Raw genomic sequence first — 115,343 nt, forward strand, 5'->3', positions numbered from 1 at the left:
GCAAGCAGAGGCCTTTAGAGAGCGCTTTATGGCTGAGCCAGAAGTCGAGTATTATCAAAGCGTCAATTTGGTTCGAGTCCCTTATCCTACGTGGTACGCTTACAGCGGCGTCTATACTCAAAGTACTTATAAATTCCCTTATCTGCATATTCTAAATCGGCTATTCATTATCCAGTATCACGATTTTTTGGGTGAATTAAAAACTTTACTGTTCTCCCCTTCTGATATCGATGCGGATCGTGAAACGCCCTTTTTCAAGCGCTTAACTAATAAAATGCCCAGCTGGTCGCCACTTGAGAGCGTGGTTGCGCCTATCTTTCGTGATGTCAACGAAGCTTTAGCTGAGATAGGACTCACGCCTGAAGATGTCGATTATATTAGCTATGACCATTTGCACACCCAAGATGTCCGTCAGTGGCTGGGCTCTACAACTGCCTCCTCCAACCAGCCTGCCTACTTTCCCAATGCCAAGCTATTAGTCCACGAAAAAGAGTGGCAAAGCGTACAAGGGCTACTGCCTATCCAAGCAGATTGGTATTGCCCCAATGGTATTGAAGGCATTGATGCTGATAAGGTTGTTACTTTTAACGGTAGTATTCAACTGGGTAAAGGGTTAGCGCTAGTGCACACTCCCGGACATACTGAAGGCAATCACTCTTTAGTTGCTCGAGTGCCTGACGGCATAAGGGTTACCTCAGAAAATGGCGTAGGCGCCGATGCTTATGCCCCAATGAATTCTAAGATCAATGCCATCCGCCGCTATGCCAAAGATACCGATATTGAAGTTATCTTAAACGGCAATACGCTAGAAGGCAGTAATGAGCAATATATCTCCATGGTCATTGAAAAAACCATTGCCGGCCCCTCAAGTAACCCAGACTTCCCTAACTGCGCTTCCAGTAGTGAAGCCACCCCTTATTGGCTACTTCCCGGTCATAAGGTCAGTCATCTGATTGGCGAGGCGAAGTTTGGCCGTCTGAATAAAAGTAGCTCAAGCAGCGCTTCAAAGAAGGAAGGTGCTTGATGAGTTACTTTACTAATAAAACCGTTTATATCACTGGCGCCGCCTCCGGTATCGGTTTTGAAACCGCTAAGCAGCTGATTCAACAGGGTAGCAACTTGATGTTGTTTGACGTACAACCGCTTGATGAAACGCTATCTACTTTACAAGCGATGAATAAAAAGGGTGTTGCCATCAGCACCTATAAGCTTGATGTGACCGATGCTGATATGACCACTCAACTGATAGCAGACGCCGCCGATAAGCAATCACCTGATATCTTGATGCACTTTGTGGGCATTACGGGCCCTTGGACGTTTGATGAGATGAGTCAAGAGCAATTTGAGCGGGTGATTAATATCAACCTATTTGGTACACGCAACGTGCTTGCCGCCATGCGTCCGTTCTTAGGGAGCGGCGACCAAGTGATGATCACCACCTCGATGTCCTCCTTCACTGGCAGTCATGGTTATAGCTCGTATAGTGCCTCGAAATTTGCCATTTGGGGCATGATGCAATCGCTAAGTTTTGAGTGGAAGCCGTTGGGGATTGATATTACTGTTTTTGCGCCGCCGCCGATAGATACGCCGCTGACTCAATCTGAAGTTGGGGTCATGTCAAAAGCAGGTGTTGGCATGAAAAAGCTGGCAGGCGAGCTGAAAATTGAGAACGCCGTCAAAGCGATGTTAAAAGGCGTAGAAAACCGCGAGTTCTTGGTAATACCAGGGGTGATGGCGAACTTGATCAGATTACAACTACGCTTCTTCCCTGTTAAATGGGTAAACTGGATAGGTAATACCAGTGTCAGACTGTCTATGAGAAAGTAAGCCTATATTGAGTCACTTTAGAAATTTTACCGCCCCGTCCAGTGCTGCGGACATTAATTTTGCTCCATAAAAGTTTGGCTCTAATCTAAAAAATATAAAAAGCGCCATCTAATGCTTAATTAGATGGCGCTTTTTGATTGAGTCTCTTAATAGTTAAGCTTAAATTAATCCAAAGTTTGTACACCGCCGCCATTTACAAACAGCGTCTGACCACTTACCCAGCTCGATATAGGCGAAGCGAAATAAAGCATGGCACCAGCGATATCGTCCGCCTCTCCTAAACGCTGAATCGGCGTATGCGAGAGCATTTTTTCTTCAATTTCAGGGGTCAACACGCTTTCTAGTGAGGCTGTGCGCGTGGCGCCCGGGCCAACCGCATTGATACGTACTTCAGGCCCAAAGTCGTGAGCTAAATTAGCGACCATGTGGTTGACCGCTGCTTTTGAGGCGGCATAACCGCTCATGTCTGGACTTTTATTAACACTGGACATCGAGGTGGTTATGACGATTGAGCCATAGCCCGACTCCTTCATATGCGGTACACATAGCTGACACAGACGCCAAGCGCTAAAAACGTTCAACTCAAAGTCGCGGCGAAAATCATCAACAGTGATTTCAAACGGGTTCTCTTGACCACCGCCGCCGCCACCAGCGTTGTTAATCAAGATATTGATAGCGCCAAACTTCTCCATAGCTTTATCAACCATGGTTTTGAGGTCATCGTCTTTTAAGATATTGCACTCAACCGCTAAGGCTTTAACGCCGAAGCTTTCGATTTCTTTGGCGGCGGCTTGTGCCTCATCTATTTTTAGATCGGCGATAACGATATTGGCTCCTGCTTGCGCTAAACGTAAAGCAGATGCTTTGCCAATACCGTTGGCGCCGCCGGTTACGATAGCAACTTTACCGGATAAATCGAATAGTTCATCAAATGTTTTTTGTTTAAATTCTGGCATCATTGATCCTTATAATAATTATTATAGAATTAACCATTATGCGCCTTTAAACTTAGCTTGCTGTGACAGATTGCCCGTCTTTTGTAATCGAAAAAAAGCCCCACACTCGTATTACGAGTGTGGGGCTTTTACGCTTTTGCAAGCCATATTTGGAGCGGGATAAGAGATTCGAACTCTCGACCCCAACCTTGGCAAGGTTATGCTCTACCACTGAGCTAATCCCGCTTAGATTAAGTCATAGTCATATTATTAATTAATAAGGGCTACGTCTCAATAGGATGGCTATTTTAGCAATTATTAAGCGTCTGTCAATCCCTTTTTTCGACTTTATAAATTAAACTGTTGAAAAGAAATAGTCTCTTTAACTAAAAATAACATTAAACCATTGATTTTAAGCCAATTTTTAACTCATTGTCCTAGAAGGAATTTGCTAAATTTTTTCAGTATAATTAGTAGAATAGTCACTGACACCTTAAAGCAGTAGTCTGCCTTTACAGGATTATTTATTGTTATACCCCGCCTAACCCCTAGCTTAATGATACTGAACTGCCCAACCCCCTATCAGAGCTTGTCGTTTATTCGACCAGTCTATTCCGTAAGTTCAGTTACAATGGCACGCTGTATTGTTACTTTTGATGCACTGGTTTTATGGGATGATCATTATTATAATTACTATTATAAATGTTAACCTAAACTACAGCGATGTTTACAGCAGCCATCCGTAATAAGTAATAACTGAGTAGCGTACTGAGCTCTGACGTAAAAAACATGATCTAATAAAAACGTGAAAGCGTCTTATCGGCTGTCTATCATTAACTTAACGATTAATCTCTTTGTTCCAATTTATTTTTACAGCGAGGATGTATATTATGAAAAAACTGCTTACCACCACAGTTATGGCAGCATCTTTATCGGCCCTCAGCCTTAGTGGCTGTTCTAGTACTACTAATAGCGGCGCTATTGGCGTAGATCGTCAGCAGCTTCTACTGGTATCAAATGAGCAAGTACTGCAACTATCAGCCCAAAGCTATAATAAAAGTATTCAAGAGGCTCGTAAACGTGGCGTGCTTGACACCAATCAAGCTCAGCTCAATCGGTTGAAGAATATTTCTAACCGCCTAATTGCCCAAGTGGGTATTTATCGCCCTGATGCAGCACGCTGGAACTGGGAAGTGCATACTATCAAGTCTAACGAACTTAATGCGTTTGTTATGCCCGGTGGTAAGATTATGTTCTATACCGGTATCATTGATCGCCTAAATCTGACCGATGACGAGATTGCTGCGATTATGGGCCATGAGATGTCGCATGCTCTACGTGAGCACTCACGTGAACGCATCTCACGTGAATATGCTACACAAACCGGTATTGGTGTAGCCGCTAGCATATTTGGACTCTCTCAAGGTCAAGCAGAGCTTGCCAACCTAGCCGGTGATTTTGGTTTAAGTCGTCCGCATAGCCGCACCCAAGAAAGCGAAGCTGACCAGATTGGTCTTGAGTTAATGGCTAGAGCAGGCTATAACCCGCAAGCCGCTATCACTCTGTGGCAAAAAATGCAGCGTGCCAGCCAAGGTGAGCCGCCACAATTCCTCAGTACTCACCCCTCAAGTGGTAGTCGTATTGCTCAATTGCAAAGCTTAATGCCAAAGGTGATGCCGCTATATCAACAATCACGCCGTTAATAACGAGCTTAGCTTTGTAAAAGCTAAGGTTATAAAGACAGAAGGCAGAGCGCAAATGCTATGATGCGCTCTGCCTTTTTTGTATAGCAACGTCTGTTATAATGCTATCAACAAAAACGTGATGCTCTATTAGTTTATAAAGGATTGCTATGAATACTCTTAATTCTACGACAGCCCCTACAGCCGCTGCTATCAACAATGCTCTACAAGCCTTACAGCCACAGCATATTGACTTAGCTAACGAATCCATGAACCATGCTGGGTACTTTGAAGGTAAAGAAAGCCATTTTAAACTCACCATTGTTAGCGACGCATTCGCTAACAAGCGCTTAGTCGCCCGCCATCAACTGGTCTACGAGCAGGTCTCTGACCTATTAACTTCACAAGGCGGCAATGTCCACGCCCTCGCCATTCACGCTTATACTCCAGAGGAATGGCAAGCTCAAGGTATTAGCCCTAGCAGTCCTCAATGCGCCGGACAAAACACTAAATAACTGGTCGTTCAATTATTACTCTTTTAGCCTTTTTTCAGTCTATAAACATCAACCGCAAAAGGAAAGCTAGTTAATGAAACATTTACACCTACTGACAGTAGCCCTGATTATTGTATTATTTATTTATCAGAGCTATTTGGTGTTGAGCGCCAATAGAAGTGCGCCGCGAATCATTAAGATCTCGACCCATATCGTTTACGCCTTGCTTATCCTTTCAGGGGGTTGGATGTTGATGCAGTTGATGGCAGCCCAAGCGCCGGTACAATGGGTTTTTGCAAAGATTATATTATTAATTGCCGCTATTAGTGCCAGTGTCAAAGCTTTCAATCCTGCTGCGACTGAGGCCCAAAGCAAGGCTGGTATTGCTGTAGCTGGCGCAGCTTATATTGGAATAATTATCCTTGCTTATATGAAACCGGGAAACTTATTTTGATAAACGCTTAGCAATGAGTAATACAATATAGACAATAAAACCTCAATGAATACCCTCTACTTTTAGTATCATGAATGTTTTATATTTGCTATTGTAATTAGATTGCAACGTTTAAAATATGACCCCTTAGCCTTTTGGAGCCTTTATGAAAACTCTTACTGCAGCAACATTATTAGCAACCGCTGGCGTTTTTGCTCTCTCAGGCTGCGCCTCTACCGGTAACATAGCGCCGCAATATATTCCGCCTAGTACTTATCAAAGCTATGATTGCCAAGCACTTAGCCAAGAGTACGCTCGAGTCAATCGTTACGTTGAAGCTACTCGTAATCAGCAATCTACTTTAGCCGCGTCAGGTGTAGGGGTTGGGGTTTCAGCAGGACGCTGGGGAATCTCACCCAATATTAGCTTTGGGGTGGGCAAAAGCAGTAATACTAAAGCTCGTGATGCAAAGTTATCACGGCTTTATGGTGAGCGTGACGCCATTATTCAGTCAGCCCGTGTTAAGCGCTGCAATTTTGCTAATGGGATCAAGATTTATGGTGAATAAATAACAGATTTTATAGCTAAAAAAAAGCCAATAGGTTATCAACCTATTGGCTTTTTTACTTGGCGTTCACCTTACTAGGGCTATCTACTACGATTGTAGACTGTTAACCCACTGGACGATTTGATTAGTTGGCAGTGCGCCTGACTGGCGAGCAACTTCTTTGCCCCCTCGAAAAGCCACCATCGTTGGTAGACTACGAATATTATAGGGCGCAGCAGCTTGCTCGTACTTGTCAGTCTGGATTTTAGCAAATACCACTTCTGGCAGCTGCCCTGCCGCTTCTTTAAACTGCGGCGCCATCATCAGACAAGGCTGACACCAGCTTGCCCAAAAATCTACAATAGTTAAAACATCGTTTTTTCGAATGACTTTATTAATCACTTGCGCATTTAATTCATGAGGACTAGCGGTCAATAAAGGCTGCTGACATTTACCGCAACTGGGGTTTGCACTTAAACGGGCAGCGGGCAAACGATTGGTCGCTTGACAGTTAGTACACACAATATGAAAGTTTGCTTCACTCATAATCCTTTTCCTGTTTTTGGTCGTATTTTTCTTTATTAGGCTTATAGTTTTTTATAGTCGTATTATTTTAATGGTTATAAATAGATATTTATCAAGATAAAGTATTGTTAATCTAATACCCTGTAAAGACCGTTGTTTTCTTATCATTAGCCTTAAAACTAATAGTCTCAAAGGCAATAGCCTTAATACTGATGACTATCAATATTAAGGCTATTTTGTTTACATCAGGACTATCTATGCCACCTTCATCTATAGCTTAACGCTCTACACTATCCTAGCGTTTGCAAGTATTCATACCCAGCATTTTATATAGAGGGCAGACACGGAACAAGCCGGTTATTAACGGAATCAAGCCAATAACACCCCACCAGCTTTGATAGTAAATGCCTAGCCCTATAATGATAATACCAGCGATGATACGTAACATTCTATCGGTACTTCCAACATTAATATTCATAGCTTATTCCTTAAGAGTGATAATGTAATAACTTAATTATTTTATTCCCAAACTAGCTTAAAAATCCGAAATAATCTTTGCTACCGTATAAACGCTTTATCAAAGTGCATTAATAGGTACTTTTAAATAGCGTGTACCATTGTCTTCAGGCTCTGGTAATTTACCAGCATCAATATTTACTTGCACTGAAGGAATGATCAACCGCGGCATCTCCAGGGTGGCATCGCGGCGCTCACGCATTTGGACAAACTCTGCTTCATTGATACCATCTTTTACATGGATATTACCCATTTTCTGTGCGGCTACCGTCGTCGTTGGGCAGTGCTGACGCCCTTTACTCGGATAGTCATGACATAAATACATAACCGTATCTTCATCCAGTGCTAACAACCTTTGGATAGAGTGATACAAAGTTTTGGCGTCGCCACCCGGAAAGTCGCAACGCGCCGTCCCTACATCGGGAGCAAATATGGTATCACCCGTGAAAACTGCGGACTTCTCGCTGTCAGTAGCCACGTAAGCCATATCAGCGGGCGTATGACCAGGAACGTGCATAGTAGTAATAGTAATTGAGCCAAGGTTTAAAGTAGTGCCTTCATCAGTTAATAGATCGAACTGACTGGCATCGGTACGAAAACTGGTGTCAAAATTAAAAATCTGCTTAAATATTTTTTGTACTTCGGTAATGTATTTACCTATGACCAGCTGTCCGCCTAAAACGTCTTTGATATGGATAGCCGCTGATAAATGATCGGCATGCGCATGGGTTTCGATAATATAAACCAGCTCCCAACCCTGACGACGGACGAACTCAATGACTTCGTCAGCGCTCTCGGTACTGGTAGTGCCAGACTTTGGATCAAAATTTAATACGGGATCAATAATTGCACACAGTTGCTGATCAGCATCTGCCAATACATGCGTATAAGTCTCTGTATCCTCATGTAAAAAAGAATGTACCTGCATGTTTACCTCATTATCATTTATAATTTTAATGTTTTTATAGTGTTTAATATGACTTTTCTATTGATTACAATATAGCAAAGATACTATACTTTATCAATTTATATAATGTAAATGGAGATAATCTGCTATAATAGCTTATATCATTGATAATTAACCATAATTACAATGACTACAGGTAGTTATAACCATTATCATAGTACTATAGTTTTTCGGTTTGAGGCTTTTGAGATCCTAAAGTTAGAAGCTTACCATCCATGCCCTTATCTCATATTGGCACTACAGATTAGAGCATTAGATGTTAAAATAAACCGTTTAACCCCTTGGTAGTCATCCGTTGACGATAATCATAGGGTGTTTATTAGTAGTGATAATTATCACCGTTTTATAGTCATTTTATATAAGGAGCTTACTCTGACAACTTCTACCCCAGTTATGACTTCATCGGTAAAGCCCGTAACAATAAACAATAAGGCAAATAGTATGGACTCAAATGTGGCAGATTTTGCACCGATAGATTTAGCAAAACAGATGCAAGAGGCATCATTAGAGGCCAGTCAGTTGCTAAAATCACTATCGCATCCTGATCGCCTCTTACTGCTATGTCAGCTAACTCAAGGTGAATACTGCGTTGGCGAGCTTGAGCGCTTGGTTGGTGTTGGACAGCCAAGCCTTTCGCAGCAGCTTGGTATCTTGCGCAAAGACCAACTGGTCGCCACCCGCCGTGAGGGCAAACAGATCTATTATAGTATCGCCAGTGAAGATGCTTTGGCGGTATTACAGCTCTTGTATCAACGCTTTTGTGCTCAAACTGGTTCCTAGCATTTTGGCAAAATCGTATTGATGTGGCGTTTTTTAGCGCCACTTTTTTGTCGAATTTTCTTATCTTGATGATATTGTATGAATATGCCTTCTATCGCAGCTCGTTTGATACCAGCTTGGCTACGGCAATACCAGCTAGCTGACTTACCCACTGACGTCATCGCTGGATTAGTGGTGGGCGTATTGGTTATTCCGCAAAGTTTAGGCTATGCGGTGCTGGCAGGACTACCTCCTGTTTATGGTCTCTATGCGGCCATTGTTCCAGTAATTATTTATGCCTGGCTGGGCTCTAGTAATGTTCAAGCGGTCGGGCCGGTTGCTATTACCGCCATTATGACCGCCAGTAGTTTACACGCCTATGCAGATAGTGGTGCTGAGCAATATGTACTCATGGCAAGTTTGCTGGCATTGATGGTGGGCGCTCTGCTCTGGATAGCTGGCCGGCTGAAGCTGGGCTGGATTATGCAATTTATCAGCCGCGGAGTCTCCGCAGGTTTCATTAGCGGTGCAGCAGTACTGATATTTATTAGCCAGCTCAAATATCTGACAGCGATACCTATAACTGGAAATAGTCTAATTGGTTATCTGTCCAGTATGCTGATGTATGTGGGTCAGCTGCACCCATTGACAGTGGTTATTGGCGCTATTGCCTTTATGCTTTTAGTTAGTAATCGTTATGGTAGTCATTGGTTATGGCGTTCTTGGCTATCGCCCACTTATGCTAAATGGGCTGAGCGTCTTTTTCCGCTTGTGCTACTAATTATTGCTATCTTGTTGAGTATGAGCTTGCATTGGTCAACTCGGGGCGTAGAGACTATTGGTAACATACCGCAAGGCCTGCCAACCTTTACGCTGCCCTATTTACCGACCTTCACTGAGGCGCTCAATCTATTGCCAACGGCAGGGTTGATGGCGCTTATTGTATTTGTATCTAGTAGCTCAGTAGCGAGCACTTATGCTCGTCAACGGGGTGAAAAATTTGATGCCAATCGTGAGCTAACGGGTTTAGGCCTCGCTAATATTGCTGGTGGCTTTTTCCAAAGCTTTGCGGTTGCAGGAGGGTTTTCGCGCACCGCTATTAATGCCGATTCAGGTGCCAAATCCCCACTGGCAAGCTTAGTAACGGTAATAGTTATGATTGCTGCTCTAATAGCTTTTGGCAGCGCACTGGCCCCGCTCCCCTATGCAATTTTGGGTGCTACTATTATGGCCTCTATTATTGGGCTGATTGATGTAGCCACCCTTAAAGAAGCGTGGCAGCGTGACCCTTTAGATGCCGCTAGTTTTATAGCGGCTTTTAGTGGTGTATTGGTATTTGGCCTTAATACAGGATTAGTCATCGGCCTTATGGTGTCATTTGCTAGTCTGATCTTGCAATCTAGTAATCCTCATGTTGCTATCGTAGGACAACTGGCGAACACGGGACATTTTCGTAATATTAATCGCCATGATGTGGTCACTTTTAGTAATTTACTCATGCTACGTATTGATGAAAGTTTATTCTTTGGAAATAGCGAATCGGTACACCGGCGTATATTAAAGGCGACTGAAGAATATCCAGAGGCAAACGAAATTATTTTAATTATGGCAGCCGTTAATCATATTGACTTGACTGCCCAAGAGATGCTTAGGACCCTGAATCAAGAACTAATACGCCAAGATAAGTACTTACATTTTAGTTTTATTAAGGGTCCTGTAATGGATATTATTGGAGACACTCCATTAATTACAGAGCTTTCAGGTCGGATTTATCTAAGTACCATAGAAGCGGTTGATGAGCTAAAAGGCTAAATATCTTTAACGATTTTGCAGCTATTAGCAGTCTAAACTCGTCAAGTATACAATTACTATTATTGTCTGCTGCCAAATACCGTTATCATGTGCTGTTAAGGTATAAAACATGTCGATATCTGACTATACTAAATAAATACTAGCTTTGAATGATCCGTATTATTTGAGATCTTGATGCACATTAACCCCTTATAATAATCGCCGTTGATACTATTTATGACTGACAATCTAACGATTTATAAACAAATTTATCCGACACAGTGCGCTAAGATTGCTGAGCTTGGTTATCGCTCGGTACTCAATATTCGCCCCGATAACGAAATAGTCAAGCAGCCCAAAAGCTATGACTTCACTGCTGCTACTACACAAGCAAACTTAATTTATCACTACTTGCCTTTTGATGACGAGCGTTTAAGCTTAGAGACTATCGAGCAGTTCGCAGTTTATTATCATGCTATGCCAAAACCAATTTTAATGTTTTGCGGAACCGGTGCGCGTGCTAAATTGCTTTATCAAAGTGCATTAATGCGTGATTTGTTATAACTTCTATTTTTATAAACTAACTAGCCCTCAATAATAATCTTCCAACAAATAGTAAAAAGGAGCTCTCATGAGCCATAAAATTAGCATTACAGGACAAATTACCCCGGATCAAATCCCTATGATCGCCGAAAATGGCTTTAAAACCATTATTAATAATCGCCCTGATGGTGAAGAACCCAATCAACCCGCTAACGCCGATATTGCAGCTGCTGCCAAAAAAGCCGGTCTTGCTTATAAAGAAGTATTGTTCGCAGGTAACGAGCTCAATCAGAACCACGTTGAAGAATTTGCTGATTATTTCAATCAAGCTGAGCAGCCTATTTTGATATTTTGTCGTACCGGCAATCGCTCAACCGGTATTTATGAAGCCGCTAAACAGATGGATTTGCTAGATGATTAGTCGTCTAGTGATTAGCCTATATGGGTAACAAATAAGCTTTAAAACTATAACGCCCGTCCAAAATTGGATGGGCGTTATAGTTTTAAAGCGCCCTAAAAGCATTTCGATGCCTTATTCAGCGACTGTGGAAAATTCAAAAATGAAGATTATTGAGCCGTTAAATGACTGCTCAGTTTATGTTGTATGCAGCGATAGCTTATTATAAAGTTTACTATTACAAGTCATTAAGATTAGATACGAAGATTAAATGCTGATCCTAAATAGTAAGACTAAATACTAAGATTAAAATAGGCACCAAGGAATGGGCCGTTGATAGAATCATTAAAATATGATTTTTAACTTTACAAGGATTGTTTTATGAGTGATATTGCTTTCGCTTTACTGCCCCTAGCACTTGCCTACATTATGTTTACTTTGGGAGCGGGACTAAAACCCAGCGATTTTAAGGTTATCGCTAAATATCCCAAAGCGTTTTTTGTGGGCTTGGTGAACCAGGTTATCTTCGTACCTTTGGTGGCTTTATTGGTAGTACTAGCAATGTCTCCTCCACCAGCTATCGCCTTTGGTATTATGCTGATTAGCTTTTGTCCAGGCGGTGTCACCAGCAACATGCTGACCTTTTATGCCAAGGGCAATGTAGCACTTTCAGTAGCGCTTACCGGCGTCGTCAGTCTATTATCAGTCATTACTTTACCGATCTTGATCACTTTAGCCTTTAATCACTTTATGCAAGATCAAGCAGGCTCCATTAGCGCTGTAAAAATCGGCTTGGTGATGTTTTTATTAACCGCTTTGCCTGTCAGCCTTGGTATGCTAGCTCGCTATAAATTTGCAAACTTTATGCAGCGGAGAAGTAGTGTTCTTAATGGCTTGGCTAGTGTTTTTTTCGTGTTGATTGTCCTCGCTGCCATCGCCTCTAATTGGGAGTTATTAAAGTCACAAGTGGCATTAATTGGACTGGAGTTGGTACTGATTATTGTGATTTTATTTGCTATTAGCATGATAACTTCTAGAGCCATGAAGCTTAACTGGTTCGATACTAAGACCGTATCAATAGAGACCAGTATTCAAAACAGCACTACGGCTATTACTTTAGCACCTATTATTATGGGGACTACGGCTGGCTTGCCTGCCATCGCTTTACCTGCGGCTCTATACGGCGTACTGATGTATATTATTGCGCTTCCCGTCATTGCGGTAATTAGAAATAAGAATTGATGATCGTAGATAAAAAACAGTAGATATAAAAAGCCACCTCAAAAGAGGTGGCTTTTTAAATTAAAACTAACTTTAAACTTACTGCATCACTAAGTACTCAAAAGCACTTAAAGCGGCTTTTGAACCTTCGCCCATAGCAATATTAATCTGCTTAAAGGGTACAGTCGTTACGTCGCCTGCAGCAAAGATACCTTTGCGATCCGTATTGCAGCGCTCGTCAATCTCAATCTCGCCAAAGCGGTTAACGTCAACAAAGCCTTTAACAAAATCAGTATTGGGCACTAAACCAATCTGTACAAACACCCCATCTAATTTACGCTCATGAGTTGTGCCAGTTGCACGGTCTTCAAAGACAATAGAGCTCACTTTACCGTCAGTTGCTTTAATCTCTTGAGTCGCAGCATTAGTAATAAACTCGATGTTGTCTTTTTCTTTGGCTTTATTGATCAAGACTTGGTCAGCTTTTAGCTCATCAGCGAATTCAATTACCGTAATGTGCTTAACGATACCCGCTAAATCAAGCGCCGCTTCTATACCTGAGTTACCACCACCGACGACGGATACTTCTTTATCTTTAAAGAAGGGTCCATCACAGTGTGCGCAATAAGCCACACCTTTACCGACGTTTTCTTCCTCACCCGGTACGCCAAGTTTACGCCACTGCGCCCCTGTCGCCAAGATAATGCTACGCGTTTCAAAGATCTCGCCAGTACTTAGGTGGATATTATAATTCTCCTCCTCAGTCTCACTAATCTCTTTTACGGTGACATACTGTTTTAAGGTGATATCGTATTCATTTAAGTGCTTTTCAAAGTTGGCTGACAACTCAGTACCTGTAGTTAAAGGCACTGAAATCAAGTTCTCAATATCTTGCGTATCTTTAACCTGACCACCAATACGGTCAGCAACCATCGTTACTTTTAAACCTTTACGTGCGGTATAGATCGCCGCAGCAACGCCGGCAGGACCAGCACCGATAATGGTGACATCTTGCTGCTCTAACTGCTCAGCATCTTCATCAGCTTCTGCTAACAAGTCAGGGAACTGCTCTTGCAACTTCTCAATTAATTTTGCTGTATCAATCAAACCATTAGCAAACGGTTCGCCGTTTAAAAATACTGCTGGCACGCCTTGGATGTTATTGGCTTCTACTTGTTCTTGGAACAGCGCTCCATCAATCATTTCATGACTGATGTCATCATTAAGTATCGCAAATTGGTTCAGCGCCTGCACCACTTCTGGACAGCTTTGGCAAGATAATGACACGTAAGTTTGAAACTGTAGCGGTTTATTAAAACGCTTGATAAGTCTTTGGATATCATCGCCAAGCTTTAAGGTATGACCACCAGCTTGCAAAATCGCTAATATAAGCGAAGTAAACTCGTGACCACCAGGGATACCACTAAACACTACTCCCGTATCAACCAACTCACCATCGATATGGCTACGTACTGCAAAGCTGATTGGGCTTGGCAAGCTACTATCAATATAGTCAGCATTATCGACATCGAAATTGATTTTATCAGTCGTACTGGCAATTTTGGTCAAAAAGTCAATCAGCTCAGCACGCTTTTCATGTTCGCCACTACCTAATAGAAAAGTAATTGGACGAGTCATATTTTCACTGTAGCTTTTAATCGCATCTAATAAACTTTGATCTATCATGATTGTTCCTCATTTTTATTTAATATGTAACGACAGCACCTAAGCTGTTTATATAAATTAGAAAGACTAGTAATAGTTATGGCTTTAAAAAAACCATTTAAACTAACTCTATGTCCTTGAATACGTCTATTATCGTGGGTTTCAGACTTTTGAGCAAGCTCAGAAACCCAAATAACAAGTTTAAAAAAACCAATCGTATATTAATTTTCGTATTATTTTACAAACCCAGTCAGTGACTATCAACGATGGCGGAATAGTTATTATTTAGCTACAATCAATGATGGTTATAAAAATAATTACTAGCTTTCAGCTTAAATTCGATATTTGAGTTAAAACATTTCGACGTTATATTTTATGGCCATGACTCTTACAATCATAAATGTTTTCAACCAAAATGCGTCACTATCGGTAATACTCATTCTGATTCGGCGCTCAATAATAAGGATGGACATATGAGAAAGACTGATACTTTACAGGACAATAGAGATATCATTGCTGAACTTAAGCAAAAGGATAGCCATTTTGCCGTTATTTTCGATGAGCATACCCAGCTCGATCAGCAAATCAATCAGCTTGAAAAAGACAGTATAAAACAAGCAAGCTGTGAAGAAGAGATTGAAAAAATGAAACGACGAAAGCTGCATTTAAAAGATGAGATTTATAGAATAATTGATAAAAATAAAGTTTAATTTCGCTTTTGATACCAGCAGCACGTTTGAATCTATATATCCGCTTTACTTTTAACTGACTGTATAAACAGCCAAAAATAATGAGATGTTTTAATTAGAGAAATAAAAAGCCCTCATCAACTAATGCTGATGAGGGCTCTTTTATAGTTTCTGCTTATAAGGTTTATTATTTTAAACTTATTATTTCAAATAATTATAAAGCAGAACCTAAAACTAAGAGGCTAAAAACCTTACTTAGATTTTACCTACTAGATCAAGACTTGGTTTTAGAGTATCGCCACCTTGTTCCCAAGCTGCTGGACAAACTTCACCGTCGTTTTCACGAACATATTGTGCGGCTTTAACTTTACGTACCATGTCTTTAGCACTACGGCCAATACCGCCAGCATGAATCTCAGCGACTTGGATCAGACCGTCTGGATCGATCAAGAATGTACCACGCTCAGCGACACCTTCGTCTTCGACCATAACGTTGAATCCACGAGTGATTTTACCCGTTGGGTCACCGATCATTGGATAAGTTACTTTACCAATAGCGTCTGAAGAATCGTGCCATGCTTTGTGAGTGAAATGCTTATCAGTTGATACTGCATAGACTTCTACACCCAAGCCTTTTAGCTCTTCGTAATGGTTTGCCATGTCTTCAAGCTCTGTTGGGCAAACGAAAGTAAAGTCAGCTGGGTAGAATAAAAAGATTGCCCAATTACCTTTTACGTCATCAGAAGTAATAGTTTTGAACTCACCATTTACGAATGCGTCAGCTGAAAACTCTGGGATTTCTTGATTAATAATAGATGCCATGATTAGCTCCTTTATTGTGGATTGATTGATTATTATTGTTCAGTCCCGCATCTAAAATGCGATGCCTGTACTGGATTACATGAACCATAATACGTGATTTCTATGGTTAATCCAGTTAAAAGATTTTAATGTGATGTTTTGTTTTATTAAACTTGCTAAAATAGCTTATATGCTGCAAGTCAATATTTATAGTCCGTCTTACATCACAGCTAGTACTCTACCTTGTTATACTACTGGGGGTGTTTATATTATTGTAACTTGCCTATTTGCTTTATTTTAATAAGTAAATACTCAGGCTTTATTATTAACAAAGTCTAAATATATTCTATTAAAAACCCATTAAAGAAGGACTTCTATGATTACTCTTCGTCAACTCGAATTTGCCCTAGCCGTCGATAAACACCGCCACTTTAAGCGCGCAGCTGAAGACTGTAATATTTCTCAATCCGCACTGAGTTTAGGGATAGCGGAGCTTGAAAAGCAGTTGGATACGCAGATTTTTGAGCGCAATAATAAGCAGGTATTAATTACCCCTATTGGGCAAGATATCTTGACTCGTGCCCAGCGAATATTCTCTGAAGTCAATGATTTGACTACTCGTGCTCATAGCCACCAAACCCCGCTTGCTTATCCAATGACTGTGGGTATTATTCCGACTATCGCACCTTATCTACTACCTAAAGTGTTGCCAGCATTAAAACAGCACTACCCTGAATTTCGGATGACCATTATTGAGCAGCAGACCGAACGCTTACTTGAACAAGTGCGTTACGGTCATATCGATACGGCTATTATTGCCCTGCCTTATGCGGTAGATGGATTACATACTTTTGAGTTTTGGGCGGAGAACTTCTATGCGGTCTTTCCACAAGATGACGTGCATGCCAAATTAAATTCGATTGATTCTGATGAATTAACCACTGCCAACTTAATGCTACTTGGCGAAGGACACTGCCTTACTGATCAAACCTTATCTGTCTGTCATTTTGACCGCGAGGAGATGAAATCAAGCTTTTCTGAGGCCAGTTTAAATACCCTTATTCAGATGGCACTGGCCAATATGGGCACCACCTTGGTACCTGAGATGGCGCTCGATCAGCTGCATTTAGAGAACCAAAATGCCGTCGCCGTCCCTCTAGCAGAAGAAGGGCCGCATCGGCATATCGCTTTTGTCACCCGGTTAAATTACGCCCGGGTTGATGACGTCAATTTGCTAGGCGATGTGTTTAAAAAAGCCTTTGAAGAAGATGCCAAGCAAAAATAATTTGCAGATATAATTGATTCACTCTAAAACTGATATCGTGCTACTGGTATAAATTTTTCGAAGCCTCTGGAGTTTTGAGGTCATACAGCAAGCGAGAAAAACTTGTACCAGTAGAGCATCTAAATCCATAATCATTTTATTTTTAATTGACGATAATGGTTGATAACTAACCATTGAGGATAGAATATGACAGGTCGATCTGAGAGCTCCGCTAACCTTGGCAAACGCTTCGAGCAGCACCTATTTACTATGGGTAGCAACGTCTCGCCAGCAGTAGCACAAGCACTTTGGCAAAATATCGCTACTCATTATAACGAGCCGGTGCGAGCCTATCATAACTTAGCGCATTTGCAGCAGTTGTTTATTCAATTTGAGCAGGTTAAGAATCATCTAAAACAGCCACATATCATTGCTTTGGCGTTTTTTTACCATGACGTGATATACAATCCCCTACGTACAGACAATGAGTTAAAAAGTGCTGAGTATGCGATCAAAAAACTCAGCCCCCATTTAACCGCTGAGCAGTGTCAGCGTATTTATCAGTTAATCATGATGACCGCTGACCACCAACTTGATGATGCTAGAGATAGCGACGGCGCGTTTTTGCTTGATATGGATTTAAGTATTTTGGGTACAGACTGGCTCGAGTATAAAAAATATGCGCAGGCAATCCGCCAAGAGTACGCGCATGTGCCACTTGCCGATTATCAAGCGGGACGGGCTAAGGTTTTAACCGGACTACGAGATCGCCCAAGATTATATCTGACCGACTATTACTATCAGCGCTTAGAGAAACAAGCACGAGAGAATACTAAGCACGAAGTTAACCTTTTACACGCAGCTTAATGAACAGCTCACTACCTTGCCGCGCTGGATGCGAATTATAACTGGTCTCCATAATCTCAATATCAAAATGGCTCTTAAAACGCTGTAAATACTCATCCAAGCTGCCACCAAAAGGAATGTCGTCGCCAGCAAACTCTCTGTCAAATAACAAACCAATTAATTTACCTTGAGGCTTTAATAGTGCGGCCATTTGCTGTACGTATTCATTGCGGCGGTCAGGATTTATCGCACAAAAGAAGGTCTGCTCAAGGATCCAATCAAATTGATAGTCATCAGGCGATAAAGCAAAAAAGTCCGCACAAATTAGATGCTTAGTGGGGAAATCTGGATAACGTTTAGCAAAATCCTCAATCGGTGCCGGTGCAAAATCAACCAAAATGACATTGCTAAAACCTTGCTCATGGAGATAACCTACTTCATAAGCATTGCCCGCTCCTGGCACCAAAATACGCTGGCTTTTGGCAGATTCAGGCAGCTGGTCAATATACGCCTTGAGCGGCGGCGATACCTGACCCATATCCCATTGTATGCTGTCTGACTCATAACGCTGTTGCCAATACTGGGCCTCATTGACGTTATCCATATAACTATCCTTGTCTTGATAAAAGGGTTTATCTTAGCAAATTATTGCTTCATAACGAGATTATTGATAAATAGGCTGGCGTTTTAAGCTAGCATTTTGACTTTGCAAAATTTCAAAGCCGGGTTAAAAACCCAGCCTACGCTAACTAAGAACTCACACTCCTCAATCAATCAACCTGCCTGCCAGCTTATCATGCCATTGCCGATAATCCGGCATCGCTGTCGCCACAGTTTGCCAAAAGTCGCGGCTGTGATTGGCATAATGTAAGTGGCATAACTCATGAACGATGACGTACTCGGTACACTCGATAGGGTAAGCGGGCAGATAGACCGACAACCAAACACGTCGTGCTCGCGTATTGCAAGTGCCCCAGCGTGTGTGCATTTTTTTGATACGGATCTCATTAGCATACGCACCGACGATGGGTTGCCATTTAGCAAATAACTCAAGCATCACTATCGATAACTGCTCACGATAATAAGCAATCTTTTCATCGGGTTTTAACGTAAAATCTTGCGCTTGACCCCACAGCAAAACAGGCTGATTAGCATTTTGGCAGGGATTAGCAAATGTTTGTTTATATTGCTCTTGTTTATACTGATATTGTGCCAATACTTGCGGATGATGAGTTATAGCCCAATCAATGCGCTTGTCGATACTTTGCGCCAATTGGTTATCACTTATAAATAATGGCACTGAGACTTTTAATTGATAAGGCTTTAGGCGAAAATTAATATTTTTCACCCGCTTTTTAGTTATTTGTAGTTCAATACCTGCCGCTGCTAATCTCTGAATGGCATGCTCTAATAAAGGCATTATAGGCTTAGCTTGCCAATCTATTTTACGCATTTTTATTTACCGCTCATCAACTAAGCACCTGCAAATGATTATCAAAAGACATTTTATGCGATTGGCTGTCTTTTGATATCCTCTTATTTTGTCTATCACCCGTAACTTTTAATGTCGTTAATTGGCCTTGCCCATCACTTACGATAAAGCCTACACTTTGCTGATAAGTGTTTTTAGAGACGTCATCATACTTGGGATTGTTTGTTAATACTGCCGCTCCTGCACAATCCGGCAGGCGCACGTCATCAATAAGCTCATAGGTATCTAAGTCGTAAATGGCCGCGCAGCCACCAATCGGCGTAGTGACACAGAGTAGGTTCTGCCCACTATCAACGGCAACGCTTGCAATATACTGATGAAAACGTTGCCATTGATTATTTGGCATTTTAAGCTCGGTAAACTCTGCGTCACCACGCTGATGAGTAAGTACCAAAGGCACGTTGATATGGCGCTCGCCTTGGAACTGAATACCTATCATCACCATGCCATTATCATTTATAGCGAGGTGACGTACACTCATTTGATTGTGCTCAGGAGTGACTTGTTCTAACAAAGCGCCATCATGCCGATTGAGATAAACCAATGAGGGGCGCATGCTGTCTAAATTCAGCTCTTCGCGCGAGGCTTGTTCGGTCTTGATACCGCCATTAGCGATCACTAGCGTTTCACCATCAGGATGCATAATCAGCTCATGTGGGCCGATACCATGAGAGTCAAATTCTGCAACTTTTTTGTAGTGATTATGGGCATCATAAATGCCGATTTTGCCTGCTAAAGTCACGGTGTCATTCTCAGTGACATACAGTTTTGAGCCATCTAAACTATAGCAAGCGTGACCATAAAAATGACGGTTATCCGCCGCCTGAATGGCGAATTGTACTTGCCCGCTAGCGGTATCGAGTACCCAAAACCGCTCGCTAGGACGGCGGCCCATCACCACCACATGACGATTTGGCATTTTATCATCGATATTATCTTTATTATTAACCATAGGCTGTACGACGATATCATGGACACGCTCAGGCATAGTGGTTTGCCAGACAAGTTGTCTGTGGGCATCAATACCAACTACCCCAAAGCCATTTTCATCGCCAGCACTTTGACTATTTAACAAGCTGGGCTGCGGCATGGACGCCACCCCGCTAACCCAGTTTACCGGGCTTATCAGCGGCGATGATGCAAGCTTGCTAGTTTGCAACGAGGTTTGCAACGATCTAAGCTTGGCTTCAAATCCTACAAAATAATCTAGCAAACGAGCTTGAGGGTAGCGCTGTTTTCGGTACATATGATGAATACCCACTAAAGCCGCTGTTCCTAGCGCTGTCCCCAATACCGTTCCCACGGTTCTTTTTAGAATAGGTAGCCTTGATAACGCTAAGGATGCTGGTATTATCTTGGAGGTAGTGTAAATGTCCATCATGAACCCCTTGAATGATTTTTCTACAGCTGGCTATTGCGCAAGCTTTTAATCACCATCGGTACTATTAAAGCCGACTCGGATGCCAAGCGCCGGAATCAATTGACGTTTAATCAAACGCGTCACCTGAGTCAACTGCTCAAAAAGCGCTTGCTGATCTGCCTTATCGGCATCTGCTAAGTCTTCTGGCAGCTGCGCAAGCAAAGTCGTGGTTTCAGCCAGCGCCGTCGACAGATTATTGCCCACCGTACTCTCGTCATTACTGTTTAGGATAGCGGTCAACACAGGATCAGTAAGCGCCTTGTTAAGGGTAGCTACTTTTGCTTCAATGATCGCTCGACTTTGCCCTGCGGTAGCTGCTGGTAGATGACCCTTGGCTTTACCACTCAACCCTAATGGCTGCTCTATAGCGCTTGATTTCATAGTCTCTACTAACGACAATAACGAGTTAAACCACTGGTTTAGCCCCTCATCGCTATCGGCCACTTTATCGATCGCTAACAGCTCGGTTGCATTGCTTTTCCAGTAGCTTTCGATGTCTTTTAGGCGAGTATTTAGCGCGCCACTAGCACTAATCACGTAAGCACACTGCCCTGCATCCAAGCTATCATTGGCATAAAGCGCTTCTTCTAATCCGGGTACGCCTTGTACAATCGCACTCTCATCCGCCAACTGTTCAGGTGTCAAGGCTGGATTGGCTTTGATTAAATCAGCCACACCGCCATGTACCAAGCCGCGCTCATCAGGATAATAATTGATATAAAGGTTACTCATGCTCTCGGTTGCAGGACCAAAATTAATCATCTCAGCGCTTGCCCAAGCCCCTGCCAATGTAAGCCACTGGTCACGTAGCTCTTGCAGTGCCTCACCGCTTACCGGCGCTTGCTGGCAGTGCTTTTGTGCTAATTCTTGGAGGATGGCGCTTTGCTTAGCGGCATCTACGTAAGCAGGAATGATCATATCATCAGCGACATGGCTCAGATAAGTTTCTGCAGTATCGGCACTGATATTTACTGGCGTGATCGCTGGGTTATCTATGTTGCCAGTGTTATCAGCCGTAGTGGTTGCCGTCGCTGTATTACTTTGCTCGACGGTTTGAGCATCGGCGTCCACAGGCTGATTATCGTCAGCTGGTTTTACGCAGCTGATTAATAGTCCTGCACTTAATGCCGATAGCACCATGGTTAAGGCGTGGGTTTTTTTCATAACTTTCTCGGTTTTGTAGATTATTAGATAAGCAGGGCTAGATACAGATTATGCGTTTCATATTGAATCTGTATAATGGCTTATTACAATGGTTTTTTTATAGTGACTGTAAAAAAGCAATCAGCTCATCACGGCCTTGCTGATCAAGAGTGAGCACTTTTTGTTGCTGCTTTGACGCTTCCCCATCATGCCAAAGCACCGCTTCCATCAAAGTACGGGCACGACCATCATGCAAAAACGTCGCTTGGGAGTCGACCGTTTGCGCCAGCCCAATGCCCCATAGCGGCGGTGTACGCCATTCATACGAATTGGCTAAGAACTCAACTTGTGCGTCTCTCAAAGGTAGCTTGCCAGCGATAGTACGATCCGCCAGATCGTCACCCATATCATGCAATAATAAATCAGTATAAGGATAAATCACTTGTCCATGCTGCTCAAGGTGATCATCGTCGGTTTTTGGCAACTGATATCTCGGGTTATGACAGCTTTGACAACCGATATCATAAAAGCGTTTTTTGCCAGCCAGCACTAGCTCACTATCTGCATTACGGCGATGCGGTACGGCTAAATTGCGGGTATAGAATTCTACAAATTTAGCTACTTCATCATTAACTTCAACCGGCGGCCTGCCATCTCCCTGCTCGTCCGCGCCAGTAGGTGCATTCAAGCAAGCGGTTTGTGCTGGTGTGCATGACTCATGAGGTCGGATATTGGAAGTTAGACCCATATCTTCATTAAAGGCGCTTTGATTTTGGGTGATAAGCTTGGTTTGTCCCGCTTTCCAGCCAAAACGTCCCAAGGCCTTTTTGCCGGTCTGGGGATCCATCACCCAGTTAAATCTGCCTCTAATCTCACTGCCTTTATTAGCATTGCGTACTTGAGCTTTAATATCGGCATCAGGGATTTGTTCTAACAGCCCCAGTCCAATCATCGGCGGCGCAACTCTCGGCGATACCATAAGCTCGTCATCGAACGCACCATAGCCAGGATTGGTGAGAGTAAAGGTAGGCCGGCGCAAAGTTTCGACATGACCGTCAGCGAATGTTACCGGCTTATCCGTCCACTGCACACTGATACGAGCTTCAGCCGGAACCCCTTGGATACCGCGGTCTTGCAGTTGCCCACCATAAACAGGATGAGCTATCTTTTCAATCATCGAATCTCGGAGCTGTTGACGCTCTTTATCCGTGGTCGCTGGCATCGCCAGACGAATGAGTAAACTATCGGCATCATCATCAGGAGCCATGGGCGCATGACCCCGGCCGTCTTTGATATGACAAGACTGACAAGCAGCGACATTAAATAAAGCGCCCAGACCATCACGGCTATCGGTACTAGCAGGCGCAACCACCCACGGCTGCTTAAAAAAAGCATTACCAATAAAAAAGTCGCCTTTACGTGAAGCCGGCAAGTTTGAGGAAGGTTTTGAGTAGCTCTCGCTACTAGTGATCATGATTCCGGTATCACCGCCTTGTTTGATCTCTTGTGGATCAAAGGTTGCCAGTTGCTGCATAGGTACACCGGCTAAAGCCTCAACAGTTTGTATGCGTTCAGGTGATAAAGCCTGCGATTGTCCTTTATCATCAGCAGTAGCATTATCAGAAACGCTATCCGTTGGCTGGCAAGCGCTTATACTTATTATACTTAGAGTGCTAAGAGCACTTAGGGCAATGGTGATACTCAAAGCAAGTTTAGAGGGCACAGCATTCATAAAAATGGCCTTAACGCTAACACTCTATTTTCAAAATCAACTGCTCCTGCAGGACTGAGGTATATGATTTCAACATTACAGTATTAGGTGTAATAAAAAACACGCTGTCAGCGAAACTGGCAACGTGTTTATTATACTTGATTGATTTAGTTATGAAAACAATTCTCATTAACTTTTGGCGACTCACTAGCCATCAAAAATACTACTTAAAACTGTGAGCCCGCATCTGCATCTAAGTTGTCAATACCCACTGCTTTTGCGGCATTTTCAATACTAGCTGTTAGCTCTTGCAAGCTGTTAATACCTGCTTCAATCCAGCTCCGGCGTTTATTTTGCTCTTCGGCAGAGATACCATGCTTGCTGGCTTGGCCGACCGTTGCAATCATTTGATCGACCTTGATATCTTCATTCTCTCCTTTTTCAACGATAGTGTTAAAGGCATTTTCTACTTTTTGAAAGTCAGTCGCTAATCGGTCAGCCGCTTCTTTGTGGCCTCTATCAATCAGATAATGCTTTACGCCATAACCCCCTACCGTTCTGCCATCAACGGCTTTATAGCTACCGTTAAAGACGTTCTGAATACCGCGAGCATTATTAGCATAGCTTAGGTGAGTTAAATCACTGAAACACTCATGCTCATCTTCAGTCGAACCAGTTACAAAAGCAACCTGCATACGCTCGGACGCTAGTTCCCCTAAAGCCAAACTACCCATCTGATACATAATCTGACGTAGCGCATTGTCATCTTTACGCGCCATAATATCACTACGTAAGGAGTTTTCACTCTTGGGTTGCCATTCAGCTTCCATAGCAGTTAAGTCATCGACCAATAGCTGAGTAACAGCTTGTAGATACTCACCACGGCGTTCACATATACTAGTATCTTCATTTACCATTTCACCGCTAGTACATTTACCAGCCTCAGTTAGGTAGTCACTAACAGGACGCATGCCAGCGCCTTCTCCAACGCCATTAGTATCTTGACCCCATAATAAGAACTCAATCGCATGGTAGCCTGTGGTTACGTTGGCTTCACTACCACCAATCTCATTCATATCGGCCAGTAATTCAGGTGTGATGGTACTGGTATCTTGTTTGATACTACCTACAGTGATACTTTCACTATTGATAATATTGTCATTACTATCGTATTCGCCCGTATAATTCTCACTTACATAATCTATCAAGGCTTCATCAAGTGGCCAAGCATTGACTTGACCTTCCCAGCCATCAACGCTACCAATAGCGCGGTCATCATTAGCGGTTACGAAACCTTCATCGAAACGAAATATCTCGGTTTGAGAGTAAGGTTGACGCGCAGCTTTATAAGCGGCTTTCGCTGCTTCAAGATTGGTCTCCGTGGGCGTTTCTACATAGGTATTTATAGCACTCTGTAGTACTTTCGCTGTGTCTAATGAGTCTTTATAGGCCGCATGCGCCATATCGGTATAGCTAAGAACCAATCTATCTCTATTAGCTTGTTCAGCCGCTGATAGTTCTGGGCTGTCTGTAGTTGCGCTCGTTTGAATCTCAGTTTGCGTATCAGCAGGTAAGGTGTCATCATTCTGCTTAGTACAGCTCGAAAGTAGCATAACCGCAGCAAGTGCCGCCGCTAATGTAGTTGGTAAAAACTCGAAGCGCATTGCTGTTGGATTGGTGCTCATAAATATCCTTGTTTAATCTGTCTAAAATAGACTTAAACTAGATTTAATAGATTAAGTGACACAAAAGTGTATAAATTATAAAGTTATTGATAACTATTATCAACTAAAAATTAGCCGAAAAAAAGCCAGCATCAAGCTGGCTTCTTTTATATATCAACTATTTAAGTATCAATAACATCATATTTTTATGTTATTTATAAGACGATAACTATTAGTTTAGGTTTTGTGGTGAATTAATAGTTAACTCTACACGGCGGTTCTGTTGACGACCATAATCAGTATCATTACTAGCAACTGGACGCGACTCACCATAAGCAACTACTTGGATGCGGTTCGAAGATACGCCGCGAGCCGTTAAGTAATTTGCTACTGAGTACGCGCGTTGACGTGATAGATTTTGGTTATAAGAGGCAGCACCTCGGCTATCCGTGTGACCTGCAACCGTTACCGTTGTTTGATTATACTGGTTCATGGTAGAAGCCAGCTTATCAAGTGTTGGTCTAAATGATGGGTTTAAAGTAGCATCGTCAAATGCGAAAGTAATATTACCTGGCATAACCAAATCAATATTACCTGTTTGCTGGTTCTGCTCTACTGTTACGCCTGTACCCGCCATTTGCTGCTCAAGCTGCTTGGCTTGACGTTCCATATAATAACCAACACCAGCACCCAAAGCGGCACCAATAGCAGCATCACGGCCAGTTTTATCACCGCCAGTAGCTTTTGAGATGGTAGCACCACCAGCCGCACCAGCTAACGTACCGATAGCTGTTTTATTCAAACGCTGCTGTCCAGTGTTAGGATCAGTAGTACAACCACTAAGGGCTAAACCTGATGCCACTGCGGCGATCATTAATTTGTTACGCATAATATGTTCCTCTTAAGTTAAAAATGTTATCTCTAATGAAATAGCTAGCTATTGTCTATCTTTTTTATGCTTATTAATCTTGTATTTATCAGCTAGACATTTGCCAGCTAATAATTTTATTATATATTTCTGTTTCAAAGTTATTATCGCAAGTCTACTCTATTTATGTGTAATATTTTGTCACACCTATGTATGATAAGTGCGTGATAGTTTATCAGTCAGTACGCTTATGTTTCGAAGCTGCAATTACTTTCCTTATTAAGTTTGTCACTTAATGATATCAGTCAGATACATAAGTAATTATAAATAACCATAAGTTTTTAAAAAGCTTTGTAATTTAGCCAGTCATGTTAACACTCGTGCACTAGGGTTAATTTCTGCTAAAATCAACGGGCTCTTTTTTTCATTTTGATATAATAAATCTTATAAAATTACCAGACTGACACTGATAAATAAGGACTTAACATGCAACTGGCCAATAGTATTCAAAAGCTTCACAAACGTGCCCCAAAACTTGGTAAAGCTGTCTCACTCGCTGCCGCAACAGGCGTCATCATGGGCAACAGCTTAGGCGCAGGCATTCCTATATGGTTATTGGGTGCAACCAAAATTATTACCGGCTCTAAGATTGCAGATCAGGCTGTTATCAAGATTGCCAATCATTGGATCAATAGTAATAATGCGGTAATTAATAATGTCCTACCTCGTAAGGACTGGCGCATCCATTTGCCTGAAGATGTGCATACCAATGGTAAATACCTGCTAGTCAGTAATCATCAGTCTTGGGTTGATACCAGTATCGTGCAGTATATTAGTCAAGATCGGTTACCACTAACCCGCTTCTTTACCAAATTTGAGCTTATCTATATTCCAGTTGTTGGACAAACTTTTTACTTTCTCGATTTTCCTATGATGCGTCGGCATTCAAAAGAACAAATTGCCAAAAACCCTGCTTTAAAGGGTAAAGATATTGAGGAAGCAAAACGGGCCTGTGCTCTATTAAGAGAAAAGCCTTTTACCCTTCTCAACTATCTAGAGGGGACACGCTTTACTCAGAGTAAGCATGACAAACAAAGCTCTCCTTATACGCATTTATTAAAACCCAGAGCTGGTGGACTGGCTTTGGCTATCGAGGCCTTGGGTGCCGATGTCGATGGTATCTTAGACATCACTATTGTGTACCCTGATGGCATTCCTAACTATAGCGATTTATGGAAAGGTAATATCAAACGTTTAGGCGTTGATGTTCGTCATATTGAAATACCACCTGCCCTATTCAGTGCTATCCAAAACGGTAATTATGAAAAAGACGAGATGGTTAAACAGCAGTTTTTTGCTTGGCTCGATGAAATTTGGCAACAAAAAGACCTGCGAATGGATAAAATGTTGGCTGAGTTTGATAGTTCAGTAGAAGACTCCTCTACGTCTAAAACCATAGCTTCTGAAAACACATAAGGTATAACTGTGCCCGCATCTAAGCCAACAACAGACTCAAGACCACTGCCCAACCAGTCAACAAAGTTGTCAAGCCAGCCGCCGCGTCCCCATCATAGGCCTAACCCCAATCGTTTAAAGCTGATCTATGATATCGTGATGATTATTGCTATCAGTATTGATTTATTTTTGATAAGTCTTGATGCGATATTAATGAGCAATTTTAGTAATAATGTGGCAGGCTGGCTGGCTATTAGTGACGGACTCAGTTGGTATCAACAGACTATCCATGATCCTTTACGGACGGCTGGTGGTTTTTTTACTATATTCTTAATTGGAGAGCTCTTACTACGTTGGGCTATTGCTATCAAGGAAAAGGTTTATTATCGCTGGTTCTTCTTTCCTTTTGTGCATTGGTACGAAGTATTAGGCTGCTTCCCACAATTGCGGGCGCTGCGCTTATTTCGTGCGGTAGTTATCGGCAGACGTCTATACCAGCTGGGTTACCAAGTCCTACCGCAGCCTTGGCTTAATCGTATTAAGTTTTATATTGATTTATTGTTAGAAGAGTTGTCTGATCGGGTTATTTTGACTACCATCCAAAATTATCGACAACAGCTTACCAATCCTGAAGCACAGCAGTCATTAATCGAATCAACCATTGGTCGTAACCGCGAACATATTGAGTCGGTTATTTTGTCACTACTTCGTCAAGAAGTGGCGCCGAAATTGCAAGAATTAACGAATAAACCTGTAGGTGAAAATATGCTAGCGATTGAGGTAGGCAACGCCATTCAAGACGGTCTTGCGCATACGCCTGAGCTGCGTCGTTATCTACGCCTTATTCCGATTGCTGGTAGTCTTATCGAGTCTCAATTACAACATATTGGACAAAGCATCGGCGAAAATGTCGTTTACTCCCTAAATCAGCGTTTGCTATCGGCGGAACGTATCGATAATTTACTGGTAGCAATAGCTCAAGGGATTGCCCAGATTGAGGCCAACAACCCCGCCCTTGAAACTCTTATTGCTAATATCGTTTCAGATAGCCTAACTGAGCTTGAAGCTCAAGTAAAAGTACAGCAATGGCGACACCAAGACATGTTGAGATTTTAATCATTAATGCCTACTATAGAAGTCGTTATAAATTGTTGTTTTATAAATAAATAAGTTTATCCTCAATAAGTAGATAAACCCACCATTGAACATTTGAATAATTAACAGCCCATTATATAACGATGCTTTGATCTCAAGACTTCTAAGCAGAACAACGTATCTTTTAAGGATTTATTTTAATGACAACTTCAGGTACCGACCACTCGCAGGCGACACCTGCCATCAATTTTTATGGCAAAATGCTGACGTTTTCACGCTTACAATTGAGTACTAACGATCTGGCTGCTATCGAGGCACATTTAGCAGCTACCCTCAGTAATAAAGACAGCAATATTCCAGTTATTGTCGATAGTGATATTGAACAGGACTTACCCACCCTGGTAGAGCTGCTATGGTCATGGGGCTTACAGCCTATTGGTGTAGTTACAGGCTTACTTGAGAGTCAGGCTCGAACGTTACGCTTGGCCATCTTCCCAGCAGACGGTAAGCGTATTGAACGTATCTTGCCTACCAAAAAACCCACTACTCAGTTGAGCCAAACAGAGACAAAAGAAGTGGATGCTGAGCTTGTTAAAGATTCAAGTCCCGATAGTGGTGAAAATGTTGGAGAAACTGAATCAGCTCATGAAGCAAAGCAGGCTACCACCCAAACCTTAATGCACACCGAACAAATCGCTAGCATGATTTATGATCAAATGCTGCGCTCTGGTCAAAGCATCAATCATGTTGGTGGAGATCTCATTTTGACCAATAGTGTCAATAGCGGTGCTGAAGCCATCACCGACAATAGCTTGCACGTTTATGGCCGCGCTCAGGGACGACTAGTAGCAGGAGCTACAGGGGATAAGGACGCTCGTATATTTTGCCAAGTCTTTAACCCATCATTAGTCTCAGTAGCTGGTACTTACTGTTTACGTGATAATTTGCCCGCTGAGACTATTGATAAGCCGGTACAGGTACAGTTTGTCGAGGGAGAAGGTCTGGTATTTACAGTAATGGATAACACCTAATAGTCTAGTAATAAATCAGTTTAGGATAAATTGCTACTTATTTAGCCATTAGCATAATTTTAATAACATTATGATGCGCATATAAAGTATTAACAGCTTATAACCAATATGAGCTTTATACTTTAGTAAGTATTTTTAACAAAAATGCGCTACTATAAATTTTACATTCAGACACTATCTATACTGTTAAGCTAGAAAGCGTTTAAGGTTAGTTTTGCAGGATAATATTGTCTATAACTAGCTTTGGGTTTATCATAATGACTTCGACTTTTATTTTATATATAGCAGCTTAATCATGATAGTTATTTAGCTCGCTAATGACTTACTATAATTTTTTGTTTATTTATGATAGGCTTATGCTCGAATACAATATAGAAATACAGTATAGATTTTATTATTAATAATCGCTATAAAACTAAGCTATCTATTAGTATAGCTATTCAGTCATAGTATCTAGTGCATTTACTGCTTATCATGTCATTGTTTATGTCCGTTAGACAGTTTTTTATTTAGAGCTTTGACTCTACCAGATATCTCATTAATTCATAGGAGTGTGCCATTGTGGCAAAGATTGTTGTAATCACTTCAGGTAAAGGTGGCGTGGGTAAAACAACCACCAGCGCTTCTTTTGCTGCTGGTTTGGCGTTACGTGGCTACAAAACAGTGGTTATCGATTTCGATGTGGGTTTGCGTAATTTAGATTTAATCATGGGCTGTGAAAACCGTATTGTCTATGACTTCGTTGATGTCATTAATGGTAATGCACGCCTTTCACAAGCTTTGGTAAAAGATAAGCAGCTAGAGAACCTATATATCCTTCCTGCCAGTCAAACTCGAGATAAAGATGCCCTGACTGACGAAGGGGTTGCCGAAGTTATGGCGGAGCTATCTAAGCAATTTGACTATATCATTTGTGACTCGCCTGCTGGTATTGAACGCGGCGCGCAGCTGGCTATGTATCATGCTGATGAAGCTATTATCGTAACCAACCCTGAAATCTCTTCAGTACGTGACTCCGATCGTATCATTGGTATCCTGCAAAGCCGTACCAAAAAGGCTGAAGAAGGTCTCGGCCCAGTACGTGAGCATCTGATTGTGACCCGTTATAACGCTGAGCGTGCCGCAGCTAATGAGATGATGGATATCGACACTATCTCTAACGATATTCTAAAAGTTCCTTTACTTGGCGTTATTCCTGAAAGCAATGCCGTACTTGAGGCTTCTAACCATGGTGAACCAGTAATTCATTATACTGATTCAGTCGCTGGACAATGTTATGACGATATCGTCGCTCGGTTTTTGGGTGAAGAACGTCCATTACGTCATCTCGATGTGAAGAAGAAAAGTCTATTACAGCGCTGGTTTGGGGGTTAATAATGAGTAAGAAAAAAGGGTTTTGGAGTAGCTTATTTGGTACAGATGATCGTAATCAGACGGGCAGCGCTAACATGGCGACTGAACGTCTAAAAGTCATCGTTGCCAGTGAGAACCGACTAAATAGCCGCCTGACTGCTGATCGTATCGAGAAAATGAAGCGCGAAATTTTAGAAGTGGTTAATAAATACGTCAATGGTGTACAGATTGATGATGTTAATATTAATCATCGCTCTGAAGATAGCTTGGATGTGTTAGAGATGAATATTAATTTACCTGAGCATAAAAAGTAATTTAGCTATCCGCCGATCCTAATATCTAAAATAGCCAAAAGCCCTAAGTATATTTGCTTAGGGCTTTTTTATATAGTAGATTTAATTTAAAAGTGGTACAGCGCTACTGGGATGAATTTTGCGCAGCCTCTGTATCAGCAGCACGCCAGGAAAATTTATACCAGTAGCGCATTTGAATTTATAACAATTTTATTTTCAACTGCCTATATGCTACTCGCTATCTGAATTTGCCAAATAATGGGCTATTTTATCTAAATCAGGAATCAAATAAGGCAGCTCATTTATCATTACGGTTTGGAATAAATATGACCTAATAACCTGCTCTTGAGGAGGTGTTTGCCATTCATTGATCGAATCAGCAAGATTATTGGCATTCGAACTTTTATCTACCATCCTTAGGTAACTCTCAGGTAATTCAATATCTTTTACCTCAGAGAGCCGTACTTGCATCTGTTGCAGCTCGCCAGCAGTTTGTAAACCGATGCGATGCGCGGGCGTATTACCCTCAAGTACAATGATTTTATCTGGATTTTCACTAAGCGGTAGTAAATGAAAGACAGCTACCTGCTGTTGTTGCCAAGAATAATGCTGTATGTGCTCCTGCGTCTCTTCTACACTTAATAGTAAATGACTCGGCAAAATCCAGTTCGGCTGATTCATCGCAGGAATAATGGTGACCTCTAACCTACCGTTGTTGGTGGTCAGTAGGCTAACTGCTTCGAATTCGTGTTTTATAATCGGGCTCATAAATATCTCAAAATAGCATTAGCAAATAAAATACAGGCAGTAGGCACAACGCGGACTCTACCCATTCTGACCAATATTTAGCTTGTCAGGTAATAGCAGCTGTATTTTGTTAAGTAGCTCATTTTCTTGGAAAGGCTTACCCATATAATCGTTAACTCCAATATCGAGCGCACGCTGGCGATGTTTTTCACCGGTACGTGAGGTAATCATAATGATTGGAATTTGCTTTAAACGCCCACTATGACGCACTTGAGTAGCGACTTCAAAACCATCCATCCTTGGCATTTCAATATCTAATAGGATCAAATCAGGTATCGTCTCCTGTAGAATTTCGATCGCATCGATACCATCTTTAGCGAGCATCACCGAGATACCTTGACGTTCTAGGAATCTTGAAGTCACCTTTCTAACCGTTACTGAATCATCGACAACCAATATAGTAGAGCGAGCTTCTACTTGACGGTCTTTATTATTAAACACCTGACGCTGAACCTGTTGTCTATTTTTTAATGCTGAGGCATTACGCATCAAGGCTATTAGATCTAAAATAAACATTACAGACCCATCACCCATAATGGTGGCTGCAGAGATACCCGCTAAATGCGAAAGCTGACGCCCCAGCGGTTTAACCACGACTTCAATACGTGATCCAGCGATTTCATCGACTTGTAAAGCTTGCTTTTGGCCACTACGATTTTTGATAATAATCAAAGGCAAACTAGTGTTGCTATTAACCATCAATTCGTCAAAGGGATGACCTGATAATATTTCATTCAAATATCTAACACGGTAGTCTTCATCATCAATGGATAAGGTGGTAGCGTTAGATTGGTAATAATCGTAAAGCTTTTCTGGATTGATACGTATCACTCGCTCAATTTGTACCAATGGAACTGCGTAGTAACGATCTGCTGCTCGTACTACTAACGCATCAGAAATAGCGACTGTCAAAGGGACACGGATAATAAAGCTCGACCCCTTGCCCAGCTTTGAGCTGACACTTACCATGCCGCCTAATTGACGAATTTCACTAATGACCACATCCATACCGACGCCGCGCCCTGAGATTTGGGTCAATTGATTAGTTGTAGTTAAGCCAGCATCAAAGATATGTTGCATAACTTCTATATCCGTCAAGCTGGTATCATTAGGATCAATGGAGCCTTGTGCAATCGCTTTATCACGTACCGCTTCAACATCAATACCGCCGCCATCATCGCTCAGATCAATGACTATCTCACTACCCTCGCGTGATACCTCTAATCTAATATGGCCTTTGCTATCTTTGCCAGCTTGTAGCCGGGTTTTAGCGTCCTCAATTCCGTGGTCCACCGCATTACGCAGCATGTGTTCAAGCGGTGAAGTAATACGCTCAAGAATAGTTCTATCCATCTCATCATTGGCATTAATGATGCTTAACTCTACGGACTTATTAAGCTCACTTGCAACCTGACGGACAATACGCTCAAGTCGAGGCCTTAAACGAGTAAACGGCACCATGCGCGAGTTCATCAAACCGTCTTGCAGCTCTGTCTGAGTACGTGATAATTGCAATAATAAGCTCTCGCTATCACGGGTTTTGTCCAACAAGGTATTATTAATATCAACCAAATCAGAGGCAGACTCAGTCAAAGACTTTGATAATTGATTTAGGGACGAATATTGATCCATCTCTAAAGGATCAAAATCCTCATTGTTGATCAGTTCAGCATCATCAATTTGCGATAAAATTTGCGCTTCTAACTCAATCTCCATTCGACGCAGCTGATCTGATAGACGCTGTACGGTAGCGCCCATCTCTCCAATACTATTGGTCAAACTATTCATACCCATATCAATACGCGCACGGTTAATCGCAGACTCGCCAGATAGATTAATCATATGTTCAATCAAACTACCAGAAATCCGGATCATCTCGTTGCTATTGACACTTTGTTCTTGCTCAGCAAAACTGCCAGTCACAGGAGGCATGCTATCGATACCTTCAACTCTCGACTGCGACTGGTTTTGAGCTTGAATTTGGGCTGTTAGAATGGCGCTACGTTGCTGCTTTAAGGTCTCAGTAGGTACCTGCTGCAAGCTATTTGAATCTCTAATAAACTGTTGTAAAGCGCTAGTAAGCGCTATCGGCTGCTGCGGATTAACCTCTTGCTTGAGAACAAAAATTGCGTCTGCAATCCAGTCATGACAGCTTGTAAGCAGCTTTAAGATTGGTTCAGTTATAGGACTACGCTGGCTGGCAAGCGCTTCATAAATGGTCTCCATCTCGTGAGCTAAGTCAGCGATACTATTAGCAGCAACCATACGCGCACCGCCTTTGATGGTATGCAAATTACGTTGTAATGATTGCAGGGCAACACTATCGTCATGGTCGGTTAAAAATAGTTTTAAGGACTGACTACTATCGGCGATGAGCTCGTCAACCTCCTCAAGATATACTTCTAAGATATCAGGATCAGGACGACCATTTGGCCACGAGTCTTCGATTAACTGCTCAAGGCTAGTATTTGAGGGAACTACCTGTTGCTCATCTTTATCTACAATAGATTGAGCATCGATGCTAGAGTGCTTCTCATCTACAGGTAAATGATAGTTAACCTTGTGCGGGAGCTCACCAGACTGCTCAAACTGACGCCACTGTTCAATAAGCTCATTAGCAAAGAATGACTGTTGATAATTGGAGATATGAGTGATTTGTAGCGACAATACATCTTGAATAGCCTGCATGAATTCTGCCCACTGCTCTGTAGGTTTTATTCGGCCGTCTACTAGTCTCTCATAGATAGTTTCTGCTTCGTGAGTCAGATTACCAATACTACTGATACCCACCATTCGCGCACCACCCTTGATGGTATGTAAGTAGCGCTGTAATTCTTTTAAAGCAGCTGTACTATTGATGTCAGTAAGCCAAGTACTAAAGGCTTGCTGCATGACTCTGTCTAAATCCTGGGCTTCTTCCAAAAAGATTGCTAACAGCTCACTATCTGTATCGATGGTTTCAATTTGAGCTTCGATTAACTGCTGACGTTCATACTCTCCTACCTCATCACTTTTAACACTATGCTGTTGCTGGTCATTATCTTGGATATTGCTATCTTGAACTATATAGTACAAATCATCGAGCACTTGTGACTCAATTTTCAATGACATACTAGCGGCTAAAGCATCAAAGAGCTCAATAAGCTGTTCATGCCCCGCTAATAAAGCGTACTGCACTTCAGTCTCAGTCGCTAATTCAGGGTGGGCAATGACATGCTGATAAGTCGCACTCAAAGCATTAAGAATAGTGGTGAATTTCAAAGACTCATTAGTATGCGTCGTTAATAGCTCTATTTGCTGATAAACTTTATTAATATAAGCTTGGCGCTGAAGACTATCGTCATTATTTAACGCAGGAACTAGCTGCCACTCGGCATCCAGCAACGATTCGATATCTAGCCTTAGTAATTGCTCAACACTCAGTTTACTCTCAGCGGCTGCCACTATATCTTCTGAATCATCTAGCAAAGCCTGTAAAGAAGCTAACTCTTGCTGATCTTGATCCTTTTTGAGCTGTTCAGTTTGGTCTAGAGCTGGCTTTTGATAAGTATTCAGATAGCCTTCTATTAATGCAACCGACTGTGATAACGCTTGTAAATGCTGCTGGTTCATCGGAATATCTTGCTGCTGTAACTGCTCCAAGCTATATTCAATAGTGGCACTAATATCACTAATAGCCGCTAATGCGCTTGAGCCCGAGGCTGCACGTAAGGTATGAAAAGCACGTACAATGGCATCACTAACTTCAATATGATCATCATCTTGATGGATATTCACAAAGTTACATATATCTTGTAATAACCCTTGCGCCTCTTCAATAAATATCTCACAAAATGCTAGCTCCTCTTCGCTTTGAGGGCCGACAGAGACAGGCGTCTCAGCCATGACCTCATTAACGGTACGAATGGTTTTAAGAGTATTATCGACCTCGTCATGATGACCGCTCTTGTGCTCATTACCTTGTTTTTCTATAGTAGATAGCATGCCATCGACTGGTTGCTCATCATCAACTAGGCTGCTTTTTGTTTCTATATTGTCTGCTAAGAATTTATTACGCAATTCAATGTAGTTAACTTGCGCGCCTTGCTGCTTACTATAAGCATTGGCACAGGCAGCCCAGATCGTTACGATAGCGGGATAATCTTTATCACCCTGAGCAAAGATATCGACAAGCTTAGGATAAGTAGACAGCACATCGGCGATCAGCTGCATCATATCCGTCGACATTACAATGCTACGCTCTAATACCCGATTGAGCATATTTTCTATCGCCCATGCCAGCTCAGCACTATAGTTTGCGCCTACCATTCGACCTGAGCCTTTGAGGGTATGAAACCCACGACGAACCTCCTCTAACTCAGTCAAATCTTCTGGGTTTTCACGCCATTTCGCATATAAAGGGATAATATCAGCTAATACTTCCTCAGCTTCCTCAATAAATATAGCTTTGATATCAGGATCAGCATCATCTGCATCGGCGCTCATCGGTTCTAGATCATGTATAAAAGGCAGCAGATCACTGGGGATATCTGATAGCCAGTCTTCTATCGAGTCTGTTTGGAACTTATCTTCTAATGAAGGATCACTTAGCTCAATCTTATCAGCCTCAGTCTTATGATGCTCAGCTTCATTAATTTCAGTCTCGTCATTATTAATAATATCTTCGGGATGATTGTCCGCTGCAATCTCACCATCATCTCCATAACGCGTGACGTTATTAGCTATCGGAGTAGCAGGTACAAATGCTGTAAAAGCAGCATTATTGCCCTCACTCTCTGCTGTCAACGCTGCGGTTAGCTCGTGAGCCTTTGCAATATTTTGTGCCGCTTGCTGTATTAAGTTTTGGTCAAAGACATGCTGCGCCAAGCCTTGTACTAACAGCTCAATAGTAGCAAAGCCCTCCGCTATATTCTCAACAAGCTGGTTATTGATTGCTGTTGATTTGTGAGAGCTTAGTGCGGCAAATAACAACTCTAGCTCAGCAATAATTTGCTGGGCAGCGGGTAAATTCATATCGTTAAAAGCGCTACTAATTTTGCTAAAAGCTTCTGACGAGGGGGATAGACAAGTCTGCTGGCTGCTGACATAGTGACTAAAATTGCTTTTAATATTCGCTAATGCCATAGACAAAGGCGACGAGCTATCAGGCATTGCTGGGTCTGCGTCGTTCTGAGGTTCAAGCTCATTATCATTGTTATTTATATTAGCTGTATCAGCGTGAGTAACCCTACCAATCTGACTGTCGATAGCGGATTCACTATTCATAATAGCGCTATATAATTCTTGTAGCTGACTCTCGATCTGCCATTGTATTGATATAAATGACGCTTCTGAATCCATATTATCTTTTAGATCATGCAAGATTTGGCTAACTTGAGCTTCATAAAGACGCCATCCACGGCGAGCCAGTTCATTTTCTATTTGCTGTAAGGGCGCTATTAAAGCTTGCGGTTTATCTAGATCAAAAATAACGCTTTCAAGATGGGTTAATATTCTCGGCAGAAACTCGAGCGATGCACTCTGCTCTTGGTACCCATGGCTAAGAAGTGCAGAGATATGAGCATCAATATGAGTTAATTTACCCATTTGTAGATAGATATCTATTATTAAATGATTAGTAGAAGTATCTTCACTAGATTGATTGCTCTTTATTTCCAGCGCTTGGTCTAAAGCTGAAAGAAGTTTGGCATATTGGTTAGGAAGTGGTACCTCATTCTGTGCAAGATTGCTTAGCCATAATTCTGCTAGGTACCACAAATGCTGATTATTATATGCGGTATTGACCGCTGATATCTCTGAGACCTTATCATTGATGTTATCCGCTTGCCATAGATAACGGCTTACCTTTGCCAGCTGTAACAAGGCTTGAGGATCATTGGTGTTAGTTGCTAATAATTGCTGGGCTTGCTGGCGCCACACTAATAACAGCTGCTTATATTGCGCTGGCCGCAAAGACTCGGAGCTCAAAGCGCTGGCAGAGATAGCTCTATCAATTAGCTCTATAAACTCATAATATAAATCGTCAGTAGAGCTGCTTTGCTGCTCATTATTATCATCAAGCGTTTGTCCTAAACCCTGCAAAATCTGCGTAAGCTCTGGAAGCGTTCTATCTAGTAGCGCGTTTTGATAACGTCCGGTTCGTACATATTGACTTAGTTGCTCATGTAATAATTGATGGATAAAAACCCCAAAGTTTTGAGCATCACTATCTAATGGTTTATTCTCAGCTAGCGCTGTTAGCAGATTTAACCCAGTAGCTAAACGGCTCAGTTTTGGCATATTGGCTATTGTTAAAGCGCCACTAATTTGGTGATAGTGCTGAGTTATTGCCATAAAGTCAGGTTCAGAATCTTGCCAACTTTCCAAAACTTGAGACAATTGCTGGGTCAATAAGGGCAGCAGCCATTCAAGCGTCACCATTTCGTTAAGCTGGTTTTTCATAAGACTATCCTAACCCGATTATCCACTAGTTTTGCGACTATCTTCGACAACATATGGCTTACCAAAGATCCTATTTAACAAAGGTTTAAAATGGCTTAAAACGCTTCATTAGTATCTCGTAACCCTTCGTCATCATCCGATAGCTTAAAGCCCGTCACTGACTCTTGTAGCGCTGCTGCCATCTCGCTAAGCTCACCTACCGAACGTGCTGTTGCCATCGTACCAGAGGAGGTTTGTGAGGTAATATCTTGAATAATGTCCATGGTGCTTGAGATATGACCCGCTGATTCAGCCTGTTGTTGGGCGGCGTTTGAGATGTTTTGAATCAGATCAGCAAGGGTATTAGAAACCGTCTGCACTTCTTCTAGGGCTTCGCCGGCATCTTTTGCTAAACGGGCACCGCGCACTACTTCTGAGGTAGTGGATTCCATCGATATAACCGCTTCACTGGTATCAGCCTGAATCGTTTTTACTAGGGTTTCAATCTGTTTGGTAGCATTAGCAGAGCGTTCAGCCAAACGCTGTACTTCATCAGCAACTACCGCAAAACCACGACCTGCCTCACCCGCCATCGAGGCCTGAATAGCAGCATTTAATGCCAAGACGTTGGTCTGATCGGCAATGTCGTTAATCAGACTTACAATATCGCCAATCTCTTGTGAGGACTCGCCCAAGCGTTTAATGCGCTTAGAGGTTTCTTGAATTTGATCACGAATAACATTCATACCCTCAATTGAGCGCTGTACGACTTCTGCTCCATTGTAGGCAATACCTACTGAGCGCTGAGCAACTGCGGCGGATTCTGTGGCGTTATTTGATACTTGATCAATCGATATGGCCATGTCGTTAATAGCAGCGGACACGCCAGCAATCTCTTGTGCTTGATGCTCAGAAGCTTCGGCTAGTTCAACGGCGCTCATTTGGGTTTGTTCAGAGGATTGAGATACTCTATCAGCGGTACTGTTAATAACCAATACCAATTGGCGTAGCTGATCGATTGCAAAGTTAACAGAATCAGCAATAGCGCCAGTAAAGTCTTCTGATACGGTAGCATTAACCGTCAAATCCCCTTCTGCTAGATCACCAAGCTCGTCAAGCAGACGTAGAATAGCCATCTGATTACGTTCATTCTCTTCTTGGATTTGACGAGCACGCTCTGATTCAGTCTCTGCTTCTTGGCGGCGACGTAAAGTCTCCTTTTCAATCAAACTACGCTCACTAATACTACGTGACTTGAGCAGCTGTGATAAAGCATATACCACGCCAAGTAAGCTTAATAAAAAGATAATGGCCGGCCAGATAATGCCACTACGCGACAAGATATCGCGATCGACCTCAGATAACTGAGCTTGAGTGTTGGTTGCAAGTTCTCCTAGTGCTCGAGCATTTTCGCGCGATTCAATGGCCGGGCTATTTAAACTGGTTAATTGTTCAGCTACCGGAGCAACAACAGTATTAAAAGTTTGAGCAATATCTTGCAACGCTGGTAGTCTCGTACCATAGTCCTGCTGCTGAGCGTATAAGGTTTCGGCAAAAGCATTGGCTTGCTGTTGAAAGTCATCAGGCGTCCCATCAATACTACGGGTTAGCTTATCTATTTCAGTACTCAAGCGCTCTGCCCGTAGCGTTTGTGTTTGCATATCGCTGATAACAGCGCCTGAAATATTAGCTGTAACCGCTTGCTCTATAGCTTGATTATACTGCGCTTGTAGCTCACTGGTTGCAGCGGCAACACTATCTCTTAAATCCTGTAGTGCGTTGACATCGTTACGATGGCTCAGAACATAATCAATCTTGTCTTTATTAGCCTGCCATTCAGTATCAAGCTGGGCAAACACTTCTTTATTATCTGTCGCCTCTGTTTGTACTGAGGTAAGTGCCGCCTGATAACGCTGTACGTCTGTCTGCAAAGCATCATATGCTTGGCTACTCATGTCAGCATCACGTGAAAAAGTCGCATCATTGACATTTTTTACGATATTTGCCGCGCTAACTTCTAGCTGATTAATATCACTTAAATAGTTACTGACGTTCGATAGTGAATTGATAAGCCAAAATAAACAAGCCACCCCAGCTAGTACAAACAGCCCTAATAAAGCCTTCCACTTGCTATTGGAATCTTTGACCGCTATCGTAGGCTTACTCACAGCTGGCTTACTCACATCAGTAGCTAGGCTTTTTGCAATATCGCTCATCGTATATTCCTTTCAAACAGTCGTCTAAGTTGAACCATAGCTGGCTCTAATTTATAAGTAACCAATGACTGGAGTTAAACCGTCACTAGCAAATTCAATACGAACGTTGGTATAAATTTTTAAGTAGTTAATCCATACTTTTATGAAATAGCAGCATCAATATAGCGCTGATCTTGTGCCAACAAACTGGGCATAAAAATGAACCACTCTTGTTGGTCCTTAAAAAACTTACCGTGGTTGTAGGGAGCAAATGGGGAACGGTTGCCTATAGTCTCAGCACGGTATTGACTGCGGGTGAAATGCTCGATACCAAGAACCTGATCAACAACTAATCCTGAGAATATGGTGCTATGATCGATTACGATTACTTTACGTTGGCTAATCGGTTTATTTTGGCTTGTTATTCGCAAGAACTGTGCTAAGTCAGTTAAAGGTAATAAGCGTCCACGAACGTTCGCAATACCAATCATCCAAGGTTGTACCAATGGCATACTGGTGTACTCTGGCATAATCAGTACCTCAGAGACCTCGCCCATCGGCGCTACTAAGCGCTGCCCGGCAATCTCAAACACTACCCCTCGCCAGTCATAACCTTGACCGCCCTTGCGACCTGTTTTACGCGCTTTGGCTAAATCCGCTAAACGTAAAAGCTCAATAAAACCTCTAGAAGCCACAAGTTACTCCATCACGGTGCGAATAATGCGCATGAGCTCAGCTTCATCAACAGGCTTGGTTAAGTACTCCTTGGCGCCTTGACGTTTGCCCCATACACGGTCAGTTTCTTGGTTTTTGGTGCTAATCATCACTACGGGAATATGAGAGGTGGTTTTACCACGGGTGATTTTCCGAGTCGCTTGAAAACCATTCATCTCCGGCATAACGACATCCATCAAGATGACATCGGGTAGATGCTCGGTAGCCATCTCACAACCTTGCTCACCATTAACGGCTTCTAATATCTGGAAGTTGTTTTTAGCAAGTAGGTCTCTAAATCTCGCCATCTCAGATGGTGAGTCGTCAATGACTAATACAGTTGTCATAATTAATGCCTCTATATTTATATTATTGTTCGATAAGTTTTTGGCGTGAAATGGATAGATTCGCCTTGAGTAGTTTTATCTCGCTAGCCCGATCTAATCTTGCTTCAGTCTTTAAAATACCAACCTGTACTAGTCAAAATTCTCTTTATTATCTATACCGAAACATTCCATACCAAATCTTTGAGGTACTTAGCGATAATGATTAATAGCATCGAACAACTCATCTTTACTAAATGGCTTGGTCAAATACTCATCGGAGCCGACAATACGACCGCGAGCCTTGTCAAACAAACCGTCCTTTGATGACAGCATAATGACCGGTTTATCAGCATAATCCGGGTTATTCTTAATCAATGCGCAAGTTTGATAGCCATCTAAACGCGGCATCATAATGTCTACAAAAATAATATCCGGATTATTATCTACAATCTTCGACAAGGCATCAAAACCATCAATAGCAGTGACTACTTCACAGCCCGCCTTTTGTAGTAAAGTTTCTGCGGTACGCCGAATGGTTTTTGAGTCATCGATAACCATGACTTTTAACCCTTCAAAATTATTTTCCATTATTACTATCCTATGAAAGATGATCAGCTCGTAATATTACTATATTTACAATCTAGTAAGGATTAGATTATATTTGTTACGATAATACTATAATAATTACATACAATAGCAAGATAAGTATAGATAAATATGAATTATTTTTGACCCATCAGCTATTTTTGGTCTAATTTAGGTTTTTAAGTCGATAAAGAGTAGTAAAGTAAATTCTTAAAAGTGAATAAACTATGGTTTAAAAATGGTTTAAAAGTTGAATATTTTGGATGGTGATTATTTTTTAGGTTGTTTTTATTATAAATTTAAAGATTAATATATCCTTTTGTTTTACCTAGAGTATTTTCGCTATATAATAAAAATACATTTAAAATGGTGACTGGCATGACCCATATATTACGCCCCAAAAACCGCTTACGTATGCTCAATAGTTATACTTTCGGTGGTGTCAGTCTATTGTTAAGCACTCTATTATTGACTGCTTGCCAGCCACCCAATAGTGCTGATACTGCATCTATAGAGCGCACTCAGGCCGAATTGCCTATCGTCATTGATGATAATACTGTCACTATGTCATCTGATTATATTTTGAGTATCAAACAATCGCGCTATCAGCCCAGTCTAGGCTTACAAGGTATTATCGAACCTACTAAGCAGGCTCGTTTTATAGCTGCTCAAGCTTTAGGGATAGAAAAAGTACTGGTTACAGAGGGTCAATGGGTGGAAAAAGGGACGCCTTTACTCATTTTATATAAGCAAGATACCAGTAAGGCTGTTTTGGAAGCAGATAAGAATACATCTGAGCCTGAAAACAACCTGTCATCAAACTCATTAAAGGCAACGAAGCAGCTCTCTAATGGAGAAAGTCAGCAAAATAATGCAGGCAGTAAAAATAATAGTCTCGATAAAGAAAAAGCAGATAACTCTACTGTTAATGATGAAGCTGAATCGAAAATGAAAAGCGCTAAGGCTGAGCAAGCATCCTCCTCACCTGTAGGTAATGGTTCTAATAGTGCTCAATTTGATAACGAAGCTAATAAAAACAGAGAGAGTAATCTTAATGAGACAGTCAAAAATGAGCCCGCTAAAGATACCGCATCGCCACTAATCATTCGTGCCAGCTTTTCAGGACGTATTGATAAGCTACCGGCTACTACTGGGCAACAATTAGAGAAAGGTAAGCTTCTATTACGTATTATTGATGATAACCATTTACGCTTTATAGCCAAGGTACCTATTCAAGTAGAATCACAGCTATCAGTAGGGCAAACTGTGAATTTTTCCTCACAAGATCATAACGAAACTTTCACCGGCCAAGTTAGTAAGCTAGTACCTAGTGAAGGTTCTGATCAACTGTTAGTCTATGTACAAGTGATCAAAAATGAGGCCAGTCGCAATACTTTGAAGGTTAATACGCTAGTTAGTGGACGCGTAAACTATGGGCAGATTGAAGTAGGCGCCATTGTACCTGCACGTGGTATTCATGATGTTGATTTGACAGCATTACAAAAACCACCCTATAAACCCCTGGCGCCTTTACTTGGTAATATCTGGATTATTCAACAAGATCAGCGTTTGACCAGACAATCTATCGAAGTTATCGAATATGACCCGTCTACCAAACAGTACCTGATCGCTGGTATCAGTAATGATAGCCTGATTTGTCTGGCAGACCTGCCAGTAGAGTCCGCTGGTAAGAAGGTCATAGTGTCCTAACTTTTAAATTAGAGGCTTGGCATCAGCTTATTAGACATCCATAAACCCCTTCTATAGCGCAGACTATTACGAATAAAAATCTATTAGCAATAACTGTTGGCGCAACCGTTACATTGTGTAGAAATATTAACAAAGCATGTCTTGTAAGGTAATGCCATAGTTAGGCAGAATAGCAATAGAACTATTATCAGTATATAAATTATAAAATTCACCCCCATAATTGACTTGTACCTAAGTTTTATCAGCACTTAAATCGCTATAATCCACATAAAAAACATACCTACTTTGAATATTTAAAATTATAGTAAAAATTAAAGGAAACCTTATGAGTAAGCAGATCTTATTAATTGAAGATGACCCAGATTTAGCTGAATTGATCAGTGACTATCTAACGATGAATTATTATGATGTGCATCATGCTGCCCTTGGTCAAGAAGGCCTTGATATTCTCGATGCCAAAGAGCGCGATATTGATTTGGTCGTACTTGATTTGATGCTACCTGATATGGATGGTATGCAAGTCTGCCAAAAGATTCGTGGCAATAAGAACAATATGACCAACAAAGTGCCTATCATCATGCTTACAGCGAAAGGTGACACTACAGATCGGGTACTTGGACTTGAAATGGGCGCAGATGATTACATTGCCAAGCCTTTTGAGCCTCGTGAGCTATTAGCTCGTATTCGTGCGGTTATCCGCCGTCATGAACAACCTAATCAAGCTGATAGCCAATCAGACAGCTTAACTTTTGGGCGTTTGAGCGTATTCCCTGACAGTCATGAGGTGACCATTGATGATCAGCCCGTACGTCTAACCACTCATCAGTTCCAGCTACTGCATTATTTTGCAACCCATTCAGGTAAAGTTTTGAACCGTGAACAGTTATGGCAAGCGATGCCAAACGATGATAGCTCAGACAATATTGACCGTGCTATCGATGTTCATATCTCACGGTTGCGAGCTTTGATTGAAGACAATCCTCGTCAGCCCAAGCGTATCATTACCGTGCGCGGCGTGGGTTATCAATTTGCTACTGATCAAGTTTAATAGATAGACTATTAATGATTACTTGTCTGATTGAGATTAATTAATGCAGCAATTGGGTTTTCGCTCCGTCTTTGCCAAATTATTTGCCAGCGTTATGCTGGCATTGATTTTATTTGCCGTGGCGATGGTACTCCTAACCCAGTTGGTACACGATAAAGATGCCAGTAATCGCTCAGAGGTGGTAGCTGGACAGATTTTAGGTCAAGTAGATCCTTTTCTTAATGAGCTCAATGTTGCTATCAGCAACGACAATCGTTTGCAGGCACGCTTTATGTTAGCGGTCATCAAAAAAAGCTTTGATATTTTTGATGAGTCATTACAAGCGAAAATGGGCTTATATGATAATAATGGCCATCTGCTCATGCAGACTGACAATAGCGACCTACCTTTAGAGCTTCCAGAAACACCTTCTTTATTAATGCGCGCCTTCCCTTCTTTTTCAGATACACCAGTGCTGCAGCAAGCTCAGGTTTATAGTAGTACAGGTTATACCTTACTTTATGAGTCACGCTTACCTCCAAAAAAGCCGGTACTCTCAGCGGCGCTCAATTTGTTTACCGGCACTCTACTGCTGCTGATTATTATGGCAGGGGTATTGTGGTGGATTGCGCGCTCTATGACTTGGCAAATCAACCAGATGAGTCAGCAGATGAATCAGCTGGGAGATGGCGACTTTAGTGTGCGGGTCAACGCCAGTGGTAATGACGAAATTGCCCTACTTGCCCGCGGGTTTAACCAAGCCGCTCAGAAGATCGAACATCTCATTGACGCTAATAACCTATTGTTAGCGCATGCCTCTCATGAGCTACGCACACCCATTACTCGTATTCGCTTACAAATTGAGATGATGGATATGCTCGCAAGCGTTATGCCAGCCGACACCAAAGCCAAGTTTGATAAACGTGCTCAAGCTATCAATCGTGATTTATCCGGCTTGAATGACTTGGTGGAGAGTATCTTATTGGTCAGCCGCTTAGATGCCGGTCATGCTATGCAGCAAGTCGAAAAGCTAGACTTGTACGAACTGATCAACCAAGAACGGCAACACTATTCTGAAACCACGCTAATCGGCGAGCATATTGTCATTGATGGACAAGCTCCGATGCTGACTCATTTGATTCGCAATTTACTCAATAATGCCCTGCTACACGGAGAGCCACCGGTCACCATTTTGTTATATGGCGTTCAGACTTTAGAAGAAGCAGATAATGTTCCCGACTACTTATTACAATCTATTGTATCTAGCAGCTTTGCGGATATCGATTATAGCTGCTTAGATTATAATGGTTATGACGCCTCTAATAATGATGATAAAGACAGTGCTAATAAGGCTGAAGAGAATACCACTACTTTGCCGAGCCCTACTATTTACTACAATGGTGAAACTTTAAGTAGTAATGATCTTGATCAATATATTAACCAAGTAGAGAGTAACAGCCCGGTAGAAAATGAGGCTAACTCAAATGATAAGAACGCTAATATAGACCCTATAGTAAATGCAAAGCAGAACTTAAACAGTACCTCCCCTGAAAAAGAGCCGATCTCCAAGGCTGATTCTAGCAAGACCTCCTCTTTTAAAGTACCCGTTGTCAGTGATGACTTGTTCATCAATCACTATCACAAATTTACTGCTGAATTGATTGAGAAGATCAAAAAGGTCAGCTGGAAAGTCGTTGCTGATAAGACTGAGCAAGCGCCAACTTTGGCTCAAACTGTTAACGATTATCTTGGGCCCAGCGATGACACCCTCAAAGACAGTCCAAAAAATGACTCTAAGAACCATAAAGAGAGCGAAACTGAAGCGGCTAAAGAAGGGTTATTTAAAAAGCATTTGAGTAAGTCTAAAGCTAGCCTGGTGCCGCCTGCTCCTAAATACGCTGTGATGGCGGTCATCGATGAAGGGGAAGGGATTCCTGAGGAAAAGCGCCAAGAGATATTCAGCCCGTTTGTACGTTTACAGCAAAAGAACAAAGGTTCAGGGTTAGGATTATCATTGGTATCACAAATTGTCACCGCCCATCAAGGCCATATCTTGACCGATACTATTAATGGGCATACTAGATTTTTAGTTATTCTACCCGTACAGCACAATCCTCATCTTAATCAGCGAGACCATAATCGCAACCACCTTCTTAACAGCCGTAATCAAGGCTAACTCATAAGCATTTAATCTATGGCTCTACTGAATAGTTAAATGACTGCTCATGCTCAGCCATTTGCTAATGCTGCATTAGTCAATCGTGGATGGTCATATCCAATGACCTATATAATATGCTATATTACTGCCCCTTACCGATACGGTTATTGTCGGCTACCTAAAGCCATAGAGCACTCAACGCCCTGATTTAACCGTTAAAATATTTACCAAAATTTGAGCATTCCATGAGTGACATGATCGTTCTAAATAATGTGACCAAAAGCTTTATGAGCGACCGCTCGATAAAAAATGCTGATGGCAAAGCGCATTGGTTTACTGCTGTTGAACCCACATCTCTGTCTGTCAAGCAAGGTGAAATCTTTGGCTTAATGGGCTATTCAGGTGCGGGTAAGTCTACTCTATTACGCTTAATTAACTTACTCGAACGTCCAGACTCGGGGCAGGTGATTATCGATGGGGTTGATTTAACCGCCTTATCAGCTAGTAACCTACGTATTGCCCGCCATAATATTGGTATGATTTTTCAGCAATTTAATCTGATGTCAAACCGCACGGTGTTTGATAATGTGGCTTTTAATTTGACTGTCTCAGGCTATCCCAGCCGTGATATTCATAAGCGAGTAATGGAGTGTTTGGAGATTGTTGATTTGACCGATCGAGTGAGCCACTATCCGGCGCAGTTATCAGGCGGTCAAAAGCAGCGCGTTGGTATTGCCCGTGCTATCGCTCCCAATCCTAAAGTACTGCTCGCTGATGAGCCCACTAGCGCGCTAGACCCAGCGACGACTCGCAGCTTATTGACTTGCCTGCGTGATATCAACGAGCAGCTTGGAGTAACTATTGTCATTGTTACTCATGAAATGAGTGTTATACGCAGGTTGTGCCACCGAGCCGCATTACTACACCAAGGCCAGCTACTTGAGGTCGCTGATATTCGTGATGGTCTCATTCAAGCCAGCACTTTGATTGGTCAAGGTTTGGTACAAGAAGACTAAAATATGAGGCAGGAGAAATAAACATGTTAACTGGCGCTGAATTATCCGCCTCTATAGATAAATTGCTGGCGCTGCGTAAAGAGATTTGGCAAGCAACTTTTGACACTTTCATTATGCTGGGTATTTCTACCACTGCAGCGGTCACTATTGGTGGTTTGTTTGGGATTTTCTTATTTTTATCCAGTGATCGACAGTTTTTGCAGAATAAAGGGCTTTATGCGATATTGGGCGGCATTACTAACTTTATGCGCGCCTTCCCTTTTGTCATTTTGATGATTGCCATGAGCCCTTTTACCAAAGCGATTGTTGGCACCGGTATCGGTCCTATTGCTGCTTCGTTGGTGCTGGCTATTGCCGGCTCATTTTATTTTGCACGACTGGTCGAGCAAAACCTGCGTGAAGTGCCGCGCGGTATCATCGAAGCTACTGAGTCTATGGGCGCACGTCCGTTTACTATTATTAAAGTGTTGCTTAACGAAGCACGCTCTGGGCTGGTTCTATCGGTAACTATTCTTTGTATTAGCCTACTCTCTTTTTCAGCTGCTGCAGGTATGATTGGTGGCGGTGGTCTTGGCGATCTGGCCATTCGCTATGGTTATTATCGCTATCAAACTGAGGTAATGGTATTTATCGTTATCATGCTCTCGGTGATGGTAATCGGTATTCAAGCCGGTGGTAATTGGTTAGCGGCGCGATTAGACAAACGCTAAGCGTTAGTCTGTACTTATGAATAAAACTCAGCTTTTGATGTCTATTATTCACCAGTAAAACGCTTGACTTTATAACGGACTACGGTTAATTTTGTTAGCACTTTAGCAATATTTAAAAAAGCAGCATTACTATTTATAATGTTGCTTTTTTAATGGTCAAATAAAATGTATGACCATTTTGACTAATATTTTTAGCTATTCTATTTACCCTGCTTACTTACATTATTTATTTAACTGCTTATTCAACTATGGTTATCCCTATTTAGGAATTTTTATGAAATTAACAGATATCAGTCGTCAATTAGCAACCGCATTAGCCACCGTTGGTGTATCAGGTCTGGTGCTAGTCGGCTGTAATAACTCATCAGCACCAGAGTCTACCAAAGAAGCGCCAGCTACTGAAACTGCTGCCAACAACATCGACCCTGAGCATAGCAAAATCGTTATTGGCACTACCGAAGGTGATTTTGCTGATATGGTACGCAACCAAGTCAAAAGCTCACTTGAAGCCCAAGGTTATGAAGTTGAGCTGATTGCTTTTACTGACTATGTGCGTCCTAATTTAGCGCTAGCTGAAGGTGATTTGGACATTAACATTTTTCAGCATAAGCCTTATCTAGATACTTTTAAAGCTGAAAACAATTTGGATTTGGTCGAAGTTTTCCAAGTCCCCACCGCCCCTCTTGGCATCTATTCAGGTAAAAAGTCTACTCTTGATGCAGCCTATAAAGGCATGAGTGTTTCAGCACCGAATGATCCTAGCAATTTTGCGCGTGCGCTGGTGATGATGGATGATTTGGGCTGGATTACCCTAAAAGACAATGTCGACCCCCTAACGGCGTCAAAAGCTGATATCGCTGATAATAGTAAATACGATATCAATATTATCGAGCTAGAAGCCGCTCAGTTACCACGAGCGCGTGAAGAAGTTGATTTCGCTATTATTACAGGTAATTATGCTACTGATGCAGGTATTACTCTAGACGAAGCTATGTTCCAAGAGCCAAGCTTTGCTTATATCAACTGGTCAGCGGTCAAGTCTGCTGACAAGGATAAAAAATGGGTGCAAGATGTGACCAATGCTTATAATTCAGATGCCTTTAAACAATATGCTCATAGCACCTTCCCAGGTTATAAGTATCCAAAAATTTGGGGCGCTAATACTGATGCTAATGAAGTTACTGCAACTGCTGGCACCGCTACTGCTACTGGTGAAGTTGCTGCAGCTCAATAAGTTACTTTTAGTATAGAAAACCCATAAAAAAACGCCCACTACTTTAAGTAATGGGCGTTTTTTATGCTTTATATTTCAGGTAGCAGTTTTAATAATAATTACATCGTCTCTCGAAACACATCCAGCTCGATCTCATAGCTGGGCTCAGGCTTTTTGAACAGGTACTCGCCGTTACGGATAGAGGCTAGGACATCAGCACGTTGGCGTACGGCTTCAAATGGCGTATCTGCATCTAACACCAAAAAGTTAGCGGCACGTCCGACTTCTAAACCGTACTCATCTTGAATATTCAAGGTTTTGGCACCGTTAAAGGTAATAAAATCAAGACAGACATCAAGCTGGGGTAGTGACATAGTTTGCGCCAAATGAATACCGTTATCTAAGATATTCATCATATTACCGTTACCGGCTGGATACCAAGGATCATTGATAGAGTCTTGACCAAAGGAGATATTGATACCATTTTCCCAAAATTCTTTGACCCGGGTTAGACCGCGGCGCTTAGGATAAGTATCTTGGCGACCTTGCAGATAGGCGTTTTCAGTCGGCAGCGCGATAAAGTTCATGCCCGACTGTTCAAACAGTCCCATCATCCGAAACGCATAAGCGTCATCCGCTGAACCAAATGAGCACGTATGACTGGCTGTAGAGCGTGCGCCAATATCTTCAATCATCACTAAGGCGTTTAGTAACTGTACGTGACGACTCATTGGATCATCGGTTTCGTCACAATGTACGTCGATAAGCTTATCGTACTTAAGAGCTAATTCAACCGTCTTACGTACCGAATCTTGACCAAACTCGTACGCCCATTCAAAATGCGGAATACCACCAACACAGTCCGCGCCCATCTTCAGCGCCTCCTCCATCAGCTCAACAGCGCCTTTATAGGCATACATCCCCTCTTGCGGGAAAGCCACAATCTGAATGGTGACGTTATCTTTGAGCTCTTCGCGTAGCTCCAGCATGGCTTTAAGTCCGGTCAAATCAGGATCACAAACGTCGATATGAGTACGAATATATTGTACCCCTTTCGACACTTCTTCTTGGATCCCTTTGAGCATCCGCTGCTTGGCATCTTCAAAGGTCTGATTCTTTTTGACATCGTGCCAGCGGGCAATACCCTCAAATAGCGTACCTGAAGCGTTCTTGGCATCATCACCGCCGCCGGTATAAACATAGTCTAGATGCAGATGCGAGTCCACATAAGGCGGGACAATTAGCCGCCCTTTTAGGTCAATCTCTTCATCAGCGGCAGGTAGGTTTTTACCTATTTGCTGAATCACACCGTCTTTTACCAAGATCTCATTGGCATCTTCATTACGATAGATATTAGCGTTAGTAAACTTTTTCATTACAAACTCCTATTGTTATTAAGTATTATTATTTTTTATTAAAAACTTATTTATTAAAAAATATTTATTGAAAGCCACTAGATCGCAGGAGCATCTAGGGTTTTCTTCGACATAAAGGTAATTATTATCGCTGGGACAAAACAAAGAATAGACAGATAGACAATACCAAAAACTCCGGTCTCTGGCATGTGTACCAAAATCAATCCTGCCAGCCAAGTAGCAATCATAATTGAGAAGTTAAAGACACTCGATTGTACTGAAGTGGCAATAGCTTTGGCTTCGGTAACCTGGTGGCTGACTGCGGTTTGGAACATCGTAACCAAAGGACCAAACGCCAATCCCCATAATAAGAAGGCGATATGTGCGAAACCATTAGTGCCTCTAAAGAACACGAATAGCAGCATCGCTATTGCGCCCCCGCCTAACATACCGACGATTAAGCCACGCAAATGCGTATCAATAATCCTAGCTGATAATATGACTGAAATAACTGAACCGATACCGAAGATAAGCAGTGCTAAGCTAATCCCGCCAGTAAAGGCTATGGTTTCTACCAAGAGCGTAATATAAGTATAAATACTATAATGGGCGACCACCGCTAAAAAAGTCAGCGCTAAAACAATCCAAACCCCAGGTATTTTAAGCACTGCCAGTGGCGAGTTACTTTGGGTGAGTTTCTCCCCCTTTACAGCGGGCAAGAATTTCATCGCCAGTAGCGCAATGAGCGCACCTAGTCCACCAAGGACTAAAAACGACATACGCCAGCCCACATGAGTACCGATAAAGGTCATTATTGGCAGACCTAAACTCACTCCAAAAGTATTACCTGCCATGATGATAGTAATCGCTTTACCGTGCATATTTTCTGGCACTAGCGCCGTACCGTAAGCGGCAATCATTGGCCACATAATACCGGCACAAATCCCACCCAGAATACGCATCGCTACGATAAGGTAGTAAGAAGACGTTAACCCAACGACGATGTTAGAGACTGCAAAACCCGTCAGCAGGGCCATTAAAAGTATTTTTCTGTTCACCCATAAGGTGGCACTGATTAAGGGAATAGCAAAAATTGCCGAAGCTAAGGCATAAATACCGACCAAAAACCCGACTTGGGTCTGCTCGATACCAAGACCTGCTGTCATTTGCGGCAAGATACCTGAAGGCATAAGCTCGGATAGAATACCAATGAAAGTAACGCTAGCCATAAGACCGAATACGAACCAAGAAATAGGGTTCTGGCCATTAGCATTGCCTTCTGAAAAGTTGGCCTTTGAAAGACTTGACACATCCTCTCCTTATTAATCAATAATTTTAAGAAATATCAAACACTCTCAACCAAAACATACCAAGGTAAACCCAAGCACTCTTCTTATATAAAATATTTATTATGATAGGACTTAAATAAGTAGAGTTATCAATCTGCTCGCCTTACAGCACTATTGATGTGAAACAAAGTCTGCTGTATGCAATGCTATCTATTAATCACATTAGCTATAAGTGGAGGCTATAAACAAAAGCTATTGGTAAACTAAACATCAAAGTAACTACTTATCGAATATCTTATTGGTTAACTAGAATGATTACTAGAAAGGTAACGAAAATGAGGTTACAGCCTGTTTGAGCTTTGTAGAAAAGCGTCACTCAACCTTTTACTTCACATCATTTTTTCTTATAGTGGTTACTTAATACGATGTTCATACGATGACTGAGTTATGATTTTATTGATTAAAAATGAATAATTTTATTCTGATTCTTATTAAAAATGGAATACGAAACCCTAGATCTAAGTGGCTTTCTATCTATTTATGGATTTAAGAAGGTATAAAAATAAAAAACTGCTACTAAAATCAACGGCTTATTAAAACTATAGTAGAAATCCACACTAATAACAAGGATAACAACATGAGTAATACAAGATATAACATTCGTACTGCTGGACAAGCTAAAATTCCAGTACTGGGATTAGGTACATGGCAATCGACAGGGCAAGAGTGTATCAATGTAGTCAATGAAGCTTTGAAGATGGGCTATGAGCACATTGATACTGCTCAAGCTTATGATAATGAAAAAGAGGTGGGTCAAGGGATCAAAAAATCAGGAGTAGCTCGGGATAAATTTTTCTTGACCACTAAGATTTTTCCTGATGATATGAAGTTTGAGCCCGAGAAATTAAAAGCGGCTGCTAAGCGTTCACTTGAGAACCTAGGTACCGATTACGTTGATTTACTGCTACTTCATTGGCCCGATGATCGTGTGCCTTTATCAGAAACTATTCCTGCGTTGTGTGAATTACAAAAGCAAGGACTAACTCGTAATATTGGCGTCTCTAACTTCAATATTGCTAATATTATCGAAGCAAAAAAGTATGCTGACGTGCCGATTGTGGTTAACCAAGTCGAGTTTCACCCTTTTATCAAACAGCATACTTTACAATCATTTTTGAACAATCATCATATTCTCTTAGAAGCCTATTCACCGCTAGCTCGTGGTGATGTCTTCGATAATGAGATTATCAAAGAGATTGCTGAGCAGCATAACATTACTCCAGCACAGGTTTCACTCGCTTGGATTCTATCCGACAATAAGCGTATCGCTATTCCTAAAACCTCTAACCCCGATCACTTACAAGGCAATTTAGATGCCGTTGAGGTGCAATTGAGTGCTGATGAGTTGGAAAAGATAGGTAAGCTTGCTCGCTCTGACGGCCGTAAGATTGAGCATCCTGATTACTCTCCTGAGTGGGATGATTGATAGTCTTTTTTATAAGCTAATAATTGGAAGAAAGTAGGCTCTTATAAGCTAAGAACATCCAAAAAAAAGCCACCGATTAATAACCGGTGGCTTTTTTAATTGACGCTAGCACTAAGTATAAGCTCAAATAAAAACTGATTACTGCTGTAAAGTTTGAGTCTCACGGATAGGCTCAGCAGGATTATACTGCTCAGAGGCGGGTATTGCCCCATTGCGATTGTGCTCTTTCATGGATTTTGCAACTTCTGGCGGCATATAATTCTCATCGTGCTTCGCCAATACCTCTCCTGCGACAAAGGTTTCTCCTTGCATCTTACCCGTCGCGACTACCCCTGAATTCTCCGCAAACAAATCAGGCAAAATACCTTGATAAGTCACAGGAACCGTTGAGGCAAAGTCAGTAATAGCAAACTCAACACTTAAAGGATCGTTGGCTGAGCGTTGCACACTACCAGCCACCACCATTCCACCAGCACGAATACGTTTATCCTGCGGAGCTTCACCTTGAGCAATAGCCGTAGCATCAAAATAATAATCCGTCTGCTGACCAATCGCATAGATAACCAGCACTACTGCAATCGCTGCCCCTGCGAGCGTGAACATAACCCACATTAGCTTTTTGCGTCGGACTGCGTTCATAACACCACCTCATTGATGAGTGACTATTTTGCTAATTAAATCTCTTGTAGGTCCAATAATTCGCAAAATAAATTAATAGCTAGGGTATTCATCTAAAAAGAATATAAACACACCCTTATCATGAGTATATGATAGCATTTTTTAGTGAACTCAATAAGCCCTAGACTTATCGATAGAACTGATGAGTATAGATTAGAATAAGTTAAAAAAATAATTTCTTATAGTTTAAGGTCATGATTTTTATAGTATTTTAGAGGGTAGTAGATTTATTGGCATTAGCACTACGCTGTGCTTGACGCACTTGTTGAATATTAAGCTGTTTGATAAGCGCTTGTCTCTGACGACGACTGTATAGAATAAAGATAAGCATAGCACCGACGGTAATCGCCCAGCATGACCAGACAAAAACCCCATGCTCCCCCATGGCGATAAACTCAGAAATGCTATAAAAATAGGGCTGCACTACTCTCTCCTAACGCTAGGTTTTAACCAATTTAAACTTATCATCTGTAAATAAATTATAAAGTGAAACGATGGCACTATTTTTGCTGACCACGGACGTACTCTTTTACCCACGCCTTTCCTTGGTCACGGTACAAAATAAGCGTATTGGTACGATAAATAGCCAAGGTTGCTACCAACAAATAGCTACCAATAATCATTAATAATAAGGGCATCCACATATCGGCTGACATCTTTGGGGCTTCGGTCAAAGTAAAAGTTGCGCCTTGATGCAAAGTATTCCACCACTCTACCGAGTACTTAATAATCGGCAAGTTGACTGCGCCTACCACTGATAGGATAGCCGCCGCTTTACCACGGTTAGCAGTATGTTCAAACGCCGCAAACAAAGCCATCACGCCTGCATATAAAAACGCTAAAATCAGCATCGAGGTCAAACGCGCATCCCAAACCCAATAAGTACCCCAAGTGGGTTTTGCCCAGATAGAGCCGGTCAGCAGACTAATCACCGTTAATAAAAAACCTATTGGCGCTAGGGCTTGAGCAACCAGATTGGCGGTCTTAATCTTCCATACCAAAAAGATTACCCCCAATACGGCTAAGGCAAAATAAATGGAAATGGCAAGGCTGGCTGCGGGTACATGGATAAAGATAATACGATAGCTGTTACCCTGTAAGTAGTCAGGCGGCGCAAAAGCCAAGCCCCAAACACTACCAATTAGTAGACAAATACCCGCTAAAATAGCTAACCATTTGACCCAAGGCGCAAAGATACGAAAAAACTGCTTGGTACCTACAGTGGTCAAGAAAACTTGCCATATACGCTGCCATAGGCTAGGAGATGAGACTTTATTCATGTTTGGCATGGGATACAAAACCTATTGACCAGCTGTTTGGTTAAAGCAACATTTTATATCGTTAGCTAACCTGCTGGCATTAAATACTAGACAGAATTTATGAGAAAATGCTACTTAGATGACTATTATAGCAAACTTGCCACTTTTCAACATGCCGTTAATGAGCAGGGTTTAAAAGTATGAATGAATAATCAATTCGCCCTAATTAAGCCATGACATTTTTAGCGTCAAAGCGATCACTAACGGCATAACTAAAACAGAGGCGATACTACCCGCTAGTAGCAGGGCCAAGATCGGCAAACCATTCATCCCAGTAGCGAACAAATCCACCGCACCGGTGGCAAATATTAATACGGGCAACTGCATCGGCAATGCAATTAAGGGCACTAACACCGCGCCATTTTTCAATGATAAGGTCAAGCTACTGGCCACTGCCGATAGCATTAGTAGCATAGGACTACCGGCTATAATCGAGACCATGAGTATCCCTGCATCAAACCAACTCAGCTGAAATAAGGGAACTGCTAATAAGCTTAGCAGCGCAACGATACCACTACTAAATATCCAGTGAATAGTCAGCCGAATCAATACCCAAAGCGGTAGCGATGCCTTAGCCACCACTAACTGTGCCAGTGTGCCGTTATCGAGCGCAGGTTTAAATAAACCGTCAACGCCCATAACCAAAGACAACAAGGCGGCAATCCACACGGCGGATACCCCAAGGCGCTGCAATAGTTGAGGTTCGCTACCCACTGCCAGCGGAAATAAGGTAATAATCATCAAAAATAAAACCAAAGGATATAACCATTGCACGGCACCTTGCTGCTTGACCTGCCATTCGCGGCGCCACAGTTGAGTAAAACTAATAGTGCGCGGCTCTGTTACTGCTTGGCCCATACGATTACTCGGCGCTAAGCTGTCTGTCATTACTTATCCTTTTCGTTTTACTTATACCATATAATCTGACAAATCGAGCACTTGATTGGCAACGCCGACGGGCTGGTGACTGGTCATAATTATCGCCCCGCCACTATTTACAAACGCCCGCAGCCTATCCTCCATCCTCGCCACCATATCGACATCCAGCGCTGTAAAAGGCTCATCTAACAACCATAATGGGGTCACCTTTGGTGTTAATAAATACAAACGAGCTAAAGTGATACGCCGCGTCTGACCGGCAGATAAATGGTTTGAGCTTAGCATCTCAAACCCTTGCAAACCTACCCAAGCTAACGCCTCATCTATCTCCGCAGCCGTTGGTGATATGCCATATAAGTTTAGTAAAAACTTCAGATTCTGCGCTACCGTTAGACTAGGATTGATACCAAGCTGGTGCGAGACATAAAGCGGCTGCACTGGTAATCCTGCTATCCCTTGATAAGCAACCTCTCCTGTCAGAATCGGCAATAGGCCTGCCAACTGCATCAGCAGTGTGGTCTTACCGGTACCATTAGCGCCAATCAAGTGACAAATATTGCCCGTAGCTAAATCCAGCATCACTTCTTCACATAATGGGATCTCACCGCGTTGAACAGTGACATTATCTAGCTGCAACATAGGTGTAGCTTGCGATACAGGCATAGAGTTAGGAGCAGATGCAGGCGATGCTATCATCAAAACCTCTTATAATTTATTAAGTGAGCTATCATCGTTTGCCAGCCAGCACCGTCCACCAGAAATTCATAACGCCATACAATATAATCGGTTCAAAATAAAAGAGGTCTAAAAGTGTTGGCCTACTACTGGTATAATTTTAAGTTGAAGCGGCTAATCCTATGCAAACAATATTCAGCACAAATAGGGATTACGTTCATGGCATAATACGCTATGCTCACTACAACCTTACAGTATAACAAATTGTCGATAACTATCGATATCTATGACGTTAAAAACTATGACTCAAAAAACCAGTATCAACGACTCTTCTAATCACAGTACCGCTCACGTGCCCTCTACTCAAGCAGCCGCTCCTATTGCCTCCATAGAGCGCTTGATTGAGGCGCAAGTTGCTTTTATCCAGCAATGGTTGCAGCAGCAAGCTGAACCTTTAGTCATGCAAATGTGGCAATGGCTCGGGGCGCAGCCGATGAGCCGTTATATCAATAGCGAGGATCTGCAGCGCCTTATCAATGATGGGCTGCTTAGCCAGCCGATGAGCGCCGCCATACGTACTGATATTCGTGATATTTTACGTACCGTAATTTATCATCCGGTCAATGATAACGTCCCTTTGTCTGAGCTGATTGATGATACCCAAGTAGAGACTCTGGCAAGCTACGTCGGCAGTCACGAGCAGCAGCGCAATATATTGATTCATACCTTAGTAGGTAATGAGACTTTTGCAGACCTGCTCACTCAGACGCTATACCATGCTATCAACGACTTTATGGAAGGCACTTTAGATAAGGCAGGCGGGGTCGGCAAACTGATGAAAATGGGGCGCAGCTCATTTGAAAAAGCGACCAATCGCAACCTTGATGAAAAACTACAAAGTTACTTACATCGCAATATCAAGGATCTAGCTCGCCGCGCAGAAGCCAACGCTCAAGAGCATTTATCAAACGAAGAAGTGACCCGCTTGCTAACCACAGGTTGGACACGTATAAAAGATCAGCCTGTGAGTCACATTCAAACTTATTTGCGCGAGGATGCCGACCATAGTAGCATTGATCATCTCGAGGCTAGTGCCCAGCAGAGCTTTAACCGTCTGCGCTTATCGCCTTATTTGCGTAGTTTAGTCGCCGCCAGCGTTGAGACTTGGTACACCAATCATCAGTCCGACACTATCGCTACTTTAGCCGCTGGTCTGAATATCGACGAGCAAGCGCTAGCGCAATTGAGCACGGCGTTATTACCAATTGCCTACGATGCTATTGAAAGTGAGGAGCTCAGGGCTCATATTGAAGAGATGTTACAGGCTTTTTATGCTCAGCCTCAATTAAAAGACATCCTAACCTTTAGCCTCTAAAGCTAATTAGCATTAGATCCGTTGAACATCAAAGATCATTTAGCGCTAAAACTATACATCAAAAACTACACATCGCTTTTATCTGTTCGCCTTTATTAATAGTTCTACCTTATTTATGAGTCAAAATAATAAACTTAGCTTATGGCAAAAACTAAAGCAGCTGCTGAGCCCTGCAGCGCCGCAGCCTACTGCCGAGCCGATGCAAAAAGAACAGCAAAAAGAGCAGATCGCAGAATCTGCCGACGAACCTAGCGTAGCAGATACGGATAATAATACTGCAGCTAAAATCTCTCTTACTAAAAAGAATCGTGATAACCCTGAGACTCCTATAGTGGACTCTATCAAGCAGTATTTACATAATAAGCAATGGCACTATACTTATTATCGTCCGACCACCAAAGATAGCCATCAATCCCACCATTTATCAATGCGCATGCGTAACAAAGATGTAGAATGCGGCTATCTATTTCGGGTGCAAGAAGACAATGCTTTGCTTGCTATCTACGGTATTTTGCCCTTTACGATACCTGAAAGTCATCAAAGTGCCGCCATGCTGCTCATGACTCAGATTAACTATGACATGCTGATTGGTAATCTAGAAATGGATGTCAATGATGGAGAGGTACGCTACAAAAACGCCATTGATGTTGAAGCGGTGGGTATTGATGATGTCAAAATTGAACACTTGCTACAAAGCGTGGTAGCAATGACTACCGTCGCCTATGAGCTATTTAGCGACTTGATTAATACGCCAGATCCTAGCGAGAATATGTCTACCTTGCTGGTTGAGCTGCGGGAACAAGCCGACGCGCGTACTTTTTTCTTGCCGACGCAATTAATTCAATAGACTGACGCTAGCTTTATAAATCAGTATTTATTTAGTCAGCATTTAAAAAGATAAATCCTATTTTCTAAAAACATTTATAAAAGAACGTATTAAAATTATGCTAAAAATTGCTTACTCTGAAATCTTTCGTTATTCGGTGCCTGAAAAGCACCGCTTTCCCATGCAGAAATATACGATGATTCCTGAGCGCCTGCTAGCGGAAGGAACCATTACTCCTGATAACTTTTTTGCACCGAAGCGTTTGAGTGAAGCAGAGATTTTGACCACTCACACCTTTGATTATTGGTATAAGCTCAAAACTCAGACCTTACCACGTAAAGAAGCACGCCCCATAGGCTTTGAGATGACGCCTGAGCTGGTTGACCGTGGTCGCCATATTGCTCACGCTACTTATGAATGCGCCTTATACGCTCAGCAATACGGGGTCGCTATGAACGTGGCGGGTGGCACCCATCATGCTTTTGCGGATCACGGCGAAGGGTTTTGCGTCTTTAACGATGTTTGTATTGCCAGTAATCTGCTCTTAAATCGTGGACAAGCGCAAAAGGTTTTAATCATCGACTTAGATGTGCATCAAGGTAATGGTAACGCTAGTATTATGGCGGACGAACCCAGAGTTTTTGTCTTTAGTATGCATGGTGCCAAAAACTATCCGTTTCGAAAAGAGATCTCTGACCTTGATATTGAGCTCGATAATGATACGGGTGACGAGGAGTATCTGCGTATTTTGACGGAAACCTTGCCGCCTCTTATAAGCCAAGTTAATCCTGATATGATTTTTTATCAATCGGCAGTGGATGTCCTAGCTACGGATAAGCTGGGTAAACTAGGCTTGACCAAAGCGGGTTGCAAAGCACGAGATGAGTTCGTCTTAAACCAAGCAAAAGCGGCTCATATCCCCGTAGCTATCGTGATGGGCGGTGGTTATTCAGAAGATATCGAAGATGTGGTTGAGGCGCACTGCAATACTTTTCGGGCAGCGCAACAGATCTATTTTAGCAAAGTGGCTGGTTAGCCTCATAAAGTAACTTACCATCTGACGAGATAATATTTTATATGGCAAAAATACTCATTGGTATTGGCATAATTTTAGTTATTGTAGGGATTATTTGGCTGATATTTCCCAGCGCATTTTCGTGGATAGGTAACCTACCAGGTGATATTAAATACAAGTCAGGCAATACGAGAGTCTACTTCCCAATTGTCACCATGATTGTGATAAGCATCGTCGCCACTATCGTGCTGAATTTGTTTAATCGTTGAATAAATGGTTTAAATGATGAGTTACGCTGACCTCACTCTACCTTACTTTATAATAATTCAGCCTTATAACCGTTCAGCTTTAGAGTAATGCTGCAATCCCCTGCCAACCCACCCGAATACCCAGCACTGTCAAAATTAACAAAATAAGCTGGCGAAACCGTGCTTGCGGTAAATAACGACGCAAGCGAATACCTATCAATAAAGCCGCTACCGACAGGACACTTAACAGGGCAATTAATTGCCACTCGCTAGCACTTAGCGCCATAATCGGTTCGCGCAGGACAATTATTTGCGCTATCTTGCCCAAGAAATAACACATATTACCGACCTTGGCGATAGTGTTTTTATCATCACTAGCAGACAATAAGTACATCATCAAAATGGTCGACATCGCATTGGTCGCCCCGCCGATAATGCCAGCGCTAAGCCCCACGATAATCAGTACCGGCTTGGTATCAGGCAGGCGTATTTGTTTACCCAATAGGCTACTAATCACATAATATGCAATCACGGTCGCTAGCACTAGCAAAATATAAGCACTATCTATCCATAGCAACAGTTTGGCACCCAAAATACTACCCAGCAAGCTGGTAAGCGCCAATAACCAGTAACGTCTGCCGTAATAAATGAAGTTTTGCCAAAGACTACGACCCCCACCCGCCAGCCAAGTCATCGCATTGAGTAGTAAAGATGGAAAAATCACCAGCACAATCGCATGCGGCAAGGGATACATACTGGCAAGCGCAGTAGTAGTGACCAGCGTCACCCCTAGCCCGCTAATACCATGCAGTAAAGAGGCAAAGGCAAAGATCGCCAGTAGCAGCACGGTTTGCGTGCTATCACTATCCGTCATGACAAACCTAATCTAGCAGCGCTCATTGGGCATTTCATAGTCAGCGATCACAATGAATCGTTCAGCTTATCAAAGCGCTGCCAGTACGCCTGTCCAATCAGGCTCGTCAACTGCTTAGCAATTTCATCTTTACTGGCTTTATCTAAAACCACTGAATCATGCTCATAGCCTTTGGCAAAGAATATTTGCATGGCATTATCGTCGCTAGCAAAGCCAATATCTGCACGTGAGACATCATTGCAAGCAATCATATCCAAATCCTTATCAGCAAGCTTACCGCGCGCATAACGCTCAACATCTTGGGTCTCTGCGGCAAAACCTACCACAAACAATTCTGGGTGCGCCAAAGAAATCGTCGCTAAAATATCCGGGTTTTTGACTAAATTAAGCGTCATCGCATCTTGAGTCTTTTTGATCTTTTGCGGCGCAGCTTCCTCGGTACGATAGTCGGCAACGGCAGCGGTTGCGATAAAAACATCAGCCTTTAGGCTTTCCAAGTTCTGGGATTCATTTTCATCTCCACAGTCACAGTCGCCATGTTCATGGTGATGATGCTCATGATAAGTTGTCAATGGTAGAGCACTGTGAGTACCATCGACACACTGCTGTGCGGCTATTAGCAGCTCCTCAGCGGACAACACATCAATGCGAGTAACATTAGGCGGTGTTGGCAAGGCGACCTTGCCGCCAGCAATTAAAATAACCTCAGCTCCGGCTTGCATACAAGCATTTGCCAAGGCAAAGCCCATTTTGCCTGTTGAATGATTGGATAGGTAGCGCACAGGATCTATAGCCTCAACGGTTGGTCCTGCGGTAATCACTACTCTTTTACCGGTTAGTAGTTGCGGTATAGTTTGCTGCGCATAAAACAATTGTACTTTATCGAGCAGTTGTTCAGGCTCAGGCAAACGCCCCGCACCGATATCACCGCACGCTTGATCGCCACTTGCTGGCTCAATAATATGATAACCCATATCGCTGAGTGCCTGTACATTGAGGCTAACAGCAGGATGCGCCCACATTTGCTGGTTCATCGCTGGCGCTAGCATAACTGGCGCAGCCGTAGCCAGACATACCGTAGCTAACAGATCATCTGCCATACCCATTGCTAAACGCGCCAAAGTATTGGCTGAGGCCGGCGCAATCACTACCAAATCCGCCCATTTAGCCAGTTCAATGTGGCCCATGCCGGCTTCAGCTTGCTCGTCAAGCAATGAGGTATGCACCTCATTACCAGTCAAAGCCTGCAAAGTTAGCGGAGTAATAAAAGCTTGAGCACCGGCGGTCATAATGACCCGCACCTCAAAGCCGGCTTTGATTAAAAGTCGGGCAAAAACGGCAGATTTATAGGCGGCGATACCGCCGGTAATAGCGAGCACAACATTTGACATAAGCATGGCATCAAAAATTAAAAGGTAAAAGAAAAGATAAGAATTGCGCTTATAGTAACAATTATGAGATAAGTTGGGTAAGGTTTTGCGTATTTATCACTAACGAATCTGTTTTTATCAACAATAAGGGATAATAATGGCCATCAAAGACTGGCATGAAGACGATAGACCACGCGAAAAACTATTGAAACTGGGAGCAGCACAATTATCTGATGCAGAGATATTAGCCATATTTCTACGAACTGGTACCCAATCACAATCCGCTATTGAGCTGGCTCGCCATTTAATCGATCAATTCGGTAGCTTGGCTGAACTCCTCTCTGCTCCCAAAGAAACCGTCCTCGCCTGCCACGGTATCGGGCCGGCTAAATACGCACAGATGCTAGCATCGCTAGAGATGGGGACTCGTTATCTCGATAGTCAGCTCAAAACTGGGCAAGCACTGGGACGCTCACAAGTGGTCAAAGACTATATCAGCACTCAACTGCGCGGCGAGTCGCGTGAGGTCTTTGCGGTGCTTTGCTTAGATAATGCGCTAAACCTGCTCAACTTTGAGATTCTATTCACTGGCGGCATCTCTTCTTGTTCCGTTTGCATTAAGCACGTCTTACGCCATGCCTTGACCCACGCTGCCAGTCAATTGATCGTTGCTCATAACCATCCTCATACCAATGCGCAGCCTTCAATAGCCGATAATCTATTAACCTATGAGCTCAAAAAAGCTTGTGACCTACTGGATTTATCGCTGGTCGATCATATCATTGTCGGTCGTAATGATACGCTGTCTTATGCTGAAAATAGTCTAGCTCCCTTTTAAATCATTAATTAACACCTAGTCAACCTATTATTTGATACATATTCTCGACATTGCTTAGCATTTTACCTATTGATAGTTGTTAACAATCATTTCATATTAGAGAATGGTTATTTATTCGTAAAATGTAGCTAAAACTTAAAGTTTGCTATTTATTTTGTAGAAGCCGTATTATTTATGAGCGCTAGTAAAAATTACCTTTAATGCTTATAGCTATTATAATTGGTGAGTTTTGGTAGGTTTTACGGTTTTAGCCTGCTATATTTTAATATTTATTTAAGGAGAGAGTCATGGCGATTGGCTTATTTGTTTTGGCAGTAATCATCCAGCTAGTCGTAGTCTTGGCGATCTTTTTACTGTCGCTATCTCGAGTTACCGGTAGCATTGTAGCTATCGTCACTGTAATCGTGACGGCTCTTATAAGTCCATGGTCATTGATTTTAGGCGTGCCGATAGCGCTATTATGTTTAGTACTGTTAATCACGCCCATGCGCCAAGCGCTTATCACCAAGCCCGTCTATAAGGCTTTGGGCGGTGCTATGCCCAGTATGAGTGATACCGAGCGTGAAGCGCTGGATGCGGGTACCAGTTGGTGGGAAAAAGAGCTGTTTATGGGCGCACCAAACTGGGAGACCTTTGCTAATTATCCTTATCCGACTCTGTCAGAAGAAGAACAAAGCTTTATCGATAATGAGGTCGAAGAGCTATGTGCGATGATCGATGAGTGGGAGGTGCATACCGAGTATAAGGATCTATCTCCACAAGCATGGCAATTTATTAAAGACAACGGTTTCTTGGGGCTTATTATCCCTAAAGAATACGGCGGTCTTGATTTTTCTTCTTATGCTCAAAGTCGGGTCATGAGTAAAATTGCCTCACGCTCACCGACAGCAGCAGTGAGCTGCATGGTGCCAAACTCTTTAGGCCCGGGCGAGCTCTTGATGCATTATGGTACCGATGAGCAAAAACAGCGCTGGCTTCCCGGTCTTGCCAACGGTACAGAGATTCCCTGTTTTGGTTTGACCGGTCCTGAGGCCGGCTCGGATGCGGGCGCTATTCCTGATACCGGGGTGGTTTGTTATGGAGAGCATGACGGCGAGCAAGTGCTCGGGCTACGAATGAACTTCTCCAAGCGCTGGATTACTCTTGCCCCTATCGCCACTGTAGTAGGTTTGGCCTTTAAAATGCATGACCCAGAAGCATTACTGGGCGATATCAATAAAACCGATTATGGTATTACCTGTGCTTTGGTACCTGCCGATCATGAAGGCGTTATTATAGGCCCGCGCCATAATCCTAGCGGCTCCCCATTTATGAATGGTACCGTTGATGGGACTGATGTATTTATTCCGCTAGATTATATTATCGGCGGGGTTGAGAATGCTGGTCGTGGTTGGCGGATGCTGATGGAATGTCTAGGCGTTGGCCGCGGTATCTCCTTGCCTGCTCTTTCGACCTCAGCCAGCGAGATGACTTATCTAAGTGTGGGCGCTTTTGCCAAAGTACGTGAACAATTCAAAATCTCAGTGGGTAAGTTTGAAGGTGTACAAGATGTCACTAGCCGCATGGCGAGCCAAACTTACATGTTAGAAGCCTTTCGTCACTTAGTCACTTGCGGTCTGAACCAAGGGGGCACGCCATCCGTTATGACCGCTATGGCAAAATACTATGCTACTGAAACCATGCGTGTGCTGGTCAATGACGGTATGGATGTGGTTGGTGGTCGGGCGATTCAGATGGGCCCGCGTAACTTTTTGGCGATTCCTTATCAGGCCATTCCCGTCTCTATTACCGTCGAAGGGGCGAACATCTTAACGCGCTCACTGATGATATTTGGTCAAGGAGCGATGCGCTGTCATCCTTATCTATTTGATGAGCTGCAACTGCTGCAAAGTGATGATAAAAAGGCGGCGCTCAAAGAGTTCGATACTTTATTCTTCAAACATTTAGGCTATACCTTTAACCGCGGTGCCAAAGCTTTTGTGGCCGGTTATTTTGGTGGTAGCAGTAAAGCACCAAGCTTTGCGGATAGCTTTACCCGCCCTTACTACAAACATATCAACCGCTTGAGCGCCAGCTTTGCGCTGACCGCTGATATGGCACTCGGCTTACTAGCGGGTGATTTGAAACGTAAAGAGATGCTTTCTGGACGTCTAGCCGATATTCATGCCCATCTATTTATTGCCACCGCTATTTTGCAATTCTACGAGCATGGCAGTAAATCAGAGTCTGAGCGCTTGCATGCCAAGGTTGCTCTCCAGCATAGTTTATATACGATTCAAGAAGCCTTTGTGTCCTTCTTTGCCAACTTTCCAAATCGCATAGCCGCCAATGTGGTAGGCTTTGTGACCTTCCCTAGTGGACGTATCTTTACGCCAACTAGCGACGAGCTTAAACGCCAATTGGGTGACACCTTTATGGACGACTTTGAAGCCAATCCATTTCGTGATTATCTTAAATCGATGGTTTATTACAATACTGAAGCTGATGATGTTACCGGCCGTATGGAAAATGCCTATCAAACTTTGCTTGAGATTGAGCCGTTATGGCAGAAGTTCAAAAAAGCGGAGCATAAAGGGAGCTTTGCGGGTTTAACCTTTGAAGATCATGTGGTCAATGCCAGTCAAAACGGTGATATTACTGAGGAAGAAGGTGAGCAATTAATCAACTACAATGCCATACGTTTTGACTCTCTGTTAACCGATGTGTTCGATGAACATTTATTAGAGGTACAAGAGCGTCATAATCCGCATAGCTTAGAAAACGCCGTACAGCAGCTTACCGATTATGCTCAGTTAAAAAGTGAAACCCAAGCTAAATATGGTATTGAAGAGCCAAGCTCTAGCAAAACAGAAGCTGCGAACATCCATGAAGAAACCGGTGACGCCAATCCAAACCATGGCTATGAAGCTGATGGCGATGTGGAGATGGTTGATGAGCAAGATACTGTTCGAGAAATTAAGGAGCAAACTGATTTTAGTAAAGCAAATCCTGATGCCGCAGCACTTGACCACAGAGCTCGTGATGCCGAATCAACTCTCAATGAACGTATGAGCTCTAATCATAGCGCTGCTACAGGGTCTCATGATATAGAACACCCGACTGACACAAATAAAAGCAAATGGCAGGATGGCCTGCGCCGTGAAGAAGACGATAAGGCTTAATTAAGATGTCAACAAACTATACCTAAGCTCGTAGTTAGTCTAATACTTAACAGGGCAACCCATTAGGTTTTGCCCTGTTTTTTTGTCCTGTTTTTTTGTCCTATTATTCTTAGAACATTTGAAACAAATAGAGCATATTCGGGCTTATGACGTTCGTAAACGACTCTTTTATTCAAGTAATGATATTTGATTTGATAAAAAAATCTTGCAGTACCCCTAACTATTCTTTTATATTGTTCGCCGCCGCAAGAAAGATGCGACCATCAACAGCAATCATGAATCGTAACCTGAGTCAAAATGACAAAGATAGGTCAAGATAACTTTAGGTGCATTGATTTGAGCATTGAACTCGTTGTAAAGAGTTACGTACACCAAGGATATAAGTTATGTGGAAAAATATGGGACTGACGGGCAAGATTATTGTTGCCATGGTACTCGGTATCATACTGGGTTTGTTTATAAATTACTTTGGATTAAATAGCGAAGGCAGTTTTGTTAATAACTATATAACCAATGGCTTTTTTGCCATTATCGGTAAGTTATTCGTTAACTCCCTTAAAATGTTGGTCGTGCCGTTGGTATTAATCTCGCTTATTTGCGGGGTGTGCGGTATCGGAGATATTCGTCTACTGGGCCGTATTGGTACCAAAACCTTCCTCATCTATATGATGACCACTGCCCTAGCGATCGCAACCGCAATTGGACTTGGGGTACTATTTGGTATTGGTAAAGGCATGGACATCGAAACGGAAGCGACTTTTGAGGCCGCATCAGCGCCACCGCTTCTTGATGTGTTCTCAAACATTGTTCCCTCCAACCCTATCAGCGCCATGGCAAATGGCGATATGCTCTCTATCATTTTCTTTGCGGTGCTCATTGGTATTAGTATTTTGATGGTTGGTAAGCCTGCTAAAGGCTTAGTACAAAGCTTGGAGCTCATTAATGAAGTCATTCTAAAGATGGTGACTATTATCATGAACCTTGCGCCTTACGGGGTATTTGCGCTATTAACAAATGCTATGGCAGAGTTGGGTTTAGACCTGATTTGGTCGCTGCTCGGTTATGTGGCGGTGCTGATCGGCTCACTTGCATTCCACTTCTTTATTACCATGATGATTGTCCTAAAACTGTTTTCTGGCCTGTCAGTCAAGACCTTTTTGGCAAAGATGCGTGAGGTGCAGATTTTCGCTTTTAGTACTTCAAGCTCAAACGCCACCATCCCCATTACCCTACGCACCGTAACTAAGCGCATGGGGGTGAATAACTCAGTCGCTTCGTTTACTGTGCCGTTTGGGGCGACCATTAATATGGATGGTACGGCGATTATGCAAGGAACGGCGACCATTTTTATTGCCAATATCTATGGCATTAACTTAGGTATCACTGAATATCTCGTCGTCATTTTGATGTCGGTACTGGCATCTATCGGAACCGCAGGTGTGCCCGGTGTAGGGCTTATTATGCTATCGATGGTGTTTGCCCAAGTTGGCTTACCTATCGAAGGTATTGGCCTAATCTTAGGTGTGGATCGTATCCTTGATATGCTACGTACCGCTGTAAACGTTGGTGGTGATGCAGCCGTCACCGCAATCGTGGCAAAATCGGAAGATAAAATGGATCTTGCGATTTATAACGATCCTGATGCCGGTTTGAGAGACGTATTTGATGGGCATATCAGTGAAGACAGCGAGCGCGAATTCTCTCATGTATTTAGCGATGGTTTGATAGGTAGTGAATACGATGATGTCGATCGTCGTAAACTATAACCGCCAGCTCCATATTTGAATGTCTAAAATTATATATAAAACCCCAGTCGTAACCAGGCTGGGGTTTTTAGTTTAGTGCTTTTTTGTTGAGTTAACCCAGTACATACTTAGTCAACATTGCTAGGCACATCAGTACAATCATTGGCCGAATCAGTCTACTGCCACCCTTAATCACCATATGCGAACCAAAATACGCGCCTATCGTTTGACCGACCATCATTGCTAGACCTACTTTCCACAAGACATTTCCGCCCAAGATAAAAAATATCAATGAGCCAATATTGGTAGATAAATTGAGTACCTTGGCCGCACCAGTCGCTTCAATAATTTGCCGACCACGCAAGGCGACATTACCCAGCGCAAAGAACATCCCCGTACCTGGCCCGATATAACCATCATAGAAACCAATTATCGGAGCAACAATCTTTTGCCAAGCACCTTCACTGATGCGAGGTTCTGCCTCTATTTCACCAAGCCTAGGAGCGAATAAGGTATAAATACCGATAGCCGCAATTAAAAAAGGAATAAGCTTCTCGAGTAAATCTGGTGGTGACAGCTGCACAGCGATAGTACCGATAACAGAACCTACAAAAGCAGCGCCAATAGCTACCTTAATAGCTTGAGGCTTAACCACACCTTTTCTTATCATGGTAATCGACGCCGCTAATGCTCCCGAAGCAGCTTGCAATTTGTTAGTACCTAAAGTAAGTACCGGTGGAATATTGGCCAATAACATCGCCGGAATAGTTAATAGACCACCCCCTCCTGCAATAGCATCGATAAAACCAGCCAGCGCCGCCACGGCGGTGAGCATTAATATAATCTCTAAAGAAAGTGATAAGTCCATAAAACCAGCCTTGTATTCGGGCATATTGCTTAGCTAATAAAAACAAATCTCGCCATAATATCACCGCAAGATAAACAGCCAAGCCAAACCGAATTATAGATTTAAGTCGGTCAACTCAGTAGAAATGTCTATTGTTCAATAGTAGCTATCGTGTAAGTAGTTTGTATTGTATGGTAGTAGCTCTAGGGATTGTTAAGCGAACCAATATATCAATCATGACTACGGGACGCTATAATATAAAAAACCAAGGCGTGGTTGATACTACTGTTCATTAAATAAAATGGTTTAATAATAAAAAAAGATATCTTATAAAATAAAAAGATATCTTATTTATCTCTAAGTATGGCTGACGCTGATTAAAAGTAGTATTTGCCGTATTTGGTTGTCTATATTGATAAAATTGTGCGAAACTAATTCGAGGTAATCTGTTGCCAACTGGCTTACAGACACTTCCCTAAGTTTACTATGTATTTAGCAAATGAGGATAGTATGGTGATAAAAAAAATCAAAGCGTTTTTTGATCTTGAAGCATCTGGCGGCATTGTTTTAGCATTGGCTGCCATTGCTGCAATGATTATTGCCAACACTCCTTTCAACACTTGGTATGTAGATTTTATTAATGCTCCGGTGGTTATTCAGATTGGCGACTTTGAAATTGCTAAGGATGCCCAGCACTGGATCAATGATGGCCTGATGGCGGTTTTCTTTTTCCTCGTCGGCCTTGAACTTAAGCGTGAAGTCTTAATCGGTGAGTTATCTAATCTAAAGCAAATTATCTTACCCGCAGGCGCAGCCGTTGGCGGTATGATCGCCCCTGCTATTGTTTATGTTCTTTTTAACTATCAAAACCCTGAATACCTTAGAGGCTGGGCTATTCCTGCCGCTACAGACATTGCTTTTGCTTTAGGTATTTTAAGCTTGCTCGGTAATCGTGTACCCAATGCGCTAAAAATATTTTTGGTCTCGATTGCTATTTTCGATGATATTGGTGCCATTTTAATTATTGCTTTATTTTATACTAGCGATTTATCAATGTTCTCATTAGGTGTAGCCGGTATATGCTTACCTATTTTATACCTCCTTAATCGCCGCAACGTTACTAGTATCACTCCCTACTTACTGGTCGGCATTATTATGTGGATTGCCGTTCTCAAGTCTGGCGTTCATGCGACTTTAGCTGGCGTATTGTTAGCGTTATTCATACCTTTATTTGATCGTACTGATCCTGAGCACTCGCCTTTAGAAGAGCTAGAACATGACCTACAAGATACGGTCTCATACGGTATTTTGCCGCTGTTCGCTTTTGCTAATGCTGGTATTTCGCTTGAAGGGGCAGGTTTCGCTGAATTGTTTCACTCGGTACCACTTGGTATTGCTGCTGGACTATTCATCGGTAAACAAGCAGGCATTATGTTTATGTGTTGGTTGATCTTTAAAGTAGGGCTCTCAACCATGCCCAAAGGCGTGAACTATAAACAAATTTACGGCGCAGCACTATTATGTGGTGTTGGTTTCACCATGAGTTTATTTATTGGCGGCCTAGCCTTCGGTGGCGCGACCCCTCTATTCGACGAGCGTCTAGGTATTATAATGGGCTCTATTGTCTCAGGTATTGCTGGTTACATTATGCTTAAAGTCACTTTAAAAGATGAAGTTAGTAGCTCTTCTGTGGACTTAACACGTCAATAATCAATGGCGAATAAATGAGATTGTACTGGCTATTAAACAGCCCGTAATAAGTTCACATTTAGCTAAATCATCACTTGAGAGGGTGATTGAAGGTGATTGTAGATATCGGGGCTGTAGATAATAAGTATGGATATGATTATGGATAAAAAAGCCAAAAACTTAGACCAAAAACATTATCAACGTCATGGGCGCACAACCACCATCAATGATCACAGTGATTTACAAGTTCTGCGCCGTATTAAACGTCACTTGTTACCCAAAGACTTTACTATATCTGCAGATTTATTAGAGGAGATAGTAGCAGGTTATGATATAGGCGATCCTATCGCTGATGCATTAGCCGCTGACAAAATACGCTTTGCTAAACCCTTACAGTCAGCTATCCTTAAGGGCGATGTTAATGCAGAGCTAGCCAATACTCCCCAGTTTATGGCATTGGTCGAGCAATTTAGCACTTATCCTGATTGGTATAATCCGCAGCTAGCAGAAGTCGGTGCTATCGCCTATCGCCGCTATCCACTCATGCTTATTTGGCTACTACGTAACGTCGCCCTTATGGCCGGTTATAGTATTCCTGCATTATCCTTGCCCCTTATTCAAACTGGAGCATTGATGCATGAGGCGCTGCCGCGATTGATGCGGACTTACGCTTATATCTTGGCGGTGTCTGAACACCCTCAGCTGCAGCCAACCTCTACTAATAATCGAGAACCTATCAGCCAAGTACTGGCTATCGGCTCGGAAGGCTGGCGGCAGTCTATTAAAGTACGCCAAATCCATACCTTAGTACGCCAAAACCTACTCAAAGGTAAAGGTAATGCGGCTACAGGCGTTATCGCTGCCGATGACCAGCATCATAATCCTGATGGCAGCTGGAATACTGACTATTGGGGCCTTCCTATCAATCAAAGTGATATGGTCGCCACTCATCTCCAGTTTTCATTACTCATTATGCGCGGTCTGCGTCTGCTTGGCGCCCGTATCAGCACGGAAGAAGCTGAAGGTATTCTGCATTTATGGAATCTTGCCAGCTATTGGATGGGGGTTGATTTGCAGCGCTTACCCAAGACTGAGACCGACTGCTGGGAATGGCTATACACCTATCTATCTATTCAGCAGCTTGATTTTAAGATGGGGCGACCGCTTGCCAAAGCCCTGCATGATTTGCCGCGTCAGCTAATGGGTGAGGATAATCGCAAAGGTCGGTTTGTGGAGATGGTTAATGCTAGTGTCACACGCACCTTGGTCGGTGATGATATCGGTGATGGTTTAGAATTGCCCAAGTCAAAAATACGCTTTGGGGTACTGTCCTCTGTGCCTATTTTATTTGCGCTTGATACCGCACGCCAACACAATCCTGTTATCGCGGATAAATTAGAAGCGTTTCGTGCTAAGCGTCAAGATAATATGAACTGGTGGCTCAAAAAGAATGACGATTACTATAAGTAATTGTACATAAAATAGCTGTGCGTAGTCATTAAAGCTAGATCGCTAAATGCCTAAAAACCGGCTATCAAACCATCATCATTTTCTATTTATAAGCTTGCCAATAATTAAGGCTTATACCTTGAGTCTTGTAAGCCCAACTCTTTTAGATGGTGATCCTTTTCAAGATATTTTTTTATATGCTCATTTTCTAAGCTATCTTCTTGAATCTGGTAGTACCAATCCAGTTGTCGATCAAATCCTGTCTCTAGTAGACTCGCTATGACGCGTCCGGTTAAGCCCCAAACTATCTCGCCATCGACTTGCCAGCTCGGCGTCAGTATGGTCGCCGTCTGTCTTTGCATAGTATATTCGATAGAATACTCAACCGTTGGCTGAGTAATAAGAGCCTCAAAATCTGCCCAAAAAATACGGGCAATCTCGCCAGGCTCAGGGGACAATGGCAGATCAGGCTCAATCAATGCTACGATAGGACGCACACTCATGCCGCTTTTGGAGGTTTGCATCGGTAACTGACCCAATAGTTGTACCTTATTAGGGGGTAACGCCGTTTCCTCATAAGCTTCTCGTAGGGCGGTAAATACATTGTTATAATCGCCGATATCATACTTACCGCCTGCACAGGATACTTCCCCTGCATGGCTGGTCATGTGTGCGGCGCGGCGAGTCAACAAGAGCTTTGGTTGCTTCTCATTAGTGATGGCCACTAGGATAGAAGCGTCGGCGATTGGCGCTTGATATAAAGTGTCCAAAATAAGGGCGCTATGCGCAATATCATCGGTTTGCTGGTGTAATGATTGCTTGGTCGTATCTAATAGTTCTGTCTGTATACGCTCAGCCAACTGTCTAAGCAAAGGCTGTTTAATATAGGCCGGTAGCGCTACTGCCAACTCATCAAAGCTTGCAGAATGTCTAAATATTGCCATTATTATTATCCTATTTATTTAACTAGAGCTTGTCATCCTTTAGATTATGCATTAAAAGTGCCCGTTAATAATATATTCTAATGCGGCACCATTAGTTATCTTATCATGTCATCGAACCATTGTTATTGACTTGGTAGACTACCAAAACTTATCACTCTATACCTTCATCAATAGCGTTGAGGCATGTTATTTATTATTAGTATGTGACGTGTTGCTGTTATCCCCTCTCCTCACTATCAATATTTGTGTTATCTTAAGATAAAAGAAAATATAAATCCTAAAACCTACTCTTTTCAATAAAAAGGCAGTCGATATGCAATATTGTCTACAATGCGGTCATGAAGCTGAACGTAAAATACCCGCTACTGATAATATGCTGCGTTTGGTATGTCCAAACTGTGGTTATATTCATTATGAGAACCCAAAAGTGATTTGCGGCTCGTTAGTCGTGTACAAAAATAGAGTATTGCTGTGTCGCCGCGCTATCGAACCTCAGTATGGGTTGTGGACGATACCGGCAGGCTTTATGGAAAACGGCGAAACCATTGCTGAAGGCGCTGCCCGCGAAAGCTTTGAAGAAGCAGATGCCGTCGTTATCAATCCGCATTTATACTGTCTTTATGATATACCTGATATTGGTCAAATCTACGTTATCTATCTATCCGAGCTCAAAGATGGCGCTTACGGTATTGGCTCTGAAAGCTTAGATTCTGCCTTATTCAGTGAAGAAGATATCCCGTGGGATAAAATCGCCTTTGAAGCGGTTCGCCGCACTTTAACCAGCTACTTTGCCGATCGCAAAAAATTTGATAACCCTGCCGACTTCCCTATTCATCAAGACTATATTGGCAAAGACCTCAGTATCAAACGCTATTAATAGCTTTACCATTAATAAAAAAAGCCAAGCATCATGCTTGGCTTTTTGGTTCTTGATTCTAATGATGGTCAAATTAGCTGTTGATTTTACAGACCTTAAAGCCTAAGTTTTTGACCGCTTCTTCTTTATCATATGGCGCTAACACGGCACGTACATGGTCTTGACCTTGCAAGTATTGCTTGGCAACCCGCTGTAGATCTTCGATAGTAACGGCCAAAATCGCTGCACGCATTTTGCGCTGCCAGTCAGCACCTCGGTTATGCAAATCAGCGAAGCAGGCTTTGACCGCCTCCCCAGCTGGCGATCCAGGTTTATCCATACCGGAGATAATGCCTAAGATAGCTTCTTCTAATTGCTCATCGGTTTGGGGCTCATTAAGCAGCCATTCAATGCTGGCGTCAAAATGCGCAAAGGTCTCAGTGCAATGAGGATCACGATAGCTAAAGAACTTAAAAGCACAAGCGTTAGCATCATAACCCGCTCCGCCGCCATAGGCACCGCCGCGCTCACGGATAGCGCTATGCAAATAGCCATTACGCAAATAAGGCGCTAATACCATGAGCGGCGCGGTATCAGGATGATCAGCCGCAGGAGCGGTATAGACACTAGCATTATGATAAACATTGGTCGCAACCAACCATGCCAAATCCTCCACCTCGATGCTAGCGCCGCTCTCAATAGCTTTAACGGCGTCTTTTTCACCATCTAAAGCAGGATCTAATTTAAGCTCAGCAAATTCTTGGGGGATGTTGTTCTTAGCTTGCTTATCAGTTGCGCTCTCATTTTTATGGCTAGCTTTTGCTACTGAACCTGCTGTTTTATTATCCTGCCAGCTATCTACAATCAGGCTACTTAAACGCTCAGTTTGCTCGGGCTCACAAACAATGAGAGCATGCTTGGGTAAGCCAATTAGACGCTGATGTAAATCCATCAAACTACTGGCCAGTTGATCCCATAGTGCACTATCATTACTGGCGTTACCCAAAAACGCTTTGAGCGCATTTAAGGCGGGTAAGCCACTACGCACATATTCAAGGTGCGCCTGCCGACTCATACCACGGCTAGCCGTTTGCATCGCATACGCATGGCCAGCACTGGCAAGGCGGGATTGCCAACTAGCCGCACGCTGCTGCAAGATCTCTTTGATACGATCATGCTCAGTAAAGACGCTATGCTCCATGACCTCTTTGAGCAGATCTATCGCTTCTACTTTACGGTTCAATGCTCGAGTTGCCACTACAAAATAGCTACTGATCTCTTGATTGTCGTCGATAGCAGTACGTTGACTAATGCGCGCGGTCACTCCAGAGGAGTGCGCTGCTTGCTTGGCTTGCAGCTCGTAAGCGTCCATTGTGTCCGTACCCAGCTCTGATATTAGGCTGAGATAAATCGGCAGCAAGGGGTGATTAATAGCGTCGTTTGCTGGGAGCGCTTCTGCATTGCTGTCATTAATAGCATCGGTTAACGGCACTATCACCTGATAGTAATATAAGCCATTGGTTCCGGCTTCATACTGGAATAAAGTACTGGCTTTGCCACTGAGCTCCACCTGCTTTTGGCTACCTTCTTTAAAGCTGATATCCGTTGGAATATCCTCTAAACCCACCTTTGGCAATAAACTCAAATCATCAGGAGCGGCCTGACGCGCTGCTAAATCAAGCGCTTGTTTATGCAAAATATCTTTATCATCAGCGGTTAGATTCATCGCAATAGTATCAAGGCGTACTTGTTCAGCGGCGGCTAACCGAGCTGACTTTTCGCTATCAGGAACCATCGTCAAGCGTACACGGTGGTTGTTGTCTAGCAGATGAGTCTTGATCAAATTGGGCAACCACTGCTCGTCTTTTACCTGCTCTCGTAACCACGCTAGATGCTCGTCAACCTCCCAAACATCAAGTGGATTACCATCATGAATGGCGGTACTAAAGCCCTCTAACATGAGATTAAGTCCATAAGGCATACCGTCACCGCCGATATGGCGCTGATCAATCTCAATTTGATGCAAGATAGTCTCAATGGTTTCATTATCAATCGGCTGGTTGGCAACTTGGGTTAGCAAATCGATAATACCCTGCTCAACCGCTTCAGCATGCTCCGGCTCTGACCCACGCAGACCAGTATAAAACACCATTTCATAATGACTGTCATCCAGCCCTAATAGTGGACTGGGCGCTTTACCTAGCGGATGGCTGTCTAAATAAGCCCGCAATGGCGAACCAGCATGCTCAACCAGCACCCCTTCTAATAGACGTAATGCTAAACGCTGCTTGGGATCGGTAATCGCAGGCAATAACCAAGCCACCACATGGTGGGTCTGATTCGCTCCGACCTCATCTGCCGTATAAGTCTCAGTGACGCTAATGGGCGTAGATAGACGCTGCTCTGGGCGCGATACGTGCTTTTTGCCCGCTGCAAATTGCACCAGCGCATCTTCATGTATTTTCGCTTGCGTCTCCGCGACCGGAATATTGCCAAAGCTCATAATAACGCTATTTGCAGGATGGTAGTGGCTTTGATGAAACTCAAGCAGCTCATGATGGCTTAGATCTGGAATATCAGCAGGATCGCCGCCAGAATTATAATGATAAGTGGTGGTTGGGAACAAATGATGCGCCACGGCATGATAAAGCTGATCAATCTCGCCGCTCATTGCCCCTTTCATCTCATTGAATACGATACCTTTAAACTGCGGTTTGTCATTCTCGTCCAATTCAACTCGAATACCTTCTTGCGCAAAGTCGAGCGGATGAATATTAGGAAAGAACGCCGCATCAAGATAGACCTCAAGTAAATTAAAGTAGTCATTCTTGTTTTGAGTCGCATACGGATAGGCGGTCCAATCGGCGGCGGTCATGGCGTTCATAAAGGTATTCAATGAGCGTTTGATCATCGAAAAAAACGGATCACGTACCGGAAACTTCTCCGAGCCACATAGAGCCACATGCTCTAAAATGTGCGCTTCACCTTTGGAGTCCATCGGCTGGGTGCGAAAACCTACTAAAAAGGCATTTTCGTCACTCGGGTGTGCCAAATGGTAATGCATTGCACCGGTCTTGACATGCTGGCTGATCAGCACATCCATCGATAACGCCTCGATATGGCGATGTTCAAGCAGCTCAAAGGCAGGATGTAAGGTTAAGTCAGCGGTAAATGCAGTGTCAGTCATAATGTTCCTTGTAGATTAAAAATATAGCTTACAAAAAGCAGCTTAAAAAATGCCCTAAATAGCAGGGTGAAAAGTAAAAAATGATGAAAGTTATAATTATAAGAAGTCACTTATAGGTGTTATGAATTCAGACGTTATAAATCACCTATAAATTCATAAGTATTAGCCTGTCAAAATAGATGGGGCTAGGCTGCTGATAAGTCAAGTTTAGCGACTTTAAAGAACTATCCTGACGGTAATTATTTCACTTTAAAAATCCACAAACGGCTATTCAGAAGGAGGTTACGCACGCCGTGTTTAACTTGGTTCAGCCGATAAAAAGCTTATACCAATAACTTTCCCTTAGTTGTTTTGCATAAACCATTTTGCATAAACTATATAGACAAGATGGCAACCTTTGATACCTTAACAAAGGCTAATAGTAATGCTACTCTATTATAAAGCCATTTTTAAAAGGAGTTTCTTATGAGTTATAAACACATTTTATTGGTCACCGATTTGTTATCTGATGCTGATATTGTCGCTCAACGCGCCAGAAGCATCGTTGCTAATCGTCCAGAGTCCAAATTATCCGTACTGCATATCGTTGAAGACGATATGGTGCGCTTTGGCTATGAGCTAGTTCCGGCCTCCAGCTTAACTGGAGAAAAAGATGGTGAACAATGGCAGGAAGCACGTGCAAAGCTGGCTAAATTTCTTGAGCGTAATGATTTACAGGCAGTCAATACCAAAGTCACTGCTGCTATCTCAAACGACAAAGGTATCGTCAACTATTGCCACGAAAACGATGTTGATCTATTGGTCATTGGACGCCATGAGCGCCGCGGTATCGCCGCTTGGTTAGTAGGTGCTACGGCTGATAACATTCTCCCTAACGTACCTTGTGATAGCTTGGTGGTCAAACTTGACAAGCCTGTAGCAGAATAACTGTAAAGCTACTATTGTATTGACTGATAGTTGTATTGGCTGATAGTCAAAAATGAGCGTATCGTATAGGTAAATGTACGATACGCTTTTTAATAGCTGCCTAAATGTTATAAAAACTCTACATAAATTCGAATAATAAAAATTTAACCCGTATTAAAGATAAACCATCAACTAAAACCTTCATATAAAGCATGAGATAGTGAGCAGCTACTTAACAGTCGTCAGTAGTAATGCTATAGTTAAAGCTATCTGACACAAGGATTATCACTATGACTTACCAACATATTCTATTAGTCACAGATTTACTCTCGGATGCCGATATTGTCGCCCAAAGAGCCAAACATATCGTTGCCAATCGCCCAGAGTCTCGACTATCAGTACTGCATATTGTTAAAGACACCATGGTTGGTTTTGGCTACGAGTTGGTGCCAGCTTCAAGTCTATATGACGAAATTGATGACGAGCGTTGCCAAGAAGCTCGTGCGAAACTGGCCCAGTTCTTACAACGTAATGGTCTAGAAGTAGTGAACTCCGAGGTAACCACCGCCATCTCTAGTAGTGAAGGCATTGTTAATTATTGCCATAAAAATGACGTCGATCTGCTGGTTATTGGACGTCATGAACGTCATGGCCTAGCAGCATGGTTAAGCGGTGCTACGGCCGACAATATCTTGCCAAACGTTCCTTGCGATAGCTTGGTGGTGAAACTTGATAAGCCTGTAGCAGAATAAAGCTAGGTCAATAAGTAGCAATACAGCTCTCCTCTTGCTAGGAATTGTTGCTATAAAAACAACATAGGGCTACTGGAAGTAATTTTGCGCAGCCTTTGTGAGGAGTACGCAAACAGCCAGCAAGGCAAATTTATACCAGTAGCACCTTCAAATCTATTTAACAGTTTTAATTTCAACTAACTATAAATGACTATTCCTGCTTGATAATATCAATAAAGGTCTGCCATATTGGACTTTGATGACGAGCTTTATGCCATACCAGCCACCAAGTCCGTGACAAATCTATTCCGAGCACTTTTACCTGTACCAGCTTGCCTGTTGCTAGTTCATTTTCAATCACATGCTGCGATAGACATCCAAGCCCAATATCAGCGCTGACCATATGCTTGATTGCTTCCGATTGCTGAATAGCCATAATGACCTCTGAATCTGGTAGATACTTTAGTAGTTGCTCATCAATAATCTGCCTAGTCCCTGAACCAGCTTCCCGTACCAATAATGGTAATTTTGCTAACTGCGTCACACTGAGCTCATAGCAGTCATCGACTTTATTATAAGTCTCTGTTTCTATAAGCCATCTGCTATCACGTTTGGCAAACACCATTAGAGTATCGGTACGCCAAGCCCGCTGCTCCAGCACCTTTATATCATTAGGTCGCGGCACCCCTTCTACTAAAGCAATGTCAATATTTAATTGCTCAACCTCATTAATCACCTCTTGAGTATTGGCTATATAAACATCCACACTAGCGGCGCTGTTATGAGTAGCACTATCACTAGCAGAGACTCTGTTATATAGCTTTGCAATCAACGGCGGCAATACATAGTTGCCAATAGTCGTACTAGCCCCTATATGAATCTGACCGGCTTGATGCTTATGGTAATGCTCAAGCGTCAAGGATTGCTCCAAAATCGCTTGCGCTTGGACATAAACCGGATAAGCATTAGGGTGTCGATTCAGTCTACGACCTACTCTCTCAAACAATGGCATCTGCAATCGAGATTCGAGCGCCGTCAATGCACTACTGATAGCCGACTGCGACAAATGCAGCGCTGCACTGGCAGCACTGGTGCTACCTGTCTGATAAATGCTCACAAAAATAGCCAATTGCTTTAAAGTAATCTTCGGTAAAACTTGCTGCGGTTTTTTCATAGTTTTTATACCGTTCACTAGACATCGGCTTATTAACCTAAAAAACCGATAGTTTCTATCTTATTAATCTGTTTTTATTATAAATGAGCTTGCCTTATACTGTCCATTCATAAGTATATGCCTATTTCGATTATCCATAAGATGAGTTTTTTATGAGTGCTTTTAGCCAATCCTTAATTAGCTATTTTCCCCGTAAACAGCACTTAGTAGGGTTGATGGTGGTATTAGTAGGGAGTGTGTTTTGTTTATGGCTCAATAATAGCTTAGATAGTTGGTCAAACGGGCGACTTATCGGCTTGTCATCATTAACGCTAGCCATCTTGATAGGTATACTGCTGGGCAATACGATTTATCCAAAATTTTCTGAGGGTCTTGAGGATGGGGTTAACTTTGCAAAAGGTCAAATACTGCGGCTCGCAATCATGTTCTACGGTTTTAAGCTTACCTTTACCCAAGTAGCTAGTGTCGGGATGCCCGCCGTTATCAGTGACGCCTTAGTACTCACCTCGACTTTTTTATTGACCTATTGGATAGGCACAAAATGGCTCAAAGTTGATAAAAAGACGACTCTTTTAATTGGTTCAGGCGCCAGTATTTGCGGAGCAGCTGCGGTGATCGCTGCCGAGCCCGTAGTAAAAGCTGAGGCGCATAAGGTCACTATTGCGGTGGCAACGGTAGTAGTATTCGGCACCATTGCTATGCTGCTCTATCCATTTTTGTATCATTTGGGCTGGCTGCAACCGTGGTTAAGTCCACAAGATTATGGGGTATATACCGGTTCGACGGTGCATGAAGTGGCACAGGTGGTGGTCGCTGGTAACGCTATTAGTAGTGATGTCGGTGATACCGCTGTGGTGACTAAGATGATTCGAGTCATGATGCTAGCGCCATTTTTACTGATACTATCCTTCGCTTTGACCCAAGGCAGCAGCGAGAACGGCGACAAGCCCACACTCCTCAGCCGTATTCAACAAGTCAAAGTGCCTTGGTTTGCCTTCATTTTTATCGCTATTGTGCTACTACATACTTGGCTACCAATGTCTAATAGCTTTGAGAACACTATGGTGCGGTTAGATGATTTATTACTGACTATGGCGATGTTTTCTTTAGGTTTGACCACTCATTTGAGCGCTATTAAACAAGCTGGGATAAAACCCTTGATACTAGGAGCAATTATGTTTGGCTGGTTGCTACTGGGGGGTGGACTTATTAATGTTGGAATTAGCTTTATTTAGTGGTTATAAGTTATAACCTTAAAAAAACCCTTAAGCTATTTCAAATAATAGCTTAAGGGTGGTTAATAGTTACTATAATTGATGAGCGAGACTTTAACTTACCCTAATTACAGCCTAAATATGAGCTAAAATGACAAATTTTAGACGAAAAAAAACGAACCCTTAGGTTCGTTTCTTAAACATCTACTTATCTAATTAAAATTAGATAGCAACGATGTTATGTGCTTGTGGGCCTTTTTGGCCTTGAGTTACAGTGAACTCAACTTCTTGGCCTTCAGCCAAAGTTTTGAAACCAGAACCTGAGATTTCGCTGTAATGAGCAAAAACGTCGGCGCCGTTTTCTGGAGCGATGAAACCAAAGCCTTTAGCTTCGTTGAACCACTTAACTGTACCTTTTTGAGTATCAGACATACTAATAATCCTACTTTTTAATTTATTGGTGGTCTAATTGACCGGTAACGCTTGCAAATAGCTACTGAACGATAAATATTAAAACGAAGGATTATAACTAATACTACGAGGTAATGATTTGTGCAGAACTGCTCTTAAGCTTGTGTGTATTATAGGGATGGTTTTGGGTTTGCGCAAGTCTTATAACAGACTTTTATGTAACTAAATGATAAATATTTATTTTTTTGCATATAAATGAATATTAATTAGCATTTGGCAACCTAAATAAATAGATGGCTACTCCTGCACAGACTGCTGCCACCACCCATGCTACCCATAAAATATCAGCCGGCAAACGATAAAATAACATAGCCGATGATATCGCCATCATAATAGTGGCCAGCCATTTAGCGTAACGCGGCACCGCATGGTTTTCTTCCCAATCACGGACAAACTTACCAAAGTATCTATGATTAATTAGCCAAAAATGAAAACGTCTTGAGCTTCGTGCCCAGCAACCCGCCGCTAAAAGTATAAAAGGCGCGGTCGGCATGACTGGTAACGCAATACCTATGATGCCCAAAACGAAAAACATCCAGCCCAATATAACAAACGTCCAACGCAGCGCAGCGCTGTTAGATTGATTGGTCTTGGGCCGATAATAAAAAGCTTTTTTCTTTTCGGTCATGGTTTTATTAAGGATATTGTTTATGTTAATGGACAATAGTTGTGGTACAGAGATATAAGCTGGTCTAAGCCCTTAAGGATGCAAGAAATCATAGTAAGGAGCAAGATTGTTTTTGCGTCTTTATGTCGCTCTTTGATAACAAAGTAATTTTTTCATTAAGGGTTAATCTTATACCTAATAGACTGCGCTTACAAACCACTCCTCAGTTCACTTTTTATAATCATAAAAATAAAATATAGCTTAAATGAAATGAGTTCATTTATTAAAAAAACCGCTCGTAGTCTAAAACTAAAGCGGTTTTTTCATTAAAGCGGCTGTAAATACTGCTAAGTGAGTAAAAATATCATAGCGAGCAAAGCGGCTCTAAAGTCGGCTTATAAATATAAGCATACTCTTGACCATCAGGGAGCACTCGTTGTAACTCAGGATCGCTGTAGCTTTGATTGAGCATTAACACCTGCTTAGGCGCAAGTCTCACCACTTTAATCTCCGAGAATACCGGCTCATTCTCATACTGCAATCCGACTGCCGTCGGGTTCGGTTTTAGTTTATATTTCTCTACTGCTACCTGCTGATAACTGCCATCAGCGTTACACTTAAAGCGATAGTTATAGGTCATGCCATCTCGAAAGCTCACCACCCCAGCTTGACCATTGATCTTTGAAGTCATGGCCCAGTAGCCTTCATAGATCTCTTGCGGCAGCTGATAGTTATTATTGACTTGATTATTCGGAGTCGATGGCGACATACCAGTGCTGGCACAGCCTGATAACAGTAAAGCACCCGTTAGCATGGCGGCAGCTGATAACTTAAAACGATAGCTCATAGTTAATCCTTTAATAGTAATGAGTAAATAATAGTGATCGTATCTTAGCGTAGCTTACAGGTTCTGGCAGATTTAAAGCCTTACAGTAAAGGTCTCTTTAAATAGTAGTACCGCTACACTTACTTTTAATCTTAGCACTCTAAATATAGTAATAGTGTGTTTTTTTGAGCTATTATTTTTAGGCTTGATTGCTATATCGTCGCCACCAACCCTATCTTTCGTGCTTCTTTCAGCCAGCTTGGAAACTCTTCTAACATATTCTCATACAAAGCGTCTTCGCTAATATCGTCTAAATCATCCAATTCAAAAAAGCTGCAATTATCAAGTAGTCGTCCAGTCATGTTATCTAAGTCTTTTAAAATGCCATAACTGCGCCCGCCCAAACCCACGAATTGCCAAAATATCGGTAGCTTTGCAGCTTCCGTCATTATTTTGGTGATACCGCGAGTATCACGCACACCGCCATCACTGATAAATAAAATATAAACTGGCACGTTAAGTCCGTCATTCTGATAAAAGTCAGTGACGGCTTTCATTACTCCAGCTTCATTATTGGTGCGTGCGCCCAGCTCCCATTTACGCCAACCACCTTGGACGGTATCGATAAAGTCAGCGTAGTTATTAAGTCCAGCCTCACCTAAATATGAGCAGTGTTCACCGAATGCCCAACAGTCTAACGCTTGGTCATCGTCAAAGCTGACGGCTAGTGGCAATAAGCGATTGACCACTTCTTGTACGCGTCCTTGTTTATATTGTTGATGCATTGAACCTGTCGCATCCAATACTAAGGCAACCTTAGCGGTTAGTTGCTGTAATTGGCGTTTTTCTAAAGATATAGTAGCTTTTTTGGCAAGGTTGACGAGCTTTGGGGCTTGCTCTAACATCACCTTTTCTAAAGCGACTTTTGAGGTATTTACTTTAGGTGGTTGCGGAGCTGGTGAAGCGACATTTCCGCTATCATCCTCTGCTACATCACCACCGAAGTGCTGCACTATCGCAGCTAAGCCACCGTTAAACCCTTGTGCGACGTTGGCTAAGCGCCAAACTCCACTTTTACGATAAATTTGCATGAGCATACTGGCTTGCTGCTGAGCAAAGTCTGCTGCTTGGTAGTGCGCTTGTGCTTTTTGGGCTTGTTGCCAAACGCCTATTTCTAACGATTGGATTTGATTGAGTGGCGTATCGGCTGATAACACGAAATATAAACTATCTATATTAGCAGCTAGTTTGGATAAGTTAATCTCAAACTCGGCTTGAATGCCTTTGTCGGTACTGGGCTGCGATTCATAATGAGTGAGCTTAATTTGTCCACAGGGCGAGGTTGGCTGATTATAAAACACCATGTAATCATCGTTTATCAGCTTGCCTGCACTATCTAAGGCAAAGCAGCTAACGTCTATCTCTATCGGACTTTGACGGGTGAATTTTAGAGTTATTGGTAAAGTTACGTCGATGTTGAGATTGCTTAGAGGTAGGCGTTGTCCGATGGTTAGGTTCATGGTGTTCCTTGCGTTAGAGTGTTATGCTTTTAAAAACAATAGATTGATTAATGATATTAAAAAGCCGCTCACAGCAAGGACTGAAGCGGCTTCAATTAAAATACAACAAGTAGTTAACTTATTTGCATATCACGACTACATATTCTACTTTCCAAATTACTCTCTTTTCTATGCTCTGCACTTCCCAAAAATGCTGATAAATATCTAATAGATTCATGTCTTTTAGCAATTTTTTCAGGGTTTACTTTATGACTACTTTGTGAAGAAATAATCACTCTTACTTTAGTCTTTGAATCCATGACATATACTCCTTAAATTAGGACTTACTTTTATGCTGCTTCATTGCTAACAAGTAAAGCTCCAACTCTACCCGATCGCCTATCTCATCTAAAATCATAGACATTTGATTTGCTTCAATTATATCAGTTGGTTGGCACAAGTATGTTCCATATGATACAACAGAAAAGACATACCTGTAAGTAACGTCTTGAATTTTAATTGTAACTGGTTTACAGTAAATTGAGCCTATGTTATTAGATTCTTGAGAACGTTCTGACTGAAGAAATACTTGTTGGAAAATACCTTCATTTAAATCTGCTAAAAAAATAGGTACACCATTATCTATAGCTTTCCTTGCCAAAGAATCACCTTTCATCAAGGTATTAGCACTCGTGTGACTTCTTTGATGGTCTAATTTCAAAATAAACCGCCAATTTTCATTATCACTTCCGTCTTTTGCTACGCTACTTAATATGGTTACTGCCAACTGATTGCGATTAACGCCCCAGAACTCAAAAAAACCACTTAACTGATTCATTATGAATTTAATCTGATCTTGGGGATGTGTAATCTCTTGAAAGAAATTAACACGTCTACTTTCTGTTTTTAATCTTGTTGCTTTTTCATAAAATCTGTTCTTTTTAGTCGTTACAATACTTCTTATAAGACCAATAAATCTTTGTAAAACAAGCTCATTCTCTTTTTTATTCTTATCTGACATATAGTCATAATACGCTTTAAACAGAACACTTATTACGGTAGCGACTATTAAAAACTTATAAAAATTTCCGTGTGCTTCTTTATTTAAGGCTATCCAATCCCATTCATCACCCCAAATATCTAGAGTAGTGTAATACAAAAATAGGAAAATCGATAAAACTGAACTTAACCATGAAGTCTTAAAAATATGTTCAAATTTTTTCAGAAGTTTTTTCAAAGTCTATCCTAAATAATATTTCTTAATATGTGATTATAATTAAAAAAATAAGTCTATCCAAAACCCTTGAAAATTCACTTAAAATAGTATATTCATCATCAATATAATCACATCCATTTTATGCACTTTAAGCGATAAAATTGCACCACGAAAGCTGATAGATAATATCATACAAATATCTAGCTATAGAATAATAATAGAGGTTGAGAGAGAAATCTATCTAATACTAAATAAAAAAACGCCATCATAAATTATGACGACGTTCTTTTTTAATACAGATATTTACGTTTCAATTATAAAGCCTTTAATTTCTCAATCTGCGCCGCTAGAATCTAGGAAGTGATCATTTACCTCGAACATAAGCTACTTTTCATTTATGGCTGTTACTCTATTTAAAATTTGTGGACAGATTATTGTGTGCAGTGCGTACTTGCGCGAGGGACGAGCGCCGAGCAAAGCCTTTAAAAAAACACCGTCTCATGCATCGCATATTTCTATAGTTTAAAGAACTCCAATGCTGAGGCCATGCTCTTTAAGCTTTTGCTTTTTTCTTCTCTGAAACTTAGCCAATTCAGTTCTTTCAGTATCAACCACCTCAACAGATACCTCACCAACAAATTTTCAAACTAACAAAGCAACTAACATATTAGCCCAACAACTGACTACTTTCTACCTCTATTCTCAATCCATCAACAACCATATTGATCTTACTCGACAACTCAATCTCTTCCTTATTATAATCACCCTTCTTAAATAACGCCTTCGACTTCTTCGCCGCCTTGATATAAGCACTATTCTTATAGAGTGCTGCGGTGACTTCTCGATTTATACTAGCCAGCTGATTCAGATAGGACTCTAACTCTCTGTTGTTAGTATTAAGCAGAATAATAGTGTTCTCTAGCTTTTCTGAGTTGTCTAAAATAGCTTTTATCTTTTCTATTAGTGCCTTATCTTGCTGCTCAAATTTCTTAGTATTCGCACGTGATTTGAAAGTCGAGAATGCAACTATAGGGATAATCATGATGGCTAGAACCAGTAAATAACTCATGAGAGTCGTACCGCTACCGCCCAAGGCTAATAGTAGAAACCAGATGACCATTATGATTAACAGTCCTGCCATAATCCCAGTGAATATCGTAAATGACGGGAACCATGTTTTGAGCCGAGCGACTTTAGTAAAGCCAAGGCCATCAATCATATTAACTTGACTGTCTATTTTATCGGTATTTTTGAGCGCTTCTATTACTTCTCTTATCAGTGCCACGTCAGTGACTAAGCGACTACTCGCCTTTAGCTCTTTTATGGTCAATGAGATGTTTTGCTCTAACTTGGCGATACCTACGTTTATCTGCTCTTGTAGCTCGGTGACTTTATTAAAGATATAACTATATTGCTCATAGGTATTATCATACGAGTTGCGACTTTTTATCGACGCTTCATGATGACCTAAAGTCGCCAAATACAGCAGCGTACTTTTAAAATCGCTTTCATAATACTCTTGTCTATCGTAGGTAATATTAGAGTAAGTCTTGAGTTGTTTATATTTTGGCGAATCTTTTTGCTTGCTTTGATGTATGAGATAGCCAACGATAGCTAGTAGCAAAGCTACGATGACAAGCTTGAGATAAATACTATCCATAAGCGTTTTCCGGTTTTGATAAGGGGTTATGGATAGCGCTAACTATAGCTAGTTAATTATAAATTAAGCAAAATATTGACTTCTTTAACTTGGCATAGGGAATCTATACAACTAAGCCTTCTTAACACTCAGATCATACTTCCAAATTGACGCATCATGCGTAATCAAAGTCAAATCTTCATCTAAAGCCTGAACTATCAGCAGCCTATCAAAAGGATCTTTATGATGACTTGGAAGGCTCTCTAACAACAGAGTATGCTTAGAGAGTACAGGCAATTCAATAAAACCATGCTCAAGCATCTGCTCATATAGTTTTACGCTATCAACCTGAAAATTACTCTTATCAAGCTGGTTTTTAATAGCGATTTCCCAAAAGTTAACCGCGCTAAAGTAAATGTCATAATCAATATTTTTTAGTATCGACTTAACAGAGGGATTGATTTTATCGGGACTATTTGCCAGCCAAAGTACTATATGAGTATCAAGAAGATAACCCATCACTCTACCCCAAACAAATCTTGCACTCGCTCATCGCCCCAATGAATATCGTCCGGCACCGTCATCTCACCTTGCATAAACCCAAGTTTTCGTTTTTGCTTAACGCCTTGAGTATCTTCTGACGTATCTTTTTCTACAGGCGATAATACCGTGACAATCACTTGCGCAGAAGTGACCAATGGCGGTGTATCTAACCATTTGATTTTTCCTTCTTCTATCACTGCTCGATAACTATTTAGCATGACGAATCTCACTTATATTATTTCTGCTTATCACTCATCTTATAATCATTCTACGCTTTTTGCTAGAAAGTCATAATATAAGCACTGCGCGAGCGCCGAGCGAAGCTTTTAAAGAACACCGAGCAATGACCCGCATATTTGCCCCCTATTAAAGAACTCAATGCTGAAGCCATGCTCTTTAATCTTTTGCCTTTTTTATAAAGCCTTCAACTCTTCCATCTGCTTATCCATAGTCTTAAGCTGCCCTTCTAGCTCAGCCAATTTTACCTTCTCAGCCTCAACCACTTCAGCAGGCGCTTTACTGGTAAAGCCTTCATTACTCAGCTTACGTGAGATGCCGTCCGCTTGCTTTTGTAGCTTCTCATAGGATTTACCTAAACGCTTAAGCTCGGCGGTTGGATCGATTAGTCCTTTCATCGGGACAAGGACGCGCAGTTGCCCGACCATACTGGATGACGATAGTGGCACCTCATCGCCTTCTTTGAGTGTTTCCAAACTATCGACTTTCGCCAGCGCCTTAAACTGGTTCTTAATCCGTGCTAGGCGCTGCTCTTCCTCGTCAGAGATGTTTTGTAGCAGCACGGGCAAGCGCACGGCATTACCCAGTTTCATTTCACCACGGATATTACGCACACTGGCGATAAGCTGTTGTAGCCAGTCCATATCGGCTTCGATTTGCTCGCTGATTTTGTCAGGATTGGCGGTTGGATAATCAGCAATGACGATGCTATCGGTATTTTTACGTTCTAAAAGTGGCGCGATGGTTTGCCAAATCTGCTCGGTCAGGTACGGCATGATCGGATGGGTAAAGCGCATCGAGGTCTCAAGCACATGCAACAGCACGTAGCGAATTTGTGCTTTACGCGCGTCCGATACTGAGTCGTCATTCAGACTGGCTTTGGCAAGCTCAACGTACCAATCGCAGTATTCGTTCCAAATAAAGTCATAGATATCATGGCTGACCATATCGAGACGATACTGGGCAAAATGTTGATGGATACTAGTAATTGTCGAATTCAGACGGCTGACGATCCATTTTTCGGGTAGCTCCCATACTTCGGTATTGACGCTTTGGTCGATTGGTAGCGCATTGCCTTCTTTATCTACGCAGTTCATCAACACAAAACGGCTGGCGTTCCAGATTTTATTACAGAAGTTGCGATAGCCCTCGACCCGCTTGAGATCAAAGTTAATATCACGTCCCGTACTGGCTAAAGAGGTAAAGGTAAAGCGCAGTGCGTCCGTACCGTAGGCGGCGATGCCTTCAGGGAACTCTTTACGGGTTTGCTTTTCGATCTTGGCAGCGTCTTTGGGGTTCATCATGTTGCTGGTACGTTTTTCGACCAAGCTTTCAAGGTCGATACCATCGATAATATCAATAGGGTCTAAGACGTTACCTTTGGATTTGGACATTTTTTGACCTTGTCCATCACGCACCAAACCATGCACATAAACGGTTTTGAACGGGACTTGCGGACTGCCATCGTCATTTTTCACAAAGTGCATGGTCATCATGATCATGCGCGCCACCCAAAAGAAGATAATGTCGAAGCCAGTAACCAAGACGCTAGTCGGATGGAAGGTGTCCATGACTCGAGGATCAGCGCTGTCATCTGCCCAGCCCAGCGTACTAAAAGTCCAAAGACCGGAGCTGAACCAAGTATCGAGGACGTCATCGTCTTGACGCAATTTGACATCATCACTCAAGTTATATTTGCTACGGACTTCTGCCTCATTACGCGCCACATAAATCTCGCCGGTCGCATCGTCATACCACGCCGGAATACGGTGCCCCCACCACAATTGACGGCTGATACACCAGTCCTGTAGTCCATTCATCCAGGCCATGTACATGTTTTTATACTGCGCAGGGACAAACTCAATACGCCCATCTTCTACCGCTTCAATCGCAGGCTGAGCCAGCTTTTCAACCGCTACATACCACTGATCGGTCAACCACGGCTCCACGATGACCCCACTACGGTCACCACGTGGCGCTTTTAGTTGATAGTCTTCAACTTCCTCGAGCCAGCCCTGTGCTTGCGCTTGCGCTACCAGATGTTTGCGAGCACTAAAACGCTCAAGCCCAGCATAGCTATTGCCTAAATGGTCGCTAGGGGTCGCCTCTAATGTCGGCTCACGGGTTTGCAGATCAGGATAAACCTCCATCTCTGGCAAAATATTGGCATGTGCATCTAACACATTGATCAGCGGTAAGTTATGGCGGCGACCCAGCTCATAATCATTAAAATCATGAGCAGGAGTAATTTTGACACAACCGGTACCAAAGTCGCTCTCGACATAATCGTCGGCAACGATAGGTACGACACGATTGGTGATTGGTAAGGTAACGGTTTTACCGACCAAATGGGCGTAACGCTCATCACTAGGGTTGACCGCAACCGCCGTATCACCCAGCAGAGTTTCTGGACGGGTAGTCGCTACAATTAAATAGTCTTTGCCATCTTGAGTACGCAAGTCTTTATCGGTGAAGTGATAACGAAAGTGCCATAGATTGCCTTTTTCGTCATGGTTTTCGACTTCCAAATCAGAAAGCGCCGTCTGAAACTTAGGATCCCAGTTCACCAGACGTTTACCACGATAAATCAAACCGTCATCGAATAGGCGCACGAACACTTCTTTTACCGCATTAGACAGCCCTTCATCCATAGTAAAGCGCTCACGCGACCAATCTACCGAGCTACCCAAACGGCGAATCTGACGGCTAATATTATCACCCGACTCTTCTTTCCATTCCCACACCTTGTCAATAAAAGCTTCACGGCCAATATCATGGCGCTTGATGCCCTCGGCATTGAGGCGACGCTCAACTACCATTTGGGTGGCGATACCGGCGTGATCACTACCCGGCTGCCACAGCGTATTGTCGCCATCCATACGGTGATAACGGGTCAGCGCATCCATAATCGCATTATTAAACCCGTGCCCCATGTGCAGGGAACCTGTGACATTAGGCGGTGGCAAAGCGATTGAAAACGACTCATCTTTATCAAAAGTGGGCTGAAAGTAACCACTTTCTTCCCAGCCTTGGTACATGCCCGCCTCAACCTCGCTGGGGTTATAGGCATTCTCAAGTTGACCTAAGGCGGCTTGGATGGACTGGGTTAAATGACTTGGGTTAGCAGTAGATTTAATGTTAGATTGGCTCATAAGTATGGTCTTTATCATTTTTTGATTGGTAAGTTTTTGCTTAAAAATAAGCGCAAAATTAGTAGTAAGTTGATTTTAACGCAGATAGCATTATTTTGTTAGATGCGAAGGTCATTTATAGGGTTAGAAGTCTCTGATTAAACAATTAACAACATCAATCGCCCTCTACCCTCATATAATAGGGTGACGCTATGCGCTAGCATAAGCATTATTTCTCTTAAAGCTATTTTATAATTAACAGCGAGTTTAAAGTGTCCCAAAATACTGAGAACCAAGACCAAGCCAAAATTGACTTTTTAGCAGAAGATCCTTCAGCTACTGATGACTCTAATGATGATAATACACCAAGCGATGAACAGCAGCGTGATGATCAAGAGTACGACCATAAAAAAGAAAATGCAGATAAGTCTGATACTGAAAATGATGACGACAATAGCGATGAAGAAGGTGGTGCAGATGAAGATCAAGATAGTGAAAACGAAGATGAGGGTGAAGCTACTGAGAATCTAAAGGATGAAGACTTTCCTGAAGAATTCAGCGAAGAAGACAAAGAAAGTATCAAAAAAGTTGCCAGCGATGATAATTTAAGTAAGGCTAAAAGCTCGGCTAGTATTTTATTTGAGCAATTCCTTGATGCTAACGAAACCTTCAAACGCTCACTAAGCTCGCTGTTTACCAGCGCCTTTACCGCTGGACTTGAGCTTGGTATCAGCTTTTTTATGATATTAGCCGCTTTTGCTTTATTGGTCGACGTGCTACCTAACGAATATGCGATGGTGCTATCGTCATTACTCTATCCTATCGGCTTTATCATTGTGGTCATTGGTCAATCGCTATTGTTCACCGAGCAAACCTCCTTATTGAGCTTACCGGTGTTGAATAAAGTAGAGCCCCTCAGCAGGCTGCTGCGCTTATGGGGTATCGTGATCGCCGGTAACCTCGTGGGCGGTTGTATTTTTGCTGCCTTAATGATGGGCTTGGGGTTAAATATGCAGCTGTTTACCGTTGCTGATATTGACGCTTATGCTCACCATGTTTTGGGCTTTGACTGGTGGATTATCTTTGGTAGCGCTATTTTAGCAGGCTGGATGATGGGCGTAGCTGCGTGGCTAGTAACCTCCGCACGCGACACCATTAGCCGCATAGTACTGGTCACCCTTATCACCGGTAGCATTGGGTTTTTGGGACTGCACCATAGTATCGTTGGCAATATCGAGGTGTTTTCTGCTTTACTTTATGGCGAGAGCGTCAGCTTTTTAAATTATCTAGTATTTCTAATCGTAGTATTAGCGGGTAATACTGTAGGCGGGGTGGTGTTCGTAGCCGTCCTCAAAAACCGAACTTTCTTATTTGATATTGCCAAAGTGAAAGAAGAAAGCGCCGAGGATAAGAGAAATAAAATAGCCCGTTTAAATAGTGGTGAGCCTAATAACTGATAGCAGCGCCCTAATAAACTATAAATTTTAAAGCTTACATCATTATATCTTAGAGGCTTTCAATACTCATCACCGCGGTGCCATAGGCAATTGCTTCGACCATACTGCCGAGCTGATTGACGTTGGTAACTTCAAAACGTAAACCGTAGATATAGTTATAGCCTTTAAGATGTGCTTGGGTACGCATACGTACTACGGCCTCACGGCGAGCTCGATCAAGCAGGGTCTCATAAGTGATTAAGTTGAGTCCAAATAAGCTCATTACCCGAGCAATCACCATTTTGAAGTAATCCTGGGCAATTACTACGCTACCCAGTACCAACTCGCCTTCGCTATGTGCTGCTAATTTAGGTCGATAAAAACGCTCAGTAGATACCGTAATATGACTAAGCTCTTGCTCTGAGAGTAGCAAACGCTCTAAATGCTGACGCTCGTGACGGGCACCAAAATACCAACCGACTACAAACAAGACGATAAGCGGCGCATAATTAATCAGCATCTGCGTAACAGAATTATTCATAACACGTCTCTTATCATAGGAAGCGGTAGGATTGCCCTAATGTTAAATGGATTAACCAAAAGGATTGAAGCGTGGCAAATCATCAGTTGGCGCAGGCTGCGTGGGTTGATTAGACGGATGATGGTCATCGGAAGGTGGGTAAGGGGGATGTTGGTAGGACTGCTGTTGCACCGGTATTGCCTTGACTGCTGTACCATAAACAAACAGCTCTGATGCGCCTTGGGCAATACTAGAGGTCGAAAAACGCAAACCAACCACAGCATCTGCTCCTAACGCTTCCGCCTTGACCACCATACGATCTATCGCTTCTTGGCGTGACTCTTCCAATAGCTCAGTATAAGCGGTCAGCTCGCCGCCCACGATATTTTTGAGACCAGCGAATAAGTCTTTACCGACATGTTTTGAGCGTACTGTACTACCATAGACCACATCCAAACGCTCGGTAATTTGATGATTGGGTAAATGCTCAAGATTGGAGAGTTGCACAGTCATGGTTTTGCCTTATCGGTGAACTTCAAAGTTAAAATAATACTTATAGGGGACTAAAGTGCTTCAGTTACTTTAGTAGCTCCTTTAGTCATTGGTATGAAACAATAAGAACAGCTCAGTTAAGTTACCTTCAATACTATTGGCCATTTGTGCCAACTTATCGTTATCTTGACGCATTTGAGCCAGCTCTGGATCTTCATCATCAATACCGCTAAGCACGATCATAGGCAAGGTCAATACCGCTACATCCTCGCTAGTGTCTTCATCTGCAAACCAATCGCTGGCTTCATCGCCATACATAGCATCTACAAAACCAATCGACCAAGCGACAATGTCAGACTCGTCAGAGAAATCAACAGCAACCTCTTCATTACCGGCGTCTTCACCAAAAGGGAGTTCAATAGGGGTCTCGTTTTTGAGCTCAGACTCAATAGCGGCACGCCAGCGCTTAATCCCATCGATTACGTTTGCTGGAATCTCACTGACATGACCTTCAAATAGCGCATCGATCCAGTTAGGTAGTTCAGGACCAACGACGGTAGCGGTCAAAAAGCCATGAGTGGCAATACTATCAAGCACATATTGGCTCTCTTGATTGTCTAGATAGTCTAATAATTCATCAAAACTTAAAGGGTTACTCATAATATGATTATCCTTGGGTCGCAAGCTTCTGCTTAAAAAGTGAGCTTGCGATTGAACATTAGGTGATCAGCAGTACTTTTAATAGAAACTTCTTAATAAAAACTTTTTATCGAACTTTCACTAGTTTCTTTAATGGACTACTTCTCAGAATTAACTTTATTATAACTTTCAGTAGCGAGCTTGGAATCATACCATCTAAAGATCGTCGTCATCCCAATCCTCATCCCAGTCGTCATTTAAATTATCTAAATCATCAAGCTCATCTTTTAACTCTTTTTCTAGACGCTTTTCTTCTAACAAGTTATCAATTAGACGGCGCTTCTCAAGGCTACTTAAACGGGTGCGTACACTCGTTTCTGCCTCTTCTACCATTTTTGCATCATCATCATCAATGAAGTCATCATCAAAATCATCATCAATATCGGCATCACTCATGACCTACTCCTATTTTTCGGACAAGATTATAAAACTTACTAATATATATATGCCTTATAATGGCTCTATCCAATCTTGTCAATTCTTTTTACGCAGATGCTACTTTATTATGGGTTATAACCGTCGTTATTTCTATATTAATATCAATTACTGCTCTTTATCCTCTGTCATTAGGACGGCGTTGCGTACATCAGCTAACCGCTGAATCATAGCATCATTACCACCATCGAATACGGCACACTCACGCTCGTAGACAGTCGTTGGACGCTTAAGGCTACGCACTTGGACATGATTACCTATTTGTTTTAAGCCTGCATTGGGCAATAAAATAAGTAACTGTTCTTTAGTAGCGACACTTTTGAGTAACTGGGTCATACCGTCAGCTTGCGCATTGTCACTAACCCCCGCTTTAGCAGGTAAAGCAAAACGTGACAACTCCACATGCTTATCATGAATGATTTTATTTAACATTAAATAAAGCTTACCTAGCATCACCCCCGCTAGCGCTACTTTAGCATGACTGTTGTCCGCTTTGAGCTCCACACAAGCGCCATTTTTTTCAAATTCAGGCTTATTAATAGCGCTTACTCCCTGTAGTAAGGGTTGTTTCAGTAGCTCAGTTATAGCTTGATTTAATAATTGAGTACATAATGCCAGATAAGGTAGGCGCATCTCAGGCGCTAGACGCTCAAGCATATTGTATTCATCATGGAACATAATCTGCACACTGACCTTGTCAAAGGGGCGCGTAGTAGATAGTTTTGAGGCATTAGCAGTATGACTCTTCGCTGGCACTGGGTTGATGCTCTCAATCACGGTATCGGCTGCATCTGCATCTACGTTATCCCTATCTTTTGAGGGTAAGCTGTCTGATGAGTTCTCTACAGAGCTAGTGCTATCTCCAGCTTGTTGCGCTTTTAGATAAGCATTTAATTCACTATGAATATCCGCTGTATTAACTTGAGATGGTTTATTAGCGGGTTGTTTAGCGCGCTCATTAGAACTATCATCAAACGTGGTCTCATTATTATCAGCAAGCGTACGGCCGTAGTCTACTCGCCCGCCCTGAGAATACTGATCTCGGTGCAGCTCTAAGATATCACGGCTGAGGGCATTGATTTGCTCTTTGGTAGGACGAGCAACATAACCGTATAATAGCCATAAAAACAGATGCATAATCAGTGAGCTGATGACAAAGGGCCACTGCATCGCTACAATCTCGCCTTTACTGATATCTTTTAGCGTCAGCGCTACACTACCGATGACCGCATCACCTTGAGTAGCAATCTGACGAATAGTATCACCCTGCTGCATGGGAGCGTTGCCCACAGGGACTAAGATCTCATCGTTACTATCTTTGATCACCAAGCGAGCCACATCCTGCTCGCTAGTATAACGATTAGCAATCACACTTAGGCTTACCCGGTCTTTATTTTCTAAAGACAGACGTGCTTCGTCGATAAGTTGGGCGACCATTTGTTCGCCTTTTTGTACCCGACTTTTGCTCAATTGATGATCAGTACTGAGCACGAGCAATAAAGTATGCAAGCAAAAACTAACCAGAATAATAATGGCAAATAAACCTTGCCGCGGCGCTAAATACGTCATGATATGTTAAACTTTTTTGAATAGAGGAAGTTAAAAACGAGCGTTTTATTTATAGGCTCATTTTTTGAGAAAATTGGGCGACCATTTAGGGCGCTTTGAACAAACGAACCGCTTATATTGCCTACTATATCACCATCATAGTGGTCATAGTTTGCTTGCCCTGATAAATTTTATAATTTATTGTCGCTACTGATAATCTCATTTAATTTGATTATTGACTATATATCGATTACCGCTTACTTGAAGACGCTGCTATTTTAACGCAACCCTTTCGCAGCAATAATTTTATATTGTAGCCTATGGTTGAGATTTGCATACCATGTATAGGTGATATAGAGTAAAACTGTTATTATTCCTAATCTTATCTAAGCATACAAGGGACCATTGAGCCATGCCAAAAAATACGCCATACTCGTTACCAAAAGACAGCAAAGCATGGCAACAAGCGGTTAATTCTATAGCATCGCTGTTGCCTGAAAACACTGACTTGCATGATTTTGATGCGCTACAATCTTTGCCTGTTTTTGCCCTAATCGTGGTATTGCCCGCTCATATTCCAGCGATGGATATTCATCAGTACGTACAGTCATGGGTTGATGAGCAGCCCAACTGGCACTTAGTCACGGTAGCAGAAGATAAAGACGCCACTTTTGTAAATATAAATATTGATGACACCCCAAGTGTTGCTACTGATAATACGGCTAGACAGTCTTTTGTGCCTGCGCAAGTGTTCCGTTATCTATTGGTGCCGGTCAATAATACGCTTATGCACCCCGCTAAAAAAACCGCTGCTGCCCATATTATTGACGATCAGCTGACTACTCGCCTACGCCGTGATTTAGCAGAAAACTATGATAAAGCGCAGAATACTAGCACCGAGCAAGCCTCAACCATAGACAATTTGGACTTGGTGGATTGTCATATCTTATCGGTGGGCCATATGCTGCGCACCCATAAACTGGCGTGCTTCGATATGGACTCCACTTTAATTGAGCAAGAGGTGATCGTTGAGCTGGCAAAAACGGCGGGTATTGGCGAGCAAGTAGAGGCCATCACTGAAGCGGCTATGCGCGGTGAGATTGATTTTGATGAGTCATTTGCCCAGCGTATGGCGTTATTACAAGGTATTCCAACTTCGGTACTCGACGAGATTTGCACCAAGCTGACCTTGTCGACAGGCGCCCGTACAACCATCAGTGCGCTGAAGACTTTGGGTTATCATACGGTGCTGGTGTCAGGTGGCTTTACTTATTTTGCCAATTATATCGCTGAGCAACTGGGTATTGACGAGGTTCATGCCAACCATTTAGATATTGATGAAGATGAAGTTACCGGTTACGTGCAACTGCCTATCGTTAATGGTGACAAAAAAGCTGAAATCGTTGCCCATACTGCTGAGCACTTAGGTATCGCTATGTCACAAGTGGTCTGTGTTGGCGACGGTGCCAATGATTTACCGATGATGGCCATTGCAGATTTGGGTATCGCCTATAATGCTAAGCCTATTGTGCAAGCCCGTGCCGATGCGGCGGTCAATGTCACCGGACTTGAAGGGGTGCTCTACGCACTTGGCCATCCTGCATTGGTGCCTGCCAAATAAAGCTCACTTATCTTAGAAGCTATAAGCTATAGAGACCGCAAGCTGGATTAAGTACGCTATTAATCCAGCTTTTATTATCTGTTTGACCCACCCAGCTTCAAGCTATAGCTTAATAATTATCATTTAACCAACTTTATTCAACAACCTCAGAACTTCAACAACCTCAGAACAGCAAGGAATATCCATGACGGCATCACCATCACCGCGGCCCGATACGCCGTCGCCAAGCTTAGCAGCTAAGTCCACAGCTACCCCAGCCAAATCTAATAGCCCCAAGCAGCTATTTGGCGTTTATATCAAAGGAATGGCGATGGGAGCCGCTGACATTGTACCGGGAGTATCCGGCGGTACGATAGCGCTAATTGCTGGTATTTATGAGCGTTTAATCAATGCCATTAGTAGTATCGGTCCCAGCTTATGGCAAGTATTTCGCCAACAAGGTGGCATAAAAGGCTTATGGGCGGTATGGCGCCAAGTAGATGCGACTTTTTTATTGTTTCTACTCTTAGGTATCGTCTCCAGCTTTGCGACCTTAGCGGGCATAATTAAGCATTTACTTGATAATGAGCCGCTGCTGATTTGGTCGTTTTTCTTTGGCTTAGTAGCTGCTACCGTGGTTATTTTATTAACTGAAATTAAGCGCTGGAATATCGGTCGGATCAGTTTATTCGCTATCGGTCTTATTATAGCCGTCACCGTTAGCAATCTGCCGTTGTCGACGGCTACTCCTGGGTTGCCCTACTTGTTTTTCGCAGGGGCGATTGCGATTTGTGCCATGGTATTACCCGGGGTATCTGGCTCCTTTATCTTATTATTAATGGGTGCCTATGACACCGTTTTAGAAGCCGTCGATACCATGAACCTGAGCGTAATCTTTACCGTTATCGCTGGCATGGCGACCGGTTTGCTGTTATTTACGCGCTTACTCAAATGGCTACTGTCACACTATTATCAGGCGACTTTAGCTTTACTAATAGGATTTATTGCAGGCTCTCTAGTGAAAGTATGGCCATGGAAAATCGATGCTGTAGGCACTTTAAATGGGGATGCTATCCATAACGTTGCCCCGTGGCACTATCCCACTGGCGCTCAGTGGCTGACTACCATAGGATTGATGGTATTAGGAGCGGTATTGGTCTCGCTATTATCTTGGTGGGGTCACCGTAGAGTTGATTGACTCTAAAACTGATACCGTGCTATTGGTATAAACTTTCGCAGACACGGTCTAAGAAGCCCAGTACGCAAGGAAATTCTGTACTGATAGCACCATAACATTAGGGTCTGTTGAAAAAATTTTATACCTAAAAACTAAGCGTCATCTGCTGTCGTAACCTAGTAGTTACCCTCTTTAGCTTCTATCAAAATGCTTCCATAATACTGTCATTGGAATTCACCTTTTAAGTATTCACCTTTTAAATAGTGAGATAAATGAAATGATGTTATTAACGATACTATCGGGTGTGGGCATAGAGGCTTGGGACACGGGGATATTGTTCAGTTTTGGCATATTGGCAGGGCTAGTAGTAGCGCTCGCATTTACCGCCCAGCGCTGGCTGATCGCCTATTTACTAGGCGGTATCGCTTACTGGCTTGTCGTCGAAGGCATTCATAGCGCACTACTAAGCTGGCTGACGCTTAGCGAATGGCACAGTTATGTAGCGGCAATGGGTATCAGCTGGTTGCCTTTATTTGCATGGGTACTTTATCGAGCATTACGCTATGATAGCGTCAGCTATGCTATGCAAAAAGAGCGTGAATTAGCCGTCGCTCGTTATATTGAGCACAGCCCTATTTATGATGAAAATTATCAGCCCCGTTTTGAATAGTTAATGGACTATAGCTAAGATTAAGCTAGCTTATTTTTATATTTTATTTAAGCCGATTTTGCGCCTATCATGAGCGCATTTTTTGCGTCTGCTAGTGCTATTATTGTTACAATACACTTAATGCTCTCTACCTAACTACTAAAGATTAAACTAGCATTAATCGTTACAATCTGCTCAGTTAATTCTGTTTTGCTCTGAATAGGGCGAAATTGGAATTTTTAGTTTAAATACTTTTAGTTTAAATACTTTTATATTTATTTCTAATGTAGATAGCTTTTTAGTTTAAATAACTTATTCACCCATTTTTAGGAGTTCGACTATGTTTAACATTCCTGTTTTAGATATCAAATCCGACCCGTTAGACGTACTATTGGCCGTGGTTGGCTACCGTCTATCTATGCTCGCTGATAGCGACGATGAAGAGGTTCAAGCGTTATTTGCTGATCGTAAAGTAATCATCGAGATTGCCAGCGAAGAAGCTGATATCGCTCGTTATTTTAGCTTTGATAATGGCGAGTTTAGCCAGCGTAGTGGTCATGCAGATAACGCTGACTTGACCATCAATTTCAAAGACTCTATGACTGGCGTAAAGCTTTTGACCAAAGGCAGCCTGCCCGCCTTTATGACTGCAGTACAAGAGAATAAACTAAGCATAGAAGGCGATTACAGCCTGATGATGTGGTTTAATAAACTGGCTAAGCATATCGTGCCGACTATTCCAGAACAGTATGAGCCTTATATTCAAAAAGCAAAGCCCTACGCCTATAAAGCCCAGCAGTTCGCTAATCATTGGATCGGGGTTGCTAAGCATAAGCTTGGTAAGTAATAATATCAAAGGGACTAAAAGGGTACTAAAAAGCCACTAAAATTGCTTGAAATGAATTTCATGTATCAATTTTAGCGGTCTAGCCTTATACAAGGCTGCGGTAAACCAAAGTTATCGTAGCCTTTTTTATTGTCTGCTGAGGCATTGGCTATCTCAGCTTATTTTACATTTTGGTTTCAATTCAACTTAAAAAGGACTTAAAAAAATGGCAGGACTGCTCTGTATCTCCGAACCTAATGATAAAAACACTGACTTATTTACTTTAGCTAACCATAGCTCGCCGATAAAATATAGCCGTGAACAAATATCTCAGCTGTTTGACTTACCCTTAATGGACTTATTACTCCAAGCACAAACTATTCATCGCCAGTATTTTAAGCCCAACCAAGTACAAATTAGCACCCTCTTATCGATCAAAACTGGCAACTGTCCAGAAGATTGTGGTTACTGCTCACAATCAGGTCATCACCGCAATAAGACTAAATTGCAGGCTGAAAAACGCTTGGAAGTTGATAAGGTTATTGCAGCGGCTAAACGTGCCAAAGCCGCAGGCTCGTCACGGTTCTGTATGGGCGCAGCTTGGAAACATCCTAGTAGCAAGGATATGCCCTATGTCATAGAGTTGATCCAAGAGGTCAAAGGCTTAGGGCTTGAGACTTGCATGACGCTTGGCATGCTTGATGCCACCCAAGCTAAACAATTAGCGGACGCTGGACTCGATTACTATAATCATAACTTAGATACTTCGCGGCGTTACTATGAACAGGTAGTTAGTACACGTAGTTATGATGAGCGCTTAGATACTTTAAACCATGTACGCAACTCTGGTATCAATGTTTGTAGTGGTAATATCGTTGGTATGGGTGAGAGCCGTGAGGATCGTATTGATTGGCTCTATGAGCTGATTAAAATGCCAAAGCCACCTGAATCTATACCGGTGAACTTACTGGTGCCTATTGCCGGGACTCCGATTGGTGACAAAGTGTTAGCAGAAGGTCAGCTACCAATCATTGAGTGGATACGTACCATTGCAGTAACACGTATCTGCTGCCCAGACAGTTATGTCCGTCTGTCTGCTGGACGCGAAAGCCTTTCAGATGCTGAGCAAGCATTGGCTTTTATGGCCGGCGCTAACTCCTTTTTTTATGGTGACAAGTTACTGACAACAGGTAACGCTAGCCAATCAGATGACGATCGACTTATGCGTCAGCTAGGCTTGAGCGCGCAACTTGCAGCTCCTGTCACAGCTAAGCCGTTAGAAGTAATAGACGCTATGAGCGGTCAACAGTCGCAAATTCATATTAGAGGTTAAATAATCTATTACTCTATTAGATAATACTACTACTGTATAATTTACTGAACTGGTAGGCACTAAGCATACAGATTCTAAGCATACAGATTCTAAGTATACAATTAGTTAGGCTTGCTAGCGCTGCTACTTGAGTTTAGACTGTTCAGCATTTATAAGACCCCACATATACAGAGTATAAAGAGACTGAGCTATGATAGATTATCTTAACTGGATTAAAGCGGCGCACATTATCGCCGTAGTGTGCTGGTTTGCAGCAATTTTTTACTTGCCACGTTTGTTTGTTTATCATGCGATGAGTGAGGATCTGGTGAGTCAAGAGCGCTTCATCGTTATGGAGCGCAAACTCTATCGCGGCATTATGACGCCCTCCATGATAGCCACCTGGATACTTGGTCTATGGATGGTGGGATTAGGCTGGGAGGTTTATAAAACTCAAGGTTGGCTACACGTGAAAATAGTGCTAGTAATTTTGCTGTCAGCATATCACGGCGCTTGTGGATTTTATCGTAAAAAACTGGTTCGCAATCCTCAATATAAAACCCATGTCTTCTGGCGCTGGTTCAATGAAGTGCCAGTATTCGCCCTGATATTTATTGTCATTCTAGCAGTAGTAAAACCCTTTTAATTAAAGCAAACAAGAGTCAAAGCCAGTTAATAACTTTTACTCAGAAGACTTATTAACAACAAAAAGCGTCCGTAGCTCATACTACACTGGATATGAGCTACGGACGCTTTTTTATAGATTTATGCAGCTGGTTGAAGCCTTAAATAGTCGGTCGCATGATTTGATACACATTACTTAAATCATAAACTCGGTAGCGCGCAGGCTCGCGACGACTCTCTCCTGCATAACTCAAAATTAAAGCTTGTTTGGCGGATTCATCTACCCAACCGACAAACAAACCACTATGCTCTACACCGTTATAGCCATGATTAATATAATAAAGCCAATCACCAACTTCAATGGATTCACTATTGGCATAAGGACCTTGTCTATAAGCGCCTTTATGCACGGTATCACGGGTAACTCCAGCACGTTTGAATACTTCATTTAGATAGTCCCAACACCCCCCTTGAATGATCGTGCGTTCATTGAGCGCCATCTTACGGGCGGTGCTAATAACTTCGCGGGCGGCCATACTACTCTGCGCTTCAGCACTACTAAGCAGGGGCAGATATTCGCTATCAACATTATCGTAATAACCGGATAAAAACGCCGGCAATACAGCTGGTGGCTGGTTTTGAATCGCAGGATAGTTATAGGAATTAGTATCACTTGACCGTTTAGTGCGTACGCGCTGGATAGTCGAGCGAGTATTAATTCTGGCAGAAGGGACCGCTGATGGCGGCGGAGTATAGCGTGCTGTAAACTCAGACTGCGAGGTTTTTTGGTCAATAAGAGCACTCATACTATCCGCTTGAGCATAATTGATACTGCCTAGTGACAGTATCAATAAAGTGGAAAAGACTGCCTTTTTTATAACGGTAAAGGGCGTCGTAGAAGATTGAACCAAGGGTGCATTATGCAGGGTAATAACCGGCAACGGTGACATAACCAAATCCTCATCAAGACTAAAGTAATGGTAATTATTATTAAATTATAGTCTCTAGTTATAAACCATTTAGTCGATAGACTGCAAGTGCTATTATCATCATTAAGAAGCTTAAAGGTATTAGTGCGAGGTGAAAGATAGGAGATAGTGCTACTGGAATGAATTTTGCGCAGCCTCTGTGAAGTATACGCAAGCAGCTAGCAAAAAAGGTTTATAGCAGTAGCACGCTATAATTTTCAAAGTGGATCAACTACAACTAGCTGTTCTTTAGCTGTCCTGCATTTTTATATTAACATGGCGTTTATTCAGCGCCTGCCCTTGCAAAATAGCTTTTGTCGCTTGCGCCTCTTGCTCTGTTGCAAAGCCACTAATATGATATTTGCGCATATTATTAACGTCTACGATTTGCAGCTGCTCACCATAGAGGGTGACCTTATCACCCTCAGCGAGAATAATATGATTACGTTTACCCAGCGCATCATGAACCAGCTCGCCATTACGTATCCATAAGATACCACTACTAATGACGCCGCTCGCAGCCTGTTTACGCTTTTGGCGCTGTAGGTTAAAAATAAAGCTGCCAATAATTAATAGTGCAAGCGCACCAATCGCCCAGCGCTCTGGTAATACACTCATAGCCAAAGCAACGGCCACCGCTCCTATTAACAGCGCCGAACCAAACCAAAACAGTCCGCTGTCACCTGCTGGCGGCTGTCCTTGTAAAGTAATTTTGGCGCCATCATCAGTCAGCTTAAGCATGGATTACACCTATTAATTAGCAGCTTATCAACAATAAAAAGTCGCTAGATTATTTTACCAACCAAGTGCAGTTTGCTGCATTGCTATCAACTCAGCAATACCTTTTTCGGCCATTGATAACATTCTATCCGCTTGCTCGCGGGTAAATGGTTTGTCTTCTGCTGTGCCTTGTAGCTCGATATACTCGCCTTTTTGAGTTATTACTACGTTCAAATCAGTGTCGCAGCTCGAATCTTCTTCATAGTTTAGATCTAAATAGACCTCACCATCTTTGATACCAACCGATACTGCAGCAACCAAACCAATTAAGGGATCAGCTTTAAGCTTTTTAGTCTTTTGAATACTCTCAAGCGCATCGATCAGAGCAATAGCTGCGCCAGTGATACTAGCGGTACGGGTGCCACCATCTGCTTGCAATACATCACAATCTAGATAAATGGTATTTTCGCCCAGCTTACTCAAGTCAATCATGGCACGCAGACTACGACCGATCAAGCGTTGAATCTCTTGAGTACGTCCTGATTGCTTACCGCGAGTCGCTTCACGTTGGTTCCGGGTATTAGTAGCGCGTGGTAACATGCCGTATTCAGCGGTAATCCAGCCTTTACCTTTGCCTTTTAACCAGCGTGGTACGCCGGACTCAACACTGGCTGTACACAACACTTTAGTTTCGCCAAAGCTGACTAACACTGAGCCTTCGGCATGCTTGGTATAATGGCGCTCAAAGCTAATCGAACGAAGTTGGTCGAGCTCACGGTTGTCAATACGCATAAATAATCCTAGTACAGTGTCATAAGCATTAAAATAAATAAAACATCCTAACGTCACAAACGCCCAATAGCAAGACAAAGGCTTGCTATTGGGCGAATTTTTGCTAGCGCTACGCTAATAAAACGGCAGGTTTTATTCTAAACCTTCCATTTTACGCAGCTCTTTACGTAGGATTTTACCGACGTTTGATTTGGGTAGCTCATCGACGAACTGGATATGGCGTGGGCGCTTGTAACCCGTTAGATTTTTCTTACCATAATCAAGCAGCTCTTTTTCTGTGACCTTGCCTTTTTTGACCACAAAAAGCTTGGGATCTTCGCCGCGCAAATCATTGGGTATCCCAATCGCTCCACATTCTACAACGTTAGGATGCTCAGTCATGACCTCTTCGATTTCGTTTGGATAGACATTAAAGCCTGAAACGATAATCATATCTTTTTTGCGATCGACGATTTTGATAAAACCTTTATCATCCATAATACCGATATCGCCTGTTTTTAAGTAACCGTGCTCGGTAAAGGTTTTAGCGGTCTCATCAGGACGATTTTGGTAACCGATCATGACTTGTGGACCTTTGACACAAATCTCACCACGCTCACCGATAGCGACTTCGTTGTCTTCATCATCGATTAGTATGACGTCAGTATTGGAGGCTGGAATACCAATCTTGCCAGTGAATTCAGAGATGGTCATAGGGTTAAAAGCCACCACTGGTGAGGTTTCTGATAGTCCGTAACCCTCTACAATAGGTAGTCCAGTGATCTTATGCCACTCTTTTGCAACGCTAGGTAATACTGACATACCGCCGCCAATAGAGGCTTTGAGGTTGGAGAAGTCCAATTTAGCAAAGCTATCCTTATGGACTAAACCATTAAATAAAGTATTAACGGCTGGGACAAAGGCTGGTTTATATTTATCCATCTCTTTGATGAGACCATCAAGATCGCGCGGGTTAGGAATTAATAATCCGGTCAAACCTTGGTACATGGCATACATGCCGCAGACCATGAACGAGAATACATGATATAAAGGCAAAGCGGTCAGGATAACGTCGTCGCTATTAACGTCTTCTTCAAAAGCACTGTTAATCAGTACGCTAATCTGCAGCATATTAGCGACTAAGTTACCATGAGATAACATCGCACCTTTAGCCACCCCAGTGGTACCACCGGTATATTGTAATAAGGCTACGTCGCTTAAGTTCAAATCTGGACGCTTATACTTACTGGCCGATACTGCATTAAGAGCATGCTTAAAACTAGTACTTTCAGGTAAGCTATAAGAGGGAATCATCTTTTTGACATAACGTGCTACCAGATTAACCACTGCTCCTTTGACGGTACCCAGCATATCACCGATCTTACAGACGATCACATGTTCCACTTGACCTTTATCTTCTGCTTCTTGATAGGTTTTAGCAAAGTTCTCTACGATAAAGATAGCTTTTGCACCGCTATCATGCAATTGATGAGAGAGCTCACGGCTGGTATATAAAGGGTTGACGTTCACCAAAACCATACCCGCTCTAATAATACCCAGCGCCACGATAGGATATTGTAAAAGGTTGGGCATCATAACCGCCACTTTATCGCCTTTTACTAGCCCTATGGATTGCAAATAGCTTGCGATTTGACGACTGTATAAATCCAATTGTTTATAGCTGATAGAAGCATCCATACAGACATAAGCGGTCTTTTGGCCATAACGGCTAAAGTTGCGCTCAAACACCTCTAATAATGAGGTTTCATCATCTGGCATCTCAATAGTAGAGTCGATGCCGTAACGCTCATAGACATCAAGCCATGGACGATCCGTTGGAATATCGGGCATAGTCGGAAACGCAGTCATATCAGACATTGATTGAGCACTATTGTTCTGGATTGCTTTATCATCAGCTTGATCTTTACTAGCGCGGATATGATCGGCGCTATTTTTATTGGTATTGTCAGTCATAACTTTTCCTAAGCGTTACTATTAAAGATGTGAGGTAATCTAGGGGCTGAATTCTATATAGCTCCTAACAATGGAGTAAAAATACGGGTTATTTTTGAGCCAAAAATTACTCATTTAAAAATTAAGACAATAACTTTTTGGCGGCTTTTTAAGTATAAAATTAAATTTATTTTCTCTGGCACTATAGCATTTCTGCTAAAAATTCTCTATATATGGCAAAGGCTTATCTAACAAAAATCGTAACCTAGGACAAAATTATACGTAAAAAATGATAAGGCAGCCTCTAAGCTACCTTACCATTTTTAGTTTTATTGAGCCGCCTTAAACACTGATAAATCGGCTCTACTTAATTAAGCACTACCCTTCTCTTCAAGCTTACGTAGGTCCTTATGTAGAATTTTACCGACATTTGACTTCGGTAATTCTTCAATAAACTCGACATAACGTGGGCGCTTGTAACCGGTTAAATTTTCTTTGGCGTAATTTAGGACGTCATCTTTGGTTAAGCTAGTATCTTGACGTACCACAAATATCTTTGGCACTTCGCCGCTTTTATCATCTTCAACGCCAATCACGCCGCACTCTAGAATCTTTGGATGGCCAGCCATTATCTCTTCAACTTCGTTAGGATAAACGTTGAAGCCTGAAACTAAAATCATGTTCTTTTTACGATCAACGATAGTTACATAACCTCTTTCATCCATAATGCCAATGTCACCGGTACGGAAGAAACCATCAGGAGTCATAACCTCCGCTGTCGCATCCTCGCGCTGCCAGTAACCCTTCATGACTTGCGGACCACGGACACTAATCTCACCGCGCGCACCTAACTCGACTTCGTTGCCCTCTTCATCTAGAATCGCCACGTCAGTCGCTGGCATCGGTACCCCGATATTGCCACTAAAAGTCACGCTATTCATAGGGTTAGCAGTGGCAACAGGTGAAGTTTCAGATAGACCGTAACCTTGTAAAACAATATTACCGGTCACCTGACGCCATTTTTCAGCAGTAGAGCTTACTACCGCCATGCCGCCGCCCATCGACATCTTAAGCTTGCTATGATCCAAAGTTTTAAAGGTCTCATTATTGGCTAAAGCGTTAAATAGCGTATTGACCGCTGGAAAAAACGACGGAGGATTATTTTTATAAGCTTTCATTAAGCTATCTAAATCGCGCGGATTCGGCACCAATAAGCCAATACAGCCGCGATGAATACCAAACATACCGCATACGGTAAAGGAGAAGATATGATAAAGTGGTAAAGCAGTCATAATAACAGGCTGCTCGTTAGCCCGATCAAACTCATCAAAAGCACTACCCAAAAAGGTATTACTTTGTACTAAGTTTGCCACCAAGTTTCTATGAGTCAGCATCGCACCTTTAGCGACTCCCGTAGTACCACCGGTATATTGTAAAACAGCAACGTCATCCAATTGGATATCGGTCGGACGTTTATACTTGTTAACAGAGACCTTTTTGAGTGCGCTCTTAAAGTCGACACTATTAGCAATGTTATAATCGGGTACCATCTTTTTGACATGACGGACAACGGTGTTGACCATAAAGCCTTTGAGCGTCCCCATCATATCGCCCATACTAGTAATGACCACATGATCCACTACTTTATGGCCGATATCTTGATAAGTCTTGGCAAAGTTTTCTACTAAGATTAGAGCCTTGGCATCTGAGTCAGTCAGCTGATGCTCAAGCTCACGACTGGTATATAAAGGGTTGACGTTAACTAAGGTCAAGCCTGCACGCAGCACGCCAATAACTGTTACTGGCAACTGTAAAATATTAGGCATCATTACCGCTACTTTATCGCCCTTAGTTAGTCCCAAAGACTGCAAATAAGCGGCGACTTGCCGGCTGTACAAATCTACTTCTTGGAAACTTAGCGATGATCCCATACAGATAAAAGCGGTTTTATCTTTGTATTTAGCAAAACTATCTTCAAAAATATCAATCAGCGAGGTGTCATCGCTTGGCATGTCGATATCATAAGTCATGCCAAGCTCTTCATAAGTCTTAAGCCAAACTTTATCATTGCGGCGGGTTAAGTTGTCTTGGCCTTGATTATCCATAATCTTCATGCTCCTAGTAGGTTGTGGTAATGGGTGTAGATATTGTTTATTCTTTGGTATCTTTGACATACATGGTTCTTTAACATACACACTTTGTAGAGACTACTCAATATAAAAGATTGTTACTTGAGTTCTCAATCTTACTTGACGGTATTTATTACTAATAAAATCAATAATATAATTCAAAAAATATAGACTTTTTTGGCTTTTTTACTAGTAGTAAACGCTTGTTTATCATTGTGCCCATTTCGGCTATTTAGGTCTTTAAATAATCCGTTTAATCTAGCCAAACCATACTACTTTAGCTAAAAAAATAGACGTCATACTTTGTCGTTTACTGCACTAAATCCCTTTTTAATTGTGTCAATATCCTTTACGATAGCGTTATCAAATTTTATTGTAAGCCTGCCTTTCTAATAAGCTGGGCGATGCTTTATAAATGACCTAAAAACCATACTAATTAAAACATATAAGCGAAACTGATTTTATGCCTGATATTATTGATACTCCCCCGATGCCATCAGATGACGTGATGGATACCCGCTCTGTGGCCGAGTTCACTGAGCAAGCCTATCTCAACTATGCCATGTACGTCATTATGGATCGCGCCTTGCCGCATATTGCTGATGGTCTGAAACCGGTACAACGCCGGATTGTCTACGCCATGAGCGAGTTGGGTCTTAAGTCTACCGCCAAGCCCAAAAAGTCGGCGCGTACGGTTGGTGACGTGCTGGGTAAATACCACCCGCACGGCGATAGTGCCTGTTATGAGGCGATGGTATTGATGGCGCAGCCGTTTAGTTATCGCTATCCGCTGATTACTGGACAAGGCAACTGGGGTAGCCCTGATGATCCCAAATCCTTTGCAGCCATGCGTTATACCGAAGCCAAAATGTCCGCTTATGCCAACACTTTGCTAAGCGAGCTCGGTCAAGGCACCGTCGATTGGCAAGATAACTTCGATGGCTCCATGCAAGAGCCCGTTACTCTGCCAGCACGCTTACCGAATATTTTACTCAATGGCACTACGGGTATCGCCGTGGGTATGGCAACCGATATCCCGCCGCACAATCTCAATGAAGTGGTACGAGCTGCTATTCGTCTATTGAAGAACCCTGAACTATCAGTCAAGCAGCTGACCCAATCCATACCAGCGCCGGATTTGCCAACGCCTGCCGAGATTATTACTAGCAAAAAAGATCTGCAAGCGATGTATGAGAGCGGACGTGGCAGTTATAAAATGCGTGCTACCTACCATATTGATCCTAAAGAGAAAAACCTGGTCATTATTGATGCGCTGCCTTTTCAAGTCTCAGGTAATAAGATCCAAGAGCAAATCGCCAAGCTTATGACCGAGAAAAAGCTGCCCTGGGTTACTGATATCCATGATGAGTCTGACCACGAAAACGCCTGCCGTATTGTCTTGGAGCTACGCTCAAGTCGTGTCGATGTCGAGCGAGTTATGAGTCATTTATTTGCCAGTACCGATCTTGAGAGCAATTATCGGGTCAATATGAATATGATTGGCCTTAATGGTAAGCCGCAAGTCAAAAACTTAAAAGAAATCTTGGAAGAATGGCTAGTCAGCCGCCGCTCAGTGGTCACCCGCCGCATACAATTTCGCTTAGATAAAATAGATAAGCGTTTGCACATTTTGGCAGGTCTATTGATTGCTTATCTACATATTGATGAAGTCATTCGTATCATCCGTGAAGAAGACGATCCAAAAGCAGCATTGATGCAAGGTTATGATTTAACTGAGATTCAAGCTAACGCTATTTTGGATATTCGCCTACGTCAATTGGCCAAGCTTGAAGAGATTGAGCTTAGAAGCGAGCAAGATGAACTCAAAGCTGAGCGTGCCACCCTGCAAGAGTATCTGGATAATCCAGAGAGTTTGACTAATCTGATTATTGATGAGCTCACCGCAGATATGAAGGAGCACGGCAACGAGCGTATGTCGCCATTAGCAGAACGCGCCGAGGCGCAAGCGCTGAAAGAATCGGATCTCGTACCCAGCGAGCCCATTACTGCTATCTTATCCAAAGCGGGTTGGATTCGTGCCGCCAAGGGTCATGATGTTGACGCCGCTGGCATGACTTACCGCTCGGGCGATGGCTATCAAGCGCACGTACGCGGTAAATCAAATGAGAAAATCTACGTCCTCGATAGCACCGGACGCAGTTATAGCATTGAGGCGCATAATCTTGCCTCCGCCCGCGGTCAAGGCGATCCGCTCACCAGCGTGTTAAAGCCTCCCGCAGGCGCAAGTTTCGAGCAATTATTAACTGGTAATGACGAGCAGCGTATCATTCTTGCTAGTTCGCAAGGCTACGGCTTTATCAATACGCTGGGCAACCTCGATAGTAATCAAAAAGCGGGGAAAAAAATCATCAACTTGCCTGCTGACAGTAAACTATTAACTGTCGCCCGTATTGACGCCCCTGCTAATGACGCTAGTAGCGAAGATGAGCAGGTCAGTACAGCCGCACCTGACCATGTCGCAGTAGTCACTAATGCAGGATATTTACTGGTATTTGCGCTCGATGATTTGCCAGAACAAGCGCGCGGTAAAGGCAATAAAATGATTAACTTAAAAGGTGATGAAGAAGTGTTGGCTGTCACACCACTGAGCTTGCAAGACAGTTTAATTATCACCGCTGGCAAGCGCCATGTAACTCTAAAGCCAATGGACTTAGCCAATTATACTGGCACGCGTGGCAATCGTGGCGGTCAATTGCCAAGAGGCTTTCAGAATGTGACTGCGGTTGAGGTTGGATAATTGGGGCTTTAAATTTTGGAAAGCTGGGTTAATAGCCCAGCTTACACAAATAGCGCCTTTAACAGTCTCTAACCCTGCCGCAATCCCAGAATAGGAATCACCAAATCCTCTTCATCGGTCAAATGCTGCGAAAGCAAATCGCTACCAGCAACCAAAGTCTGATGTAATTGCTCGGCAAGTGCTTTGTCCTCAACCTCAGCTCTAGCCAGCTTATTATTTTGTGCTTGCAGCTCATCAAGTAGCGCATCTAGGCGTATATGGTCTTGGCTCAATATCTCAAACCCTGCCTTTAACTTTGGGTATCTACCTATAAATTCAGGGAAAAACCCAGCGTCCTCGACACTGTGATGCTGATGCAGTTTGAGCACATGCATATTAATGCGCTTTAGCATCTGCGAGCGATACTCTGCCCAATCGAACTCTTTATTTTGGTAGGCCTCACTAATTTGGGTGAGGATTCGTTGGCGTTTACGTATGTTAGTATGTACCTTTAACCAACCTGAGGTTTTGTAGGCATAATCTGCGCTAAACCATTGCTCAGGAGGTAGTTTTTCGTACAAAAATAGCCAGTCGCGCTCAAGCCGACTATCTGGATGGCGTGGGGATATATCAAATTCAAATAGAGAGTCCTCGGCAATATTCGAAACGGTAGCGTTGTGCTTAGAGTTATTCATCATATAGTCCTAATGTCTCAATTTTTAACGATTATATTATTAGTAATAAATAAGCACTAGCGAAAACTCATAAGTACCAACTATTAGAATTACTAATATATAGCTATCATATATGTAGGCGATAGCTAAGATAAACTAGCTTTGCGTTGCTATTAATCAGTAAAGTATCAGATAGATTTGACCAATCATCTAGATTTACATAACCATGCCTTACACCCTATCAAGACCTACCTTATAATATGAGGTATTGTTAAATCATTAAATATGATAACCCGCTTAAAATTAGTCTCATAAAATTAATAGGATAACCATGTTTACAGAATACAAAGCTAGCGGAGCACTGACAAATACCGCTATACCCGTACCCAAAATTATATTTTTCGACATTGATGATACGCTCAGCCGTAACGGTGTCATTGCTGAGCACAATAAAGCCACCCTTGAGCGCCTTGCTCACGATACCGATATCAAGCTGGTCATCTCAACCGGTCGCTCCAAAGCGATCATACCCGATGACATCTTGGCACTACTGGACGCTGATGTATTGGACGCGATTATCTGTATGAATGGACAATATAGCTTTGATAAAAGCGGTATGATTAGTCACTACCCATTATCAGCTGAGCAGACCACTAACATTGTTAAGTTATGCCAAACCAGTGGACTGATATACAAGTTTGATGGTGCCACGCATATTGCTTGGTCTGGTGAAAATGATCGTCTACGAGTTTTTAATGCTATAACCCCAAACTCTATCGTTGACCCTGATTATTATAAATCAAATGACGTTTATCAATGTTCCGTATTCTTTAATAATCAACAAGAGAAGATGCAGGATGTTGACTTTGCTCAGTATGGTCTCAAACTGGTGCACTGGCATAATACCGGTGCTGATATACTGCCATTAGAGGCGTCAAAAGCACGGGGAATTAAAGATATCTGTCAGCATTATGCTATAGATGTGAGCACTAGTATGGCGTTTGGCGATGGTATGAATGATCTTGAGATGTTTGATTTGGTTGGTTTTGCCGTATCTATGGGCGATGGACAACCGGCTTTAAAAGCGCGGGCAGACTTTATTACCGGTACCATCGAAGAGCACGGTATCCAAGCAGTGCTTGATCAGTTCCATATTAAATCGTAAACAAGCGTAGTTAGTAAAAGGGTAATAAAGGCAACGATAATAAATTACTGATAATAAAGACCAAATAAACAGGCGACATATAAAGTGCTGACTTTAATCTTGACGCAAACCCAAAATAGGAATAACCAGATCCTCTTCATCGCTTAGATGACTTGCCAGCAAATCACTACTGGCAATCAAGGTATGGTGCAAGCGTTCGGCAAGCGCATTATCTTCTACTGTGCTCATAGCAAGTGTGTTATTGAGCGTTTGCAATTCATTGAGTAATGCATCTAAACGCTCATGGTCACGCTCTAATAAC

General features: G+C 42.4%; 102 protein-coding genes and 1 tRNA gene (2 of these 103 cut by a window edge). 48 read left to right on the top strand and 55 right to left on the bottom strand.

What is annotated here, in order from left to right:
* Both JMX18_RS07505 and JMX18_RS07510 read left to right on the top strand, forming a co-directional pair.
* Positions 1–1,024: the 3' portion of an MBL fold metallo-hydrolase gene (locus JMX18_RS07505; protein ID WP_201586479.1), read on the top strand. The gene continues 104 nt to the left of window position 1, outside the view; 1,024 of the gene's 1,128 nt are visible here — the last part of the coding sequence; its start codon lies off the left edge, out of view; the stop codon is at positions 1,022–1,024.
* Positions 1,024–1,827 (top strand): SDR family NAD(P)-dependent oxidoreductase, encoded by an 804-nt coding sequence (locus JMX18_RS07510; RefSeq protein WP_201586481.1) that lies wholly within the window; start codon positions 1,024–1,026, stop codon positions 1,825–1,827. The genes JMX18_RS07505 and JMX18_RS07510 overlap by 1 nt, the downstream gene beginning before the upstream one ends.
* Before the next feature lie 164 nt (positions 1,828–1,991).
* On the opposite strand, the gene JMX18_RS07515 is transcribed toward JMX18_RS07510, so the two are convergent.
* The gene (locus tag JMX18_RS07515; protein WP_201586482.1) at positions 1,992–2,783 is read right to left on the bottom strand and encodes a glucose 1-dehydrogenase; all 792 of its coding nucleotides are present in this window, start codon (positions 2,781–2,783) and stop codon (positions 1,992–1,994) included.
* A 150-nt stretch (positions 2,784–2,933) separates the two neighbouring features.
* Positions 2,934–3,008 (bottom strand) — tRNA-Gly (locus JMX18_RS07520).
* Positions 3,009–3,652: 644 nt separating this feature from the next.
* On the opposite strand from JMX18_RS07520, the gene JMX18_RS07525 reads away from it, so the two are divergent.
* The 4 genes from JMX18_RS07525 to JMX18_RS07540 all read left to right on the top strand — a co-directional run bounded on the left by JMX18_RS07525 (position 3,653) and on the right by JMX18_RS07540 (position 5,939).
* Complete coding sequence (locus JMX18_RS07525) at positions 3,653–4,465, top strand: M48 family metallopeptidase (protein WP_201586483.1); 813 nt, start codon at positions 3,653–3,655, stop codon at positions 4,463–4,465.
* 149 nt (positions 4,466–4,614) lie between these two features.
* Positions 4,615–4,959 (top strand): BolA family protein, encoded by a 345-nt coding sequence (locus tag JMX18_RS07530; protein ID WP_201586484.1) that lies wholly within the window; start codon positions 4,615–4,617, stop codon positions 4,957–4,959.
* Between the two features lie 73 nt (positions 4,960–5,032).
* The gene (locus JMX18_RS07535) at positions 5,033–5,392 is read left to right on the top strand and encodes a SirB2 family protein (RefSeq protein WP_201586486.1); all 360 of its coding nucleotides are present in this window, start codon (positions 5,033–5,035) and stop codon (positions 5,390–5,392) included.
* Positions 5,393–5,537: 145 nt separating this feature from the next.
* Entirely contained in the window at positions 5,538–5,939 is a 402-nt protein-coding gene (locus JMX18_RS07540) for a hypothetical protein (protein ID WP_201586487.1), read from the top strand.
* A gap of 87 nt (positions 5,940–6,026) precedes the next feature.
* Here the strand turns inward: JMX18_RS07540 and trxA are convergent, their stop codons facing one another.
* The 3 genes from trxA to JMX18_RS07555 form a co-directional block, all read right to left on the bottom strand.
* A complete protein-coding gene (gene trxA / locus JMX18_RS07545; protein WP_201586489.1) occupies positions 6,027–6,464 on the bottom strand; it encodes a thioredoxin in 438 nt (145 codons plus the stop codon).
* Between the two features lie 274 nt (positions 6,465–6,738).
* Positions 6,739–6,921, bottom strand: a complete 183-nt coding sequence (locus JMX18_RS07550; protein WP_201586491.1) for a YgaP family membrane protein — start codon at positions 6,919–6,921, stop codon at positions 6,739–6,741.
* A 99-nt stretch (positions 6,922–7,020) separates the two neighbouring features.
* On the bottom strand, positions 7,021–7,887 hold the full coding sequence (locus JMX18_RS07555) for an MBL fold metallo-hydrolase (RefSeq protein ID WP_201586492.1): 867 nt from the start codon (positions 7,885–7,887) through the stop codon (positions 7,021–7,023).
* A 480-nt stretch (positions 7,888–8,367) separates the two neighbouring features.
* Here JMX18_RS07555 and JMX18_RS07560 point away from each other — a divergent pair, with 480 nt between their 5' ends.
* The 5 genes from JMX18_RS07560 to JMX18_RS07580 all read left to right on the top strand — a co-directional run bounded on the left by JMX18_RS07560 (position 8,368) and on the right by JMX18_RS07580 (position 12,658).
* Positions 8,368–8,706, top strand: coding sequence for an ArsR/SmtB family transcription factor (locus tag JMX18_RS07560; RefSeq protein ID WP_227674596.1), 339 nt, complete (start codon positions 8,368–8,370; stop codon positions 8,704–8,706).
* An 84-nt stretch (positions 8,707–8,790) separates the two neighbouring features.
* A complete protein-coding gene (locus JMX18_RS07565; RefSeq protein WP_201588278.1) occupies positions 8,791–10,497 on the top strand; it encodes a SulP family inorganic anion transporter in 1,707 nt (568 codons plus the stop codon).
* Between the two features lie 216 nt (positions 10,498–10,713).
* Entirely contained in the window at positions 10,714–11,040 is a 327-nt protein-coding gene (locus tag JMX18_RS07570) for a beta-lactamase hydrolase domain-containing protein (RefSeq protein WP_201586494.1), read from the top strand.
* Positions 11,041–11,107: 67 nt separating this feature from the next.
* Positions 11,108–11,440 (top strand): TIGR01244 family sulfur transferase, encoded by a 333-nt coding sequence (locus tag JMX18_RS07575; RefSeq protein WP_201586497.1) that lies wholly within the window; start codon positions 11,108–11,110, stop codon positions 11,438–11,440.
* A 357-nt stretch (positions 11,441–11,797) separates the two neighbouring features.
* Positions 11,798–12,658: a bile acid:sodium symporter family protein gene (locus tag JMX18_RS07580; RefSeq protein WP_201586498.1), complete on the top strand. Its 861-nt coding sequence runs from the start codon at positions 11,798–11,800 to the stop codon at positions 12,656–12,658.
* 78 nt (positions 12,659–12,736) lie between these two features.
* Here JMX18_RS07580 and ahpF read toward each other — a convergent pair whose 3' ends face one another.
* Positions 12,737–14,323, bottom strand: coding sequence for an alkyl hydroperoxide reductase subunit F (gene ahpF / locus JMX18_RS07585; RefSeq protein WP_201586500.1), 1,587 nt, complete (start codon positions 14,321–14,323; stop codon positions 12,737–12,739).
* A gap of 452 nt (positions 14,324–14,775) precedes the next feature.
* On the opposite strand from ahpF, the gene JMX18_RS07590 reads away from it, so the two are divergent.
* Positions 14,776–15,012 carry a YdcH family protein gene (locus tag JMX18_RS07590; RefSeq protein ID WP_201586501.1) on the top strand — a complete coding sequence of 79 codons (237 nt, stop codon included), beginning with the start codon at positions 14,776–14,778 and terminating at the stop codon, positions 15,010–15,012.
* A 234-nt stretch (positions 15,013–15,246) separates the two neighbouring features.
* Here JMX18_RS07590 and ahpC read toward each other — a convergent pair whose 3' ends face one another.
* Complete coding sequence (ahpC, locus tag JMX18_RS07595) at positions 15,247–15,813, bottom strand: alkyl hydroperoxide reductase subunit C (protein WP_201586502.1); 567 nt, start codon at positions 15,811–15,813, stop codon at positions 15,247–15,249.
* Positions 15,814–16,168: 355 nt separating this feature from the next.
* Between ahpC and JMX18_RS07600 the strand changes: the two genes are divergently transcribed.
* Together JMX18_RS07600 and JMX18_RS07605 are read left to right on the top strand one after the other, a co-directional pair.
* Positions 16,169–17,077 carry a hydrogen peroxide-inducible genes activator gene (locus tag JMX18_RS07600; RefSeq protein WP_201586503.1) on the top strand — a complete coding sequence of 303 codons (909 nt, stop codon included), beginning with the start codon at positions 16,169–16,171 and terminating at the stop codon, positions 17,075–17,077.
* 186 nt (positions 17,078–17,263) lie between these two features.
* A complete protein-coding gene (locus tag JMX18_RS07605) occupies positions 17,264–17,923 on the top strand; it encodes an HD domain-containing protein (protein ID WP_201586504.1) in 660 nt (219 codons plus the stop codon).
* Here the strand turns inward: JMX18_RS07605 and JMX18_RS07610 are convergent.
* From JMX18_RS07610 to JMX18_RS07640, 7 genes are all read right to left on the bottom strand, one after another.
* A complete protein-coding gene (locus JMX18_RS07610) occupies positions 17,901–18,506 on the bottom strand; it encodes a methyltransferase domain-containing protein (RefSeq protein WP_201586505.1) in 606 nt (201 codons plus the stop codon). The two genes, JMX18_RS07605 and JMX18_RS07610, sit on opposite strands and share 23 nt — an antisense overlap.
* Before the next feature lie 162 nt (positions 18,507–18,668).
* Positions 18,669–19,355 carry a M48 family metallopeptidase gene (locus JMX18_RS07615; RefSeq protein WP_227674597.1) on the bottom strand — a complete coding sequence of 229 codons (687 nt, stop codon included), beginning with the start codon at positions 19,353–19,355 and terminating at the stop codon, positions 18,669–18,671.
* Positions 19,356–19,371: 16 nt separating this feature from the next.
* Positions 19,372–20,775, bottom strand: coding sequence for a DUF1513 domain-containing protein (locus JMX18_RS07620; protein WP_201586506.1), 1,404 nt, complete (start codon positions 20,773–20,775; stop codon positions 19,372–19,374).
* 45 nt (positions 20,776–20,820) lie between these two features.
* A complete protein-coding gene (locus tag JMX18_RS07625) occupies positions 20,821–21,978 on the bottom strand; it encodes an imelysin family protein (RefSeq protein WP_201586508.1) in 1,158 nt (385 codons plus the stop codon).
* Positions 21,979–22,075: 97 nt separating this feature from the next.
* Positions 22,076–23,689 (bottom strand): di-heme oxidoreductase family protein, encoded by a 1,614-nt coding sequence (locus JMX18_RS07630; protein ID WP_201586509.1) that lies wholly within the window; start codon positions 23,687–23,689, stop codon positions 22,076–22,078.
* Between the two features lie 206 nt (positions 23,690–23,895).
* Positions 23,896–25,353 carry an imelysin family protein gene (locus JMX18_RS07635; protein ID WP_201586511.1) on the bottom strand — a complete coding sequence of 486 codons (1,458 nt, stop codon included), beginning with the start codon at positions 25,351–25,353 and terminating at the stop codon, positions 23,896–23,898.
* Positions 25,354–25,564: 211 nt separating this feature from the next.
* Positions 25,565–26,221: an OmpA family protein gene (locus tag JMX18_RS07640; RefSeq protein ID WP_201586513.1), complete on the bottom strand. Its 657-nt coding sequence runs from the start codon at positions 26,219–26,221 to the stop codon at positions 25,565–25,567.
* Between the two features lie 465 nt (positions 26,222–26,686).
* Here JMX18_RS07640 and JMX18_RS07645 point away from each other — a divergent pair, with 465 nt between their 5' ends.
* The 5 genes from JMX18_RS07645 to minE all read left to right on the top strand — a co-directional run bounded on the left by JMX18_RS07645 (position 26,687) and on the right by minE (position 31,448).
* Positions 26,687–27,676, top strand: coding sequence for an acyltransferase (locus JMX18_RS07645; protein ID WP_201586515.1), 990 nt, complete (start codon positions 26,687–26,689; stop codon positions 27,674–27,676).
* Between the two features lie 9 nt (positions 27,677–27,685).
* Complete coding sequence (locus tag JMX18_RS07650; RefSeq protein WP_227674598.1) at positions 27,686–28,771, top strand: hypothetical protein; 1,086 nt, start codon at positions 27,686–27,688, stop codon at positions 28,769–28,771.
* A gap of 179 nt (positions 28,772–28,950) precedes the next feature.
* Positions 28,951–29,781 (top strand): septum site-determining protein MinC, encoded by an 831-nt coding sequence (gene minC / locus JMX18_RS07655; RefSeq protein ID WP_201586517.1) that lies wholly within the window; start codon positions 28,951–28,953, stop codon positions 29,779–29,781.
* 561 nt (positions 29,782–30,342) lie between these two features.
* The gene (gene minD, locus JMX18_RS07660; protein WP_201586518.1) at positions 30,343–31,155 is read left to right on the top strand and encodes a septum site-determining protein MinD; all 813 of its coding nucleotides are present in this window, start codon (positions 30,343–30,345) and stop codon (positions 31,153–31,155) included.
* A gap of 2 nt (positions 31,156–31,157) precedes the next feature.
* Positions 31,158–31,448, top strand: a complete 291-nt coding sequence (minE, locus tag JMX18_RS07665) for a cell division topological specificity factor MinE (RefSeq protein ID WP_201586519.1) — start codon at positions 31,158–31,160, stop codon at positions 31,446–31,448.
* A gap of 210 nt (positions 31,449–31,658) precedes the next feature.
* Here minE and JMX18_RS07670 read toward each other — a convergent pair whose 3' ends face one another.
* The 6 genes from JMX18_RS07670 to pilG all read right to left on the bottom strand — a co-directional run bounded on the left by JMX18_RS07670 (position 31,659) and on the right by pilG (position 42,477).
* Positions 31,659–32,195 (bottom strand): hypothetical protein, encoded by a 537-nt coding sequence (locus tag JMX18_RS07670; RefSeq protein WP_201586520.1) that lies wholly within the window; start codon positions 32,193–32,195, stop codon positions 31,659–31,661.
* Between the two features lie 57 nt (positions 32,196–32,252).
* Entirely contained in the window at positions 32,253–38,675 is a 6,423-nt protein-coding gene (locus JMX18_RS07675; RefSeq protein WP_201586522.1) for an Hpt domain-containing protein, read from the bottom strand.
* 95 nt (positions 38,676–38,770) lie between these two features.
* Entirely contained in the window at positions 38,771–40,870 is a 2,100-nt protein-coding gene (locus JMX18_RS13205) for a methyl-accepting chemotaxis protein (RefSeq protein ID WP_227674599.1), read from the bottom strand.
* Between the two features lie 140 nt (positions 40,871–41,010).
* On the bottom strand, positions 41,011–41,544 hold the full coding sequence (locus JMX18_RS07685; RefSeq protein WP_201586525.1) for a chemotaxis protein CheW: 534 nt from the start codon (positions 41,542–41,544) through the stop codon (positions 41,011–41,013).
* 3 nt (positions 41,545–41,547) lie between these two features.
* On the bottom strand, positions 41,548–41,910 hold the full coding sequence (locus tag JMX18_RS07690) for a response regulator (protein ID WP_201586530.1): 363 nt from the start codon (positions 41,908–41,910) through the stop codon (positions 41,548–41,550).
* A 189-nt stretch (positions 41,911–42,099) separates the two neighbouring features.
* Positions 42,100–42,477, bottom strand: coding sequence for a twitching motility response regulator PilG (gene pilG / locus JMX18_RS07695; protein WP_201586534.1), 378 nt, complete (start codon positions 42,475–42,477; stop codon positions 42,100–42,102).
* A gap of 375 nt (positions 42,478–42,852) precedes the next feature.
* On the opposite strand from pilG, the gene JMX18_RS07700 reads away from it, so the two are divergent.
* The 6 genes from JMX18_RS07700 to JMX18_RS07725 all read left to right on the top strand — a co-directional run bounded on the left by JMX18_RS07700 (position 42,853) and on the right by JMX18_RS07725 (position 50,329).
* Positions 42,853–44,184 (top strand): efflux RND transporter periplasmic adaptor subunit, encoded by a 1,332-nt coding sequence (locus JMX18_RS07700; protein WP_227674600.1) that lies wholly within the window; start codon positions 42,853–42,855, stop codon positions 44,182–44,184.
* A gap of 325 nt (positions 44,185–44,509) precedes the next feature.
* Positions 44,510–45,232 (top strand): response regulator transcription factor, encoded by a 723-nt coding sequence (locus tag JMX18_RS07705; protein WP_201586535.1) that lies wholly within the window; start codon positions 44,510–44,512, stop codon positions 45,230–45,232.
* A gap of 43 nt (positions 45,233–45,275) precedes the next feature.
* Positions 45,276–47,387, top strand: a complete 2,112-nt coding sequence (locus JMX18_RS07710) for a sensor histidine kinase (protein ID WP_201586536.1) — start codon at positions 45,276–45,278, stop codon at positions 47,385–47,387.
* A 227-nt stretch (positions 47,388–47,614) separates the two neighbouring features.
* On the top strand, positions 47,615–48,385 hold the full coding sequence (locus tag JMX18_RS07715; RefSeq protein WP_201586538.1) for a methionine ABC transporter ATP-binding protein: 771 nt from the start codon (positions 47,615–47,617) through the stop codon (positions 48,383–48,385).
* A gap of 23 nt (positions 48,386–48,408) precedes the next feature.
* Positions 48,409–49,095, top strand: a complete 687-nt coding sequence (locus JMX18_RS07720; protein WP_201586539.1) for a methionine ABC transporter permease — start codon at positions 48,409–48,411, stop codon at positions 49,093–49,095.
* 274 nt (positions 49,096–49,369) lie between these two features.
* The gene (locus JMX18_RS07725; protein ID WP_201586540.1) at positions 49,370–50,329 is read left to right on the top strand and encodes a MetQ/NlpA family ABC transporter substrate-binding protein; all 960 of its coding nucleotides are present in this window, start codon (positions 49,370–49,372) and stop codon (positions 50,327–50,329) included.
* Positions 50,330–50,427: 98 nt separating this feature from the next.
* On the opposite strand, the gene JMX18_RS07730 is transcribed toward JMX18_RS07725, so the two are convergent.
* Both JMX18_RS07730 and JMX18_RS07735 read right to left on the bottom strand, forming a co-directional pair.
* On the bottom strand, positions 50,428–51,684 hold the full coding sequence (locus tag JMX18_RS07730) for an amidohydrolase family protein (RefSeq protein WP_201586541.1): 1,257 nt from the start codon (positions 51,682–51,684) through the stop codon (positions 50,428–50,430).
* Between the two features lie 77 nt (positions 51,685–51,761).
* On the bottom strand, positions 51,762–52,973 hold the full coding sequence (locus tag JMX18_RS07735) for an MFS transporter (RefSeq protein WP_265088820.1): 1,212 nt from the start codon (positions 52,971–52,973) through the stop codon (positions 51,762–51,764).
* Positions 52,974–53,589: 616 nt separating this feature from the next.
* On the opposite strand from JMX18_RS07735, the gene JMX18_RS07740 reads away from it, so the two are divergent.
* Positions 53,590–54,438 (top strand): aldo/keto reductase, encoded by an 849-nt coding sequence (locus tag JMX18_RS07740; protein WP_201586542.1) that lies wholly within the window; start codon positions 53,590–53,592, stop codon positions 54,436–54,438.
* Between the two features lie 138 nt (positions 54,439–54,576).
* On the opposite strand, the gene ccmE is transcribed toward JMX18_RS07740, so the two are convergent.
* From ccmE to ccmA, 5 genes are all read right to left on the bottom strand, one after another.
* Positions 54,577–55,077 (bottom strand): cytochrome c maturation protein CcmE, encoded by a 501-nt coding sequence (ccmE, locus tag JMX18_RS07745; protein ID WP_201586543.1) that lies wholly within the window; start codon positions 55,075–55,077, stop codon positions 54,577–54,579.
* A gap of 250 nt (positions 55,078–55,327) precedes the next feature.
* Positions 55,328–55,540, bottom strand: a complete 213-nt coding sequence (ccmD, locus tag JMX18_RS07750; RefSeq protein ID WP_201586544.1) for a heme exporter protein CcmD — start codon at positions 55,538–55,540, stop codon at positions 55,328–55,330.
* A gap of 76 nt (positions 55,541–55,616) precedes the next feature.
* Positions 55,617–56,405: a heme ABC transporter permease gene (locus JMX18_RS07755; protein WP_201586546.1), complete on the bottom strand. Its 789-nt coding sequence runs from the start codon at positions 56,403–56,405 to the stop codon at positions 55,617–55,619.
* Positions 56,406–56,597: 192 nt separating this feature from the next.
* The gene (locus JMX18_RS07760; protein ID WP_201588283.1) at positions 56,598–57,293 is read right to left on the bottom strand and encodes a heme exporter protein CcmB; all 696 of its coding nucleotides are present in this window, start codon (positions 57,291–57,293) and stop codon (positions 56,598–56,600) included.
* A 51-nt stretch (positions 57,294–57,344) separates the two neighbouring features.
* Positions 57,345–58,010, bottom strand: a complete 666-nt coding sequence (ccmA, locus tag JMX18_RS07765; protein ID WP_227674601.1) for a heme ABC exporter ATP-binding protein CcmA — start codon at positions 58,008–58,010, stop codon at positions 57,345–57,347.
* A gap of 265 nt (positions 58,011–58,275) precedes the next feature.
* Here ccmA and JMX18_RS07770 point away from each other — a divergent pair, with 265 nt between their 5' ends.
* From JMX18_RS07770 to JMX18_RS07785, 4 genes are all read left to right on the top strand, one after another.
* A complete protein-coding gene (locus tag JMX18_RS07770) occupies positions 58,276–59,364 on the top strand; it encodes a hypothetical protein (RefSeq protein WP_227674602.1) in 1,089 nt (362 codons plus the stop codon).
* 115 nt (positions 59,365–59,479) lie between these two features.
* Entirely contained in the window at positions 59,480–60,211 is a 732-nt protein-coding gene (locus JMX18_RS07775; protein ID WP_201586548.1) for a YbjN domain-containing protein, read from the top strand.
* Between the two features lie 97 nt (positions 60,212–60,308).
* Positions 60,309–61,226 carry a histone deacetylase family protein gene (locus tag JMX18_RS07780; protein ID WP_201586550.1) on the top strand — a complete coding sequence of 306 codons (918 nt, stop codon included), beginning with the start codon at positions 60,309–60,311 and terminating at the stop codon, positions 61,224–61,226.
* A 41-nt stretch (positions 61,227–61,267) separates the two neighbouring features.
* Entirely contained in the window at positions 61,268–61,474 is a 207-nt protein-coding gene (locus JMX18_RS07785; RefSeq protein ID WP_201586552.1) for a DUF2905 domain-containing protein, read from the top strand.
* Between the two features lie 79 nt (positions 61,475–61,553).
* Here JMX18_RS07785 and JMX18_RS07790 read toward each other — a convergent pair whose 3' ends face one another.
* Positions 61,554–62,327: a sulfite exporter TauE/SafE family protein gene (locus JMX18_RS07790; RefSeq protein WP_201586554.1), complete on the bottom strand. Its 774-nt coding sequence runs from the start codon at positions 62,325–62,327 to the stop codon at positions 61,554–61,556.
* A 47-nt stretch (positions 62,328–62,374) separates the two neighbouring features.
* Positions 62,375–63,718: a bifunctional phosphopantothenoylcysteine decarboxylase/phosphopantothenate--cysteine ligase CoaBC gene (coaBC, locus tag JMX18_RS07795; RefSeq protein WP_201586555.1), complete on the bottom strand. Its 1,344-nt coding sequence runs from the start codon at positions 63,716–63,718 to the stop codon at positions 62,375–62,377.
* Positions 63,719–63,854: 136 nt separating this feature from the next.
* On the opposite strand from coaBC, the gene radC reads away from it, so the two are divergent.
* The 3 genes from radC (at position 63,855) to JMX18_RS07810 (ending at position 69,462) form a co-directional block, all read left to right on the top strand.
* On the top strand, positions 63,855–64,535 hold the full coding sequence (gene radC / locus JMX18_RS07800) for a RadC family protein (RefSeq protein WP_201586556.1): 681 nt from the start codon (positions 63,855–63,857) through the stop codon (positions 64,533–64,535).
* 287 nt (positions 64,536–64,822) lie between these two features.
* The gene (locus JMX18_RS07805; protein WP_201586557.1) at positions 64,823–67,696 is read left to right on the top strand and encodes an acyl-CoA dehydrogenase; all 2,874 of its coding nucleotides are present in this window, start codon (positions 64,823–64,825) and stop codon (positions 67,694–67,696) included.
* A gap of 386 nt (positions 67,697–68,082) precedes the next feature.
* Positions 68,083–69,462: a dicarboxylate/amino acid:cation symporter gene (locus tag JMX18_RS07810; protein ID WP_201586558.1), complete on the top strand. Its 1,380-nt coding sequence runs from the start codon at positions 68,083–68,085 to the stop codon at positions 69,460–69,462.
* A 91-nt stretch (positions 69,463–69,553) separates the two neighbouring features.
* Here JMX18_RS07810 and JMX18_RS07815 read toward each other — a convergent pair whose 3' ends face one another.
* On the bottom strand, positions 69,554–70,309 hold the full coding sequence (locus JMX18_RS07815; protein WP_201586564.1) for a TSUP family transporter: 756 nt from the start codon (positions 70,307–70,309) through the stop codon (positions 69,554–69,556).
* 489 nt (positions 70,310–70,798) lie between these two features.
* Here JMX18_RS07815 and nhaA point away from each other — a divergent pair, with 489 nt between their 5' ends.
* A complete protein-coding gene (nhaA, locus tag JMX18_RS07820; protein WP_201586566.1) occupies positions 70,799–71,998 on the top strand; it encodes a Na+/H+ antiporter NhaA in 1,200 nt (399 codons plus the stop codon).
* A gap of 138 nt (positions 71,999–72,136) precedes the next feature.
* Positions 72,137–73,447, top strand: coding sequence for an oxygenase MpaB family protein (locus JMX18_RS07825; protein ID WP_227674603.1), 1,311 nt, complete (start codon positions 72,137–72,139; stop codon positions 73,445–73,447).
* Between the two features lie 104 nt (positions 73,448–73,551).
* On the opposite strand, the gene JMX18_RS07830 is transcribed toward JMX18_RS07825, so the two are convergent.
* Positions 73,552–74,370: an NUDIX hydrolase gene (locus JMX18_RS07830; RefSeq protein WP_201586570.1), complete on the bottom strand. Its 819-nt coding sequence runs from the start codon at positions 74,368–74,370 to the stop codon at positions 73,552–73,554.
* 313 nt (positions 74,371–74,683) lie between these two features.
* Between JMX18_RS07830 and JMX18_RS07835 the strand changes: the two genes are divergently transcribed.
* Entirely contained in the window at positions 74,684–75,247 is a 564-nt protein-coding gene (locus tag JMX18_RS07835; protein WP_201586571.1) for an NUDIX hydrolase, read from the top strand.
* Between the two features lie 73 nt (positions 75,248–75,320).
* Here JMX18_RS07835 and JMX18_RS07840 read toward each other — a convergent pair whose 3' ends face one another.
* Positions 75,321–78,413, bottom strand: coding sequence for an insulinase family protein (locus tag JMX18_RS07840; RefSeq protein WP_201586572.1), 3,093 nt, complete (start codon positions 78,411–78,413; stop codon positions 75,321–75,323).
* A 465-nt stretch (positions 78,414–78,878) separates the two neighbouring features.
* On the opposite strand from JMX18_RS07840, the gene JMX18_RS07845 reads away from it, so the two are divergent.
* The gene (locus JMX18_RS07845; RefSeq protein WP_201586573.1) at positions 78,879–79,340 is read left to right on the top strand and encodes a universal stress protein; all 462 of its coding nucleotides are present in this window, start codon (positions 78,879–78,881) and stop codon (positions 79,338–79,340) included.
* A gap of 269 nt (positions 79,341–79,609) precedes the next feature.
* Positions 79,610–80,071: a universal stress protein gene (locus JMX18_RS07850; RefSeq protein ID WP_201586574.1), complete on the top strand. Its 462-nt coding sequence runs from the start codon at positions 79,610–79,612 to the stop codon at positions 80,069–80,071.
* 190 nt (positions 80,072–80,261) lie between these two features.
* On the opposite strand, the gene JMX18_RS07855 is transcribed toward JMX18_RS07850, so the two are convergent.
* Positions 80,262–81,224, bottom strand: a complete 963-nt coding sequence (locus tag JMX18_RS07855) for a LysR substrate-binding domain-containing protein (protein WP_201586580.1) — start codon at positions 81,222–81,224, stop codon at positions 80,262–80,264.
* Positions 81,225–81,376: 152 nt separating this feature from the next.
* Between JMX18_RS07855 and JMX18_RS07860 the strand changes: the two genes are divergently transcribed.
* On the top strand, positions 81,377–82,459 hold the full coding sequence (locus JMX18_RS07860; protein ID WP_201586581.1) for a YeiH family protein: 1,083 nt from the start codon (positions 81,377–81,379) through the stop codon (positions 82,457–82,459).
* Between the two features lie 201 nt (positions 82,460–82,660).
* Here the strand turns inward: JMX18_RS07860 and cspE are convergent, their stop codons facing one another.
* From cspE to JMX18_RS07910, 10 genes are all read right to left on the bottom strand, one after another.
* Entirely contained in the window at positions 82,661–82,870 is a 210-nt protein-coding gene (gene cspE / locus JMX18_RS07865) for a transcription antiterminator/RNA stability regulator CspE (protein ID WP_075102704.1), read from the bottom strand.
* Positions 82,871–83,111: 241 nt separating this feature from the next.
* Positions 83,112–83,537, bottom strand: coding sequence for a YbaN family protein (locus JMX18_RS07870; RefSeq protein ID WP_201586582.1), 426 nt, complete (start codon positions 83,535–83,537; stop codon positions 83,112–83,114).
* A 343-nt stretch (positions 83,538–83,880) separates the two neighbouring features.
* Positions 83,881–84,363 (bottom strand): hypothetical protein, encoded by a 483-nt coding sequence (locus tag JMX18_RS07875; protein ID WP_201586583.1) that lies wholly within the window; start codon positions 84,361–84,363, stop codon positions 83,881–83,883.
* 191 nt (positions 84,364–84,554) lie between these two features.
* Positions 84,555–85,862 (bottom strand): VWA domain-containing protein, encoded by a 1,308-nt coding sequence (locus JMX18_RS07880; protein ID WP_201586584.1) that lies wholly within the window; start codon positions 85,860–85,862, stop codon positions 84,555–84,557.
* Between the two features lie 113 nt (positions 85,863–85,975).
* Positions 85,976–86,161, bottom strand: coding sequence for a hypothetical protein (locus JMX18_RS07885; protein ID WP_201586585.1), 186 nt, complete (start codon positions 86,159–86,161; stop codon positions 85,976–85,978).
* Between the two features lie 17 nt (positions 86,162–86,178).
* The gene (locus JMX18_RS07890) at positions 86,179–87,078 is read right to left on the bottom strand and encodes a hypothetical protein (RefSeq protein WP_227674604.1); all 900 of its coding nucleotides are present in this window, start codon (positions 87,076–87,078) and stop codon (positions 86,179–86,181) included.
* Between the two features lie 646 nt (positions 87,079–87,724).
* The gene (locus JMX18_RS07895; protein ID WP_201586587.1) at positions 87,725–88,717 is read right to left on the bottom strand and encodes a hypothetical protein; all 993 of its coding nucleotides are present in this window, start codon (positions 88,715–88,717) and stop codon (positions 87,725–87,727) included.
* 111 nt (positions 88,718–88,828) lie between these two features.
* Positions 88,829–89,215 carry a type II toxin-antitoxin system VapC family toxin gene (locus tag JMX18_RS07900; protein ID WP_201586589.1) on the bottom strand — a complete coding sequence of 129 codons (387 nt, stop codon included), beginning with the start codon at positions 89,213–89,215 and terminating at the stop codon, positions 88,829–88,831.
* Positions 89,215–89,457 carry a hypothetical protein gene (locus JMX18_RS07905; protein WP_201586591.1) on the bottom strand — a complete coding sequence of 81 codons (243 nt, stop codon included), beginning with the start codon at positions 89,455–89,457 and terminating at the stop codon, positions 89,215–89,217. Before JMX18_RS07905 ends, JMX18_RS07900 begins: the two co-directional genes overlap by 1 nt.
* Before the next feature lie 195 nt (positions 89,458–89,652).
* Positions 89,653–92,628 carry a valine--tRNA ligase gene (locus JMX18_RS07910; RefSeq protein ID WP_201586597.1) on the bottom strand — a complete coding sequence of 992 codons (2,976 nt, stop codon included), beginning with the start codon at positions 92,626–92,628 and terminating at the stop codon, positions 89,653–89,655.
* A gap of 251 nt (positions 92,629–92,879) precedes the next feature.
* Here JMX18_RS07910 and JMX18_RS07915 point away from each other — a divergent pair, with 251 nt between their 5' ends.
* Entirely contained in the window at positions 92,880–94,064 is a 1,185-nt protein-coding gene (locus JMX18_RS07915; protein WP_227674605.1) for a formate/nitrite transporter family protein, read from the top strand.
* 49 nt (positions 94,065–94,113) lie between these two features.
* Here JMX18_RS07915 and JMX18_RS07920 read toward each other — a convergent pair whose 3' ends face one another.
* The 5 genes from JMX18_RS07920 to JMX18_RS07940 form a co-directional block, all read right to left on the bottom strand.
* Entirely contained in the window at positions 94,114–94,584 is a 471-nt protein-coding gene (locus JMX18_RS07920) for a YbjQ family protein (protein WP_201586598.1), read from the bottom strand.
* A 51-nt stretch (positions 94,585–94,635) separates the two neighbouring features.
* Complete coding sequence (locus JMX18_RS07925; RefSeq protein WP_227674699.1) at positions 94,636–95,070, bottom strand: YbjQ family protein; 435 nt, start codon at positions 95,068–95,070, stop codon at positions 94,636–94,638.
* 87 nt (positions 95,071–95,157) lie between these two features.
* Positions 95,158–95,715: a YecA/YgfB family protein gene (locus tag JMX18_RS07930; RefSeq protein WP_201586601.1), complete on the bottom strand. Its 558-nt coding sequence runs from the start codon at positions 95,713–95,715 to the stop codon at positions 95,158–95,160.
* Positions 95,716–95,910: 195 nt separating this feature from the next.
* Positions 95,911–96,150 carry a PA3496 family putative envelope integrity protein gene (locus tag JMX18_RS07935; RefSeq protein ID WP_201586603.1) on the bottom strand — a complete coding sequence of 80 codons (240 nt, stop codon included), beginning with the start codon at positions 96,148–96,150 and terminating at the stop codon, positions 95,911–95,913.
* Positions 96,151–96,297: 147 nt separating this feature from the next.
* On the bottom strand, positions 96,298–97,758 hold the full coding sequence (locus tag JMX18_RS07940; protein WP_201586605.1) for a hypothetical protein: 1,461 nt from the start codon (positions 97,756–97,758) through the stop codon (positions 96,298–96,300).
* Positions 97,759–98,149: 391 nt separating this feature from the next.
* Here JMX18_RS07940 and serB point away from each other — a divergent pair, with 391 nt between their 5' ends.
* From serB to hemJ, 6 genes are all read left to right on the top strand, one after another.
* Entirely contained in the window at positions 98,150–99,358 is a 1,209-nt protein-coding gene (gene serB, locus JMX18_RS07945) for a phosphoserine phosphatase SerB (protein WP_201586606.1), read from the top strand.
* 184 nt (positions 99,359–99,542) lie between these two features.
* Positions 99,543–100,535 carry a DUF368 domain-containing protein gene (locus tag JMX18_RS07950; RefSeq protein ID WP_201586607.1) on the top strand — a complete coding sequence of 331 codons (993 nt, stop codon included), beginning with the start codon at positions 99,543–99,545 and terminating at the stop codon, positions 100,533–100,535.
* 256 nt (positions 100,536–100,791) lie between these two features.
* On the top strand, positions 100,792–101,184 hold the full coding sequence (aciT, locus tag JMX18_RS07955) for an AciT family ciprofloxacin tolerance protein (RefSeq protein WP_227674606.1): 393 nt from the start codon (positions 100,792–100,794) through the stop codon (positions 101,182–101,184).
* Between the two features lie 319 nt (positions 101,185–101,503).
* Positions 101,504–102,010, top strand: a complete 507-nt coding sequence (locus JMX18_RS07960; protein ID WP_201586608.1) for an SCP2 sterol-binding domain-containing protein — start codon at positions 101,504–101,506, stop codon at positions 102,008–102,010.
* Between the two features lie 205 nt (positions 102,011–102,215).
* Positions 102,216–103,322 carry a biotin synthase BioB gene (gene bioB, locus JMX18_RS07965; RefSeq protein WP_201586609.1) on the top strand — a complete coding sequence of 369 codons (1,107 nt, stop codon included), beginning with the start codon at positions 102,216–102,218 and terminating at the stop codon, positions 103,320–103,322.
* 190 nt (positions 103,323–103,512) lie between these two features.
* Complete coding sequence (gene hemJ / locus JMX18_RS07970; RefSeq protein ID WP_201586610.1) at positions 103,513–103,947, top strand: protoporphyrinogen oxidase HemJ; 435 nt, start codon at positions 103,513–103,515, stop codon at positions 103,945–103,947.
* A gap of 139 nt (positions 103,948–104,086) precedes the next feature.
* Here the strand turns inward: hemJ and JMX18_RS07975 are convergent, their stop codons facing one another.
* The 5 genes from JMX18_RS07975 to JMX18_RS07995 form a co-directional block, all read right to left on the bottom strand.
* Positions 104,087–104,875, bottom strand: a complete 789-nt coding sequence (locus JMX18_RS07975; RefSeq protein WP_227674607.1) for a hypothetical protein — start codon at positions 104,873–104,875, stop codon at positions 104,087–104,089.
* A 267-nt stretch (positions 104,876–105,142) separates the two neighbouring features.
* Entirely contained in the window at positions 105,143–105,634 is a 492-nt protein-coding gene (locus JMX18_RS07980) for a hypothetical protein (protein WP_201586614.1), read from the bottom strand.
* Between the two features lie 54 nt (positions 105,635–105,688).
* Complete coding sequence (gene rph / locus JMX18_RS07985; RefSeq protein ID WP_201586615.1) at positions 105,689–106,405, bottom strand: ribonuclease PH; 717 nt, start codon at positions 106,403–106,405, stop codon at positions 105,689–105,691.
* 132 nt (positions 106,406–106,537) lie between these two features.
* The gene (locus JMX18_RS07990) at positions 106,538–108,262 is read right to left on the bottom strand and encodes an AMP-binding protein (protein WP_406947368.1); all 1,725 of its coding nucleotides are present in this window, start codon (positions 108,260–108,262) and stop codon (positions 106,538–106,540) included.
* Between the two features lie 446 nt (positions 108,263–108,708).
* Positions 108,709–110,442 (bottom strand): AMP-binding protein, encoded by a 1,734-nt coding sequence (locus tag JMX18_RS07995; RefSeq protein ID WP_201588290.1) that lies wholly within the window; start codon positions 110,440–110,442, stop codon positions 108,709–108,711.
* A gap of 487 nt (positions 110,443–110,929) precedes the next feature.
* Between JMX18_RS07995 and parC the strand changes: the two genes are divergently transcribed.
* A complete protein-coding gene (parC, locus tag JMX18_RS08000) occupies positions 110,930–113,224 on the top strand; it encodes a DNA topoisomerase IV subunit A (RefSeq protein WP_201586618.1) in 2,295 nt (764 codons plus the stop codon).
* Positions 113,225–113,292: 68 nt separating this feature from the next.
* On the opposite strand, the gene JMX18_RS08005 is transcribed toward parC, so the two are convergent.
* Entirely contained in the window at positions 113,293–113,901 is a 609-nt protein-coding gene (locus JMX18_RS08005) for a hemerythrin domain-containing protein (protein ID WP_227674608.1), read from the bottom strand.
* 307 nt (positions 113,902–114,208) lie between these two features.
* Here JMX18_RS08005 and JMX18_RS08010 point away from each other — a divergent pair, with 307 nt between their 5' ends.
* Positions 114,209–115,042 carry a Cof-type HAD-IIB family hydrolase gene (locus tag JMX18_RS08010; RefSeq protein WP_201586619.1) on the top strand — a complete coding sequence of 278 codons (834 nt, stop codon included), beginning with the start codon at positions 114,209–114,211 and terminating at the stop codon, positions 115,040–115,042.
* 93 nt (positions 115,043–115,135) lie between these two features.
* On the opposite strand, the gene JMX18_RS08015 is transcribed toward JMX18_RS08010, so the two are convergent.
* A protein-coding gene (locus tag JMX18_RS08015) for a hemerythrin domain-containing protein (protein ID WP_201586620.1) crosses the window boundary here: on the bottom strand, positions 115,136–115,343 show its 3' end. 407 nt of this gene lie beyond the right edge of the window; only the last 208 of its 615 coding nucleotides appear in the window; the start codon falls outside the window, past its right edge — the gene reads right to left on this strand; its stop codon occupies positions 115,136–115,138.

Origin of the sequence: Psychrobacter jeotgali (genome assembly GCF_904846315.1) — a bacterium.
Taxonomy (GTDB): Bacteria; Pseudomonadota; Gammaproteobacteria; order Pseudomonadales; family Moraxellaceae; genus Psychrobacter; species Psychrobacter jeotgali.

Coding starts and splice junctions, on each gene's coding strand:
- rph (WP_201586615.1), bottom strand. CDS start 106,405: ATGCGTATTGACAACCGTGAGCTCGACCAACTTCGTTCGATTAGCTTT.
- JMX18_RS07565 (WP_201588278.1), top strand. CDS start 8,791: ATGCCTTCTATCGCAGCTCGTTTGATACCAGCTTGGCTACGGCAATAC.
- JMX18_RS07845 (WP_201586573.1), top strand. CDS start 78,879: ATGAGTTATAAACACATTTTATTGGTCACCGATTTGTTATCTGATGCT.
- aciT (WP_227674606.1), top strand. CDS start 100,792: ATGATGTTATTAACGATACTATCGGGTGTGGGCATAGAGGCTTGGGAC.
- JMX18_RS07560 (WP_227674596.1), top strand. CDS start 8,368: ATGGACTCAAATGTGGCAGATTTTGCACCGATAGATTTAGCAAAACAG.
- JMX18_RS07940 (WP_201586605.1), bottom strand. CDS start 97,758: ATGACGTATTTAGCGCCGCGGCAAGGTTTATTTGCCATTATTATTCTG.
- JMX18_RS07715 (WP_201586538.1), top strand. CDS start 47,615: ATGAGTGACATGATCGTTCTAAATAATGTGACCAAAAGCTTTATGAGC.
- JMX18_RS07980 (WP_201586614.1), bottom strand. CDS start 105,634: ATGCTTAAGCTGACTGATGATGGCGCCAAAATTACTTTACAAGGACAG.
- JMX18_RS07730 (WP_201586541.1), bottom strand. CDS start 51,684: ATGAAAAAGTTTACTAACGCTAATATCTATCGTAATGAAGATGCCAAT.
- bioB (WP_201586609.1), top strand. CDS start 102,216: ATGGCAGGACTGCTCTGTATCTCCGAACCTAATGATAAAAACACTGAC.
- JMX18_RS07710 (WP_201586536.1), top strand. CDS start 45,276: ATGCAGCAATTGGGTTTTCGCTCCGTCTTTGCCAAATTATTTGCCAGC.
- JMX18_RS07570 (WP_201586494.1), top strand. CDS start 10,714: ATGACTGACAATCTAACGATTTATAAACAAATTTATCCGACACAGTGC.
- hemJ (WP_201586610.1), top strand. CDS start 103,513: ATGATAGATTATCTTAACTGGATTAAAGCGGCGCACATTATCGCCGTA.
- JMX18_RS07515 (WP_201586482.1), bottom strand. CDS start 2,783: ATGCCAGAATTTAAACAAAAAACATTTGATGAACTATTCGATTTATCC.
- coaBC (WP_201586555.1), bottom strand. CDS start 63,718: ATGTCAAATGTTGTGCTCGCTATTACCGGCGGTATCGCCGCCTATAAA.
- JMX18_RS07700 (WP_227674600.1), top strand. CDS start 42,853: ATGACCCATATATTACGCCCCAAAAACCGCTTACGTATGCTCAATAGT.
- JMX18_RS07930 (WP_201586601.1), bottom strand. CDS start 95,715: ATGAGTAACCCTTTAAGTTTTGATGAATTATTAGACTATCTAGACAAT.
- pilG (WP_201586534.1), bottom strand. CDS start 42,477: ATGGAAAATAATTTTGAAGGGTTAAAAGTCATGGTTATCGATGACTCA.
- JMX18_RS07790 (WP_201586554.1), bottom strand. CDS start 62,327: ATGACGGATAGTGATAGCACGCAAACCGTGCTGCTACTGGCGATCTTT.
- trxA (WP_201586489.1), bottom strand. CDS start 6,464: ATGAGTGAAGCAAACTTTCATATTGTGTGTACTAACTGTCAAGCGACC.
- JMX18_RS07610 (WP_201586505.1), bottom strand. CDS start 18,506: ATGGATAACGTCAATGAGGCCCAGTATTGGCAACAGCGTTATGAGTCA.
- JMX18_RS07950 (WP_201586607.1), top strand. CDS start 99,543: ATGACGGCATCACCATCACCGCGGCCCGATACGCCGTCGCCAAGCTTA.
- minE (WP_201586519.1), top strand. CDS start 31,158: ATGAGTAAGAAAAAAGGGTTTTGGAGTAGCTTATTTGGTACAGATGAT.
- JMX18_RS07905 (WP_201586591.1), bottom strand. CDS start 89,457: ATGCTAAATAGTTATCGAGCAGTGATAGAAGAAGGAAAAATCAAATGG.
- JMX18_RS07625 (WP_201586508.1), bottom strand. CDS start 21,978: ATGAAAAAAACCCACGCCTTAACCATGGTGCTATCGGCATTAAGTGCA.
- JMX18_RS07600 (WP_201586503.1), top strand. CDS start 16,169: ATGATTACTCTTCGTCAACTCGAATTTGCCCTAGCCGTCGATAAACAC.
- JMX18_RS07895 (WP_201586587.1), bottom strand. CDS start 88,717: ATGGATAGTATTTATCTCAAGCTTGTCATCGTAGCTTTGCTACTAGCT.
- nhaA (WP_201586566.1), top strand. CDS start 70,799: ATGGTGATAAAAAAAATCAAAGCGTTTTTTGATCTTGAAGCATCTGGC.
- minC (WP_201586517.1), top strand. CDS start 28,951: ATGACAACTTCAGGTACCGACCACTCGCAGGCGACACCTGCCATCAAT.
- JMX18_RS07900 (WP_201586589.1), bottom strand. CDS start 89,215: ATGGGTTATCTTCTTGATACTCATATAGTACTTTGGCTGGCAAATAGT.
- JMX18_RS07785 (WP_201586552.1), top strand. CDS start 61,268: ATGGCAAAAATACTCATTGGTATTGGCATAATTTTAGTTATTGTAGGG.
- JMX18_RS07780 (WP_201586550.1), top strand. CDS start 60,309: ATGCTAAAAATTGCTTACTCTGAAATCTTTCGTTATTCGGTGCCTGAA.
- JMX18_RS07720 (WP_201586539.1), top strand. CDS start 48,409: ATGTTAACTGGCGCTGAATTATCCGCCTCTATAGATAAATTGCTGGCG.
- JMX18_RS07740 (WP_201586542.1), top strand. CDS start 53,590: ATGAGTAATACAAGATATAACATTCGTACTGCTGGACAAGCTAAAATT.
- ahpC (WP_201586502.1), bottom strand. CDS start 15,813: ATGGCATCTATTATTAATCAAGAAATCCCAGAGTTTTCAGCTGACGCA.
- ahpF (WP_201586500.1), bottom strand. CDS start 14,323: ATGATAGATCAAAGTTTATTAGATGCGATTAAAAGCTACAGTGAAAAT.
- JMX18_RS07775 (WP_201586548.1), top strand. CDS start 59,480: ATGAGTCAAAATAATAAACTTAGCTTATGGCAAAAACTAAAGCAGCTG.
- JMX18_RS07705 (WP_201586535.1), top strand. CDS start 44,510: ATGAGTAAGCAGATCTTATTAATTGAAGATGACCCAGATTTAGCTGAA.
- JMX18_RS08005 (WP_227674608.1), bottom strand. CDS start 113,901: ATGATGAATAACTCTAAGCACAACGCTACCGTTTCGAATATTGCCGAG.
- JMX18_RS07550 (WP_201586491.1), bottom strand. CDS start 6,921: ATGAATATTAATGTTGGAAGTACCGATAGAATGTTACGTATCATCGCT.
- JMX18_RS13205 (WP_227674599.1), bottom strand. CDS start 40,870: ATGAGCGATATTGCAAAAAGCCTAGCTACTGATGTGAGTAAGCCAGCT.
- JMX18_RS07875 (WP_201586583.1), bottom strand. CDS start 84,363: ATGAGCTATCGTTTTAAGTTATCAGCTGCCGCCATGCTAACGGGTGCT.
- JMX18_RS07935 (WP_201586603.1), bottom strand. CDS start 96,150: ATGAGTGATGCCGATATTGATGATGATTTTGATGATGACTTCATTGAT.
- JMX18_RS07510 (WP_201586481.1), top strand. CDS start 1,024: ATGAGTTACTTTACTAATAAAACCGTTTATATCACTGGCGCCGCCTCC.
- JMX18_RS07580 (WP_201586498.1), top strand. CDS start 11,798: ATGAGTGATATTGCTTTCGCTTTACTGCCCCTAGCACTTGCCTACATT.
- JMX18_RS07995 (WP_201588290.1), bottom strand. CDS start 110,442: ATGGATAATCAAGGCCAAGACAACTTAACCCGCCGCAATGATAAAGTT.
- JMX18_RS07760 (WP_201588283.1), bottom strand. CDS start 57,293: ATGGGCCAAGCAGTAACAGAGCCGCGCACTATTAGTTTTACTCAACTG.
- JMX18_RS07590 (WP_201586501.1), top strand. CDS start 14,776: ATGAGAAAGACTGATACTTTACAGGACAATAGAGATATCATTGCTGAA.
- JMX18_RS07630 (WP_201586509.1), bottom strand. CDS start 23,689: ATGAATGCTGTGCCCTCTAAACTTGCTTTGAGTATCACCATTGCCCTA.
- JMX18_RS07755 (WP_201586546.1), bottom strand. CDS start 56,405: ATGCCAAACATGAATAAAGTCTCATCTCCTAGCCTATGGCAGCGTATA.
- parC (WP_201586618.1), top strand. CDS start 110,930: ATGCCTGATATTATTGATACTCCCCCGATGCCATCAGATGACGTGATG.
- JMX18_RS07535 (WP_201586486.1), top strand. CDS start 5,033: ATGAAACATTTACACCTACTGACAGTAGCCCTGATTATTGTATTATTT.
- JMX18_RS07990 (WP_406947368.1), bottom strand. CDS start 108,262: ATGTCTGATATGACTGCGTTTCCGACTATGCCCGATATTCCAACGGAT.
- JMX18_RS07690 (WP_201586530.1), bottom strand. CDS start 41,910: ATGACAACTGTATTAGTCATTGACGACTCACCATCTGAGATGGCGAGA.
- JMX18_RS07855 (WP_201586580.1), bottom strand. CDS start 81,224: ATGAAAAAACCGCAGCAAGTTTTACCGAAGATTACTTTAAAGCAATTG.
- JMX18_RS07640 (WP_201586513.1), bottom strand. CDS start 26,221: ATGCGTAACAAATTAATGATCGCCGCAGTGGCATCAGGTTTAGCCCTT.
- JMX18_RS07615 (WP_227674597.1), bottom strand. CDS start 19,355: ATGCGTAAAATAGATTGGCAAGCTAAGCCTATAATGCCTTTATTAGAG.
- JMX18_RS08010 (WP_201586619.1), top strand. CDS start 114,209: ATGTTTACAGAATACAAAGCTAGCGGAGCACTGACAAATACCGCTATA.
- JMX18_RS07605 (WP_201586504.1), top strand. CDS start 17,264: ATGACAGGTCGATCTGAGAGCTCCGCTAACCTTGGCAAACGCTTCGAG.
- JMX18_RS07885 (WP_201586585.1), bottom strand. CDS start 86,161: ATGGATTCAAAGACTAAAGTAAGAGTGATTATTTCTTCACAAAGTAGT.
- JMX18_RS07555 (WP_201586492.1), bottom strand. CDS start 7,887: ATGCAGGTACATTCTTTTTTACATGAGGATACAGAGACTTATACGCAT.
- JMX18_RS07825 (WP_227674603.1), top strand. CDS start 72,137: ATGGATAAAAAAGCCAAAAACTTAGACCAAAAACATTATCAACGTCAT.
- JMX18_RS07670 (WP_201586520.1), bottom strand. CDS start 32,195: ATGAGCCCGATTATAAAACACGAATTCGAAGCAGTTAGCCTACTGACC.
- ccmA (WP_227674601.1), bottom strand. CDS start 58,010: ATGATAGCATCGCCTGCATCTGCTCCTAACTCTATGCCTGTATCGCAA.
- JMX18_RS07910 (WP_201586597.1), bottom strand. CDS start 92,628: ATGAGCCAATCTAACATTAAATCTACTGCTAACCCAAGTCATTTAACC.
- JMX18_RS07675 (WP_201586522.1), bottom strand. CDS start 38,675: ATGAAAAACCAGCTTAACGAAATGGTGACGCTTGAATGGCTGCTGCCC.
- JMX18_RS07830 (WP_201586570.1), bottom strand. CDS start 74,370: ATGGCAATATTTAGACATTCTGCAAGCTTTGATGAGTTGGCAGTAGCG.
- JMX18_RS07810 (WP_201586558.1), top strand. CDS start 68,083: ATGTGGAAAAATATGGGACTGACGGGCAAGATTATTGTTGCCATGGTA.
- JMX18_RS07770 (WP_227674602.1), top strand. CDS start 58,276: ATGACGTTAAAAACTATGACTCAAAAAACCAGTATCAACGACTCTTCT.
- JMX18_RS07920 (WP_201586598.1), bottom strand. CDS start 94,584: ATGAATAATTCTGTTACGCAGATGCTGATTAATTATGCGCCGCTTATC.
- serB (WP_201586606.1), top strand. CDS start 98,150: ATGCCAAAAAATACGCCATACTCGTTACCAAAAGACAGCAAAGCATGG.
- JMX18_RS07835 (WP_201586571.1), top strand. CDS start 74,684: ATGCAATATTGTCTACAATGCGGTCATGAAGCTGAACGTAAAATACCC.
- JMX18_RS07525 (WP_201586483.1), top strand. CDS start 3,653: ATGAAAAAACTGCTTACCACCACAGTTATGGCAGCATCTTTATCGGCC.
- JMX18_RS07540 (WP_201586487.1), top strand. CDS start 5,538: ATGAAAACTCTTACTGCAGCAACATTATTAGCAACCGCTGGCGTTTTT.
- JMX18_RS07645 (WP_201586515.1), top strand. CDS start 26,687: ATGCAACTGGCCAATAGTATTCAAAAGCTTCACAAACGTGCCCCAAAA.
- JMX18_RS07815 (WP_201586564.1), bottom strand. CDS start 70,309: ATGGACTTATCACTTTCTTTAGAGATTATATTAATGCTCACCGCCGTG.
- JMX18_RS07620 (WP_201586506.1), bottom strand. CDS start 20,775: ATGATGGACATTTACACTACCTCCAAGATAATACCAGCATCCTTAGCG.
- JMX18_RS07635 (WP_201586511.1), bottom strand. CDS start 25,353: ATGAGCACCAATCCAACAGCAATGCGCTTCGAGTTTTTACCAACTACA.
- JMX18_RS07860 (WP_201586581.1), top strand. CDS start 81,377: ATGAGTGCTTTTAGCCAATCCTTAATTAGCTATTTTCCCCGTAAACAG.
- JMX18_RS07975 (WP_227674607.1), bottom strand. CDS start 104,875: ATGTCACCGTTGCCGGTTATTACCCTGCATAATGCACCCTTGGTTCAA.
- JMX18_RS07725 (WP_201586540.1), top strand. CDS start 49,370: ATGAAATTAACAGATATCAGTCGTCAATTAGCAACCGCATTAGCCACC.
- JMX18_RS07870 (WP_201586582.1), bottom strand. CDS start 83,537: ATGACCGAAAAGAAAAAAGCTTTTTATTATCGGCCCAAGACCAATCAA.
- JMX18_RS07805 (WP_201586557.1), top strand. CDS start 64,823: ATGGCGATTGGCTTATTTGTTTTGGCAGTAATCATCCAGCTAGTCGTA.
- JMX18_RS07530 (WP_201586484.1), top strand. CDS start 4,615: ATGAATACTCTTAATTCTACGACAGCCCCTACAGCCGCTGCTATCAAC.
- JMX18_RS07880 (WP_201586584.1), bottom strand. CDS start 85,862: ATGAACCTAACCATCGGACAACGCCTACCTCTAAGCAATCTCAACATC.
- cspE (WP_075102704.1), bottom strand. CDS start 82,870: ATGTCTGATACTCAAAAAGGTACAGTTAAGTGGTTCAACGAAGCTAAA.
- ccmE (WP_201586543.1), bottom strand. CDS start 55,077: ATGAACGCAGTCCGACGCAAAAAGCTAATGTGGGTTATGTTCACGCTC.
- JMX18_RS07575 (WP_201586497.1), top strand. CDS start 11,108: ATGAGCCATAAAATTAGCATTACAGGACAAATTACCCCGGATCAAATC.
- JMX18_RS07960 (WP_201586608.1), top strand. CDS start 101,504: ATGTTTAACATTCCTGTTTTAGATATCAAATCCGACCCGTTAGACGTA.
- JMX18_RS07840 (WP_201586572.1), bottom strand. CDS start 78,413: ATGACTGACACTGCATTTACCGCTGACTTAACCTTACATCCTGCCTTT.
- JMX18_RS07850 (WP_201586574.1), top strand. CDS start 79,610: ATGACTTACCAACATATTCTATTAGTCACAGATTTACTCTCGGATGCC.
- radC (WP_201586556.1), top strand. CDS start 63,855: ATGGCCATCAAAGACTGGCATGAAGACGATAGACCACGCGAAAAACTA.